The sequence below is a fragment of the Quatrionicoccus australiensis genome (genome assembly GCF_020510425.1).
GTDB classification, from domain to species: domain Bacteria; phylum Pseudomonadota; class Gammaproteobacteria; order Burkholderiales; family Rhodocyclaceae; genus Azonexus; species Azonexus australiensis_A.
This window is the reverse complement of record NZ_JAHBAH010000001.1, coordinates 502,409-617,751: the sequence shown is the minus strand read 5'-3', so window position 1 is coordinate 617,751 and position 115,343 is coordinate 502,409. Positions and strand designations below refer to the sequence as shown.

Annotated in this window: 93 protein-coding genes and 1 other RNA gene (1 of these 94 cut by a window edge); 64 read left to right on the top strand and 30 right to left on the bottom strand. The window is 58.6% G+C overall.

Going from position 1 to position 115,343, the window contains the following annotated elements; all coding sequences use genetic code 11:
• Positions 1 to 390 precede the first annotated feature (390 nt).
• The 12 genes from KIG99_RS03070 to KIG99_RS03015 all read left to right on the top strand — a co-directional run bounded on the left by KIG99_RS03070 (position 391) and on the right by KIG99_RS03015 (position 14,590).
• On the top strand, positions 391 to 609 hold the full coding sequence (locus KIG99_RS03070) for a hypothetical protein (RefSeq protein ID WP_226458792.1): 219 nt from the start codon (positions 391 to 393) through the stop codon (positions 607 to 609).
• A 41-nt stretch (positions 610 to 650) separates the two neighbouring features.
• Positions 651 to 1,049, top strand: coding sequence for a hypothetical protein (locus KIG99_RS03065; protein WP_226458791.1), 399 nt, complete (start codon positions 651 to 653; stop codon positions 1,047 to 1,049).
• 123 nt (positions 1,050 to 1,172) lie between these two features.
• Complete coding sequence (locus KIG99_RS03060; RefSeq protein ID WP_226458790.1) at positions 1,173 to 1,556, top strand: dihydroneopterin aldolase; 384 nt, start codon at positions 1,173 to 1,175, stop codon at positions 1,554 to 1,556.
• Positions 1,535 to 2,107, top strand: a complete 573-nt coding sequence (locus KIG99_RS03055; protein WP_226458789.1) for a dihydrofolate reductase — start codon at positions 1,535 to 1,537, stop codon at positions 2,105 to 2,107. The genes KIG99_RS03060 and KIG99_RS03055 overlap by 22 nt, the downstream gene beginning before the upstream one ends.
• Positions 2,108 to 2,127: 20 nt before the next feature.
• Positions 2,128 to 5,166: a bifunctional diguanylate cyclase/phosphodiesterase gene (locus KIG99_RS03050; RefSeq protein WP_226458788.1), complete on the top strand. Its 3,039-nt coding sequence runs from the start codon at positions 2,128 to 2,130 to the stop codon at positions 5,164 to 5,166.
• A gap of 137 nt (positions 5,167 to 5,303) precedes the next feature.
• Positions 5,304 to 6,938: a phosphoglucomutase (alpha-D-glucose-1,6-bisphosphate-dependent) gene (gene pgm / locus KIG99_RS03045; RefSeq protein WP_226458787.1), complete on the top strand. Its 1,635-nt coding sequence runs from the start codon at positions 5,304 to 5,306 to the stop codon at positions 6,936 to 6,938.
• Between the two features lie 342 nt (positions 6,939 to 7,280).
• Positions 7,281 to 8,579, top strand: coding sequence for a transglycosylase SLT domain-containing protein (locus tag KIG99_RS03040; protein WP_226458786.1), 1,299 nt, complete (start codon positions 7,281 to 7,283; stop codon positions 8,577 to 8,579).
• Positions 8,580 to 8,798: 219 nt separating this feature from the next.
• Positions 8,799 to 10,256 carry an outer membrane beta-barrel protein gene (locus KIG99_RS03035; RefSeq protein WP_226458785.1) on the top strand — a complete coding sequence of 486 codons (1,458 nt, stop codon included), beginning with the start codon at positions 8,799 to 8,801 and terminating at the stop codon, positions 10,254 to 10,256.
• Entirely contained in the window at positions 10,257 to 10,862 is a 606-nt protein-coding gene (locus KIG99_RS03030) for a polysaccharide biosynthesis/export family protein (RefSeq protein WP_226458784.1), read from the top strand.
• Positions 10,863 to 10,905: 43 nt separating this feature from the next.
• A complete protein-coding gene (locus KIG99_RS03025; protein ID WP_226458783.1) occupies positions 10,906 to 13,158 on the top strand; it encodes a GumC family protein in 2,253 nt (750 codons plus the stop codon).
• 32 nt (positions 13,159 to 13,190) lie between these two features.
• The gene (locus KIG99_RS03020; protein WP_226458781.1) at positions 13,191 to 13,910 is read left to right on the top strand and encodes a tyrosine-protein phosphatase; all 720 of its coding nucleotides are present in this window, start codon (positions 13,191 to 13,193) and stop codon (positions 13,908 to 13,910) included.
• Positions 13,907 to 14,590 carry a hypothetical protein gene (locus KIG99_RS03015; protein WP_226458780.1) on the top strand — a complete coding sequence of 228 codons (684 nt, stop codon included), beginning with the start codon at positions 13,907 to 13,909 and terminating at the stop codon, positions 14,588 to 14,590. The genes KIG99_RS03020 and KIG99_RS03015 overlap by 4 nt, the downstream gene beginning before the upstream one ends.
• 9 nt (positions 14,591 to 14,599) lie before the next feature.
• Here KIG99_RS03015 and KIG99_RS03010 read toward each other — a convergent pair whose 3' ends face one another.
• The gene (locus KIG99_RS03010) at positions 14,600 to 15,247 is read right to left on the bottom strand and encodes a transglutaminase-like cysteine peptidase (RefSeq protein ID WP_226458778.1); all 648 of its coding nucleotides are present in this window, start codon (positions 15,245 to 15,247) and stop codon (positions 14,600 to 14,602) included.
• 369 nt (positions 15,248 to 15,616) lie between these two features.
• On the opposite strand from KIG99_RS03010, the gene kdsA reads away from it, so the two are divergent.
• From kdsA to KIG99_RS02925, 17 genes are all read left to right on the top strand, one after another.
• Positions 15,617 to 16,453 carry a 3-deoxy-8-phosphooctulonate synthase gene (kdsA, locus tag KIG99_RS03005; RefSeq protein WP_226458777.1) on the top strand — a complete coding sequence of 279 codons (837 nt, stop codon included), beginning with the start codon at positions 15,617 to 15,619 and terminating at the stop codon, positions 16,451 to 16,453.
• A 23-nt stretch (positions 16,454 to 16,476) separates the two neighbouring features.
• Complete coding sequence (locus tag KIG99_RS03000) at positions 16,477 to 17,679, top strand: lipopolysaccharide biosynthesis protein (RefSeq protein ID WP_226458775.1); 1,203 nt, start codon at positions 16,477 to 16,479, stop codon at positions 17,677 to 17,679.
• A 27-nt stretch (positions 17,680 to 17,706) separates the two neighbouring features.
• On the top strand, positions 17,707 to 18,921 hold the full coding sequence (locus KIG99_RS02995; RefSeq protein WP_226458773.1) for a capsular polysaccharide export protein, LipB/KpsS family: 1,215 nt from the start codon (positions 17,707 to 17,709) through the stop codon (positions 18,919 to 18,921).
• On the top strand, positions 18,914 to 19,423 hold the full coding sequence (locus KIG99_RS02990; RefSeq protein WP_226458772.1) for a serine O-acetyltransferase: 510 nt from the start codon (positions 18,914 to 18,916) through the stop codon (positions 19,421 to 19,423). Before KIG99_RS02995 ends, KIG99_RS02990 begins: the two co-directional genes overlap by 8 nt.
• A 3-nt stretch (positions 19,424 to 19,426) precedes the next feature.
• The gene (locus KIG99_RS02985) at positions 19,427 to 20,377 is read left to right on the top strand and encodes a glycosyltransferase family protein (RefSeq protein ID WP_226458770.1); all 951 of its coding nucleotides are present in this window, start codon (positions 19,427 to 19,429) and stop codon (positions 20,375 to 20,377) included.
• A gap of 10 nt (positions 20,378 to 20,387) precedes the next feature.
• On the top strand, positions 20,388 to 21,530 hold the full coding sequence (locus KIG99_RS02980; protein WP_226458769.1) for a hypothetical protein: 1,143 nt from the start codon (positions 20,388 to 20,390) through the stop codon (positions 21,528 to 21,530).
• A 37-nt stretch (positions 21,531 to 21,567) separates the two neighbouring features.
• Positions 21,568 to 22,644 carry a glycosyltransferase gene (locus tag KIG99_RS02975; RefSeq protein ID WP_226458768.1) on the top strand — a complete coding sequence of 359 codons (1,077 nt, stop codon included), beginning with the start codon at positions 21,568 to 21,570 and terminating at the stop codon, positions 22,642 to 22,644.
• A 15-nt stretch (positions 22,645 to 22,659) separates the two neighbouring features.
• Positions 22,660 to 23,589: a KpsF/GutQ family sugar-phosphate isomerase gene (locus tag KIG99_RS02970; RefSeq protein ID WP_226458767.1), complete on the top strand. Its 930-nt coding sequence runs from the start codon at positions 22,660 to 22,662 to the stop codon at positions 23,587 to 23,589.
• The gene (locus KIG99_RS02965; RefSeq protein ID WP_226458766.1) at positions 23,586 to 24,704 is read left to right on the top strand and encodes a sialidase family protein; all 1,119 of its coding nucleotides are present in this window, start codon (positions 23,586 to 23,588) and stop codon (positions 24,702 to 24,704) included. The genes KIG99_RS02970 and KIG99_RS02965 overlap by 4 nt, the downstream gene beginning before the upstream one ends.
• Before the next feature lie 12 nt (positions 24,705 to 24,716).
• A complete protein-coding gene (locus tag KIG99_RS02960) occupies positions 24,717 to 25,718 on the top strand; it encodes an NAD-dependent epimerase/dehydratase family protein (RefSeq protein WP_226458765.1) in 1,002 nt (333 codons plus the stop codon).
• A gap of 26 nt (positions 25,719 to 25,744) precedes the next feature.
• On the top strand, positions 25,745 to 26,713 hold the full coding sequence (gene galE / locus KIG99_RS02955; protein ID WP_226458764.1) for a UDP-glucose 4-epimerase GalE: 969 nt from the start codon (positions 25,745 to 25,747) through the stop codon (positions 26,711 to 26,713).
• 31 nt (positions 26,714 to 26,744) lie between these two features.
• On the top strand, positions 26,745 to 27,770 hold the full coding sequence (locus KIG99_RS02950) for an acyltransferase family protein (protein WP_226458763.1): 1,026 nt from the start codon (positions 26,745 to 26,747) through the stop codon (positions 27,768 to 27,770).
• A 646-nt stretch (positions 27,771 to 28,416) separates the two neighbouring features.
• Positions 28,417 to 29,832, top strand: a complete 1,416-nt coding sequence (locus KIG99_RS02945; protein WP_226458762.1) for an undecaprenyl-phosphate glucose phosphotransferase — start codon at positions 28,417 to 28,419, stop codon at positions 29,830 to 29,832.
• A 119-nt stretch (positions 29,833 to 29,951) separates the two neighbouring features.
• Positions 29,952 to 30,443, top strand: coding sequence for a hypothetical protein (locus tag KIG99_RS02940; RefSeq protein ID WP_226458761.1), 492 nt, complete (start codon positions 29,952 to 29,954; stop codon positions 30,441 to 30,443).
• Between the two features lie 78 nt (positions 30,444 to 30,521).
• A complete protein-coding gene (locus KIG99_RS02935) occupies positions 30,522 to 32,069 on the top strand; it encodes an O-antigen ligase family protein (RefSeq protein WP_226458760.1) in 1,548 nt (515 codons plus the stop codon).
• Complete coding sequence (locus tag KIG99_RS02930; protein ID WP_226458758.1) at positions 32,069 to 34,015, top strand: bifunctional diguanylate cyclase/phosphodiesterase; 1,947 nt, start codon at positions 32,069 to 32,071, stop codon at positions 34,013 to 34,015. The genes KIG99_RS02935 and KIG99_RS02930 overlap by 1 nt, the downstream gene beginning before the upstream one ends.
• Before the next feature lie 3 nt (positions 34,016 to 34,018).
• Positions 34,019 to 35,395 carry a phosphomannomutase/phosphoglucomutase gene (locus KIG99_RS02925; RefSeq protein WP_226458757.1) on the top strand — a complete coding sequence of 459 codons (1,377 nt, stop codon included), beginning with the start codon at positions 34,019 to 34,021 and terminating at the stop codon, positions 35,393 to 35,395.
• A gap of 131 nt (positions 35,396 to 35,526) precedes the next feature.
• Here the strand turns inward: KIG99_RS02925 and KIG99_RS02920 are convergent, their stop codons facing one another.
• Positions 35,527 to 36,033, bottom strand: a complete 507-nt coding sequence (locus KIG99_RS02920) for an OmpH family outer membrane protein (protein ID WP_226458755.1) — start codon at positions 36,031 to 36,033, stop codon at positions 35,527 to 35,529.
• A 139-nt stretch (positions 36,034 to 36,172) separates the two neighbouring features.
• Between KIG99_RS02920 and ssrA the strand changes: the two genes are divergently transcribed.
• From ssrA to KIG99_RS02875, 9 genes are all read left to right on the top strand, one after another.
• Positions 36,173 to 36,505: a transfer-messenger RNA gene (gene ssrA, locus KIG99_RS02915) on the top strand.
• 42 nt (positions 36,506 to 36,547) lie between these two features.
• The gene (locus KIG99_RS02910; RefSeq protein ID WP_226458754.1) at positions 36,548 to 37,846 is read left to right on the top strand and encodes a nucleotide sugar dehydrogenase; all 1,299 of its coding nucleotides are present in this window, start codon (positions 36,548 to 36,550) and stop codon (positions 37,844 to 37,846) included.
• A gap of 73 nt (positions 37,847 to 37,919) precedes the next feature.
• Positions 37,920 to 38,237 carry a DUF5710 domain-containing protein gene (locus KIG99_RS02905; protein ID WP_226458752.1) on the top strand — a complete coding sequence of 106 codons (318 nt, stop codon included), beginning with the start codon at positions 37,920 to 37,922 and terminating at the stop codon, positions 38,235 to 38,237.
• 309 nt (positions 38,238 to 38,546) lie between these two features.
• Positions 38,547 to 39,260: a TetR/AcrR family transcriptional regulator gene (locus tag KIG99_RS02900; RefSeq protein ID WP_226458750.1), complete on the top strand. Its 714-nt coding sequence runs from the start codon at positions 38,547 to 38,549 to the stop codon at positions 39,258 to 39,260.
• A 33-nt stretch (positions 39,261 to 39,293) separates the two neighbouring features.
• Positions 39,294 to 41,648, top strand: coding sequence for an acyl-CoA dehydrogenase (locus KIG99_RS02895; protein ID WP_226458749.1), 2,355 nt, complete (start codon positions 39,294 to 39,296; stop codon positions 41,646 to 41,648).
• Positions 41,649 to 41,651: 3 nt separating this feature from the next.
• Positions 41,652 to 42,938, top strand: coding sequence for an acetyl-CoA C-acetyltransferase (locus KIG99_RS02890; RefSeq protein ID WP_226458748.1), 1,287 nt, complete (start codon positions 41,652 to 41,654; stop codon positions 42,936 to 42,938).
• Between the two features lie 2 nt (positions 42,939 to 42,940).
• Complete coding sequence (locus KIG99_RS02885; protein WP_226458747.1) at positions 42,941 to 43,882, top strand: DegV family protein; 942 nt, start codon at positions 42,941 to 42,943, stop codon at positions 43,880 to 43,882.
• Between the two features lie 10 nt (positions 43,883 to 43,892).
• The gene (locus KIG99_RS02880) at positions 43,893 to 45,815 is read left to right on the top strand and encodes a 3-hydroxyacyl-CoA dehydrogenase NAD-binding domain-containing protein (protein WP_226458746.1); all 1,923 of its coding nucleotides are present in this window, start codon (positions 43,893 to 43,895) and stop codon (positions 45,813 to 45,815) included.
• Positions 45,816 to 46,027: 212 nt separating this feature from the next.
• On the top strand, positions 46,028 to 47,278 hold the full coding sequence (locus tag KIG99_RS02875; protein WP_226458745.1) for an OmpP1/FadL family transporter: 1,251 nt from the start codon (positions 46,028 to 46,030) through the stop codon (positions 47,276 to 47,278).
• Between the two features lie 49 nt (positions 47,279 to 47,327).
• On the opposite strand, the gene KIG99_RS02870 is transcribed toward KIG99_RS02875, so the two are convergent.
• The 5 genes from KIG99_RS02870 to KIG99_RS02850 are packed head-to-tail and all read right to left on the bottom strand — an operon-like array spanning position 47,328 to position 50,813.
• Complete coding sequence (locus KIG99_RS02870; protein WP_226458744.1) at positions 47,328 to 48,668, bottom strand: ATP-binding protein; 1,341 nt, start codon at positions 48,666 to 48,668, stop codon at positions 47,328 to 47,330.
• A complete protein-coding gene (locus tag KIG99_RS02865) occupies positions 48,665 to 49,321 on the bottom strand; it encodes a response regulator (RefSeq protein WP_226458743.1) in 657 nt (218 codons plus the stop codon). Before KIG99_RS02865 ends, KIG99_RS02870 begins: the two co-directional genes overlap by 4 nt.
• A 12-nt stretch (positions 49,322 to 49,333) precedes the next feature.
• On the bottom strand, positions 49,334 to 49,939 hold the full coding sequence (locus KIG99_RS02860; RefSeq protein ID WP_226458742.1) for a cytochrome b/b6 domain-containing protein: 606 nt from the start codon (positions 49,937 to 49,939) through the stop codon (positions 49,334 to 49,336).
• Positions 49,940 to 49,942: 3 nt separating this feature from the next.
• The gene (locus tag KIG99_RS02855; RefSeq protein WP_226458741.1) at positions 49,943 to 50,407 is read right to left on the bottom strand and encodes a diheme cytochrome c; all 465 of its coding nucleotides are present in this window, start codon (positions 50,405 to 50,407) and stop codon (positions 49,943 to 49,945) included.
• 1 nt (position 50,408) lies between these two features.
• On the bottom strand, positions 50,409 to 50,813 hold the full coding sequence (locus KIG99_RS02850) for a DUF1924 domain-containing protein (protein ID WP_226458740.1): 405 nt from the start codon (positions 50,811 to 50,813) through the stop codon (positions 50,409 to 50,411).
• Positions 50,814 to 51,029: 216 nt separating this feature from the next.
• On the opposite strand from KIG99_RS02850, the gene KIG99_RS02845 reads away from it, so the two are divergent.
• The 3 genes from KIG99_RS02845 to KIG99_RS02835 all read left to right on the top strand — a co-directional run bounded on the left by KIG99_RS02845 (position 51,030) and on the right by KIG99_RS02835 (position 54,616).
• The gene (locus tag KIG99_RS02845) at positions 51,030 to 52,673 is read left to right on the top strand and encodes a tetrathionate reductase family octaheme c-type cytochrome (protein WP_226458739.1); all 1,644 of its coding nucleotides are present in this window, start codon (positions 51,030 to 51,032) and stop codon (positions 52,671 to 52,673) included.
• The gene (locus KIG99_RS02840) at positions 52,666 to 53,274 is read left to right on the top strand and encodes a cytochrome b/b6 domain-containing protein (RefSeq protein ID WP_226458738.1); all 609 of its coding nucleotides are present in this window, start codon (positions 52,666 to 52,668) and stop codon (positions 53,272 to 53,274) included. The genes KIG99_RS02845 and KIG99_RS02840 overlap by 8 nt, the downstream gene beginning before the upstream one ends.
• A gap of 202 nt (positions 53,275 to 53,476) precedes the next feature.
• Positions 53,477 to 54,616: an NAD(P)/FAD-dependent oxidoreductase gene (locus tag KIG99_RS02835; protein ID WP_226458736.1), complete on the top strand. Its 1,140-nt coding sequence runs from the start codon at positions 53,477 to 53,479 to the stop codon at positions 54,614 to 54,616.
• Between the two features lie 208 nt (positions 54,617 to 54,824).
• Here the strand turns inward: KIG99_RS02835 and KIG99_RS02830 are convergent, their stop codons facing one another.
• From KIG99_RS02830 to KIG99_RS02815, 4 genes are read right to left on the bottom strand one after another with little or no spacing between them, the layout of a single operon-like run.
• Entirely contained in the window at positions 54,825 to 56,084 is a 1,260-nt protein-coding gene (locus KIG99_RS02830) for a TolC family protein (protein WP_226458734.1), read from the bottom strand.
• On the bottom strand, positions 56,081 to 56,383 hold the full coding sequence (locus KIG99_RS02825; RefSeq protein WP_226458732.1) for a DUF3240 family protein: 303 nt from the start codon (positions 56,381 to 56,383) through the stop codon (positions 56,081 to 56,083). The genes KIG99_RS02830 and KIG99_RS02825 overlap by 4 nt, the downstream gene beginning before the upstream one ends.
• Positions 56,376 to 59,462, bottom strand: a complete 3,087-nt coding sequence (locus tag KIG99_RS02820; protein ID WP_226458731.1) for an efflux RND transporter permease subunit — start codon at positions 59,460 to 59,462, stop codon at positions 56,376 to 56,378. Before KIG99_RS02820 ends, KIG99_RS02825 begins: the two co-directional genes overlap by 8 nt.
• A gap of 2 nt (positions 59,463 to 59,464) precedes the next feature.
• Positions 59,465 to 60,538: an efflux RND transporter periplasmic adaptor subunit gene (locus tag KIG99_RS02815; RefSeq protein WP_226458729.1), complete on the bottom strand. Its 1,074-nt coding sequence runs from the start codon at positions 60,536 to 60,538 to the stop codon at positions 59,465 to 59,467.
• Positions 60,539 to 60,691: 153 nt separating this feature from the next.
• Here KIG99_RS02815 and KIG99_RS02810 point away from each other — a divergent pair, with 153 nt between their 5' ends.
• The 8 genes from KIG99_RS02810 to KIG99_RS02775 all read left to right on the top strand — a co-directional run bounded on the left by KIG99_RS02810 (position 60,692) and on the right by KIG99_RS02775 (position 71,260).
• Entirely contained in the window at positions 60,692 to 61,948 is a 1,257-nt protein-coding gene (locus KIG99_RS02810; RefSeq protein WP_226458728.1) for an HD-GYP domain-containing protein, read from the top strand.
• A 123-nt stretch (positions 61,949 to 62,071) separates the two neighbouring features.
• Complete coding sequence (locus KIG99_RS02805; RefSeq protein ID WP_226458726.1) at positions 62,072 to 64,471, top strand: 3-hydroxyacyl-CoA dehydrogenase/enoyl-CoA hydratase family protein; 2,400 nt, start codon at positions 62,072 to 62,074, stop codon at positions 64,469 to 64,471.
• Positions 64,472 to 64,493: 22 nt separating this feature from the next.
• The gene (locus KIG99_RS02800) at positions 64,494 to 65,693 is read left to right on the top strand and encodes an acetyl-CoA C-acyltransferase (protein ID WP_226458724.1); all 1,200 of its coding nucleotides are present in this window, start codon (positions 64,494 to 64,496) and stop codon (positions 65,691 to 65,693) included.
• Between the two features lie 29 nt (positions 65,694 to 65,722).
• Entirely contained in the window at positions 65,723 to 66,232 is a 510-nt protein-coding gene (locus tag KIG99_RS02795; RefSeq protein ID WP_226458723.1) for a DUF4442 domain-containing protein, read from the top strand.
• Complete coding sequence (locus tag KIG99_RS02790; protein WP_226458721.1) at positions 66,229 to 66,807, top strand: chalcone isomerase family protein; 579 nt, start codon at positions 66,229 to 66,231, stop codon at positions 66,805 to 66,807. The genes KIG99_RS02795 and KIG99_RS02790 overlap by 4 nt, the downstream gene beginning before the upstream one ends.
• 21 nt (positions 66,808 to 66,828) lie before the next feature.
• The gene (locus KIG99_RS02785) at positions 66,829 to 68,490 is read left to right on the top strand and encodes a long-chain-fatty-acid--CoA ligase (RefSeq protein WP_226458720.1); all 1,662 of its coding nucleotides are present in this window, start codon (positions 66,829 to 66,831) and stop codon (positions 68,488 to 68,490) included.
• Positions 68,491 to 69,438 (top strand): NAD(P)H-dependent flavin oxidoreductase, encoded by a 948-nt coding sequence (locus KIG99_RS02780; protein ID WP_226458719.1) that lies wholly within the window; start codon positions 68,491 to 68,493, stop codon positions 69,436 to 69,438.
• A gap of 22 nt (positions 69,439 to 69,460) precedes the next feature.
• The gene (locus KIG99_RS02775; protein ID WP_226458718.1) at positions 69,461 to 71,260 is read left to right on the top strand and encodes an acyl-CoA dehydrogenase C-terminal domain-containing protein; all 1,800 of its coding nucleotides are present in this window, start codon (positions 69,461 to 69,463) and stop codon (positions 71,258 to 71,260) included.
• An 88-nt stretch (positions 71,261 to 71,348) separates the two neighbouring features.
• On the opposite strand, the gene KIG99_RS02770 is transcribed toward KIG99_RS02775, so the two are convergent.
• Both KIG99_RS02770 and KIG99_RS02765 read right to left on the bottom strand, forming a co-directional pair.
• Entirely contained in the window at positions 71,349 to 72,638 is a 1,290-nt protein-coding gene (locus KIG99_RS02770; protein WP_226458717.1) for a hypothetical protein, read from the bottom strand.
• A 167-nt stretch (positions 72,639 to 72,805) separates the two neighbouring features.
• On the bottom strand, positions 72,806 to 74,095 hold the full coding sequence (locus KIG99_RS02765; RefSeq protein WP_226458716.1) for a tetratricopeptide repeat protein: 1,290 nt from the start codon (positions 74,093 to 74,095) through the stop codon (positions 72,806 to 72,808).
• Positions 74,096 to 74,316: 221 nt separating this feature from the next.
• On the opposite strand from KIG99_RS02765, the gene KIG99_RS02760 reads away from it, so the two are divergent.
• Entirely contained in the window at positions 74,317 to 74,964 is a 648-nt protein-coding gene (locus KIG99_RS02760) for a transglutaminase-like cysteine peptidase (protein ID WP_226458715.1), read from the top strand.
• A gap of 124 nt (positions 74,965 to 75,088) precedes the next feature.
• Complete coding sequence (locus KIG99_RS02755; protein ID WP_226458714.1) at positions 75,089 to 77,164, top strand: HD domain-containing phosphohydrolase; 2,076 nt, start codon at positions 75,089 to 75,091, stop codon at positions 77,162 to 77,164.
• 39 nt (positions 77,165 to 77,203) lie between these two features.
• Here KIG99_RS02755 and KIG99_RS02750 read toward each other — a convergent pair whose 3' ends face one another.
• The gene (locus KIG99_RS02750; RefSeq protein WP_226458713.1) at positions 77,204 to 77,695 is read right to left on the bottom strand and encodes a TlpA family protein disulfide reductase; all 492 of its coding nucleotides are present in this window, start codon (positions 77,693 to 77,695) and stop codon (positions 77,204 to 77,206) included.
• 214 nt (positions 77,696 to 77,909) lie between these two features.
• Here KIG99_RS02750 and KIG99_RS02745 point away from each other — a divergent pair, with 214 nt between their 5' ends.
• The 3 genes from KIG99_RS02745 to KIG99_RS02735 are packed head-to-tail and all read left to right on the top strand — an operon-like array spanning position 77,910 to position 79,455.
• Positions 77,910 to 78,377: a hypothetical protein gene (locus KIG99_RS02745; protein ID WP_226458712.1), complete on the top strand. Its 468-nt coding sequence runs from the start codon at positions 77,910 to 77,912 to the stop codon at positions 78,375 to 78,377.
• Positions 78,377 to 78,979, top strand: coding sequence for an SCO family protein (locus KIG99_RS02740; RefSeq protein WP_226458711.1), 603 nt, complete (start codon positions 78,377 to 78,379; stop codon positions 78,977 to 78,979). Before KIG99_RS02745 ends, KIG99_RS02740 begins: the two co-directional genes overlap by 1 nt.
• A 14-nt stretch (positions 78,980 to 78,993) precedes the next feature.
• Positions 78,994 to 79,455, top strand: coding sequence for a copper chaperone PCu(A)C (locus KIG99_RS02735; protein ID WP_226458709.1), 462 nt, complete (start codon positions 78,994 to 78,996; stop codon positions 79,453 to 79,455).
• Between the two features lie 60 nt (positions 79,456 to 79,515).
• On the opposite strand, the gene KIG99_RS02730 is transcribed toward KIG99_RS02735, so the two are convergent.
• The 4 genes from KIG99_RS02730 to KIG99_RS02715 all read right to left on the bottom strand — a co-directional run bounded on the left by KIG99_RS02730 (position 79,516) and on the right by KIG99_RS02715 (position 82,294).
• A complete protein-coding gene (locus KIG99_RS02730) occupies positions 79,516 to 80,043 on the bottom strand; it encodes a response regulator transcription factor (RefSeq protein WP_226458708.1) in 528 nt (175 codons plus the stop codon).
• A gap of 5 nt (positions 80,044 to 80,048) precedes the next feature.
• Positions 80,049 to 81,320 (bottom strand): ATP-binding protein, encoded by a 1,272-nt coding sequence (locus KIG99_RS02725; RefSeq protein ID WP_226458707.1) that lies wholly within the window; start codon positions 81,318 to 81,320, stop codon positions 80,049 to 80,051.
• An 84-nt stretch (positions 81,321 to 81,404) separates the two neighbouring features.
• Positions 81,405 to 82,016 carry an HD-GYP domain-containing protein gene (locus KIG99_RS02720; RefSeq protein ID WP_226458705.1) on the bottom strand — a complete coding sequence of 204 codons (612 nt, stop codon included), beginning with the start codon at positions 82,014 to 82,016 and terminating at the stop codon, positions 81,405 to 81,407.
• 83 nt (positions 82,017 to 82,099) lie between these two features.
• Positions 82,100 to 82,294, bottom strand: a complete 195-nt coding sequence (locus tag KIG99_RS02715; protein ID WP_226440517.1) for a hypothetical protein — start codon at positions 82,292 to 82,294, stop codon at positions 82,100 to 82,102.
• Between the two features lie 71 nt (positions 82,295 to 82,365).
• On the opposite strand from KIG99_RS02715, the gene KIG99_RS02710 reads away from it, so the two are divergent.
• Entirely contained in the window at positions 82,366 to 82,566 is a 201-nt protein-coding gene (locus KIG99_RS02710) for a hypothetical protein (RefSeq protein WP_226458703.1), read from the top strand.
• Positions 82,567 to 82,678: 112 nt separating this feature from the next.
• On the opposite strand, the gene KIG99_RS02705 is transcribed toward KIG99_RS02710, so the two are convergent.
• The 6 genes from KIG99_RS02705 to KIG99_RS02680 form a co-directional block, all read right to left on the bottom strand.
• Positions 82,679 to 83,215, bottom strand: coding sequence for a phasin family protein (locus tag KIG99_RS02705; RefSeq protein WP_226440516.1), 537 nt, complete (start codon positions 83,213 to 83,215; stop codon positions 82,679 to 82,681).
• Positions 83,216 to 83,446: 231 nt separating this feature from the next.
• Positions 83,447 to 84,751, bottom strand: a complete 1,305-nt coding sequence (locus KIG99_RS02700) for a M18 family aminopeptidase (protein ID WP_226458702.1) — start codon at positions 84,749 to 84,751, stop codon at positions 83,447 to 83,449.
• Positions 84,748 to 85,641 carry an esterase/lipase family protein gene (locus KIG99_RS02695; RefSeq protein WP_226458701.1) on the bottom strand — a complete coding sequence of 298 codons (894 nt, stop codon included), beginning with the start codon at positions 85,639 to 85,641 and terminating at the stop codon, positions 84,748 to 84,750. The genes KIG99_RS02700 and KIG99_RS02695 overlap by 4 nt, the downstream gene beginning before the upstream one ends.
• 2 nt (positions 85,642 to 85,643) lie before the next feature.
• Positions 85,644 to 86,357 carry a DNA polymerase III subunit epsilon gene (gene dnaQ / locus KIG99_RS02690; protein WP_226458699.1) on the bottom strand — a complete coding sequence of 238 codons (714 nt, stop codon included), beginning with the start codon at positions 86,355 to 86,357 and terminating at the stop codon, positions 85,644 to 85,646.
• Positions 86,358 to 86,359: 2 nt separating this feature from the next.
• The gene (gene rnhA, locus KIG99_RS02685; RefSeq protein WP_226458698.1) at positions 86,360 to 86,806 is read right to left on the bottom strand and encodes a ribonuclease HI; all 447 of its coding nucleotides are present in this window, start codon (positions 86,804 to 86,806) and stop codon (positions 86,360 to 86,362) included.
• Positions 86,803 to 87,525 (bottom strand): class I SAM-dependent methyltransferase, encoded by a 723-nt coding sequence (locus tag KIG99_RS02680; protein ID WP_226458696.1) that lies wholly within the window; start codon positions 87,523 to 87,525, stop codon positions 86,803 to 86,805. Before KIG99_RS02680 ends, rnhA begins: the two co-directional genes overlap by 4 nt.
• 28 nt (positions 87,526 to 87,553) lie before the next feature.
• Here KIG99_RS02680 and gloB point away from each other — a divergent pair, with 28 nt between their 5' ends.
• On the top strand, positions 87,554 to 88,336 hold the full coding sequence (gene gloB / locus KIG99_RS02675; protein ID WP_226458694.1) for a hydroxyacylglutathione hydrolase: 783 nt from the start codon (positions 87,554 to 87,556) through the stop codon (positions 88,334 to 88,336).
• On the opposite strand, the gene KIG99_RS02670 is transcribed toward gloB, so the two are convergent.
• The 4 genes from KIG99_RS02670 to KIG99_RS02655 all read right to left on the bottom strand — a co-directional run bounded on the left by KIG99_RS02670 (position 88,333) and on the right by KIG99_RS02655 (position 90,659).
• Complete coding sequence (locus KIG99_RS02670) at positions 88,333 to 88,782, bottom strand: DUF2141 domain-containing protein (protein WP_226458693.1); 450 nt, start codon at positions 88,780 to 88,782, stop codon at positions 88,333 to 88,335. The genes gloB and KIG99_RS02670 overlap by 4 nt on opposite strands.
• A gap of 81 nt (positions 88,783 to 88,863) precedes the next feature.
• Complete coding sequence (locus KIG99_RS02665; RefSeq protein WP_226458691.1) at positions 88,864 to 89,256, bottom strand: response regulator; 393 nt, start codon at positions 89,254 to 89,256, stop codon at positions 88,864 to 88,866.
• A 4-nt stretch (positions 89,257 to 89,260) separates the two neighbouring features.
• Positions 89,261 to 90,211 carry a GGDEF domain-containing response regulator gene (locus KIG99_RS02660; protein ID WP_226458690.1) on the bottom strand — a complete coding sequence of 317 codons (951 nt, stop codon included), beginning with the start codon at positions 90,209 to 90,211 and terminating at the stop codon, positions 89,261 to 89,263.
• Positions 90,212 to 90,239: 28 nt separating this feature from the next.
• Positions 90,240 to 90,659 carry a hypothetical protein gene (locus KIG99_RS02655; protein WP_226458689.1) on the bottom strand — a complete coding sequence of 140 codons (420 nt, stop codon included), beginning with the start codon at positions 90,657 to 90,659 and terminating at the stop codon, positions 90,240 to 90,242.
• Positions 90,660 to 90,731: 72 nt separating this feature from the next.
• Between KIG99_RS02655 and KIG99_RS02650 the strand changes: the two genes are divergently transcribed.
• Genes KIG99_RS02650 through KIG99_RS02635 form a run of 4 tightly spaced genes read left to right on the top strand, consistent with a single transcriptional unit; the run spans position 90,732 to position 98,242 of the window.
• A complete protein-coding gene (locus KIG99_RS02650; RefSeq protein ID WP_226458687.1) occupies positions 90,732 to 94,112 on the top strand; it encodes a DUF748 domain-containing protein in 3,381 nt (1,126 codons plus the stop codon).
• A gap of 5 nt (positions 94,113 to 94,117) precedes the next feature.
• Positions 94,118 to 95,452 (top strand): DNA recombination protein RmuC, encoded by a 1,335-nt coding sequence (locus KIG99_RS02645; RefSeq protein ID WP_226458686.1) that lies wholly within the window; start codon positions 94,118 to 94,120, stop codon positions 95,450 to 95,452.
• Positions 95,436 to 95,861 (top strand): DUF3293 domain-containing protein, encoded by a 426-nt coding sequence (locus tag KIG99_RS02640; protein WP_226458685.1) that lies wholly within the window; start codon positions 95,436 to 95,438, stop codon positions 95,859 to 95,861. The genes KIG99_RS02645 and KIG99_RS02640 overlap by 17 nt, the downstream gene beginning before the upstream one ends.
• On the top strand, positions 95,858 to 98,242 hold the full coding sequence (locus KIG99_RS02635) for a serine/threonine protein kinase (RefSeq protein ID WP_226458683.1): 2,385 nt from the start codon (positions 95,858 to 95,860) through the stop codon (positions 98,240 to 98,242). The genes KIG99_RS02640 and KIG99_RS02635 overlap by 4 nt, the downstream gene beginning before the upstream one ends.
• Positions 98,243 to 98,315: 73 nt before the next feature.
• Here KIG99_RS02635 and KIG99_RS02630 read toward each other — a convergent pair whose 3' ends face one another.
• Complete coding sequence (locus tag KIG99_RS02630) at positions 98,316 to 99,143, bottom strand: outer membrane protein assembly factor BamD (RefSeq protein WP_319002352.1); 828 nt, start codon at positions 99,141 to 99,143, stop codon at positions 98,316 to 98,318.
• Between KIG99_RS02630 and rluD the strand changes: the two genes are divergently transcribed.
• The 4 genes from rluD to KIG99_RS02610 all read left to right on the top strand — a co-directional run bounded on the left by rluD (position 99,142) and on the right by KIG99_RS02610 (position 113,832).
• Positions 99,142 to 100,098, top strand: coding sequence for a 23S rRNA pseudouridine(1911/1915/1917) synthase RluD (gene rluD, locus KIG99_RS02625; protein ID WP_226458682.1), 957 nt, complete (start codon positions 99,142 to 99,144; stop codon positions 100,096 to 100,098). The two genes, KIG99_RS02630 and rluD, sit on opposite strands and share 2 nt — an antisense overlap.
• On the top strand, positions 100,091 to 100,825 hold the full coding sequence (gene pgeF, locus KIG99_RS02620; RefSeq protein ID WP_226458681.1) for a peptidoglycan editing factor PgeF: 735 nt from the start codon (positions 100,091 to 100,093) through the stop codon (positions 100,823 to 100,825). The genes rluD and pgeF overlap by 8 nt, the downstream gene beginning before the upstream one ends.
• 227 nt (positions 100,826 to 101,052) lie before the next feature.
• Complete coding sequence (locus KIG99_RS02615) at positions 101,053 to 102,780, top strand: ShlB/FhaC/HecB family hemolysin secretion/activation protein (RefSeq protein WP_226458680.1); 1,728 nt, start codon at positions 101,053 to 101,055, stop codon at positions 102,778 to 102,780.
• 9 nt (positions 102,781 to 102,789) lie between these two features.
• The gene (locus tag KIG99_RS02610; RefSeq protein WP_226458679.1) at positions 102,790 to 113,832 is read left to right on the top strand and encodes a two-partner secretion domain-containing protein; all 11,043 of its coding nucleotides are present in this window, start codon (positions 102,790 to 102,792) and stop codon (positions 113,830 to 113,832) included.
• A 47-nt stretch (positions 113,833 to 113,879) separates the two neighbouring features.
• Here KIG99_RS02610 and KIG99_RS02605 read toward each other — a convergent pair whose 3' ends face one another.
• Positions 113,880 to 115,343: the 3' portion of a BTAD domain-containing putative transcriptional regulator gene (locus KIG99_RS02605; protein ID WP_226458678.1), read on the bottom strand. The gene runs 2,352 nt beyond the window's last position; only the last 1,464 of its 3,816 coding nucleotides appear in the window; its start codon lies off the right edge, out of view; the stop codon is at positions 113,880 to 113,882.

The following is a 115,343-nucleotide window of genomic DNA, read 5'->3' as shown; positions in this document are numbered from 1 at the left end:
GGTTGATTTTACATATTTATGGATTTTATTGTTTTGTGATGTAAGAGGCTGTTCACGATCTTCCGAGAGTCATGAAACCGGGCTGCGGCTTTATTTGATACGTCTGTAAAACCCCTGATGAAACTACTAAGCAACCGACTAAGCCGCCAAACTACGGCGGCTAAGTCTCTGCTTATCCCCAGCCCAGCCCTTGGGGGACAAGGGGAGCTCGGGAGGGGTTTGAATGACAAGCAAAAAATCATGAACAGCTTCTAAGAGACTTCCGGCAAAGTAGGAGCCGTTCCTCGTGTTCTGCGGCATCGCTGGATGAATGGCGCGGATTTTCTGCTGGTAGATTTTTCTGGATGGTGTAAAGTCAAATCAAGCAGTTGTTTTATTGAAAGGATTGTCATGGATATCACCTCTGTTACCTCCAGTCTGGGTTCCTACACCAGCGCCAGTACATCTGCCAGTCAGACGCAGCAAAGCCAGCAGGCACAGCAAGCGCAACAGGCAGAACGACGTGAGTCCCGTCCGCAGGAAGCTACCGAGCGCAAGGAAGAAATGCCGCGTCCGGTGGTCAATACGCAGGGACAAACCACGGGTTCCACGATCAACGTGACTGCCTGAGGCAGTCTTCATGTCGATGATAGAAATCATCGGGTGATCAAATGGCGATGAGTTCGGTTTCCAGCGCACAAAGCCTGAGTAGCGGCTTGTGGGGTCAGTTGCAGCAGCAACAGGCCCAGCGTGCTGCCGATCAGGCTGAACAAAAGGCGCGCTCCTTGCAGGCACAGGCGCAGGATGCGCAATCGGTTGCCAATCGTGCGCAGCAAAATGCCCGCTCCCTGAAAGTACAGTCGGAGCAAGCCGAAGGCGAGGCTTCCAATGCCCGCTTGAACGTGGTGTCGCAGCAGTCAAAGGCCAAGCTGGACAGTCAGTTCAGTGACTGGCATCAGCAATTGACGAAGGCGCTTGATACGACTGAAAGCACTGTCGCCACGACAGCAACGCCGACAGTCAACGCCGAGGGGCAAACCACCGGAACCCTGGTTAACGTCGTTGCCTGACTGGCCGTTGCTTGAAATGCGAATTGCAGGTGAAGCTGACCTGCTTTTTTTTCGCCCGCAATTTTCCGACGCTCTGGTATCTTTGCCGGCGTCGATTTTTCGAGAAGCCTGAAGGAGAGTACTTTGCCAGCCAATCATTGGTGCGCATCGGTGGATGCCACCATTCAACTGCGAACCGGGTGTAACCCGCTGGAGAAACATGGTCCGCAGGCGGTTGTCGTGCATGCGGACGCCTGGGCGCCGATGGATGCCATCGCCAACCCGCACGACATTCGCCAGGTTGTCGATTACGAAGTCATTTTTCTTGCGATCCGCAAGCTTGAAGGCAACGCGCATTGCGAATGCCTGGAATCGAGCATTCTCGAAGTCATGGATGCGATCTTTGGCATGCCCATCGTCAGCTCGGCCTTTGTCTCCATGCACAAACCGCATGTTTACAACGGCCAGGCAACTCCGGCCATTTCCTTGTCGATGACGCGCGACCAATGGCAGAAAACGCCCCGTTGATCGCGGCCATCGGTGCTGTTGCCAGCAACGGCATGCTTGGCCTGGATGGCTGGCTGCCCTGGGATATTCCGGAAGAGCTGGCTTATTTCGAGTCCACCGTTGCCGGTGCGGCGCTGGTCATCGGGCGTCTGACCTATGAGTCGATGGATGTGGTGCCGGCCGATTCCTTTATCGTCAGTCGACAATCGGATCTTCCCCTGCGTCCTGGGTGCCATCGGGTTGACTCGGTCGAGCAGGGCCTGGCGGCCGCATTGGCGACTGGCAAGCCGGTTTTCGTGATCGGTGGCGCATCCGTCTATGCCGCAGCCTGGCCGTACTGTCAGCGCTTTTATCTGACCCGGATAGAAATGCCGTTTGCCGGCGATACCTTGTTTCCGGAAAGCATTCCGCTGACCGACTGGCGGATTGTCAGCGATGAACGTCGGATCTACCGCGAGCGCAAGACGGGGCAGGATGTCGTGTGTCGTTTCATTCTGTATGAACAGCCGATGCCGCGCCTGCTTGTACAAGATGATTGCAAAAAATCCTCAGCCTTATCAGAATTGGTCTAACCAATCAAAAGAAGACAAAAATGGTGAGGCAAGCGCCACAGGCGCCAGAAAACTACATTCGGAGGGGGCGTCAGCTATGGCGGGTCATGGTCCTGCTGGTTGCCGGCAGTTTTCTTGTGCTCGCCTACAATCTCTGGTCTGCCTACCGTGAAACCCGTGTCGAAGCGGAGTTAACGGCAAAAAACTACGCGGAATTGATCGAGACCCGGCTGGATTCGACGTTGCGCCGCGTCGACGCAGATCTGACGCGTCTTGCCGAGCATCTCCCCAAAGAGTTTTTGAATCCCGGTACGGACTCCTCACGCGTGCGGATGCTGGAGGCCGAGCTGGAGCGCTATCGCATTGGTTTCCCCGAGGTGGGAAACTTCCAGGCGGTCGACGCCGCCGGGAAGCTGCTTTTTGTTTCTGGCGAAGTGGATATCGCCGATCGGGCGTATTTTTTGCGGGTGCGTGACCAGCCGGATATCGGCACAGTGTTCTCCGAGGTTGTGACCTCCCGTCTCAATGGTGAGTCGGTGATCGTCGCGGCGCGCGCCATTCGTCACTCGGATGGCCGTTTTCTCGGTGCGGTGATCGTGCCCTTGCGGCTTGATTATTTTGCCCACCTTTTCGATTCGCTCGGGTTGGGGGCCGGCGGCGCCTTTTCCATCCGCCGCCTTGATGATCACTCTTTGGTGCTGGTTGCTCCGTCGATGCCGGTCAAATACAACGAACATCCGGGCAAGGACTTTCCGATGCCGGATGTCCTGGCATCCGGCAGCCTTTCCGGGGTGCTTGTCTTCCCGTCGGCGGTAGATGGCATTCCCCGAATCGCCGCGTATCGCGTACTCGTACGTTATCCGTTCTACGTCATGGCGGGGGTGGCGGAAGATGATGTGTTCGGCCGCTGGGGACAGCGCGTCTGGGCCGGCAGTGTGGTCAGTCTGCTTTTGCTCTCCGGTCTGGCGCTGCTGCTTTTCTGGCTGTTTAGGGCTCAGGAGAGGGAAGGCCTGGCACTCGCCGATTTGCGAAAGAGCAAGGATCAGTTGAAGACGGCGCAGCGCATTGCCCAACTGGGCAGTTGGGAGCTCGATCTCGCCAGTCGTCGGGTGGTGTGTTCCGAGGAACTGCAACAGATATTCGAGTTCGAGCCGTTTTTGCCGGAGCGCAGCTACGACGATTTTGTTGCCCTGGTGCACCCGGAAGACCGGGAAGCCGTCAATCGCGAGTATCGCGAGGCGATGCGCAAGCACAGCATCCTGATGGTCAGGCATCGTCTGCTGATGCCCGATGGCCGGGTCAAATACCTGCTCGAAACCGGCGAGGCGCACTATGGTGAGGATGGCCGGGTGTTGCGGATTGTCGGGACATCGCAGGATGTGACCGGTCAGCATCAGATGGAATCACGCATGCAGTTGCTCGCCAGTGCTTTCCATTACAGCGGTGAAGCCATCCTGATTACCGACAGCGACAACAAAATCGTGACGGTCAATCCCGCCTTCACCAAGCTGACCGGCTACGAGCCGGAAGAGGTGATCGGCAGCAATCCGCGCATTCTTTCTGCCGGGCGGACGACGCAGGACGAATACAAGGAGATGTGGCTGACCATCGGCGAGCGCGGTTTCTGGCAGGGCGAAATCTGGGATCGGCGCAAGGATGGCGCGATCTACCCGAAGTGGATGACGGTGTCGGTGATCCGCAATGAAGACGGTTCGATCGGTAACCACATTGCCCACTTCACCGATGTCTCGTCCGAGCGTGCCGCCGAAGCGCAGTTGCAGCATATGGCTCATCACGACGTGTTGACCGGCCTGCTCAATCGACTCAGCCTGAAGGGGCGGCTCGACCAGGCGCTGGCTGCGGCGCGGCGCGAAGGCAGCAAGGTGGCGCTGCTCTTCATCGACCTTGATCGTTTCAAGGTGATCAACGATACCCTCGGTCATCATGTCGGCGACAAGCTGCTGATCGAAGTGGCCGACCGCCTGCGCGACAGCGTGCGCGACAGTGATGTCGTGGCACGCCTGGGGGGGGACGAATTCGTCATCATGTTGAGCGGCATGGAACATAGTGGTTCGGCGGCGATCATTGCCGAGAAGCTGGTGCGCAATATTGGCGACCCTTATGTGATCGAAGGCTACGACCTCTACACCACGCCCAGCATCGGCGTCGCGCTCTTCCCGACCGACGGCGAAGATGGCGAAACGCTGATGAAGAATGCCGATGCGGCGATGTATCACGCCAAAGCGGCCGGACGGAACAACTTCCAGTTCTTCGATGCGCGCATGAACGATGCGGCCCTCGAACGCCTGAAAATCGAACACAGCCTGCGTCAGGCCCTGGCCCGTGACGAATTCTGTGTGTATTACCAGCCGATTCTCGACATGCAGACCGGCAAGGTGGTCAGCCTTGAGGCCCTGGTGCGCTGGCAGCATCCGGAAATGGGCATGGTGCAGCCCGGCGCCTTTATCGGCATCGCCGAAGAAACCGGCCTGATCCAGCCGATCGGCGAATGGGTGTTCTGGACGGCTTGCCGCCAGTTGGCCGAATTCAACGCGGCCGGCCTGCGCGGCCTGAAAATGGGCATCAACATCTCGGCGCTGCAATTGCGCAACGGCAATCTGCCGATTCTCGCCCGCGGCGCCATCGAGGCCTTTGGCCTGGCGCCGGAAACGCTGATCTTCGAAATTACCGAATCGGTCGCCATGAACCAGCCGGACGAAACCGTCCGCATCCTCGATCTGCTGCACGACATGGGCGTCGAGTTGGCGATCGACGACTTCGGCACCGGCTATTCATCGCTCAGCTACCTGCGCATGTTCCCGATCAATCACCTCAAGCTGGATCGTTCCTTCGTCATGGAAATCGGCGAGGATCAGGACAGCGCCGCGATTTGCGACGCTACCATCGGCCTGGCCCACAGCCTCGGGCTGAAACTGGTGGCAGAAGGTGTGGAGACTGAAGCGCAGCGCGACTACCTCAAGGGCAAGGGCTGCGACTTTGTGCAAGGCTACCTGTTCAGCCGTCCGGTGCCGGCCGGGCAGGTGCTGGAATACATTCGTCAGCGCAATTCGGCAAATTGATTGTTTTTTACCGGTCGACCGGTAAAAAACAGGCAATTTCGCTGCGGCGATGCTTTGCCAGAAATCCGCGTCAGATCGTCATGCCGGCAAGGTAAAATATTACCAATGCAAACGACAGCCTTCCGGAACCTCTGAACATGACCCATCCCCGCGCCGGCCAGCGTGCCAATTCCAGCGACCTGACCGATATTCCCGCCTTGCTCGCAGCCTACCGTGCCGCACCCGATACGAGTGACCCGACCCAGCGTGTCGCCTTCGGCACCAGCGGCCATCGTGGCTGTGCCTTTAACGGCAGTTTCAACGAGGCGCACATCCTGGCGATCACCCAGGCCGTGTGCGAATATCGCGCAGCCAATGGAATTCATGGTCCGCTCTTTCTCGGCAAGGATACGCACGCCCTGTCGGCCCCGGCGCAGTGCAGCGCGCTCGAAGTGCTCGCCGCCAATGGCGTACTGACGCATCTGCAAGCCGCTGACGGCTACACGCCGACACCGGTCATTTCGCGGGCGATTCTGGTTCATAACCGCGAGCAGCCGGGCAATCTTGCCGACGGCATCGTCATCACGCCCTCGCACAATCCTCCGCGCGACGGCGGCATCAAATACAACCCGCCGAACGGCGGTCCAGCCGATACCGATGTTACCGGCTGGATCGAACAGCGCGCCAACGCGCTGATGGCGGACGGCAATCGTGACGTCAAACGCCTGCCGCTGGCCGAGGCGATGGCTTGTGCCCATATCGTCGAACAGGATTTCGTCGAAGCTTACGTCGCCGATCTTGGTAACGTCATCGACATGGATGCGATTCGTCGCGCCGGCCTCAAGATCGGCGTCGATCCTCTGGGCGGCGCTGCCGTTGCCTACTGGCAGCCGATTGCCGAGCGCTACGGCCTCGATATCGAAATCGTCAATCCGGCGGTCGATCCGGCCTTCGCCTTCATGACCCTGGATCACGACGGCAAGATTCGTATGGATTGCTCCAGCCCCTATGCCATGGCCAGCCTGGTCGAGCTTAAGGATCGTTTTGCCATTGCCTGGGGCAACGACGCCGACGTCGATCGTCACGGCATCGTGACGTCGTCGCTTGGCCTATTGAATCCGAACCATTACCTTGCCGTCGCCATCCACTACCTGCTCAACAACCGGCCGCAATGGTCGGCGAGCGCTGCTGTGGGCAAGACCCTGGTTTCCAGTGCCTTGATCGATCGCGTGGTTGCCGGTCTGGAGCGGCCGTTGCTGGAAGTGCCGGTCGGCTTCAAGTGGTTTGCCGCCGGCCTGCAGGACGGCAGCCTGTGTTTTGGTGGCGAGGAGAGCGCCGGCGCAAGTTTCCTGCGGCGCGATGGCACGGTCTGGACCACCGACAAGGACGGCATCATCCTCGGCCTGCTGGCGGCTGAAATCACCGCCGTTTCCGGCCGCGATCCCGGCCAGTATTACCAGATGCTGGCCGCCGAATACGGCACGCCGCATTACGTGCGTATCGATGCCCCGGCCAGCCCGGCAGAAAAGGCCGCTTTCAAGCAGTTGACCGCTGAGCGCATCACGACGCCGACCCTGGCCGGCGACCCGATCACCGCTCGCCTGACGCACGCACCGGGGAACAAAGCGGCGATTGGCGGCCTCAAAGTGTGCACCACGAACGGCTGGTTTGCCGCCCGTCCGTCCGGAACCGAAGACATCTACAAGCTCTATGCCGAAAGTTTCGTCAGTGCCGGGCATTTGCAAATGATCGTCGGCGAGGCGCAGGCGATACTCACGCAGGCGCTGGCCTGAGCGATTGTTCTCAATCTTCCCAAGTTATGAAACCGGGCTGCGGTTTTGTTTGATATGTCTGTAAAACCCCTCCCGACCTCCCCTTGACAGGGGAGGGGCACCCCAAATCGCGCATGGACGGGCTCCCTCCCCTGATAAGGGGAGGGCTGGGGAGGGGTTTGAATGACAAACAAAAGATCACGAGCAGCTTCTAAGGAAATCGGTTTTAAACTGTTGTTGCGGTAATGGATCAGCTTTTGCCATCTTTCTCCCCGATAATTTCGGCATGTGGTATCGGTCAGGTAACTTGATCCCGTCATTGCCGGTAACTCGTATCGTTGTACTTTTGAAGGAAAAAGCCTCTTGTCCCGATTGCGTTGTTTGGCCGTAACTGTGTTTGTGCTTGCCCAGATGGGGTGTGCCTCCGTTTTCGATGCGCCCTACGAAGAATTGCCGCTTGAGGTCAGTGAGGCCGGTCCTGGTGAATCGGCGCTGCTTGAAATCGAGCCGGGCGAACTCCACGAACTGCTGCAGCACCCGCCGGCCGACAAGGCACAGTACCCGGATCTCTGGGCGCGCATCCGACATGGCTTCCGGGTTGCCGATCTCGACAAGGATCCGCAAGTCAATCGCGTGGCGCGCCGCTTCGCCGCCGACAAGTTTCTCGATCACACCGCCCAGCGTGCCTCCAGCCTGCTGTTTTACGTGGTCGAAGAGGTCGAGGTGCGCAAGTTGCCGATGGAGCTTGTTCTCGTGCCTTTTGTCGAGTCAGGCTATACGCTGGAGGCCAAATCAGAGGCAGAAGCCCACGGCGCCTGGCAGTTCATCGCCAATACCGCGCGCACCTACGAACTCAACATCGATCGTTTTCGCGATGAGCGGCGTTCACTGATTGCCTCAACCCGCGCCGCCCTCGACTACCTGAGTATGCTCAACGGCATGTTCGATAGCTGGCCGCTGGCGATGGCAGCCTACAACTGCGGTGAAAAACGCATCCTCAACGAGGTCAACCGTGCCAAGGCGCGCGGCATCAAAAAGCCGGGCTTCAACGACATCGCCGCCAGCCTGCCGCAGGAAACGCGCGACTACGTGCCGCGCATTCTGGCGCTCAAGAAGGTCATTGCCGATCCGGCTGCCTACAAGATCACCCTGCCGCCGATCGAAAACGCGACCCGCTTTACCGTGGTCGAGATGTATCGCGACATTGACGTCAGCCTGGCCGCACAACTCGCCGGCCTCAAGCTCCCCGAGTTTCTGGCGCTGAATCCTTCGTTGCAGGGGCCGGTAATCGTCGGACGCACCCGTACCCAACTGCTGCTGCCGCATGCAGCTGCCTTGCAACTGGCCTTCCGCATGGGCAGCTATCAGGGGCAGTGGGTTTCCTGGCGCCCGGTCCGCATCACCCGGCCGACAACCCCGGGCGAGCTGGCCCGCCGCAATGGCGTGCCGGTGCGCGCTATCCTGCAGGCCAACCCGTTGCCGGAGGGCAGTTATTACGCAGTCGGGGCAACCTTGCTGCTGCCGCTCAAGGGTAATCAGGTTGCTGAAGACATCAACGCGCAGCAAACGCGTGATGCCGCGTTGCTGACGCGTTCGGTGCAACCGGTTCAGCCAAATGGCAAACCGATACCGGTGACTGTTTTTGGGGGGCAGGGGAAATAACTGATGCGTGCCAAGATTTTTTGATCTTTCAGAACAGCATCGATTTTGCCTGTTGGCTTTGATATTTTTTCGGTGAATTCTTGTTAAATTTACAAGACATCTCATTGTTTGTATGGCGAATTCATTTCCGACGCTGATCATAATTGTGCAGTGCATGGTAAAATGTCATCGTCAATGGCGCGCTGCGCCTGCCCGGAATTCTTGTGATTAGAGGTGAATATGTCGCGTGTTGCTCAAACTCGTTCTGCCATTGCTCTCATGCTGGCTCTTGGTCTGGTCTCTCCGGCGGCGTTTGCTGCCGATGGAGCTGAAGCTTCCTCGGATTCCGGAAAGGCCTCGGCCAGCAAGGAGTCCGCTGATAAATCAAAGGCTGCAACGCAAGAAGAGCAGCCATCTGACTCCACCATGGGGGAGTATCAGATGGGCGGCAAGCCTTCCTTCTTTGGTAGCGATTCTTCGGGCACGGGTTTTACGCAACAAGCAGCAAGCGCCGGTTATGAGCTGAGTGGCTCCGGTATTACCGGTGGTCGTGGCGGCAGCGAACAGGGCCTGTTGATGACTTCTCCCTCGCGTGGCCGTGCGCTCGGTTTGACCGAAGGCATCTATGTCTTCCCGTCAGCGATGATCGGCTTTGGCTACAACGACAACGTGACGGCCGTAAGTTCCGGCAAGAAGTCTTCCAGCATCGTGGTGTTTAGCCCGGAAGTGGTTGCCGAAGTAAAAAATCGTGGTGATCGCTACACGGCCAGCTATGTGGGTAACTACGGTCGTTATCAGAGTTCCAGCGCCGATGACTTCGATAACCACGCATTCTGGTTGGGCGCCGACAACTATTTCACCACCCGCTTCCGTACGGGTGTCGGTGCAGGTTATATCGTCCGGTCTGATGCGCGCGGTACCACTTCGGTTAATTCCAGCATTCTTCCTGAGCCGTCGCGCTGGCATGCGCCGGTCATGCGTGGCTTGGCGATTTATGGTGCAAAGGGAGCCCCGGGCCGTCTTGAGTTCGAAGCGTCTTACATGAACAAGCGCTACGAAAACAATCGCGCCACGACTGAAAGCTACGATGTCGATATCGCATCTTTCACCGGTCGCTTCTTCTATCGTGTCATGCCCAAGACTTACGCCTTGATGGAACTGCGCGATACCGAAAGCGATTACAAGTTGAGCACGGCGCTGAACGACAACTCTGACCGTCGCGTTTACTTGGGTGTGACTTGGGAAGCAACCGCCAAGACCGAAGGTACGATCAAGCTGGGTAAAGCCTACAAGACCTTCAATAACTCGACGCTCAAGGACGCTTCCGGCAATGCCTGGGAAATCGGCCTGCGTTGGTTGCCCATGACCTATTCGATGGTCGAACTGGAAACTTCCAAGTCTCTGTACGACTCGATGGGGGTCGGTTCCTATGTCACGGGTACGGCAACGACGCTGAGCTGGGATCACAAATGGGCCAGCTATATCAATTCGCGTCTTTCAGTGGGCAAATTGGCGGCCAATTATCAGGACGCTGGGCGCAAGGACGACACCAAAACCTTTAGTGCTGCACTCTATCGCGAACTCGGTCGCCATGTCCGCGCCGGTATGAGCTATACCTACACGGATCGCAAATCGACTTCCGATGGTTTCGACTTCAAGCGCAATGCTGTCATGCTGACTTTTGAAGGTGTGTTCTAAATGATTTCTCTGCGTCAAATCCTGGCCTTGCTGTGTCTGTGTGCTGGTCTGGTGACGGGGCAGGTGGCATCCGCTCAATCGGCGGATGTGCCTGCCTTGCAGGGCAATGAAGACCGCAATTTCCAATTTACCCCGTCCGGTTTGTCAGTGTACAAGCTGGCGGCGGGTGATGTGATTTCGATCCGTGTGCTCGGTGAGGACGATCTGAACCGGGAAAAAATCCGCCTGACGGATGCCGGTTCTATTTCTTATCCAGCTTTAGGCGAAATCCGCGTTATGAACATGACCATCGGCGATCTGGAAAAGATCATCACCGATGGTCTGCGCGGCCGCTTCCTGGTCAACCCCAAGGTGTCTGTACAGATCGACGAATACCGTCCGTTCTACATCAATGGCATGGTGGACAAGCCGGGTGGTTATCCTTTCCAGCCGGGTTTGACGGTGCGCAAGGCGGCCTCGCTGGCTGGCGGTTTCAAAGAGCGTGCTTCGGTGAACAAGGTGTTCATCATCCGTGAAAGCGACCCGGCGCAGCGCTCGCAAAATGCCAGTCTGAACTCGCCAGTTTATCCCGGGGACATTGTGACAGTTGAAGAGAGCTTCTTCTGATCCTTTCGTTACATTCTGCAACAGCTCAGCAAAGCCTATCTAAATGACTTCTCAAGCAACACCCGAGCAGCCGCATCACAAGCAGATCTTTCTGCATGACCCCGCCGACCACGAAGAAAAACTCGATATTCTCGAGTACTGGCGGACGATACAGAAACGCAAAGGCCAGATTCTGGCCTTTGGCGTTATTTTCGCGGTATTGGCTGCCGCCATCGTATTTGCGATGACACCGATTTATCGTGCGACGGCAACCTTGATGATCGAAGCCGGCAAAGCTAAGGTAGTGACAATTGACGATGTCTATTCCGGTGCCAGCCAGAATCGCGAATATTTCCAGACCCAGGTCGAAATCATCAAGTCGCGCGAAGTCGCGATCAAGGCGATCAAGAAAGCTGAACTTTGGAATTCGGAAGAATTCGACCCGCGTCCTGATGCCGATTCCATGTTGACCGGTCTGTTGGTCAGTGTGGGCTTAAAGGATGATCCCGCCGGTATTGAATGGAACGATGACACCCTGGCTGAAGCGATCTATCCAGTTTTCGTCAAACGGGTGGTGATCGAGCCTGTGCGTCTTAGCCAATTGGCAAAAATCAGTTTTGATTCAAGTAGTGCTGCTCTTTCTGCCAGAGTGGCCAATGGCCTTGCGCTGGCCTATATCGAAAGCGATATGGATGCCCGTTACAAGGTGACGCAACAGGCAAGTAACTGGATTCAGGATCGCCTTGCCTCCTTGCGGGTCAGTCTTGAGGAATCGGAACGGATGCTGCAGCAATATCGGGAAAAGGCCGGCATTGTGGACGTCAAGAGCGTTGGGCAGAGCGGGGTTGGCCAGCAGATGATTGAGGTGACCAGCCGTTTGGTCGAGGCTCGCCTGCGTCGTGCCGAGGCAGAAAATGCCTACAACCAGATCAAGTCTGCCAAGAAAACCGGTGACCTGACCTCCTTGCCGGCCGTTATCCGTAACCCCATCGTGGCCGATGCCCTGCGCCAGGAGTCCCAGGCGGAGCGTCGCCTGGCCGAACTGACGCAGCGTTATGGCACGGAACACCCGAAATACATGCAGGCCGAAGGCGAATTGAAGTCCGCCAGGGAAAATCTGCAGCGCCAGGTTGATACCGTGGTGGCCAGTATTACTCAGGAGTATGAGGTTAATAAGGGCACCGAACGTACCCTTGAAGGGCAGATGGCTTCTGCTCGGGGCGGCGTACAGGACATCAACCGCAAAGAATTCGAATTGACCGTCCTTGAGCGTGAAGTCGAGTCGAACCGCCAGATCTTCGATATGTTCGTTAAACGTGCCAAGGAAACGAGCATCTCCAGTGATTTGCAAACACCTGTGGCTCGGGTTGTCGATATGGCTGTGGTCCCGGATCGGCCAGTCAAGCCGCAGAAATTGCAGATTATCTTGATCTCTTTCATTCTTGGTGTCTTCATTGCGACGCTTGCCGCCCTGGTTCTGGAGCGCCTCGACAATACCCTCAAGACCTCCGATGATGTCGAAACCAAGCTCAAGACGCCGCTTTTGACCGCTTTGCCGTTGTTGACCGATGACGAAGTGGCGCGTGAATCGACGGCGCGCATCTTCATTGATAATCCGAAATGCCTTTATTCCGAGGCGATCCGGACCGCTCGCACAGGGGTTCTGCTATCTGCGCTCGATGTGCCCAAGCGCTTGCTGCTGATCACTTCCAGCCTGCCGGGCGAAGGCAAGACGACCTTCTCGATCAATCTTGCGATGGCGCATGCCCACACCAAGAAAACTCTGCTGATCGATGCCGACATGCGTCGCCCGGCCATTTCCAAGGGCTTGGGTTTGCAGCCGGGGGCGATGGGCCTTTCCAACCTGGTTTCCGGTACGGCAAAACTTGAGGACTGCCTACAGCACCTTGACGGCTCGAGCCTCGATATCATGCCCTCCGGCAGCATTCCGCCGAACCCGGTGGAATTGTTGCTCTCCCAAAAATTCAAGGACACGCTGGATCACCTGATGGAAGTCTACGACGTGGTGATCATCGACTCGCCGCCGGTTGAGCTGGTCAGCGATGCCTTGGTGATCAGCCCGATGGCGACCGGCGTGATCTATGTTTCCCGTGCCAATTCGACACCGTGGCAACTGGCGCGCCGTGGTCTGCAACGTATTCGCCGTGCCGAAGGCCAATTGCTGGGTGTGGTGCTTAATCGTCTTGATTTTGCCCAGGCAGAAAAGTACTACGGTGAATATTCCGGTTACGGCAAATATGGTTACGGCCAGACGGGTTACGGTGCCGTCTATGGCGAGGACAGCAGTGCTGTTTAAGTTGTGGATGTGATATGAGTGCAGCTCCCGGCATGATTGATCTGCACTCGCATCTTCTTTACAGCGTCGATGACGGGGCGGGCAATCTCGAGGAGTCTCTCGAGCTGGCCCGCATTGCCGTTGCTGACGGTATTCACACCGCGGTATTGACGCCCCACATCCATCCCGGGCGTTACAAAAACCAGCGCTCCAACCTGTTGAGCAAGGTGCTTAAGTTCCAGGGGGAGCTGGATGCGGCTGGAATTCCCCTACAGCTTCGTCTGGGCGGTGAGGTTCGCCTAAGCATGGAGTCGCTGGAGCTGATCCTGGAAGGCGAAGTGCCTTTTTTGGGCAGCGTCGGTGGTTACAAGATCATGCTGCTCGAGTTTCCGCACCAGATGATCCCGGTAGGCAGTCAGCAGTTCATCGAAAAGCTGCTTGCAATGAAGATCAGACCATTGATCGCTCATCCCGAGCGCAACAAGGCAGTCATGGCCCAGCCGGATCGTATCCGGATTTTTGTTGATTCTGGTTGTTGGCTTCAAGTCACCGCCGGATCGGTGGCGGGCCGTTTTGGTGAACAATCAAAAAGTACTGCAGACTGGTTAATCAAGAACGATCTCGTACATGTGCTCGCTTCTGACGCCCATAATGCCGAACACCGGCCACCGGTCATCAGTGAAGGGCGCGATGCCGTGGCGGCACTGATCGGTGAATCCAAGGCCTGGGACATGGTTTGTGGGCGCCCGGCAAAAATAATTGATAACGCATGAGTTCACGACTGAGTTTTCCACAAAAGGTCCTTTTGGGGACTTTGCTTGCCGCCTCCTTGTTTGCCTCTTTGGCTGGCATACGTGCTGGCTGGCACGACTTTCTGTTGATGAAACCGCGTGCCGTAGTTGATTCCTGGCGCAATGGCGCACCGCCGGGCATGAAGCTCTGGGGGCTGACGTTGCAACAGCTCAAGCAGGCGCAGGTGCGCAATCCTGACGATCCGCAAGTTGAGGAAAGCTTGGGGTATCTTTATGCGTTGCAAGCCATGCGGAGCCGAGAAATCCCCGAGCTCAAGCAGGCATTGTTTTCTGAGTCTATAGGACACTTCCGCCGTTCGACCAATCTGCGCCCGATGTCGCCATATGCCTGGAGCAATCTCGCACTGGCTTTGCATGAAAACGACGAGGCGTCTGAAGAAATGTGGGCGGCCTTTGATCGGGCGATGCTGTACGGTCAACGTGAAATTGCGGTGCAAAAACAACTGGCCGAAATAGCTTTCGCCCGCTGGAACGAGGTTGGGGAAACCCGCCAGGCGCAAATGCGAGAAATCGTCTCCAAAGTGGGGGAGGAGTATCGAGAGGCGCTGCTGAATATTGTTGAACGTAACAATGTGGAGGGGCTGATGGCCGAACCGCTGCCGGAAGCTGTGGGCGAAAACGTGTCGGCCGAGCCAAAGTAGTTTCGCCGCCTACATCCGGCTTTCGCGCGCCAGTTTTTCCAGCAACTCCCGCCACAAACGTACTTGCGAGGCGCCACCCTTGCGACTGGTGCCGTTGGCGGTCCATACATCATCATCGTTGAAGCTGAATACCGGCTCCAGATCAGGCCGTTGCGAGGCCGGGCGAAGTTCCTTGACCAGGTTGTCCATGATCCAGGGCTCGGCATCCGGCGTCGGGTAGTAAGCAAGGACCATGTGTGCCTCATTGACGCTCTTGGCCTGCACATAGGTAATACGCAGGCGCTCGATGGGAACGCCCAGTTCCTTCAGTGAAAGATACTTGGCGATCGAGTAATCCTCGCAATCGCCGGCAAACAGGCCGAGCATTTCCACCGGTGTCGCCCAGTAATCTTCACGGCCCCAGGCAACCTGGTCATTGGCATAGGGCACCTGATTGAAAAAATCGTTGGTCTTACGCATGGTCAGCGACTCGGCGCGCGCCTCGGAGGCGCGAGCACCAACGGCTTCAGCACCCCGCATGTCGTTGAGCAGACGCTTCCAGACCATCAGGCGCTTGACGGCATCGGGAGAGAAGCGGCGGTTAACGTAAGAAATCAGGTTGTCGGAGAAGTCGACAAGACCGGCAATGGCAAAAGGAGAAAGCCACAGTACAAGCACTATTCCAAAGGGCAAGAGTCTTCGCTTAAGCAAAAAAACCTCATTGGCAGAGAAAGGCGATAGCAAATTTTACTTTATCCCGCTGAGTTTGATCTTTGAATAGCTGAGTTGTGCCCTCGGAAGCGGGGTAGTATAACTAAATGCATATAAGAAAATGATAAGGGAATATCCGAAAAATATCCCTTTGTAATTCACTACGAAAGTGGCAAAATTTAAACAATCCTAATTATGGGGAAATTAGTTGTATTGAGGTTTTTCATTCGTGATGTTGAATTCAATTATAGGCATAAAACTGTTGCCAAATTATGTTTTGTGCCGTTTTTGAAAATTAAATTATTTTTAATGGGTTTGATTTTGTGAAGAGGTTATATGAAAAATTCAAGTATTTTCGAAAAAAAACCAAATGAATTATTTTTCATATCAGGTCCATGTGCTATTGAATCACGGTCATTTGCTCTAGAAACAGCCGAAGAATTGAAGGAAATATTCTCCAATGCCGGTTTGAAATTTGTATATAAATCATCGTTTGACAAGGCAAATAGAAGTTCTAATTCAAGTTTTAGAGGTGTCGGAATTGAGCATGGATTATCGATTTTAGATGAAATTAGAAATAAATTTGAAATTCCTGTTTTAACCGATGTACATGAAACTTGGCAAATAAAAGAAGTTGCTTCAGTCGTTGATGCAATGCAAACCCCTGCATTTCTGTGCAGACAAACAGATTTTATAGAAGCAATAGCTTCGGCTGGCAAGCCAGTTAATTTCAAAAAAGGACAGTTTCTATCGCCATGGGACATGAAAAATGTCTTAGAAAAAGCTCGTGCAGCAGCTAAGAGCTCCGGCGTCCCATACGATCATTTCGCAGTGTGCGAGAGAGGGACTACTTTCGGGTATGGTAATTTAGTGGTTGATATGAGAGGTCTTCAAATCATGTCTGAAACCACTGAAGCCCCCGTTATTTTCGACGCTACTCACTCAGTTCAACTGCCTGGTGCAAATGGGGTATCAAGTGGTGGGCAGCGGCAATACGTACCACATTTGGCTCGGGCTGCTGTTGCAACAGGAGCTGTGTCAGGGGTCTTTATGGAAACGCATCCGGATCCAGATAGAGCTCCATGTGACGGCCCCAATATGCTTCATTTTTCTAATTTACCAAATTTGCTTGCCGAACTCAAGTCAATATATTGCGTGGTTAATAGCAAATAAAAATTACCGTTTCGGGTGGATTCTTGAAAATAAGACATACTTTGGTTTCTCTTTTCGGAGTGATAGGAACCCAAATATTATTTTTTTGGTCGTTATATCTTATCGGAATCCATTTTGGAGCAGCTGATTTAGGGGAGTTTAATTCTCAATTGGCCTTTGGGTGTTTTATAGGAAATCTATCTGCTTTACGTTATGAGCTAGCTTGTGTTTCTGAAGATAGAAATTCTACAATAAATGCACTATTTCATTCGGTTTTGTTATCGTTGCTAATTTTGTCTGCCGTTCTTTTTTGCGCTGTAATTATAAATGCAAGCACAAATACACTTGTTTTTGTGTTTGCATTTATTTTTTTCTTAGGGCAGGTTTTAACGCAATATTTTATCGCACTAAGAGAGTATTCGGCTGTGTCGTTTATGCGATTGACTGGTGGAATATTGTTTGTCTGCTGCATTTTTGGGAAAACAATTTTTACCGCTATAGATTCTGTAAGCGTTTTTGATTTATATTTTTTATCTATTGTTGTGTCAGTTTTTGTTTTTTTTCCCGTTCGAAGTTTATTTGAAGTTGGATTGATTAAATTCGATCTTTGTTTTTATAAATCAAATTACAGATTTCCTTTTTACATATTTCCGGCAACCATTTTCTCTTCTATTTTGTTATATGCCTTGCCGATCCTATTTCCGAGTTTATTTGGTGCGGAAGAAGCTGGTTATTTTGCTATTGCCTTCCGAATCGGGGCTTTTCCTGTTTCTCTTATAGCTCAGAGTGTTGGAAGTGTGCTTCGAAGGGATGCTGTTGGGGCTTGCACAAATGGAAGTGCTAAAAAATTAAAAGAAGTATACATATTTTACGCAAAAATAATTTTTTCATTCTCGCTGTTGTATTTGGTTTTTGGGTATTTTTTTGGACGGGAAATTATATTGTTTGTTTTTGGAAGCTCATGGGGAAAATCGGTTGAGTATTTTATGTATATGCTTCCGATGTTTTCACTACAATTGGCGTATACGAGCTTGTCTCAAATATTTCTAGCAACAAATAATCAAAAGCTTGATTTTCTATTGCAATTTATGATCGGCAGTGGATTGGTTCTAAGTGTTTTTATTTCGGTGATTCTAAAACTTTCTCCTCTCTGTATGGTTGAAATTTTTTCAATATCGGGGGGGGGCTTGATAATTGTGGGCGTGTTCTTTACCGCTAAAGTCGGACTACGAGATAGGCCTGTCTAGATAAATATTAATTTTGGTGTATTTTATATGATTTTATTGGTCGTTGATTCGATGGAGCGCCATCGGTTTTTCTATAGGTTGGCATGCAGCCTACAGAAAGAAGGACGTCATGTAGTATTTTTGGTAAGCGAGCCGTTAAGTTATCTTCTATTAAAAAACAAAGGATTTAGTGCGTATTACCCAAGTAGATTTTTTAGTGGCAACAAAAAAATTAATATCGATGCAGAAGAAAAAATAAAATTTTCGATAGAAGTAGTAAATGAGGTAATTCCTTCGGAAAGAGCTATTTCAGACTATTTTTCAGTATATTCACTCTTGGAAAAAATAATTGGTGAGTTGAATATAAATAGAGTTTTAATGTGGAACGGTCAGCAACTAATCTGCAGAGCAATTACGGAGGCTTGTAGATTGAATCATGTTGATTTGGGATTTTTCGAAATATCAAATTTGCCAAATAAGCTGTTCTATGATCCCGCTGGTGTTAATGCACTCTCGGATTTGGCTAAACATCCAGAATTACTGGATAAATATGATGAAATTACTGATGAATTTCACGAAAATTGGATGAGTTTGTATGAGGCATATAAAGCTAGGCCAATTCCACAATCTGTAAAATCAATGAGAAGCAAATTACTTTCATTTTTTAATTATCTATTGAAATATTTGTCTTTTGGCGTAGGTAGAGTAAATTTTGAATTTTTGAAAAAAAATAAAAAATTGCTGATACCGAAATCAAAATTTAGTTCGATATCATCAGATGAGTTGAATTCGATTCGTTATATATTTTTGCCTCTACAAGTATCGGGAGATACTCAAGTTAAGCTTCACTCGGATTTCGATAATCTTGGGGCAATAAATTTTGCAAATACTTTGGCTAAAGAGCATGGCCTTAAGCTGCTAGTAAAAGTACACCCTGCAGAAAATAATAGTACGCATTTAGATAAGATTCTCAAACTAATGGATGATCTTAAATTCGAAATGGTCAATGTTGGAACGATCGATTTAATTAAATCATCTGAGTTGATAGTTACCATTAATTCGACGGTTGGTTTAGAAGCTATGCTATATCAGAAAAACTTGATCGTTTTGGGGCGTTGTTTTTATAAATCTTTTGATAGAAGTAGACTTTTAAAATATATACATAAATTCTTAATTGATCGGGTTGACTATTTTGGAAGTGATGATATCCCTGATGAAGCCTGTATGCGAATTTTCGAGATAGTGGGTAATCGAGATGTCTGATTTACTACGACTTGTTTTAAATGATATTAAAGTTAATCCGTTTTTTAAAAGTAAAGTAATCGTCGTCTTGTACCGAATAGCTCATTATTTTTCAATGGGGCCTTTTTACCTTAAACTGCTTGGAATTCCCGCAATATTTTTTTATATTTTCTTAACTGAATGGATTTTGGGCGTAGAGATTCATCCAAAAACAAAAATCGGAAAAAATTTTCGAATTTTTCACGGTTGTGGTTTAGTTATTAACGGATACAGTCACATTGGTGACGATTGCATTGTTCGGCAAGGGGTAACTATTGGGAATATCCTGAAGAAAAACGGCGAGATTAGCGGAGCGCCTAAAATTGGATCAGGAGTAGAGTTTGGTGCAAACTCTCAAGTATTGGGTGATGTCGTGATCGGGGATTTCGCGAGAATTGGCGCCGGTGCAGTAGTAATAACAGATGTACCATCTGGAGCGACTGCAGTTGGGGTTCCCGCAAGAGTGATTTTAGGAAGGAATTGATTTATGAAGGTATTTTTGTTGCATCCAGGAAAGGCAAATTATCCGGAAATTGCCGCTTATTCTGAATATTTTAAAACAAAATATAACTGCGAGTTTCTCGTTGGTAAAGAAAGTGATTTCGAAAAAATAGATAACAAAAGAGATTATGTTGTCTGGTGCATAATGGGGTTTTATCCAAACCGCATAGATTGCAAAAAGTTAATACATGATTACCGTTCATTGTCTGTCGGACGCTTTTGTGCTTTGAAGGACATAGTTAAACGATTTTTCAATGCTAGCCCTGATCTAAGAATATTTCAAAATGAGAAAATAGAGAAAGTTATGGGGTTCAAGGATGGTGTTAAATCAATTCTAATTCCGATGGGGGTTCCTGCTTGGATATTCGAAATAAATAAAAAAAAATCAAAGAGAAAAAATGATTTAATCGAGTTATGTTACATCGGAGAGATGAGCGTAGAGCGAAAGTTTGACAAATTATTAGACTCATATGTGGCATGGGCAAATAATAATGCACAAAGTGGAATAAGAACGGATTTGGTTTTAGTTGGAACCCCCGATGAATCTATTTTCAAAAAATATTCATCAATTGATTCAATCAAATTTGCGGGTAGGCATACGCAAAGAGATGCTCTACAGATTGTAAAGAATTCTGATTTTTCTATTTGCTATTTCCCATATCATCGCCCTCACAAATATCAAACACCAACCAAGTTATTAGAATATGCAGCTTTAGGTGGGAAAATTATCTGCAATGATAGTCCTTCTAATTTGGACACAATAAACCTGCTAAAATTAAATTGTTTGGTAACGGGAAAGAATATTTTTGATGATTTGGATATTGAGTCAATATATTCTATTCGCGACGAAGATGGAAATTACTTAAAAGAACGCATCTCATGGGGGGAGGTGTTAGATAAATCTGGCTTGTACGAAGTAATTTCGGATATGCAATAAGGTGAAGTCAGTGAAATTTTATGGTTATTTTGTAGAAATTATTCTGTCTTTAAGTTTGTTCTTGTTTTCTCTTAATGCTTTCAGTGTGCGAGCAACTGCGTTATCGTATGGACTAATTCTCGTTTTAGTTATTATAAAATTGCCAGAATTTTTTAAGATTAAAAAGTCTAGCCTGCGCGCAGGTGGGGTTTTGTCGATTGTATTTATATTTACAATGATGGCTTCTGCAAGGCACGGGATATATTTTAACTTTTTATTAAAATCATTTTTTATTTTTGTGTATTCATATGTCTTGTACGTGTTTTTTTCGGAGCGAATTATTAAGCGAGAGTCAATAAATAATTGTTTGAAATTTTTGATTATTGCTCATTCGCTCTTCTTTGCGATACAAATATTATACTATTTGTTGTTTGGCGATATTGTTGACTTTAATAATTATGTTAGAGAAGTTGAGTCCGATTCTCTATATTTCACCAAAGCACTAGAAGGTGCTGCTCTCGATATAAGAGGTGGTGGGCTATTTTCTGAACCTTCTTTTTACTCTATGACAGTTGTTCCTGCATCAATTATATTATTGGTGAATGAAAAAAAAATAGGGGTAATCTCTTTTCTAGGTTTCTCTACCGCTGCGTTAAGCTTTTCTATTGCTGCGTTGCTGGTTGTCGGACTTGTTGTTCTGTTTTATTTTTTTGTATTTAATACAGATTATATAAAAAAAATAATTCTAATTGTTTGTTTGGTTTTCGCAATGCCCTTCTTTTCCGATTTCTACGACAAGAGAGTCATAATGGCATACGATTATGATGCCGTTAGTAGTCGGTCTGCGATTTTTGATGAATTTTATTTCCGCCCATTTATTGACGATTTAATTGGTAGTGGATTTTATTGGGATGAAAACTATATCCAGGGTGTGACCGGAATATGGGGGTTTCAGATCAGGGACTCGTCTTTTTATGCATATTTATATTATTGTGGCGGAGCGATAGGCTTCGTTTTGTTTTTTTCTATTTTATGGTTCTCCATGAAAAGGGAAAAAGTAAAAATTTTGTTTTTACTCCCTGTTTTCCTATTTAAGTTTCATATACTTTATGGTGTTTTGTTTGTTTTTGTTTTGTTTATGTACTTGATTGATAGCAATGAATGTCAAAAATGATATTTGAACAGAGTGTGACTTGTTTTGGTGATTCTCTATGAATATAGTAAATATTGTAGAAGCGACGGCTACCGGGACGTTATCAATGGTAGCTCTCTTAAGTGCCTCCCAATGCGAAAAGGGTCATGATGTTTGCGTGATTTATTCTAAGCGTCCTGAATCACCACTCAATATCAAAGACGTTTTTGATGAAAGAGTGCGTTTAATTAATATTCAGATGGATGGCAAACTTAATAAAATTTATTCGATTATTAAAATGGCTATCCTACTTAATCGTATTGGTCCCGACGCTGTCTTCTTACATTCTTCTTTTGCCGGGTTTTTAGGGCGAGTTGCTGGTTTGTTTTGTTTCGGTAATGCGCGATTTTATTATGTGCCTCATTGTATCTCCATGATGAGGCAAGATATAAGTAATTTAAAGCGTTTGTTTTTTTCTATTTTAGAGATTTTCGCATCAATTAAGAAATGTGATTATGTGGCTTGCTCGAGAAGTGAGCTTTCAGTAATTAAAAAATATATTCCTTTTAGGTTGTGCCATCTGCTTGAGAATTCAGTTAATTTTCCTCCTGTTAATGTCTCGAATAAGATTGAATCAAATGGTGTTGTGAAAGTAATAACAGTCGGGCAAATTAGAAAGCAAAAAAATCCCCAGCTATTTTCGAAGTTATCCGAAGTTATGAGGGATGAAGATTTTAATGTTGAATTTATATGGGTTGGAGATGGTGATTCAGAAGAAAAGAATAGCCTTCTTAAATCAGGAGTACAGGTAACAGGTTGGGTCGAAAGAGAGAAAGTTTTTGATCTGTTAAAAAATGCAAATATTTATTTGTCTACCTCCCTGTGGGAGGGCATGCCCGTTTCTATAATTGAAGCCCAGCTGATGGGATTACCCGTTGTTGCATCTTCCTGCGCTGGGAATATCGATGTGGTTGAGCATGGTGTAACTGGATTTTTATTCGATAGTACTGATTCAGCCATTTCGTGTTTGGTTGAACTGATTGGGAACGAAGAAAAATTTAAATCTATCGCTATGGAAGCAAATGTTCGAGCTCGCGATCGATTCGGTTACGATAGATATTCAAGTGCAGCAGAAAAGCTGCTAGGTTCGTATTAATAATATGGTGATGATATGATTGATTATATTAATATAGCTAAGCGGGTAATAGAAATTGAAGCAAGTGGAGTTGCTGGCCTGGCTAAGAATTTGGATTCTTCATTCAATACAGCTATTTCGCAGATAATTAACTCGAAGGGCCGGGTTATTATTTGCGGAATGGGAAAGTCTGGAATTGTTGGTCGAAAAATATCTGCAACTTTAGCAAGTACTGGCACGCCCAGCTTTTTTATGCATCCAGCCGAGGCTTATCACGGCGATCTTGGCATGGTAGCTCAAGAAGATGTATTCATTGCTATATCTTACTCGGGTGAAACAGATGAGCTATTGAAACTGATTCCTTTTTTAAAGAACAATAGAAATTACATCGTTTCTCTGACTGGCTATAATAATTCCAGCCTTGCAAAGGCGGCTGACTGTAATCTGAATATACAAGTATTGGAGGAGGCGTGTCCATTGCAATTGGCTCCTACTGCGTCTACGACAGCTACTTTAGCTATGGGGGATGCTCTAGCGGTTACGCTCATGACTGTTAGAGGCTTTAAGCCGGAGAATTTTGCGAGATTTCATCCCGGAGGATCCCTTGGGAGACGGTTATTGTCGACCGTTGGAGATGAAATGATTAGAGATAATTTGCCACTGGTTTCGCCTGGGTCGAAAGTCATCGATCTGATGCAAGCGATGACTTTGGGGAAATTAGGAATTGCCATAGTTTACGATGGGTATGTTTTAGGAATAATTACTGATGGCGATATCCGTAGATCAATTCAAAAATGTGGAAATTTGATTTTTGAATTGGTTGCCGAAGATTTCATGACTAAAAGTCCTACATCTGTTCCTATTCAAACTAGAGTGGAAGATGCTCTTGTATTGATGGGTAAAAAGCAAATTACTACGCTTCTTGTTTATGATGACAATGCACTTGTTGGCGTTTTTAAAAAATGAAAAATTTATTTATTTCATTTTTTTTTTGGGTAGGGATCGTTGATGCATCCCCTCCTGGTGTTGTCGTTGCACACAGTTTAGCTAGTAGCCATATTTATCTAGGGTCGCCTTCTATAATTATTTCACCGTGCGGCCGTCCAATGATTACATACGATAGCTTTGGGTCAGGATCTAAGGAAAATACCACTTATATAAAAGACTCAGCGGACGGAGGTAAAACTTGGAACGATCTTGCGGTAGTAAAAGATCAGTACTGGTCGTCTGTTTTTATTCATGATGAAGCTTTATATATTATTGGGACTTCAAGGGTTGGAGGGAAAATAAGTATTCGTCGTTCTAGTGATTGTGGTAGGACATGGACAGTACCAATTGACCCATCATCAGGTCTGTCGAGTATTAAAGGTCGTTTTTTTTCTGCCCCAGTTCCAGTCATTCGATATAAAAATAGATATTGGAGATCCTTTGAGAATCATGATCCAGCGGGATTTCAATCTTTAGTTTTGTCGATTCCAACAGATGGTGATTTGCTAAACACCGATAGATGGACTGTAACTAATTTTCTTAAAGGTAATAGTAATTGGTTATCCGGAAAATTTAAAGGTTGGCTTGAAGGTAGTTTGATCGTTTCTCCTGATGGGAGAATAAAGAATGTTATGCGTGTTTATTATAACGATCTGCCTGAAAAGGTCGCTTTTGTAGATGTGGATGATTCAAATATGTCCATTTCATTTTCCGAAGGTGACGGTTTTGTAGATTTTCCCGGTGGCGGTAAGAAGTTCTCACTTAAGTTCGATCAAGCTTCCAGGAGGTATATTGCATTTACAAATATTGTTTTACCTGAGTATATTGGAATGAATTATGAACGAGTCAGAAATGTTCTGGCTATGATTTCATCCTCTGATTTAAAAAAATGGAGCATAGCTAAAATTGTTTTAGCTCACTCAGATGTATCTAATCATGGTTTTCAATACGCAGATTGGATTATTGTTGGCGACGATATTTATCTGGCGATAAGAACTGCTTATGATGATGATAGTGGCGGGGCCGATAATCAGCATAATTCGAACTTTATAACATTTCATAGGTTTTCGAATTACAAAAAATTTTTAAATTAATTTTGAGGTCTTATGAGATACAAAACTTGCGTTGTATTTGGTGGTTCCGGATTTATTGGGAGTCACTTTATCTTGCATTTGTTAAAAAATAATTTGGCAGATCGAATTTTGATAGCTGATATAGCTGAACCTAGATCAGATTTCAATATAGTTGATGCGCGACTTGAATACTTTAACTTAGATGTAAGAACAAATTTTGATACCTGGTGTTTGCCTCAAGAGGTAGATTTAATCGCTAACTTCGCCGCTGTTCATAGAGAACCCGGTCATGAGCTTTTTGAATATTATGAAACAAATATATTGGGCGCAGAAAATATTTGCTCTTGGGCGGAGCTTGTAGGATGTAATACGATTATTTTTACCAGCAGTATTGCTCCTTATGGACCATCCGAGGAGGTTAAAACTGAGGATTCATTACCTACGCCTCATAGTCCATATGGAGGATCTAAGCTTGTTGCCGAGAAAATTCATATGGTATGGGAAAAGGCAAATTCAAATCGGGTTTTGGTAATTGTTCGACCTGGTGTCGTTTTTGGCCCTGGTGAGCGAGGAAATGTTACGAGGCTCATTAAGGCTACGTTGCGCAGATATTTCTTTTATATGGGGAATTGTGATACTAGGAAATCGGGTGGTTATGTTAAGGAACTGATTTTGACAATGTTTTGGGCATTAAGTAAATTCGAAAAGTGTGGCGGTGTGTTTTTATATAATTTTATGATGAAAACCCCGCCGTCTGTTAAAAACTATGTCGACACTGTTTGTGAAGTCGCCGGTATTAAACGGTGGATTCCTTCTTTACCATTTCGTTTGTTGTTGTTAATTTCTTACGCTGTTGAAGGACTGGCGGTCCCCTTAGGTATCAAGCAGCCAATTAGTCCAGTGAGAATTCGTAAATTGGTTCGTTCTAATAATATTCAGCCCGCTGTTTTAATATCGAATGGATATGTTTACAAATATAACCTTCTTTCAGCTATGCAGGACTGGAGAGCTGATCGACCGAGTGAGTGGCGTTAGTTTTTTTCTATATATGAGGTCAGGTAATGCGGGTCCTAATTGTTGGTGGTGCGGGATATATCGGTTCCCATATGGTATGGCTGCTTGGTGAAAAAGGGGTTGAATTAGTTACCTTGGATAATTTATCTGGTGGCTATCGAGACGCGGTTTCTTACGGAAATTTTGTTCATGGAGATATTTCTGACCGACTAATTCTCGATCAGGTATTTTCTGATTATAAATTTGATGTTGTTATGCACTTCGCGTCATATATACAGGTTGGTGAGTCAGTAAGAAACCCGGCTAAGTATTACCAAAATAATGTTTCGAATACGCTGAATCTTTTAAATTCTATGGTGGCTCATGGTGTTAATAAGTTTATTTTTTCGTCTACAGCCGCTATATTTGGTGAGCCAAAATATACGCCCATCGACGAAGGCCATCCAAAGCAACCAATTAATCCCTATGGCCGTAGTAAATTTATGATTGAAGAGGTGTTGTCTGATTACCGTAATTCCTACGGATTAAATTCTGTATGTTTAAGGTATTTTAACGCTGCGGGAGCTCATCCGGACGGGATGATTGGCGAGCGGCATGATCCAGAAACCCATTTAATTCCTCTTGTTTTGCAAGCTGCTTCAGGGCGGCGATCTGGTATCACATTATACGGTAGCGACTACGATACTCCGGATGGAACATGCATTCGTGATTACGTTCACGTCATGGATCTCGCTGAGGCACATTGGTTGGCGATTAAGTATTTATTCGGTGGCGGTGAGTCTACTGCATTTAATCTTGGTAACGGTGCGGGGTATTCCGTAAATGAGGTAATAAAATCTGCAGAAAGAATTACAGGAAGATCTATTTCTATCATACAAGGTGAGCGGCGTGATGGAGATCCTGCTAGATTAGTTGCAGACTCTTCCAAGATCAAAGCTCAGCTTGGCTGGGATCCTCGTTTTTCTGACTTAGATACCATTGTTAAACATGCATGGAACTGGGAAAAAAATCGGTAATTTCGATTTTTTATTTTTTCTGTATTCAGAGGTGCTGAATTTGATCTTATCAATTCAAATATTGAGAGCTATAGCCGCATTGCTTGTCGTCTTGCATCATATTTCTTGGAAATGCTCGCAATTTAGTTCTTCTAACCCTTGGGATTGGATGACTTTTGGGGGTGCTGGCGTTGATCTCTTCTTCATCGTCTCTGGATATATCATGTGCCAAGTGTCTTATTCGCGGGAAAATAATTTTATTGTTTTTATTTCCGCTAGAATAAAGAGAATTATCCCCTTGTACTGGGGGCTGTCTTTTTTTGCATTGGTTGTCTATTTACTTAGTCCCCATTTGGTTAATAGTTCGGGAGGGGATACGGATGTATATTCTTCTTTCTTTTTATTGCCCACAAAAGGTAAGTATCTGATTCAAAATGGGTGGACGCTGAGATTTGAATTTTTGTTTTATTTCATATTTGCTTTGTTTTTGGTGTTTTTTAAAGGGGTTCTGCATCTAATATTTACTTCGTTATTTATTTGCGCCCTTGTTTTTATTGGGATAGTGTTCAGCGTAGATGGTATTGTGTTTGAGTTTTTAACATCTCCGATGTTGTTTGAGTTTGTTTTTGGAATGTCTGTTTTTTTCATTTTTTATAAAAATTTTAATGTAAGGTTTGAGTTTGGGATATTGCTTGTGGTCTTAGGGGGGGCTCTTTTTTATCTTTCCGACAATAATTGGAATTTACACCGCGTTTGGTCCTGGGGTGTGCCTGCTTTAATTTTTTTTGTTGGAATAAGAAGTCTAGAAGCGAAATTTAATAGCGGATGGCGATCTTGGGCCGTATGGCTTGGGAAACTAGGGGATTCGTCCTATTCGCTCTATTTGGTTCATCCGTTTTCTCTTGCCGGCTCGGCTATTTTTTTGAAAAAAATCGGTTTTTCATATAATCCATTTATATTCTCATTTGTCCTGTTTTTCTCGGCATTGATTTCCGGATATTTGTGTTATCTCCTGTTGGAACAGCCTTTGTTGAAAGCTTTTCGTCGTTTTTCGCTATTTCCTGGTTTTTCTAAATAATTTGTTAAGTTTTTCATATTGTTCGTATATAAATATGCTTAATTTATGTTGAGGCGAGTTTTTTTAAATCGCTGTTGTTATCCCACATTGTTGTCGGTTTTTTCGATAGACGAAACAGACTAATTCCTAGCCGAGATTATAATTTATTTTCATCGAGCTAGCTTTTAGACCCTCTCCTGATTATCTCGCGATATTGACATCAGTGGCCTTTGATGTGAGGAAAAATAGGGAGGAAGCGGTGGCTATCTGAGTTAATATAGCCGATGCGGGGGGAGATTGGGAGGCTCGAGTTTTCTGGATCTATTTTCCTTTGGCGCCGGCGTCGTCCGATGTGTGTGCTTCCGGTCATGTTCAGTGGCTGATCGGACATAGGGGTTATTCTGTTTTTTCTGTCACAAACTATGTTTTATTGATGCACTTGTCTCTTCGTGGGGGACTCGGTTGTTAAATTGTCGGGCTGCTTGCATTAGCTTCTTTCTGTGTGCTAGCGCCAATCAGAGTGGTTGGCCGCTTAATGAGGCCCCACTTATTTAGCTGCCGTATCTCGTTTGAGATCAAAATATGCCTTTCGTAATATATGGAAAAGCGCTTTGTCATGGCATGATCTGGCTGCGTTCACATTGTTACAGTATCAAACGGATTTCCTATGGCACTGATGTCTTCCGGGCTGGCTCGGCCCCACAGTTCTAAGATTGCATTTCTTCACCGTGCCCTGGATGCAACCGTAATCCTGATTTCGCTGACCATCGCGATGCAGGTAACCCACGGTCTCGATTTCGAGCCGCGGTATGCACAGGCAGGGGTGTGGAGCGTCTTGCTCTTTCTTTCCATCGGCGGCGCCCGGCACATGTACGGTTCGTGGCGGGTCGTGCCGATTCAGGAGGCGATTGCTGCCACCTTGATCACCTGGTTCTGGGTGGTCGTCATCCTCGTTTTCATGGCCTTCCTAGGTAAATCCTCGTCCGATTATTCGCGGGCAGTGATTCTGGTCTGGTTTGGACTGACTCCGGTTTTGCTGGCCTTAATGCGTTTTTCCTTGCGCATGATTCTCAACAGCCTGCGTTCGAGCGGGCGCAACATTCGTACTTTGGCGGTGGCGGGCAAGACCAAGCTCGGGCAGCAGGTGGTCAACAAGGTTGAAAAAACACCCTGGCTGGGTATGGAGTTCATTGGCTTCTTTGATGACCGCCTGGCTGAGCGGGAGTGCCGGCACGCCGCCAACGATGCGCAGGGTATCGGTCGTTTTGGCGAACTGGTAGAGCTGGCCCGTGAAGGCAAGGTTGATTACATCTACATCACGCTGCCGATGAAGGCAGAAAATCGTATCGTCGAGCTGGTCAACGAGCTCAGTGATACAACTGCTTCGGTTTATCTGGTGCCCAATTTCTTCGTTTTCGACCTGCTGCACGGCAAGATCACAAGCCTGGATGGCATTCCCGTGCTTAGCCTGCACGAAAGTCCGTTCTACGGCGTGGATGGCTGGGTCAAGCGGCTTGAGGATATTGTGGTGGCTTCCCTGATCTTGCTGCTCATTGCCGTGCCGATGGCGATCATCGCGCTTGGCGTCAAGCTGACGTCGCCGGGGCCGGCGCTTTTCAAGCAGCGTCGCTACGGTTTGAACGGTGCTGTGGTCGAGGTCTGGAAGTTCCGCAGCATGACGGTGTGCGAGGATGGTGACAAGGTGGTGCAGGCTCAGAAGGGCGATATGCGGATCACGCCGTTCGGGGCTTTCCTGCGCAAGACATCGCTGGATGAACTTCCGCAGTTTTTCAATGTCTTGCAAGGGACGATGTCGGTTGTTGGTCCGCGGCCGCATGCGGTTTCTCATAATGAGGAGTACCGCAAACTGATTCGCGGTTACATGCTGCGCCACAAGGTCAAGCCGGGGATCACTGGCTGGGCGCAGGTCAGCGGTTGGCGCGGTGAGACGGAAACGCTGGATAAAATGGAAATGCGCGTCAAATATGATCTGGAATATGTGCAAAACTGGTCGTTGTGGCTGGATATAAAGATCATTTTTTTGACGGTCTTCAAGGGCTTCATCAACAAGAACGCGTATTGAGGAACGCGGACTGTACCTTGGTACTACGCCTTTGGTTTTATTTGGTTTTTCAAAATTTTGGTTGACGGTGTTGGTCGGACTTGTTAACCTTTGGACATATTCTTTTTTGAGAGGTGCGTATGAAGAAAATCGCAAAGTTTGCTATCGCTGCCAGCGCGCTGGTCGTTAGCTTTTCCGCAGCTGCTGCGTTCAGCAGCACGATGTCGATGGGCCAAGTCGGTACCGAGACCCAAACCCGTCTTTCTCAAGGCGCCTCTTTGTCAACGATCGCTGTTGATGCCCGCGCAAGCGGCATTCCTGCTGGCGTTCTTGCCCTTTCGATGCTGAGCCAGGGCCAGGATGCAGCTGGTGTGGTTGCTGCGTTGGTGCGTGCTGGTTACGATGCCAAAACTGTTGTCAATACCGCAGTTGCTGCCGGTTTTAGCTACAACGCAATGTTCGCAGCCGCTGTTGGCGCTGGTGCTGATCCGACGTCCATGGCTGCTCCGACGGCTGCCGGTGGTGAAGGCGGCGGCGGTACCGGTGCCGGTGGCGGCTTTGGCGCCTTCGGTTCCACCCCGACGGCTACCTTCGGTGGTGGTGGCGGTGGCGTCCGGGCCAGCGGTTCCTGATCCGGGGTTTTTCCAAAAAAAGCAGCCCTAGGCTGCTTTTTTTTTGCCTTGTTGCCAACGTTTCATAGCAGGTCCCTGATGGTTTCCCTTTCCTCGACGTCCGTTTCCGAGCAACCGCTCAATGATCGCCTTGTGTACTGGGGGTTTCTTTCTCTGCTGGTCTGGGTGCCACTGCCGCTGGGCAGCAATCGGACCTGGGCTGTCGCTATCCTGATTTGTTTTTCGCAGTTGTTGCTGCTCGGTTCGGCCTATGCCTGGCGGAACGCGTTGCCTGAAGCCTTGGCGCGCCTGGCCCGCTTCAAGTGGCCGCTTTTGTTGCTCGCCGCTTTTTGCGGCCTGGTGATGTTCCAGTTGGTTCCGTTGTCGGCGTCGCTGCTCGGGCTCCTGTCGCCGGAGACGCTGGCCGTCAAGGAAGGCGTCGCGAGCCTGGAGTTGTCGCTTGATCCAGCCCAGACCTCAATTTACGCAGCGCTGTCTTTTGCTTATTTCAGTTGTTTCCTGGTGGCTGTGCTGACCATCCGGGACAAGGAGCGCCTCGATCGGATGGCGTTCATCCTGGTTTGTTCTGGCTTGTTGCAGGCGCTGCTTGGTGTTGCCTTGTATTCGGTCCGTGCCAAGTACCAGATTTTCTTTTTTGAGGTTTTCCACAAGCGGGTTCTCGGTACTTACGGCTATCACAACCATATGGCTGGCTACATGGAGATGTGCTTGTCGGTGGGTATCGGATTGATGCTGGCTCGTTTGGGTAGCAGTCGGCGCCGGCGTGCGCTGGGCGACTGGAAGCAGAAGCTGCAGGTGGCCTTCGAGTTCATGTTGAGTCCCAAGATGCGGTTGCGCATGGTGTTGATCGTTATCGTCATTGCCCTGGTGCTGACGCGTTCGCGCATGGGTAACGGCGGTTTCTTCATCTCGATGCTGGTGGTTGGATTGTTGTCGATCAGTTTGTCGCGCAAGATGGCGCCGGCCACGGTCGGCCTGATTGCCAGCCTGGTGATCATTGACGTGGTGGTGGTGGGATCCTGGGTTGGCGTCGAGAAGGTCGTCAACCGTATGCAGAACACGACGATGAGCCAGGAAGGTGTGGTTGGCGCCAAATCCGCTTCTGGTGGCCCGATCGAAGAGTCGGTCGAGTTGCGACTTGAGGCCGCCCGCTACGCGCTTGACCTGGTCGAGGCGTTTCCTGTTTTCGGTACCGGGGCCGGGACTTTCTATAACACCTATATCCGTTATCGTGCCCCGCGCCACTACTACTGGGATCACGCCCACAACGATTATGTCGAGATTGCGGCCGATAACGGTCTGGTCGGGCTGGGTATTTTGGGCCTTTTTGTGGTGTTGACCGCAGCGAAGGCGATTCAGGTTTTGCGCAAGCGCCGTTCGTCCTTGCCGCGCGGTATTGCTTTCGGTGGCTTGATGGCGTTGCTGTCGCTGATGATCCACAGTGCGGTCGACTTCAATTTGCAGACGCCGGCCAACGCACTGACTTTGGTGGTTGTAATGTCGATGATCTGGATCGCTAGTGAGCTGCCTTCCGGAGACAATGCCAGCGAAGCAGTCAAAAAAGTGCGGCGCAGTCGGCGTCGGCGTAGCTCGTCCACGGTGGATGAGTCTTTGGGAGTGGCGTAATGACTCTGAAGCGACAGTTGCTGATCGGTATTTCAGCGGTTTTTCTGCTGGTTTTTGTTGGCCTGATTGCGGTAGGCATCCAGAGTACGCGGAGCTATCTTGAGCAGCAACTGGGGTCGCATGCGCAGGATGCTGCGTCGTCCTTGTCCTATCCCCTGTCCCAATCATTGGGCAAGGGTGATGCCGGGCTGGCGTCGATTCAGGTTTCAACCTTGTTCGACCGCGGCTATTTTCAGCGGATTACGGTGCGTGCGACCGATGGTTCATCGATTGTCGATCGTGAGTTGCCGGCCAAGATCGAAGGTGTGCCGCTGTGGTTCTCGTCCCTGGTCAGCCTGCAGGCACCGCCCGGCGAGGCGCTGGTGTCGTCCGGTTGGCGCCAGTTGGGCCGGGTTGTGGTGATTTCGCAGCCGACCTATGCTTATCAGCATTTGTGGTCGTCCTGCCTGGAAACTGCCGGCTGGATGCTGCTGGCTTATGTCGTGGCGATCCTGCTCTCGCGCATGGTGCTGCGCTGGATCCTGTTGCCGCTGTCGGCCATCGAGCGCACTGCGCTGGAGATCCAGGAGCGGCGTTTCGGGCAGATCGGCATCGTGCCCAAGGCGCTGGAACTGCTGCGCGTGGTCAAGGCAATGAATGGCATGTCGCGCCGCATTGCCGAGATTCTCGATGCCGAAACCCGGCGTGCCGATGCATTCCGCCGCGAGGCTTACCAGGACGAAGTGACCGGGCTGGATAACCGGCGCAGTTTCGACCTGCGTTTCAACCAGTTGCTTGAGGGGGACGTTCATTTTTCCGATGGTTCGCTGATCGGTCTGGAAGTGAATAACCTCAAGGAATTCAATACCGAGACCAGTTACCAGCGCGGCAATGCGCTGCTGGTGTCGCTGACCCGAATTGCCAGCGAGCTGCTTGGTCAGCGCGCGGTGATCCTCGGCCGGATCGGCGGTACCTCCTTCGGCTTTGTCGTGCTCGGTCTCGATACGCAGCAGATTTCCGCGCTGTGTCGTGAGTTGCGCGCCGAGATCGAGCGTGCCGCGGGCGACGAGGATATTTCCTTCAGCCTGGGGGTGGTCAATTTCAACAAGGGCGACAAGCGCTCGCAGGTCATGGCCAGGCTTGATTTGGCGATCGAGACGGCCCGCCAGTCCGGCCACAATGCGCTGCAACTGTTGATCGAGGACGAGGGCAGCGATGTCTCGATCGGTTCTTTGGCCTGGCGCGAACTGATCCAGAGTGCGCTTGCCGAAAATCGCTGGACGCTGCTCGGTCAACCGGTGGTTTCCCTGGAAACGCGCGACCTGATCCACCATGAAATCATGACCCGCCTGGTCGGCAAGGACGGCCACCTGGTGCCGGCGTCGAAATTCCTGCCGATGGCCTTGCGCCATCACTTGATGGCCGATATCGACCAGGCCTTGCTTGAGCTGGTTTTCCGGATTATCGAGGCGGATGCAACGTCGACCGCCAACCTGGCCGTCAATATGTCGACGCAGAGTCTGGAGAGCGGCAGTTTCGTCAAATGGCTGGCTGGCCGCCTGAACCGCCTTGGGCCGCTGGCGGCTCGCCTGTCCTTCGAGCTGACCGAATACGGTTGTTCGATCGACGTCGAGGCAACGCGACGCTTTGCCGCGCTGGTGCGCGAACATCAGGCCCGTTTTGGTATCGACCACTTTGGTCTGGCGCCGAACTCGCTGCAGATCCTGCGCGAAGTGCCGCCCGATTACATCAAGCTCGATACCGGCCTCGTCCAGGAAGTGCCGGTCAGCGAAAGCGCCCATTCGCTCCTCAAGTCCATCGTCACGCTGGCGCGTTCGCTGGAGGTCGAGGTGATTGCGCAAGGCGTCGAAAATGCCGAGCAGGTCGAGCAGTTGATCAACGACAAGATCGCTGGCGGCCAGGGCTATCACTTCGGTGCGCCGTCGGCTGACCAGATTAATTCCTGATTCATGACCCAGCTTCCTGCAGAGATTTTCAAGGCCTACGACATTCGTGGCATCGTCAATAAATCGCTGACGGCTGACGTTGTCCGCCTGATCGGTCATGCCCTGGGCTCGCTCGCTGCAGAGCAGGGGCAGACGGCGATTGCGGTTGGTCGCGATGGCCGCCTGTCCGGTCCGGAGCTGGCTGGGGTCCTGATGGACGGCATTTGCGCGGCCGGGGTCGATGCGATCGACGTGGGCTGCGTGCCGACGCCGGTGACTTACTTTGCGGCTTATGAGCTGGGTTGCAACTCCTGCGTTTCGGTGACCGGTAGCCACAATCCGCCGGACTACAACGGTCTGAAAATGGTCATCGGCGGTACGACGCTGGCACTTGAGGCGATCCAGAATCTGAAACGCCGTGCCGAGTCCGGCGATTTGTGCCACGGCAAGGGCGAGCGCCGCAGTGCCAATGTACTGCCGGCCTATGTCGAAAAGATCGTCGGTGACGTCAAGCTGGCGCGGCCGATGAAGATCGTCATGGATTGCGGCAATGGCGTGGCAGGTGCGATTGCGCCGGAGTTGTTCAAGCGCTTGGGCTGCGAGATCGTGCCGCTCTTTTGCGAAGTCGATGGCAATTTCCCCAATCACCATCCGGACCCGTCCAAACCGGAAAACCTGGCCGATGTCATCAAGGCGCTCCAGGCGACCGATGCCGAAATCGGTATTGCCTTTGACGGCGACGGCGACCGTCTCGGTGTGGTCACCAAGGATGGCGAGATCATTTATCCGGACCGTCAGCTGATGCTGTTTGCGGCCGATGTGCTGTCACGCGTGCCGGGCGGCACCATCATTTACGACGTCAAATGCACCCGTGTGCTGGCGCCGTGGATCAGGCAGCATGGCGGCGAGCCGCTGATGTGGAATACCGGCCATGCGCTGGTCAAGGCCAAGCTCAAGGAAACCGGTGCTCCGCTGGCCGGCGAGATGTCCGGTCACACCTTCTTCAAGGAGCGCTGGTACGGTTTCGATGACGGTCTTTATACCGGTGCCCGCCTGCTCGAAATCCTGGCGCGTACGGTCGACGCCAATGCCGAGCTCAAAAAGCTGCCGAATTCGCCCTCGACGCCGGAGCTCAACATCAAGATGGCCGAAGGCGAGCCGTTTACGCTGATCGACAAGCTCAAGGCCGAAGGACAGTTCCCCGGCTCGGTGGAAATGATCACCATCGATGGCGTGCGCGTTGAATATCCCGATGGCTTCGGTCTGGCCCGGCCCTCCAACACGACGCCGGTCGTCGTGCTGCGTTTCGAGGCCGATAATGCGGCAGCGCTGGAACGTATCCAGAGCGCCTTCCGGACGGCGCTGACGGCGCTCTGGCCGGGGATTCAACTGCCGTTCTGAGCGTGTGATGCGGGCGGCCTTCCGGTGGAAGGCCGCTGCTTGACCGAGCCAGCCAGTTTCGCGGCGTGGCCGTCTTCAGTTAGCCGAGGTTTTGCCGGATGCTTGTCCGACCGGCTGTCTGGGCTGGTTTATTACTCTTCCGCCATCATCTTCAGGACGCGATCGGTAATATCGACGCCTTGGGATACAGACACGGCTTCCTGAATCACCATATCCAGATTTTCCTTCTTGGCGAGACGCCGTATTGCTTCGTTGGCTTTTTCGAGAATTCCCGAGGTGGCTTCGATCTGGCGGGCTTGCAGCTCTTCCCTGAATTCGCGCTGGCGGCGCTCGAAGGAAAGGGAGAGTTCCTTGATCTCGCTTTCCTTGCTGCGCAGCATGTTTTCTGACAGCGAACCCTTCTGTTCTGCGAGATATTTCTGTTTTTCGGCCAGTTCGTTGGCGCTGCGCTGCAGCTCGGCCTGGCGCGTGCTGAATTCGCCTTCGATTTTCTTGCTGGCCAGGATCGAAGCTGGCGCTTCCCGGACAATTCGCTCCGAATTGATGAAGGCGATTTTCGTGCCTTCGGCGAATGCCGTGGAGGAGAAGAGGGCGACCAGCGCTGATAGGGCGAGTATGCGGGGTGTGCTCGATTGCATGGCGGGAGTGGTGTCTTGAGGTGGATTGGGAAATGCTGCGTGGCTGACGGTCAACAGCTTGATTGTCGCCGAAAACGATCGTTAGAAGTCTGGCGCCGAGTGGGGGGGGCGGATCGGCGAGCTGGTCTGTGTCGGTTGAATTCTACGCGTGTCTTGATAAAAGGGATGCCTGCCCCCATAATCAAGGCATGGTTGTAATTCCGGCAAGCTGGAGGCGTTCTGGACGGGGGTTCGATTCCCCCCATCTCCACCAAAAGCGCATTGGTACAGTGCTTTTTTGATGGGGATGTCCCGGTTTCGACAGGGCGGGCAAAGGTAAGCAGGCAACTCGACAGGCGACGGACGTAATCCGCGCAAATCCTATAAATGCCAACGATGAGCATTTCGCTATCGCCGCCTAAAAACGGCTAGCCGGGGCTGCTGGAGCCTTGTTACCAAAGACAGCCGACGGGGACTTCGGTCCCCGTCGTCAATTCAGTCGTACTTGATCAATCAACAAGAATTAAGAATACACATGCTCAATCTCGATAACGCAAAAATTGCCATTATCGGCCTCGGCTATGTCGGACTTCCGCTGGCTGTCGAGTTCGGCAAGCATCGCCCGGTCCTCGGTTTCGACATCAACCAGGCGCGTATCGATGAGCTCCGCTCGGGCAAGGACAGCACCCTCGAGGTGACGCCGGCCGATCTGGCCGCTGCCGGGCAACTGGTCTACAGCAACCAACTTGAAGATCTGCGTGCCTGCAGTATTTTCATCGTCACTGTGCCGACGCCGATCGACAAGGCCAATCGTCCCGACCTGACGCCGCTGGTCAAGGCCAGCGAAACGGTGGGCAAGGTTATCCAGGCCGGTGCCGTAGTCATTTATGAATCCACCGTCTATCCCGGCTGCACCGAAGAAATCTGCGTGCCGGTGTTGGAGAAACACTCCGGTCTCAAGTTCAACGAAGGGTTTTTCTGCGGTTACAGCCCGGAGCGCATCAATCCGGGCGACAAGGTCAATACCCTGACCAAGATCCGCAAGATCACCAGCGGCTCGACCCCCGAGGTCGCCCTGGCGGTCGACGCACTGTACGGCAGCATTATCACGGCGGGCACCTTCCCAGCGACCAGCCTCAAGGTGGCCGAAGCCGCCAAGGTCATCGAAAATACTCAGCGCGACCTGAATATCGCCCTGGTCAATGAGCTGTCGGTTATTTTCGACCGTCTCGATATCGATACCCTGGAAGTCCTCGAAGCCGCCGGCAGCAAGTGGAACTTCCTGCCTTTCCGGCCGGGTATGGTCGGCGGCCATTGCATCGGCGTCGATCCGTATTACCTGACCCACAAGGCGGAAGAGGTCGGCTACCACCCGCAGGTGATTCTGGCTGGCCGGCGCATCAACGACAACATGGCCCGCTATGCGGCGCGCAATGTCATCAAGCTGATGCTGCAGAACGGCATCGATGTGGCGCGCAGCACGGTGGGCGTGCTCGGAGTGACCTTTAAGGAAAACTGCCCGGACATCCGCAACAGCAAGATCGCTGACCTGGTGCGCGAATTGCAACTATGGGGCGTCAATGTCGTCGTGGTCGATCCCTGGGCTGATGCAGCCGAGGTCGAGCATGAGTACGGCATTCGTTTGGGAACGATCGATGCGATGAATCAAGTCGACTCATTGGTTGTTGCCGTTGGTCACCGTGAGTATCGCGCACAGAAGCCGGAGGAGCTAAAACCCTTGTGTCGTGGTGAAAAACCGGTGCTGGCCGATCTCAAGTCGCTCTACAACCGTCACGAAGCGGCGGCTGCCGGCTTTACCGTTTTCCGGTTTTGACCGGCCGGGCCGAAGGCCGGGGCGGGTGGCTGTTGCTCCCTGCGCCGGCAAACCGATTGCATCGGGAAACGCGATGAAAATGGATTTGAAGGTTCCCTTTGCCGAGAAGGATGCGGCAAAGAAGCTCGGCGCGCGTTGGGATGCCGCGCGCAAGGTCTGGTACGTCGAGGACAAGGCGGATCTGGCGCCGTTTGCCAAATGGGCGCCGACGCCGCGTGCCGATTCTGCGGGCGGAGTATCCGGGCTGGCGCCGGCGGTAGCCGCGCGGCAGGTTAGTACGGGCAAGGCGATGCAGGGGAGTGCCTATGTGGCCCACCCGTCAGTTTGCACCTGTCCGCCTTGGGAACTGTGCGACAAATGTCGCCCGTTCGCGCTTGTCGCGAGCAACTGAACGGCATGTCGGGAGAACAGATCGACGGGGGAGTTATAGTCTCTTCCCGGTCTGCGGCCGTTAGCGGTTGACCTGTTTGCGGGCGCCATTTTCCGGTTCGCGATGCGCGCAGGCCTCCTGTCCATTCCCGCTTTTTCTTGAACTGATCGGCTGTGCCGTGGCCTGTTCCGGCCGCTGGCAGCAACGCGCAGCCAATCTGGTCGGTGCGGTAAGACTCCTTACGCAATAAAAATGCTTGCAGGGCGCAGGCGTTTTCCCCTATGATTCAAACGAACGTATGAATCACAACAACAAATAACAGGTGATGCCATGGCAGAAGTGAAGTCAGTCGATACGCGCGAACGCATTCTGGATGCAGCGGAGCAACTTTTCATGGCGCACGGCTACGACGGGACGTCGATGCGCCAGATTACCGGTGGTGCCGGGGTCAATCTGGCGGCGGTGAATTACCACTTCGGTTCCAAGGAGTCGCTGATGCAGGAGGTCTTCCGGCGCCGTCTCGACTGGCTGAACGAGGAGCGCATGCGCGTGCTCAATGTCTACGAGCGCGAGGCCGCTGGCAAGCCGGTCAAGCCGTCGCTGATCGTCGATGGCTTTTTCGGCACCCTGCTGCGCATGGCCGACGACGAGGCGCGCGGCGGCATCACTTTCCTGCGTCTGCTCGGGCGCACGCTGACCGATCCTTCCGAATTCATCCGCACCTTCCTGGCGCACGAGTACGCCCAGGTGGTCGACCGCTACAAGGAAGCGCTGTTCAAGGCGCTGCCGGATGTGCCCAAGGCCGAGATCGTCTGGCGCTTCCATTTCATGCTCGGCGCCACTTCCTACGCCATTGCCGGGACCGATGCCTTGCGTCTGGTCACTGACTGGCAGATCGAGGCGGCGGATTCGACGGATCGCCTGGATCGCCTGGTGCCGCGCCTGATGTCCTTCTTGCTCGGCGGCCTGCGCGCACCCTTGCCGCAGTTTTCCAATGCTGAATCCGCAGGGGTTTCCCCTCCGGGTGCGGTCGACAGCAAATAAACGACCAAAACCAAAATAAAAGGAGACAACAGCATGTTTCAAAACCTCATCCCTCTGCTGGGTATTGCCATCCTGGTGGCTTTGGCCGGGTTGATCATGTTGCGGCCCTTGCGCCGCAGCCTGCTCACCCGGCCCATTTTTTCCGCCTACCGGAAGGTTCTGCCGCAGATGTCCGATACCGAGCGCGATGCGCTCGAGGCCGGCAGCGTCTGGTGGGAGGGCGAGTTGTTCCGCGGCAAGCCCGACTGGCAGAAACTGCACGCCTACCCGCAACCGAAGCTGACCGCCGAAGAAACCGCCTTCATGAACAATGAAGTCGAGGCCGCCTGCCGCCTGGTCGATGACTGGAAGGTGACGCACGAGCTTTACGACCTGTCGAACGAGACCTGGCGCTACATCAAGGACAAGGGCTTCCTCGGCATGATCATCCCGAAGAAGTACGGCGGCCTGGAGTTCTCGGCCTACGCGCACTCGCAGGTGGTGACCAAGCTGTCGACGCGTTCCTCGGCGCTTGCCGTGTCGGTCATGGTGCCGAATTCGCTCGGCCCGGCCGAACTGCTGCTGCATTACGGTACTGAAGAACAGAAGAACCATTACCTGCCGCGCCTGGCCAAGGGCATCGAGGTGCCGGCTTTCGCGCTGACCAGCCCGTGGGCCGGTTCCGATGCGGCCTCGATTCCGGATAGCGGCGTCGTCTGCAAGGGGCTGTATCAGGGCAAGGAAGTGCTCGGCATGCGCGTCAACTGGGACAAGCGCTACATCACGCTGGCCCCGGTATGTACGGTGTTCGGCCTGGCTTTCCACCTCTATGACCCGGATGGCCTGTTGGGCGACAAGAAGCATATCGGCATCACCTGTGCGCTGGTGCCTTACGATCATCCGGGTGTCGATACCGGCCGCCGCCACTTCCCGCTCAACGCGATGTTCATGAACGGTCCGACGCGCGGCAAGGAAGTCTTCATGCCGCTCGATTTCATCATCGGCGGCCCGGCGATGGCCGGCCAGGGCTGGCGCATGCTGATGGAGTGCCTGGCGGCCGGGCGTTCGATCTCGCTGCCGTCTTCCAACACAGGCATGGCGCAGATGACGGCGCGTGCCGTCGGCGGCTATGCCCGCGTCCGCAGCCAGTTCAAGATGGCGGTCGGCAAGTTCGAGGGCGTCGAGGAAGGCCTGACCCGCATCGGTGCCTACACCTACATGATGGATGCCGTACGCAAGATGACGGCCGGTGCCGTCGATCTCGGCGAAAAGCCGTCGGTGGTCTCGGCCATCGCCAAGTACCACGTCACCGAACGGGCTCGCCAAGTAGTCAATGACGGCATGGACATCATCGGCGGCAAAGGCATCTGCCTCGGCCCGTCTAATTTCCTCGGCCGCGCCTACCAGCAGGTGCCGATCGGCATTACCGTCGAAGGCGCCAACATCCTGACCCGCTCGCTGATCATCTTCGGCCAGGGCGCCATCCGCTGCCATCCGTATTTGCTGCCGGAAATGCAGGCGGCGCAGAACCCCGATACCAAACAAGGCCTGATCGATTTCGACAAGGCGCTGTTCGGCCATATCGGCTTCACCATCAAGAACGGTTTGCGTGCCCTGTGGCTGGGCCTGACCGGCTCGCATTTCGCAGCGGTCAACGTCGCTACGGCACCGGAAATGAAGCGCTACTACCAGCAACTGACGCGCTTCTCGGCGGCCTTTGCCTTCATGTCGGACATCTCGCTGCTGGTGCTGGGTGGCAGCGTCAAGCGCCGGGAAAAACTCTCGGCCCGGCTCGGCGACATCCTCGCCCAGATGTACCTGATTTCCTGCACCCTCAAGCGCTACGAGGAAGAGGGCCGCAACAAGGAAGATGCGCCGCTCGCCCATTGGGCGATCTGGGATGCGATGTACAAGGCGCAGCAGGCCTTCGACGGCGTGATTGCCAACTTCCCGGTGCGCTTCATCGCCGCCTTCCTGCAGCGTTCCATCTTCCCGTGGGGCCATCCGTATGTCGTGCCGTCCGACGAGGTCGGCCACCAGGTCGCCAAGGCGCTGATCGCACCGTCGGCCACCCGCGATCGCCTGACCGCCGAATGCTTCCTGCCGCTGACCGAGAAGGAGCCGGTCGGTGCCATCGAACTGGCCTTGAAGGCGACGCTGGAAGCCGAAGGCATTGAGGCCAAGATCCGCACGGCCGAGAAGGATGGCAGGTTCGCCAACAACCCGCTGGCCAATGTGCGCGATATCGCCATCGTTGCCTTCGAGGCGGGTGTCATCAATGCCGCCGAATTCGAGATCATGCAGCGGCGCAACCACCTGCGCGACATCGTCGTCCAGGTCGATGACTTCCCCTTCGACTACAACGTGGCGACGGCCAACAAGCCGGCCAGCGACCGGATGGCGGCGTAAATCATGGGCAAGACGATCTACGTGGTCGACGGCGCGCGGACGCCGTTTTTGAAGGCACAGAAAGGGCCGGGGCCGTTCGCGGCCTCCGATCTGGCAACCCAGGCCGGGCGCGCCTTGCTGCTGCGTCAGCCCTTTCTGCCCAGCGATCTCGACGAGGTGATTCTTGGCTGCGCCGCGCCCTCGCCGGACGAAACCAATATCGGCCGCATGGTTGCGCTGCGCCTCGGTTGCGGCAACAAGGTGCCGGGCTGGACGGTGATGCGCAATTGCGCCAGCGGCATGCAGGCGCTCGATTCGGCCATCGCCAACATTCAGTGCGGGCGTGCCGAGCTGATCCTGGCTGGCGGCGTCGATGCCTTGTCGCGCGCGCCCTTGCTCTATTCGGACACGATGGTGCGCTGGTTCTCCGGCATGATGAGCCTTCGCACGGTCAACCAGAAAATCGGGCACTTTTTGAAATTGAAGCCGGGTGCCTTGCTGAGCCCGGTGATCGGCCTGATGAAAGGCCTCACCGATCCGGTGGTCGGCTTGTTGATGGGCCAGACTGCCGAGAATCTGGCCTGGAAGTTCGGCATCAGCCGGCAGCAGATGGATGAATTCGCCGTGCGCAGTCACCAGCGCGCGCTGGCCTCGCGCGTCGCCGGTCATCTTGACGAGATCGTGCCGGTGGTCGATGGCAACGGCAATGTCTATGCCGAGGATGACGGCGTGCGCGCCGACGCCAGCATGGCCGGCATGGCCAAGCTCAAGCCCTTCTTCGACAAGAAGTACGGCAAGATCACCGCCGCCAACAGTTCGCAGATCACCGACGGCGCCGCCTGGCTGATCCTGGCTTCCGAAGAAGCCGTGCAGAAGTGGAATCTGAAGCCGCTCGGCAAGATCGTCGACAGCCAGTGGTCCGGCCTCGATCCGGCGCAGATGGGCCTCGGCCCGGTGCATGCGGCGACGCCCATCCTGCAGCGGCATGGCCTCGGTCTGGCCGACATCGATGCCTGGGAACTCAACGAAGCGTTTGCGGCGCAGGTCATGGGCTGCCAGGCGGCCTGGCAATCGGACGAATACTGCCGCGAGCAGCTCGGTCTGCCCGGCGCGCTGGGCAGCATTGCCGAAGAGAAACTCAACGTGGACGGCGGTGCCGTGGCGCTCGGCCATCCGGTCGGCGCTTCCGGTGCGCGCATCGTGCTGCATCTTCTGCATGTGCTGCGCCGGCAGCAGGCCAAACGCGGCATTGCCACGATCTGTATCGGCGGCGGCCTGGGCGGTGCGATGCTGGTCGAGGCGGCGGGCTGACGATGCGCATCGGTATCGTTGTCGATTCCGCCTGCGATCTGCCGCGCGAGTTTCTCGACCGGCACGATGTGGTGGTGATGCCGATCACGCTGCGCATCGGCGAGAACCTGATCGAGGATCAGCGCGATCCGGGGGCGACCCAGAATTTCTATGCGACGCATCTGGATCGCAAGAGTGAGGATTTCGCCGAGTCGATTCCCTATTCGCCGACCCAGATCGAGATGCTGTTTCTCGAGCGCCTGGTGATCGATTACGACTATGTGTTCTGCCTGACCATCACGGCGACGCGCAGTCCGATCTTTGCGCATGCGATGCAGGCTTCGCGCGCCATCCTCAACCGCTACAAGCCGATCCGGCGCGCGCTCGGGATGACCGAGCGTTTCGGCCTGGCGGTTTTATCGACGCGCAACCTGTTTACCGGTCAGGCCGTGCCGGTTGCTGAAGCAGTGCGCCTGATCCGCCTGGGCGGCACGCCGAGCGAAATCGGCATGCGCCTGCAACATCTGATCGAGCACACCCACACCTACCTGGTGCCGGCCGATCTGTTCCATATTTACAAGCGGGCTTCCCGCAAGGGCGATACCAGCATCGGCTGGGGTTCCTACACCCTGGGCTCGTGGCTGGACGTCAAACCCATCCTGTATTGCAACCGCGATGTGACCAGCACGGTCGACAAGGTGCGCGGCTTCGAAACCGGCGTCGAGAAGATTTTCTCGCTGGCGGCGCAACGCCTGCTCGCCGGCCTTGAGGCGCCGAGCGTCTGCATCAGCTATGGCGGCGAGCCGGTGGCGGTTACCCGCCTGCCCGGTTACCGCCAGCTGGCAAAAGAGGCGGAAGACAACGGCGTCAGCCTGCTGATCTCGCCGATGAGCAAGACGGCGGCCGTCAACGTCGGGCCTGGCGCCCTGTCCCTGGCCTTCGCGGCCAAACAAAGCATGCACTGAGACAAAAAACATGAGCGATCTTGATCTGCAACACTGGCGCCTGGAAGTCGATGCCGAAGGTATCGCCTGGGCCATCCTCGACAAGCGCGGCGAGTCGGCGAATTCCCTGTCCACGGCGGTGACCGGCGAACTGGCACAAATCCTCGACCGCCTCGATGTTTACACCCCGAAGGCGCTGATCATCCGTTCCGGCAAGGACGCCGGATTCGTGGCCGGCGCCGACATCGGCGAATTTACCCAGCTCGACACCCCGGAAAAGGGGCGGGCGCTGGTGGCGCGCGGCTGGGAACTGTTCAACCGCCTGGCCGCGGTCAAATACCCGACGCTGGCGCTGGTGCGCGGTCACTGCCTGGGTGGCGGCCTGGAACTGGCATTGGCCTGCCGTTACCTGCTGGCGGTCGACGAGCCATCGACCAAGCTCGGCCTGCCCGAAGTCATGCTCGGCATCTTCCCCGGCTGGGGCGGCATGCTGCGTTTGCCGCAGCGGGTCGGCCCGGCGGCCGCGCTCGACATGATGCTGACCGGCCGTACGGTCGACGCCAAAAAAGCGAAGAAAACCGGCCTCGCCGACGATTGCGTACCGCCGCGCGTCATGGAAATGGCGGCCCGCCAGCTGGTGCTGTCCGGCCAGCCGCGCCGGCCGCTGCCTGTGCTGCAGCGCCTGCTCAACGGTCCGCTCAAGGGCGTGGTGGCGAGCGGTGCGCGCAAGCAGGTGGCGAAAAAGGCGCGACCGGAGCATTACCCGGCGCCGTACGCGATCATCGACATCTGGCAGAAGTACAACGGCAATGCGCTGGCGGCACCGGAAATCGTCGATCGCATCATCCGCTCGCCGACGGCGCGCAATCTGGTGCGCGTCTTCTTCATGCAGGAGCGCCTCAAGGCTTTCGGCAAGGAGTCGGACTTCAAGGCGCAGCGCGTACATGTCATCGGCGCCGGCGTCATGGGGGGCGACATTGCCGCCTGGTGCGCCCTGCGCGGCATGACGGTGACGCTGCAGGACCAGAGCCTGGAACGCATGGGGCCGGCCCTCAAGCGTGCCCGCCAGCTTTTCGAACGGCGCCTGCGCGATCCGCTCAAGGCGCGCTCTGCCTTCGATCGCCTGATCCCCGATGTGCATGGCGACGGCGTGCCGCACGCCGATGTCGTCATCGAAGCCATCTTCGAGGATGTCGCCGCCAAGCATGCGCTGATCGCGGCACTCGAACCGCGCATGCAGGCGGGGGCGGTGCTCGCCACCAACACCTCCAGCCTGCGCCTCGAAGACCTGCGCACGGTGCTGGCCCGGCCGGAACGCCTGGTCGGCATCCATTTCTTCAACCCGGTGGCGATGATGCCGCTGGTCGAGGTCGTCGAGGCCGGGGGCGCCGATCCGCGGATGGTGCAGGCCGCCTGCGCCTTCGTGCGGCAGATCGACAAGTTGCCCCTGCCGGTCAAGAGTGCGCCGGGCTTCCTGGTCAATGCCGTGCTGGCGCCCTACATGCTGGCCGCGATGCGGGCGGTCGACAGTGGAATTTCGCCGGAAACGGTGGATGAGGCGATGATCGCTTTCGGCATGCCGATGGGCCCGATCGAGCTGATCGACACGGTCGGGCTCGACATCGCGATGGCTGCCGGCAAGCAACTGGCGGGTGGCGCTGACGCGCCGGCCTGTCTGTTGCGCCGGGTCGAGGCCGGTCAGCTCGGCAAGAAGAGCGGCCAGGGCTTCTATGCCTGGACCGATGGCAAGCCGGGCAAGGGCAGTGCCGGCGCAGTGCCGGCCGGTCTTGCCGACAGTCTGGTCCGGCCGCTCATTGAGCGCGTCGAGCAACTGGTTGCCGACGGTGTCGTGGCCGATGCCGAACTGGCCGATGCCGGCGTGATCTTCGGTACTGGGTTTGCACCGTTTACCGGTGGACCGCTGAGTTTTCGCGATTTCCAGGTAAAAACCTGAACTTTTTTAGGGGCTTTCCAATATCGCTAGTGCTGGATTTGGAAACCCTCCCGGCCTCGGTTTTTATGAATTTTTAGCGTGGCGTTGTTTATTTACAACAGTCGTTTGAATTAATGTCGATCAAACGGTATTTCAAACGTTTGTTTGAGTTTTAATTGCAGTGGCAGTACCGGAGATTGATTCCGGATATAAACAAAACAGGAGACAAACCAATGAACAAAATGATCACCCCGCGCCTGATACCGGCCCTGATCGCCGTGGCCTTCTCTGGCGCGGCCAGCGCCTCGGGCTTCCAGTTGCTGGAGCAGAATGCCAGTGGCCTCGGTAATGCCTACGCCGGTTCGGCCGCGGTTGCCGAAAACGCCAGCACGATTTTCTACAACCCGGCCGGCATGACCGAGTTGAAGGGAATCAGCGTTTCGGTCGGCATCAATGCCATCCGTCCGAGCTTCCAATTTACCAATAATGCGTCCACCAATCCGGTGGCCATGGGTGGTGGCGCTGCTACCGGTGGTGCTGGCGGTGATGCAGCAGGAAGTTGGGCGCCTTTGCCGAATGGCTACATGGCTTACCAAATTAACGACAAATGGCATATTGGTGTCGGTTTTGGCGCCCCCTTCGGCTTGGCAACGGAATACGATGAAAACTGGGCCGGGCGCTATCACTCGATCAAGTTCGACATCAAGACCTACAACCTGAATCCGTCGGTGGCCTACAAGGTCAATGAGTTCATCTCTATCGGTGTGGGGGTGAACTGGCAGCGCATTGAAGCGGAATACATCAAGCGTGCGGTGCTCGGAGCAGGTGTTTCAGCGTTGGTTACCAACAAGCTTGAAGGCGATGCCTGGGGGTGGAATGTGGGGGCAACCATCCAGCCGCGCCCGGATACGCGGATCGGTATTTCCTATCGCTCGACCATCAAGCACAAGGCCTCGGGTGACCAGAATTTCTCGAATGGCTTGAGTTCTTCCGCCAGGGCCGAGGTTGAACTGCCCGATACCTTCATCCTGAGCGCCGTACACAACCTCAACGATCGTTGGGACCTGCTGGCCGACGCCTCGTGGACCGGCTGGAGCAGCATTCCGAAACTGACCATTGTCAGCGGTATTGCCTCGGATTCGCTGAATCTGCAGTTCCGCGATACCTGGCGTTTTGCCGCCGGTGCCAATTACAAGGTCAATGATGCCTGGAAACTGAAAATGGGCATCGCCTACGACCAGTCGCCTGTGTACGAGGCCCAGCATCGCCCGGCTTCCCTGCCCGACAACAATCGCACCTGGTTCTCGCTCGGTTTGCAGTATGCACCGTCCAAGACCTCGACCATTGATGTCGGTTATTCCTACCTGATGGTCGAATCGACCGATGTCTCGAACGACGAGAGTTTGGCAACGCGTGGCCTGCTTAGCGGCACCTACGATTCGCATGCGCACATTGTCGGCATGCAGTACTCGGCAAGCTTCTGATCCGGAAACATCCCTGCGTCAAATTTGCCCCGGCCTGTCCGGGGTTTTTTTATTTCTGCTTCGGCCAGACGACGCTGGCGTTGAGGCCCGGCGGGATGGGCGCGTCGGCGAGTTCAAGGCGGGCGCCGTGCAGTTCGGCGATGCGCGTCACGATGGCCAGGCCCAGGCCACTGCCCGGTTGTTCGCTCTCGTTGAGGCGATGGAAGGGGCGCAGGACCGTGGCGCGTTCGCTTGCCGGGATGCCCGGGCCGCTGTCGCTGACCTCAAGCCGGCAATGACCGTCGGTATGGCCGATGTTGACGCGGACCCGGCCGCCCGGTGGCGTGTAGCGGATCGCGTTGTCGACCAGGTTGCGGATCAGCACGCGCAGCCATTCGCCCTGGCCGGTCACTGTGCAGCCCGATTCGCTGGTGAAATCGAAGTCGAGATTTTTGTCGAGAATGAGGATGCCGAGTTCGGCGCAGACGGATTCGGTGATTTCCGCGAGGTCGACCGTCTGGGCGTTGGGCAGGCCGGACTCCGGGTCGAGGCGGGCCAGTTGCAGCATCTGGTCGACCAGGTGCGAGGCGCGCAAGAGGCCGCTTTGCAGTTGCAGCAGCGAGCGGTCGCGTTCGCCGTCGTCGCGGGCCCGCATCGCCACCTGGAGTTGCGCCTGCAGCGCGGCGAGCGGGGTGCGCAGTTCGTGTGCGGCATCGGCGGTGAAGCGGCGTTCGCTCTCGAGCGCCGTTTCGACTCTGAGGAACAGGCTGTTCAGGGCTTCCAGCATGGGGCGGATTTCTTCCGGGGCCGATACTGGCGACAGCGCCTGCAATTGTTGCGGGGCGCGGCTGGCAATCTGGCTGGCGATGTCGCGCAGCGGGGTCAGGCCTTGCCGGGTGGCGAGCCAGACCCAGAGCCCGATCAGCGGCAGGCCGAAAAGCGCGGGAAAGAGCAGGCGCCAGGCGATGTGGCCGATCAAATCATCACGGATGTGGTGATTTTCGCTGACCTGGACCTGTAGCGTACGTTCGTTGTTCCAGCGGCTGAAGTGGCGCCAGTGACCATCGTCGTCATGCGTTTCGGAAAACCCGGAAGTGGCAGTCAGTGCGGTTTCCGGTGCGTTGTTGGAGCGCATCATCAGTTTGCCGTCGGCGCGCCAGATCTGGAAGCGCAGGCGGCGCTGGTATTTGTGGGCGGCTTCGCCGAAATCCTCGATGTCGTGGTCGCGGTCGTGCGCGGCGAGGGCGAGCAGGGTTTGCGCCGCCTGGGCAAGCTGGGCGTCGAACAGTTCATCGACTTCGTGGTGCGCGTCAATGTAGCTGAACACCATGGTCACCAGCCAGGCCGCGGCAACGCCGCCGAGCAGCAGGGCGAGCAGGCGGCGGCGCAGCGAGAACCAGACGGTGCTCATTTCGGAATGGTGTAGCCGACGCCGCGCAGTGTGCGGATCAAATCGCTGCCCAGCTTCTTGCGCAGGTGGTGGATATGGACTTCGAGCGCGTTGCTGTCCGGCTCGTCGCGCCAGCCGTACATCGACTGTTCGAGCTGGCTGCGGGTGAGGACCCGGCCGGCACTTTCGAGCAGCATCTGGAGCAGCGAGAATTCGCGGCTGGAGAGTTCGACCGGCTGGCCGGCCAGCGTCACGCTGTGTGCCGCCGGATCGAGCGCCAGTTCGCCGTGGAGCAGCAGCGGGGCGGCGCGTCCGGCGCTGCGCCGGGTCAGGGCGCGGATGCGGGCGGTCAGTTCGTCGAGGTCGATCGGCTTGACGAGATAATCGTCGGCACCGGCATCGAGTCCCGACACCTTGTCGCCGGTCGCGTCACGCGCCGTCAGGATGAGGATGGGCACGCCCAGGCCGCGGCTGCGGGCGCGGCTCAGGACTTCCATGCCGGACAGCTTGGGCAGGCCGAGGTCGAGTACGACGAAATCGAAGCTTTCAGTCTGCAGGGCGGTGTCGGCGGAATTGCCGTCGCGCAGCCAGTCGACCGCAAAGCCGGCCTGGCGCAGGCCGACGGTCAGGCCGTCGCCGAGTTGGGGATCGTCTTCAACGAGTAATATGCGCATGGCCGGATTCTATCAGCTAGCCATCCACCAGCCGGCGAGCACGATCCAGGCAAGCAGGACGACGGCGGCGAGCGGACGGGCGGAACTGATCGCAGCATCGGGCTGGCCTTCCTTTTTACCGGTCAACATCGCCCGGACGAGGTTTTCGCCATGCAGGAAACTGCCGGACACGACGCCGGCCAGATGCACGAAGACGACGATCAGCATGGCGGTGGCCAGGCCTTCGTGCAGTTCTTCGAACAGGTCGCCGCCGAGTTCGTTATAGGTCGCCCAGCCGGCCAGGCTGGTCAGCAGCCCGAGGCCGAGCAGCAGCACGATGGCCCAGCCGCCGGCCGGGTTATGGCCGACATGGTGGGCGGGGTCGAGCTTGAGCAGGCCGTTCATGTAGTCCTTGACGGCGTGCGGGCCGCGCACGAATTCGGCGAAACGGGCATAGCGCGTGCCAATGAAGCCCCAGGGCAGGCGGAAGGCGGCGACGGCAAACACGGTGGCGCCGGCAAAGACATGGACCAGGCGGAAGGTTTCGCTTTCGGCTGTCAGCCAGGCGACAGCGAAGGCGACGGCCATCAGCCAGTGACCGATGCGCACCGGCCAGTCCCAGACGAGGATTTTTTGCATGCTCTACTCCCGCAGTTCCGGAATTGCGATGTCGTGCTCGCTGAAACGGCCAGCGGCGGCATGCGTGTGACAGGCTTCGCAGTTGGCGGCCGATTTGATGCGCGGATCGCGCCAGAAGCGGGCCGGGATCTCGTCATGCTTGCGCACGAACCTGGCCGTCTTGCTGATGCGCGGCGGCTCACCGGCAACGTTCGGCGCAGTGCCGGACTTGCCGGCATGCTTCTCGAGGAAGGCGCTGATTTCCTGCTTCTGCACGGTGTCGACCGTTGCGTCGCTGGCGAAGTGCTTGTCCAGTGTCGCCATGACCCGGCGCCAGTCGGCGGCGCCGAGCAGGGCGGGCGGATAGGCGAGGTGGCAGCTGCCGCATTCCGTCTTGAAGCTGGCCGGGGTGTCGGCCGGCAAGGGCAGGCGGTCGGCGAAGGCGGGCAGCGCGACGGCGACTAGCGTGATCAGGCAAAGGCGTTTCATCTCAGCGCACCTCGCTCATGTAGGCGACGAAATCGGCCTTTTCGCCGGGCGTACAGGCGCGTCCGACGACTTCCTTGCAGTTGCGGCCGAACCATTTTTCAACCTTGGCCGGGTCGCTGAAACGTTCCGCATTGGCGGCGACGGCGAGCGGCCGGATGGCCTTGCCGGTTATCGCATGCTGGCCGGCGTTGACCGGTTGGTCGGTATGGCAGCTGGTGCACGCCGGCATCTTGTCGTTCTGGTTGAAACGCTGGCGGAAGAAGGCTTCACCGCGTTTGGCCGAAGCCGTAAAGCCGGCTTGCTGGCCGGCCGCTTCAGCGCTGTAGGCCTGGCGGATCTGCTGCGGGGTTTCGGCTTGGGCGGCCAGGCTGACAAGCAGTAGGCACAGGGCAGAAAGGGCTTTCATGTGTTGTTCTCCTTTTCTTGTTGATGGGAAAGGAGTCTGCAGCCTGAGTCTTAAGGTGGGATTAGGCGAAACTTAAGCGGGGCTTAACGTCTTACCCCAGGCTCGCCTATGTTGTTAGTAACAGCATTTAATTATTTGCTTATAATGCAAGCAGGCAGCTGCGGGGCTGGGGTGTTTGATCGACATGGTCGAGCACTGACACAAGAGGGAGACACCATGAGAAACCATGTGCGCATACTGGTCGGCTCGGGGCTTCTGGCGTTCGCCTTGTTCGCGCAAGCGACTGGGGTGGCGTCACCGCAAGCTTCACCGACTCCTTCCGCGGGGGCGGAAACATCACGATCGACAACCGATCACAGCAAGCTGGAAGCGTTGAAGGGCCCGTTCAAGAGCGGGCCGGAGGTGACCAAGGCTTGCCTCTCCTGCCACAACAAGGCAGGGCATCAGGTGATGACGAGTCTTCACTGGACCTGGGAGACGACCAGTCCGACGACCGGTAAGAAGGTCGGTAAGAAATGGACGGCCAACAATTTCTGCGGCTCGCCGATTTCCAACGAGGCGCGCTGCACCAGTTGCCATGCCGGCTATGGCTGGAGCGACAAGAACTTCGATTTCACCAACCAGGACAACGTGGACTGCCTGGCCTGTCACGACAAGACCGGCACCTACAAGAAATTCGGCACCGACGCCGGCCATCCCTTGTACGCGGACCGCGAGTTCGAGCCCATGGAAGGTCCGCCGGGCAAGAAACAATTCAAGGCGCCCGACCTGACGAAAATTGCCCAGCATGTCGGCAAGCCGGGCAATGCCAATTGCGGTGCCTGCCACTTCAACGGCGGGGGCGGCGATGCGGTTAAGCACGGCGACCTCGATTCTTCGTTGAAGAATCCGCCGCGCGCCCTCGACGTTCACATGGCCAAGGACGGCGCCAACATGGTTTGCGCCGATTGCCACACCTTCAACGCGCACCAGCCCTCGGGCAGCCGTTACGCCGCGACCGCCAAGGACACGCATGGCCTCGACCTGCCCAAGGACGACCACAATCGCGCAACCTGCGAGTCCTGCCACGGTCCGGTGCCGCACAAGGAGGCCAAGATCAACAACCACACCAGCAAGGTGGCCTGCCAGACCTGCCATATTCCCGAGTTCGCGCGCGGCGGCATTGCCACCAAGATGTGGTGGGACTGGTCCACGGCCGGCAAGATGGACGCCGACGGCAAGCCGCTGTTCGTCAAGGACGAGCACGGCCACCTGTCGTATTCGGCAGCCAAGGGCGATTTCAGGTACGGCGAGAACGTCCGGCCGGTGTACAAGTGGTACAACGGCATCGTCCATCCGGTCAGCATCACCGACAAGATCGACGACAGCAAAGTGCTCGAATTGAATCGCGTCGAAGGCTCTGCCGCCGATCCGAACGCGCGCATCTGGCCGTTCAAGGTCATGCGCGGCAAGCAGGCCTACGACACCGAAAACAAGACGCTGGTGGTCAACCACGTCTTCGGCGATGACGACACGGCACTTTGGAAGCATTACGACTACGCCAAGTCGATCAAGGCGGGGATGGACTACGCCGGCCTGCCCTACAGCGGCAAGTTCGGTTTCATCGAAACGCAGATGAACTGGTTCATCACCCACATGGTAGCGCCCAAGGAAAAGGCCGTGCCCTGCCAGGAATGCCACACGCGTGCCGCCGACGGTCGACTTGCCGAAATCACCGATATTTACCTGCCCGGCCGTGATCGCAATGCGCTGGTCGATACGCTGGGCTGGCTCGCCGTTGCCGCCGCCATCGTCGTCGGCCTGACGCACGGCAGCGTGCGCTTCGTCACCCGCCGTCGCCAAGGAGCCCGTCATGACTAAGGAACGTATCTATATCTACAAGCGCTACGAGCGCTTCTGGCACTGGTCGCAGGCCTTGCTGATCATCGTGATGATGATCTCCGGCTTCGAGGTGCATGGCACTTACGACCTGCTCGGTTTCCGGAAGGCGGTCCAGCTGCATACCGTCGCCGCCTGGAGCCTGCTCGTGCTGTGGGCCTTCACCATCTTCTGGCAATTCACCACCGGCGAATGGCGGCAGTACCTGCCATCGCTCAAGAACGTGCTGGCGATGATCAAGTACTACGTCTTCGGCATTTTCGTCGGTGCGTCGCATCCCTTCCAGAAAACCGTGCAGCAGAAGCACAACCCGCTGCAGCGCCTCGCCTACCTGGCGCTGCTCGCCTTCATTTCGCCGCTGATCTGGGGTTCCGGCCTGCTCTACCTGTTTTACGGAAACTGGGCCGCGCTCGGCGTCGACCGCTACTTGTCGCTGGAGGTGGTGGCCATCGCCCACACCATCGGCGCCTTCATGATCACCGCTTTCTTCTTCATCCACGTCTATCTGACCACGACCGGCCATACCGTCTTCGCGCACATCAAGGCGATGATCACCGGCTGGGAGGATGCCGAGGAACACTGAGGCGGCATGCGGACAAAAATGGCGGAGCGTGGCTCCGCCATTTTTGTCTTGAAGTGACAGGCGTGGCACGCCAGCCGCGCAGCCGCTGATGAATCCGGCCGTCCGGCCGGGGATTCAAGGATGGCATGTATCTTGATACTGCCTGGCTTTGCGTGCCGTCCCCGAGGGCGGCGCGTGTGTATACATTCTGAAAGAACACCCAATGCCCAACGGAAATTCCCGTATCGTCATACTCGGTGCCGGCTTCGCGGCGCTCAGCGCGGCGCGCGAACTGCGCCGGCGGGCGCCCAAGGCGATGATCTCGCTGATCGCCCCGCGCGCTGAATTCGTCTATCTGCCCAGCCTGATCTGGGTGCCGCCCGGTATCCGCAAAGGCAGCGACCTGATCATCCCGCTGCAGCGATTCCTGCAGAAATACCGCATCAACCACTGCGCCTGCACCGTCACCGGTCTCAAGGATGGCGGCCGGACGGTCGTCACCGATCACGGTGAAGTTGCCAACGATGCGCTGATCATTGCGACCGGCGGTCGTTTCCTCAAGGGCATGCCGGGCATCGAACATGCGCTGACCCTGTGCGAAGGGGTGGCCGCGGCCGAACGCATCCGCGACCGGCTGGACAGCATGACGGGCGGTAATATCGCCTTCGGTTTCGGCGGCAATCCGCAGGAACCTTCGGCGATGCGCGGCGGGCCGATGTTCGAACTGCTGTTCGGGGTCGATACGATGTTGCGCCAGCAGGGCCGACGCGACAAGTTCCGGCTCACCTTCTTCAATGCCGCCGCCGAACCCGGCAAGCGCCTCGGCGAAAAGGCCGTCCGGAATCTTCTCGCCGAAATGGCGCGGCGCGGCATCGAAACCCATCTCGGCGAAAAGATCCTGCGTTTTACCGACCACTCGGTCGATACCGAAACGGCCAGCCTGCCGGCCGAGCTGATCCTTTTCATGCCCGGCCTGACCGGACCGCAATGGGCCGCCGAGAGCGGCATCGAACTCTCGGCCGGCGGTTTCTTTCCGGCCGACGAGTTCTGCGTCGTGACGGCCTGCCGCAAGGTTTTTGTCGCCGGCGATGCAGGCAGTTACCCCGGTCCGGACTGGCTGCCGAAACAGGCGCACATGGCCGATCTGCAAGCGAAAGCGGCGGCGGAAAATCTCCTGCTCGCCCTGCAGGGCAAGGCACCGGTGGCGCGTCCGCGGCCCGAACTGATCTGCATCGTCGATAGCGTGAACAGCGGCATGCTGGTCTATCGCGATCCGCAGCGCAGTTTCATGCTCCCTGCCTCGCGCCTGTTCCACTGGGCCAAGCGCTATTTCGAGGGGCATTACCTGCGTACCTTCAAATAAAGAAAAGATTGGCCGCCCGGCGGTTCGCAGGAACTCAAGGGCTTGTGCACCAAGGTCAATCATCTGGTTTGCGATCCCGGCATGAGGGACGGCGAACTGGCCGGGCGCTACGTTTTCGCCGGCAACGAAGAGAGGAACCGGCGCGCAACGGGACAGCCGACAGCAGGCGAAGACAAGCATTGAGTGCTTGCCCCGCCAGGCGGTCGACCTAATCGCCGGGGTGTTTTTCCTCGTCGAGCACCCATAGCCGGTGTGCATCGAGCAACAGCCGGTAGCGCAGTTCCAGCGCATCGAGCTGGAGCAGGCGGGCCGCCAGTTGCGCTTCGTTCGCCATGCGGCGGGCGGTGAGCAGGTCGTTGAGCGTCCCTTCGCCGAGCTGGTAGGCACGCGCCGTCATTTCGGCGGCGCGACTCAGGCGTTCGCCGGCGCCTTGTCCGGCCTGCCAGGTGGCGAGTGCGGCGCTGGCCGACTGATAGAGGCCGGCGGCTTCGGCGGCTATCCTTTGCGTTGCCGCGGCTTCGCGGCTGCCGGCGGCATCAGCCTGGGCGAGGGCGGCATCGGCGGTGGCGCGGCGCGCCGTACCGGGTAGCGGGATGCTGACATAGGCGCCGAGCACGCTCTCCTCGCCGGCGCGTTCGCGCGAGAACTGGATGCCGACCAGCGGGTCGGGCAGGCGGTCGCGCCCGGCGCGACCGGCGACGATGGTTGCCTTCTGCGCTTCGCCGCGGGCGACGCCGAGTTCGTGGCTGTGTTCGAGAATGGCTTCCACCCATTCGTTCTGGCTGCCGCTGACCGGCTGCGGTTCGGCAATGCTGGCCGGGACGTTGAGCGGCAGGCCGGGGAAGCGGCGGCGCAGGTCTTCCGCGGCGCGCTGCTGGCGCACCTTGGCCATGGTCTGTTGCGCCTCTGCCTGGGCAAGGGCGGCTTCGCTCTGGATGGTTTCCAGATGGGCGGCATCGCCTAGCTGCTGGCGGCGGCTGACGGCGGCCGCCTGTTTTTGCAACAGGGCAACCTGTTCGGTCCACTGCGCGGCAGCGGCATTTTCCCGCAGCCAGACAAACCAGGCAGCGAGCAGGGCGCGGCTGGTTTCGTGTAGCGCATCGCCATGCATGGTTTCGGCAACGCTGACGCCGGCGGCGCCGAGCTGGCTGTCGAGCGTGCCCTTGCCGGGCAGGCGCAGCGGCCGTTCGATCGCGGCATTCCATTCGTTGTAACGCTCGTTCGGGCCGGTCGTTGGATTGGTCTTGCGCTGTTGCCCACCGAGGCGCAGGCTCCATTCGTAATGCCCGGCTTCGAGGCTCGTCCGGTTGGCTTCTTCGGCGCGCACGTTGGAACCGGCGGCCTGGACACCCGGATTGGCGCGCAGGACCTGGGCGACGATCTCGGCCGGCGGCAGGTTGGGGGTGGCTTCGAGGGCCAGGGCGCAGTGGCCGAAGCTGGCGAGCAGGAGCGGAATGAGCTTTTTCACAGGCGTCCCATATCGATGACCGGTACCAGCCAGAAGAAGATGTTGGCGTTCGGCATGTTTTGTTTGATCAGGGTGAGGACTTCGCGCTTCGCGGCTTCCGGGCCGACGGTGCGGATCACGGTGCGCGGCGCGTGCCCGGCAACCAGTTCGGCATCCTCGACGAGCGGGATCACCGCGCCGTGGCCTTCGGCTGCATTGACCGTGAAGCCGGGGACCAGGTCGGGGCGCGCGAGCAGCAGATCCTCGACGTGCTGGGCGACGTTGTCGGGCATGATCAGGGTGAGCAGGACATCAGCCATGCGTGTTCTCCGTGAGATTGACCGTCCGCGCCACGCCGAAGCGGCGGAACAGGATGGGCAGCAAGACGAGGGTCAGGGCGGTCGACGTCAGCAAACCGCCGATAACCACGATGGCGAGCGGGCGTTGCACCTCCGAGCCGGGGCCGTTCGCGAACAACATCGGCACCAGGCCGAAGGCGGCGATGCTGGCGGTCATCAGTACCGGCCGCAGGCGGCGCTTGGCACCTTCGACGACGACTTCGGCAAGCGACAGGCCGCGCGCCAGCAACTGGTTGAAGTAGGTCACCATCACCACGCCGTTCAACACCGCGATGCCGAGCAGGGCGATGAAGCCGACCGAGGCCGGTACCGACAGGTATTCGCCGGCAATGAGCAGGCCGAAGATGCCGCCGATCATCGCGAACGGAATGTTGGAGAGGACCAGCAGGGCCTGCCGTACCGAGCCGAAGGTCGAGAAAAGCAGGAAGAAGATCAGCAGCAGGGCGACCGGCACGACGATCATCAGGCGTGCCGCGGCGCGTTGCTGGTTCTCGAACTGGCCGCCCCAGGCGATGCGGTAGCCCTGTGGCAGCTTGACCTGGCTGGCGACGGCGGCCTTGGCTTCATCGACGAAGCCAACCAGGTCGCGGTCGCGCACATTGGACTGGACGACGACGTAACGCTGGGCGTTTTCGCGGTCGACCTTGACCGGGCCGTCGATGCGCTCGATCTTGGCGATGCTGGCCAGTGGCACGCTGCCGCCAGCCGGTAGACTCAACCTGAGGGCGGAAAAGTCGGCGGCCGAGCCGCGCAGCGTTTCCGGCCCGCGCAGGATGACCGGCGTACGCCGTCCCTGCTCGATCACGGTGCCGACATTCCTGCCTTCGAGCAGGGCTTTGAGGTCGTTCTGGATGTCATCGACGTTGAGGCCGAAGCGGCCGGCCGCGAGCCGGTCGACGGCGATCTTGAGGTATTGCACGCCGTCGTTCTTGAGCGTGAAAGTGTCTTCGGCGCCGGGCACCTTTTTGACCGTATTTTCGATGTCGACCGCCAGCTGGTTGAGGGTGGCGAGGTCGGTGCCGTAAATCTTGATCGCGAGGTCGCCGCGCACGCCGGTCAGCATTTCCGAGACGCGCATGTCGATCGGCTGGGTGAAGGAGAAACCGATGCCCGGGAAATCCTCCATCACGGCGCGCATCTGGTCGGCCAGCCAGGCCGGGTCCGGCACGCGCCAGGTGTCGCGCGGCTGCAGCACCATGAAGGTGTCGGTCTGGTTCAGTCCCATCGGGTCGAGGCCGAGTTCGTCGGAACCGGCGCGGGCGACGATATCCCTCACTTCCGGGATCTTCGCCAGGATGGCCTGCTGCACGCGGCTGTCGATGTCCAGCGTCTGGTCGAGGCCGATCGAGGGCAGTTTCTCCAGCTGCATGATCATGTCGCCTTCGTCCATGGTCGGCATGAAACTCTTGCCGAGCAGCATGAAAGCGCCGGCGGCAGCGACCAGGGCGATGGTCGCACCGAGGATGAAGGTCCGGCTGTTGGTCAGTGCGGCACCGAGGATGCGGTCGTAGAGTGCGGCCAGCTTCCTGACCAGCCAGGGTTCGTGCTGCACGCCGCGCTTGATCAGGTAGGAGGCCAGCACCGGCACCACGGTCAGCGACAGCAAGAGCGATGAGGCGAGTGCGAAGACGATGGTCAGCGCGACCGGCCCGAACATCTTGCCTTCCAGGCCCTGCAGCGTGAGCAGCGGCAGAAAGACGATGATGATGATGACGATGCCCGAAGTCACCGGCGCGGCGACTTCGCGCGCGGCGCGGAAGATCAGGTGCAGGGTGGGTTGCTTGTCCTGCGCTTCGGCAAACTGGTTTTCGACGTTTTCGACGACGACCACGGCGGCATCGACCAGCATGCCGATGGCTATCGCGAGACCGCCCAGGCTCATCAGGTTGGCCGAAAGCCCGGCCATGCGCATCAGGATGAAGGTGGCGAGCGCCGAGAGCGGCAGCATCAGGGCAACGACGATGGCGGCGCGCAAATTGCCGAGGAAGGCGAGCAACAGCAGTACGACGAGCACGATGGCTTCGAACAGCGCCTTCGCGACGGTGCCGACGGCGCGCTCGACCAGGTTGCTGCGGTCGTAGAAAGCTTCGATCGTGACGCCGGCCGGCAGGGTCGGGGCGATTTCGGCGAGCCTGGTTTTGACGCCGGCGACCACGGTTTGCGCATTGGCGCCGCGCAGGCCGAGAACCAGGCCTTCGACCGCTTCGCCCTTGCCGCCCTTGGTGACTGCGCCGTAGCGGGTGAGGGCGCCGAGGCGGACTTCGGCGACATCGCCAATGCGCACGACGTTGCCATCCTTGTTTTGCAAAACAATGGCGCGCACGTCGTCGGCATTGCGAATGGCACCTTCGGCGCGTACCAGCAGCGACTCTTCGCCGTCGTTGAGGCGGCCGGCACCGTCGTTGCGGTTGTTGCTTTCGAGCACCGCCTGCAGGTCTTTCAGCGCCAGGCCGCGGGCGGCCAGGCTTTGCGGTTGCGGCACGATTTCAAAGGTGCGTACTTCGCCGCCCAGACTGTTGACGTCGGCGACGCCTGGAATGGTGCGCAGCTGTGGCCGGATCACCCAGTCGAGCAGGGCTCGCTTTTCCGAGAGCGACAGGTCGCCCTCGATGGTGAACATGAACATTTCGCCGAGCGGCGTGGTGATCGGCGCCATGCCGCCGGTGACGCCGGGCGGCAGGTTGCCCATCGCCGAATTGAGGCGTTCGCCGACCTGCTGGCGCGCCCAGTAGATATCGGTGCCGTCCTCGAAGTCGATGGTGATGTCGGTCAGCGCGTACTTGGAAGTCGAGCGCAGCAGGCGCTGGTTGGGGATGCCGAGCATTTCCTGCTCGACCGGCACGGCGAGGCGGGTTTCGACCTCTTCCGGCGTCATGCCCGGTGCCTTCAGGATGATCTTGACCTGGGTCGTCGAGACATCGGGAAAGGCGTCGATCGGCAGGCCCATGAAAGCCTGCACGCCGGCGCCGATCAGCATGGCGGTGAGGACCAGCAGCAACAGGCGCTGGGTCAGCGAGAAACGGATCAGGGCGGCCAGCATGATTATTTGCCGACGCCGGTCAACATTGCCTTGAGGCCGGAAATGCCCTTGACCGCGACGCGCTCGCCGACGGCGATGCCATCGATAACGACGTTGTCGCCGCCCTGGCTGACGATGCGCACGACACGCGGCTCGAAGCTGTAGCCCTGGTCGCTGCCGGCCGTCTGCACGAAAGCGAAGATCTTGCCCTGGTCGCGTACCAGCGCAGCGGCCGGCAGGCTTTGCTGCGCTCCGGCTGGCGTGCTCATTTCAACTTCGACGACCTGGCCGGGGTAAAGCTTGTCGGCACCGGTCGACACGGCGGCACGCAGCAAAACCGTCTGACTGGCGGCGTCGACCGCGCGGCCGATGGCGATCAGCTTGCCGCTGATCGGGCTGTCGGCCAGCTTGACGGTGGCGCCGATTTTCTGGGCGGTAGCGACGGCTAGCGGCGCCTGGATTTCCAGCCACAGCGGCGACAGCTTGGCGATGCGGTAGATCGGGGTCGAGGCTTCGACGCGCTGGCCGAGCTGGGCACTCTGTTCGAGCACGACGCCGTCGAGCGGGCTGGTCAAGGCGAGCGGTCCGCCCAGCTTGCCGGCGGCGACACCGGCCAGGGCGAGACCCTGACGGCGTTCGCTGGCCTGCGCATCGGCCTGGGCGGCGGCGCTGCGCGTCGCCTGCAGGCGGGATTCGGCGATCAGGCCTTCGGCGAACAATTGTTCGTCGCGCTTCAGATTCTGTTGTTGCAGGGCGGCGGCGCTGCCTGATTGCAGGGCGTCGCGTTGCAGTTCGAGCGCCTGCGGGCTGGCCAGGTGGGCGACGACCTGGCCGCGCTTGACGGTCGAGCCGGGCGCGACGGCAAGCATCTCGACCAGGCCGGCGACCGGCGCAGAGACGACGCGCATCTGCTCGGTTGGCACCAGTACGCGGGCCGGCAGGGCGCCGTTGCGGCCGCTCTGGGCGCTGCCCGCGACGATGGTTTCGATACCCAGCGCCTTGACCTGGGCGGACTGCAGTTGCAGGGTTTCGCCGGCCCAGCCGAGCGGGGTAATAGTGCAGAAGGTGATTGCCAGCAAACGATGAAGGATAGCCATGAGCCCGTCCGATAGTGGTTTTGCGCGAGTTTAGGCAGGCTGGATTAAGCCTGCCTTAACAGCATAGGCCGATCATTCAACCGCTTCAGGATGATTTAAGCTTGGCCGGTGATAATGCGCGCCAGCCCGCGCGCGAAGGGTGATGGAGACAAGATGAATACGTTCAATCGGCGTACGGCGGTGCGCATTGCGGTGGTCAGTTTTTTGCTGGCGGCGATCGCCAGCCCGATCGCCTGGTTTGTGACGCAGGAGAGCACCGAAGAGAGCACGGTGTCGCTGGCGATGGAAGAGTCGAAGCGCATGCTGCAGCATTTTGACGCCTTGACGCTGGAGGGGCCGCAGGTTGCCGAGCACGCCCAGCAGGCGGCGCGGACGCTGGCTGGCGGCTTGTTCGATATCGCCGAAATCTACGACAAAAGCGGTAAAAAACTCGCCGAAGCGATGACGCCTGATGGAGAGCGGATTGAGGAGTTATTGCCCAAACACGCGAACCCGAACTACACCGCTGCATCCTACGACAGCATTCAGTTGCCAGACGGGCGCTGGACAATGCGTATTTTCGTGCCTCTGCAGAGTCCGGACGGTCAACCCGGTGTTTCAGGCTATTTTGAAGGCGTGCGCATCATGCCCGCCTGGCAGCGCGAGCAGATGCTGGCTGGCGCGCTGACCGCCGCCCTGATGATCGGTCTGGCCTCGTTGCTCTGCGGCGCAGTGATTTACCCGGTGGTCGTGCATCTGTCGGCCGAGAACGAGAAAAAGACGCGCGAAGTGCTCGATTCGCACATCTCGATGATGGAAGCGCTGGGCCGGGCGATTGCCAAGCGGGATTCCGACACCGGTGCCCACAACTATCGCGTGGCGCTGATCTCGGCGCGTATTGCCGAACAGATGGGTTTTTCGTCTGCAGCCATGCAATCGTTGATCGCCGGCAGCTTTCTGCATGATGTCGGCAAGATCGGCGTGCCCGATGCCATCCTGCTCAAGCCGGGCAAGCTTGATGAGCAGGAGTTCGAAATCATGCGTACCCACGTTTGCCAGGGCGAGGAGATCGTCACCGGCATGGGCTGGCTGGATGGCGCCAATGCAGTGGTGGCTGGCCACCACGAAAAATGGAACGGCAGCGGCTATCCGCGTCGCCTGCAGGGCGAGGGCATTCCGCTTTCGGCGCGGATCTTTGCTGTGGCCGATGTCTTCGATGCCTTGTGCTCGAAGCGGCCTTACAAGGAGCCGATGTCCTTCGCCGCCGCGATGGGCATTCTCGAGCGCGATACCGGCAGTCATTTCGATCCGGCAGTGATGGCCGTGTTCCGGCCGATGGCGGCGGAAATCCATGCCTCGCTGCTCAATCGCTCGGAAGACGAAGTGCGCGCCCTGCTTGGCGAACAGGTGCGCCGGCATTTCGCCGCCTGAGGCGGTTTTCTTCCCGAGTTGAAAAACAGTGCAAAAAAACAGTTGACCGGTAAAGCGCTCGCTCTATAATTCAAACGTTCGTTTTATTCCAAGAACGCAAGATAAGACCAAAAGGAGAAGCGCTTGAAAAAGCTGATCGTGAAAAAGGCCGCCGTACTCGGCGCCGGCGTGATGGGGGCGCAGATTGCCGCGCACCTCGCCAATGCCAACGTGCCGGTCGTGCTGTTCGACCTGCCGGCGAAAGAAGGAGACAAGAACGGTATCGTCAGGAAGGCCCTCGACGGCCTCAAGAAGCTCGACCCGGCGCCGCTCGCCAGCAAGGGCAAGCTCAAGTTCATTGACGCCGCCAATTACGACGAACATCTGCCGCTGCTCGCCGAGTGCGACCTCATCATCGAGGCCATCGCCGAGCGTATGGACTGGAAGAACGACCTCTACGCCAGGATTGCGCCGCACATCGGCGCCGATGCGATTGTCGCTTCCAATACCTCCGGCCTGTCGATGAACGCGCTGGCCCAGGGCCTGCCGGAAGCCATCCGGCCGCGCTTCTGCGGCATCCATTTCTTCAACCCGCCGCGCTACATGCACCTGGTTGAAATCATCGGCACGCAAAGCACCGATGCCGGCACGCTCGACGCCCTCGAAACCTGGCTGACCTCGCGTCTCGGCAAGGGCGTCATCCGTGCGCTGGATACGCCGAACTTCGTCGCCAACCGCATCGGCGTCTTCTCGATTCTCGCCGTCATGCACCACACCCAGGCCTTCGGCCTCGGTTTCGACGAAGTCGATGCACTGACCGGTCCGAAGATCGGTCGTCCGAAGAGCGCCACCTATCGCACCGCCGACGTGGTTGGCCTCGATACCCTGGCGCATGTCGTCAAGACCATGCAGGACACCCTGCCCAACGACCCGTGGCACAGCTACTTCACGACCCCGGCCTGGCTGCAGGCGCTGATCGGGCAGGGCGCACTCGGCCAGAAGACGCGCTGCGGCATCTTCAGGAAGCAAGGCAAGGAAATCCAGGTGCTCGACCTGGCGGCGCAGGATTACCGCAAGTCGGCCGGTGAAATCGCCGAAGAAGTCGGCGCCATCCTCAAGATGAAGAACCCGGCCGAGAAGTTCGCTGCCTTGCGCGCTTCCAGCCAGCCGCAGGCGCAGTTCCTGTGGGCCATCTTCCGCGACATCTTCCATTACGCCGCCGTGCAGCTTGAAAGCGTGGCCGACAATGCGCGCGATCTCGATTTCGCGATGCGCTGGGGCTTCGGCTGGAGCCAAGGGCCGTTCGAAACCTGGCAGGCCGCCGGCTGGAGCGACATCGCCCAAGCCGTTGCCGCCGACATCGCCGCCGGCAAGAGCATGAGTAACGTCGCGCTGCCGGCCTGGGCGCTGGAAGCCGGGCGTACCGGCGTGCATGCCGCCGAAGGTTCCTACTCGGCGAGCAAGAATGCCTATGTGCCGCGCTCGACGCTGCCGGTCTATCAGCGCCAGCTCTTCCCCGAGCGCGTGCTGGGTGAAACGGCACTCAACCCGGAAAAATCCGGCGAGACGCTGTTCGAGAACGATGGCGTGCGTTTGTGGTGCCTACCGGCGGTCGACCGCAAAATCGGCATCATTTCCTTCAAGTCCAAGATGCACACCATCGGCGACGAGGTGTTGGACGGCGTGATCGCCGCCGTGCGCCAGGCCGAAACGACGCTGGACGGCGTCGTGCTCTGGCATGAAGCGCCGTTTGCCGTCGGTGCCAACCTGCAGCAGGTCGGCGAAGCCTGTGCCGCCGGGATGTTCGACAAGCTCGAAGAAACCGTCGAGAAATTCCAGCGCGCCTCGCAGACCCTCAAGTATGCACAAGTGCCGACCGTCGCCGCCGTACAGGGCCTGGCCCTGGGCGGTGGTTGCGAGTTTGTCATGCATGCCGGCAAGCGCGTCATGGCGCTGGAAAGCTATGTCGGCCTGGTTGAAGCCGGTGTCGGCCTGATTCCGGCCGGTGGCGGCTGCAAGGAATTCGCCGTGCGTGCCGCCGAATGGGCCGCCCAGTCGGCAACGCCGGGTGAAGTGTTCAACTTCCTGCAGCCGGTGTTCCAGACCATCGCCATGGCCAAGGTCGCCAAGAGTGCCGTTGAGGTGATCGAGATGGGCTTTGCCAAGCCGTCCGATACTATCCTGTTCAACGCCAACGAGCTGCTCTTCGTCGCCATCAAGGAAGCGCGTGCCATGGCCGATGCCGGCTACGCGCCGCCGCCGATGGCGCGCGGTATTCCGGTCGCCGGCAAGAACGGCATCGCGACCCTGGAAATGATGCTGGTCAACATGAAGGAAGGCGGCATGATTTCCGCGCACGACTACAAGGTCGCCAAGTCGGCTGCCATCGCATTGTGCGGCGGCGAAGTCGAAACCGGCAGCCTGGTCGACGAGGAATGGCTGATCACCGTCGAGCGCCGCCTCTTCGTCGAATTGCTGAAAACCCCCGAAACCCAGGCCCGGATCAAGCACATGCTCGAAACCGGCAAGCCGCTTCGTAACTAATCGGGTCAGGAGACAGATAAAAATGAGCAAACAGATTCAAGACGCCTACATCGTCGCCGCGACCCGCCTGCCGGTTGCCAAGCGTAACGGCATGTTCAAAAACGTGCGGCCGGACGACATGCTGGCCGCGGTCATCAAGGCGGTGGTCGCGCAGGTGCCTGGCATCGACCCGGCGCGCATCGGTGACGTCATCGTCGGTTGTGCGATGCCGGAAGCCGAGCAGGGCATGAACGTCGCCCGCATCGGCGCGCTGCTCGCCGGCCTGCCGATCACCGTGCCCGGCATCACGATCAACCGCTTCTGCTCCTCCGGGGTGCAGGCGGTGGCTGATGCCGCCAACCAGATCCGCCTCGGCCTGGCCGACGTAATGATCGCCGCCGGTACCGAGTCGATGTCGGTGATGCCGCAGATCATGGGCAACAAGATGTCGATGAACCCGGCCATCTTTGCCAAGGAAGAAAACCTGGGCATCGCCTTCGGCATGGGTTTGACCGCCGAGAAGGTGGCGAACCAGTGGAAAATTTCCCGCGATGCGCAGGACGCCTTCGCGCTCGCCTCCAACCAGAAGGCCTGTGCGGCAATTGCCGCGGGTCACTTCAAGGCCGAGACGACGCCTTACGCGATCAGCGAAAGCCTGCCTGACCTGGCGTCCGGCGAGATTCGCATCCGCCAGCGCCTTGCCGACACCGACGAAGGCCCGCGTGCCGATGCCTCGCTGGAACGTCTCGGCAAGCTGAAGCCGGTGTTCCATGCGCGCGGTTCGGTCACCGCCGGCAATTCCTCGCAGATGTCGGACGGTGCCGCTGCGGTCATGCTGGTATCGGAAAAGGTGCTCAGGGAACACAACCTGACGCCGCTCGCCCGCTTTGCCGGCTATGCCGTCGGCGGCGTCGCACCCGAGATCATGGGCATCGGCCCGATTGCGGCCATCCCGAAGGTGCTGGCGCAAGTCGGCATCCATCAGGACGACCTCGACTGGATCGAACTCAACGAAGCCTTCGCGGCGCAGGCGCTGGCCGTGACCCAGGAACTGGGCCTGAACCCGGCGAAGGTCAATCCGCTCGGCGGCGCCATTGCGCTCGGCCACCCGCTCGGCGCCACCGGTGCGATCCGCATCGCGACGCTGACGCACGGTTTGCAGCGCACCGGCGGACGTTACGGCATGGTCTCCATGTGTATCGGCACCGGTATGGGTGCAGCCGGCATTATCGAACGTCTCTGACGGTCGACCGTGCAAAAAAGGCAAAAACCATGAAACCCGCCTGGCTGGCCCGGCTTTCTCCCAGCTGGCGGGCGCGCATGGTGCGTCTTGGCTTCAATTTTCATCCGGCCTTTCGCGGTACCGGCGGGCGGGTCGTGCATGTGGCGAAGGACTTGCGCCACATTCGCATCCGCCTGGCGCTCAGCTGGAAGACGCGCAACATTGTCGGCTCGCTGTACGGCGGCTCGCTGTTTGCAATCACCGACGGGGCGCATCCGATGATGCTGATGGCGGCGCTCGGCGACAATTACATCGTCTGGGACAAGGCGGCCAGCATCCGCTATCGCAAGCCCGGTTACACGACGCTGTACGGCGATTTCGTGCTGCGTAAGGAGGAAATTGCCGAGATTCGTGCTGCATTGCTGGACGTGCCTGAGCTGGAAAGAACCTTCCTGGTCGAACTCAAGGACGAGCAGGGTACGGTACACACGATCGTTGAAAGAACGGTCTATATCGCCGAAAAAAACTACTACCGGCAAAAAGCCGGAGGAGACAAATGATGGTTACATCGCAATGCGTTCGCCGCGCCGCCCTGGTTGCTGCGCTGCTCGCCGTGCCCGGTCTGCAGGCGGCGGAAGTCGCCGGGGTCCGGGTTGAGGAAAAACTGCGCGTCGGCAGTAACGAACTGGTGCTCAACGGCGCCGGGCTGCGTACCCGCTTTTTCATCAAGGTCTATGTCGGGGCGCTTTATGTTGGTGAGAAGGCCTCTTCGCCGGCCGCCATCATCGACAGCAACGCGCCGCGCCGGGTCAGCCTGCGCCTGCTGCGCGACCTTGAGGCCGAGTCGCTGCATTCGGCACTCGACGAAGGCTTGCGCAACAACCTTTCCGCCGCCGAATTGTCCGACCTGAAAGGGCCGGCCGAGCAACTGGCCGGCATCATGAAGGGCATCGGCAAGGTCAAGGAAGGCGATACGGTGGCGATCGACTTTTCCGAGGCCGGCGTCAGCGTCAGCCAGAACGGCGAGGCGCGCGGCAAGGTGGCGGGTGCGGCCTTTGCCCGCGCCCTGCTCAAGGTCTGGCTCGGCGACAAGCCGGCCGATGCGGCATTGAAGAAAGCCATGCTCGGCAACTAGGGCGCTCAGGAGGAGACAAAAATGGAAAAAATCTGGCTACAAAGCTATCCGCAGGGCATCCCGGCCGAGATCGACATCGAGCACATCCCGTCGCTGGTTGCCTTGTTCGAGAACGCCTGCACGAAATTCGCCGACAAGGTCGCCTATATCAGCATGGGCAAGGAAATGACCTACGGCGAGCTCGACGCGGGCACGCAGGCCTTCGCGGGCTGGCTGCAGTCGCTCGGCATCCAGCCCGGCGAGCGCGTCGCGCTGATGATGCCGAACATGCTGCAATACCCGGTGGCGTTGTTCGGCACGCTGCGTGCCGGCTGCGTCGTGGTCAATTGCAATCCGCTCTACACGCCGCGCGAACTTGAGCACCAGTTGAAGGATTCGGGCGCGACGGCGATCGTCATCGTCGAGAATTTTGCGCACACGCTGGAGCAGGTGGTTGCGCGCACCGCGATCAAGCATGTCGTGGTCACGCCGATGGGCGAGATGCTCGGAGCGCTCAAGGGCACCGTGGTCAATCTGGTGCTGCGCCACGTCAAGAAGATGGTGCCAGCCTGGCAACTGCCCGACGCGATCCGCTTCAACGCCGCGCTCGCCGCCGGGCGGCAGCACGGTTTCAAGCCGGTGGCGCTGGCGCAGAACGACATCGCCTTCCTGCAATATACCGGCGGCACGACCGGCATTTCCAAGGGCGCCATGCTGACGCACGGCAACATCGCTTCCAACGTCATGCAGGCCTACAGCTGGATCAAGCCGGTGGTGCACGAAGGCCAGGAATTCATCATCACCGCCTTGCCGCTGTATCACATCTTCGCGCTGACCGCGAATTGCCTGACTTTCCTGATGATCGGCGCCAGGAACCTGTTGATCGCCAATCCGCGCGACATCCCGGGCTTCGTCAAGGAGTGGGGCAAATACCCGGTGACCGTGGTGACCGGCGTCAATACCTTGTTTGCCGCGCTGCTCAACGATCCGGGCTTCAAGGATCTCGATTTTTCGACCATGAACGTCACGCTGGGCGGCGGCATGGCGGTGCAGGGCGCGGTTGCCGAGCACTGGCTGAAGGTTACCGGCGTGCCCATCCTGCAGGCTTACGGCCTGACCGAAACCTCGCCGGCGGCGACCATCAATCCGCTCGACATGCACGAGTTCAACGGCTCGATCGGCCTGCCGATTTCCTCGACCGAAGTCTCGATCCGCGATGACTACGGCACCGAAGTGCCGCAGGGCCAGATCGGTGAAATCTGCATCCGCGGGCCGCAGGTGATGGCCGGCTACTGGCAGCGCCAGGAAGAAACCGATCTCGTCTTCTACCCGGATCGCTTCCTGCGTACCGGCGATGTTGGCTACGTGGACAAAAAAGGCTTCGTTTTCCTGGTCGACCGCAAAAAGGACATGATCCTGGTCTCCGGCTTCAACGTCTATCCGAACGAGGTCGAGGAAGCCGTCGCCATGCATCCGGGGGTCATGTTCGTCGCCGCCATCGGCGTGCCCGATGAGCACTCTGGCGAAGCGGTGAAAATCTTCGTGGTGCGCAAGGACCCGGCGCTCAACGAACGCATGCTGATCGAGCATTGCCGCAGCCAGCTCACCGGCTACAAGGTGCCGAAACACGTCGAATTCCGCGACGACCTGCCGCGTACCAATGTCGGCAAGATCCTGCGTCGCGCGCTTAAAGAAGGAGCATAAATGCCCATCCCCGCTTCCCTGAACAAGAACCTCAGCCTGCCGGTCATCTGTGCGCCGATGTTCATCGTCTCCAACCCGGACCTCGTCATCGCCCAGTGCAAGGCCGGCCTGATCGGCTCCTTCCCGGCGCTCAACGCCCGCCCCAAGGACCTGCTCGACGACTGGCTGCTGCGCATCAAGAGCGAACTGGCGGCCGATCCGAAGGCGGCGCCGTTCGCGGTCAACCAGATCATCCATCCGTCGAACGAGCGCCTCGAACACGACATGGCACTGTGCGTGAAGCACGAGGTACCGCTGATCATCACCAGCCTGTCAGCGCCGACCCAGATCGTGCCGCATGTGCATGCCTACGGCGGCAAGGTTTTCCACGACGTGATCAGCGTCCGCCATGCCGAAAAGGCGCTCGAAGCCGGCGTTGACGGCCTGATCCTGGTTTGCGCCGGGGCCGGCGGCCATGCCGGCACGCTCAGCCCGTTCGCGCTGGTCGGCGAAATCCGCAAGTTCTACGACGGCCCGATCGCGCTGTCCGGTTCGATCACCAACGGTAGCGCCGTTCTCGCCGCGCAGGCGATGGGGGCGGACTTTGCCTACATCGGCACGCGTTTTATCGCCACGCAAGAGGCCAATGCGGTCGACGCCTACAAACAGGCAATTATCGATTCCGCTGCCAAGGACGTCGTCTACACGCCGTACTTCACCGGCGTGCATGGCAACTACCTGGCGAAAAGCATCATCGCTTCCGGCCTTGATCCGGCCAATCTGCCGGAGAAGGACAAATCGGCAATGAACTTCGGTGCCGCCGCCGGCGCCAAGGCCTGGAAGGACATCTGGGGCGCCGGGCAGGGCGTCGGCACGATAGCCGAAGTGCTGCCGACCGCCGAACTGGTGGCCCGCATGCAGGAAGAATACCGCAGTGCCAAGACGGCACTGTGCAGCAACCCGTTCTGAAAAATAAACAGGAGACAAGCAAATGAGTGACTATCGCGCACCCGTCAAAGACATGCGTTTCGTCATGGACGAACTGGCCGGCTTCAAGGAGTTGAGCGCCATTCCCGGCTACGAAGAGGCGACGCCCGATCTGGCCGATGCCGTGCTCGACGAAGCGGCCAAATTCGCCGGCGAAGTCCTGGCGCCGCTCAACCGCATCGGCGACAAGGAAGGCTGCAAGCTGACCGCGAACGGCGTGACCACGCCGACCGGCTGGAAAGAGGCCTACAAGCAGTTCTGCGATGCCGGCTGGAACGGCATTTCCTCGCCCGCCGATTTCGGCGGCCAGGGCCTGCCGGACACGCTGGGCATCGCCGTCAAGGAAATGGTCTGCGCGGCCAACCTGTCCTTCTCGCTTGGCCCCTTGCTGACCACCGGCGCCGTCGAGGCGCTGATCACCTGCGCCAGCGACGAGCTGAAAGCCATCTACCTGGAAAAGATGGTTACCGGCGAGTGGACCGGTACGATGAACCTGACCGAGCCGCAGGCCGGCTCCGACCTGGCCTTGATCCGCTCGCGCGCCGAGCCGCAGGCCGACGGCACCTATCGCGTCTTCGGTCAGAAGATTTTCATCACCTACGGCGACCACGACATGACGGACAACATCGTCCATCTCGTGCTCGCCCGCCTGCCGGATGCGCCGGCCGGGGTGAAGGGCATCTCGATGTTCCTGGTGCCGAAATTCCTGGTCAATGCCGACGGCTCGCTCGGCGCACGCAACGACGCCTACTGCGTCTCGATCGAGCACAAGCTCGGCATCCACGCCAGCCCGACCTGCGTCATGGCCTATGGTGACAACGGCGGCGCGGTCGGCTACCTGCTTGGCGAAGCCAATCGCGGCCTTGAATACATGTTCATCATGATGAACGAAGCCCGCCTCGGCGTCGGCCTGCAGGGCATCGCCCTCGGCGAACGCGCCTACCAGCAGGCCCTGGCCTTTGCTCGCGAACGCAAGCAGGGCCGCGATGCGCTGACCGGCGAAGCGCTGGTCAGCATCGACAAGCACCCCGACATCCGCCGCATGCTGATGCTGATGAAGTGCCGCGTCGAAGCCAACCGCGCCATGACTTACTACACCTCCGGCCTGCTTGACCGTGCTCATGCCGCGAGCGATGCCGACGAGAAGAAGCGCCAGCTTTACCTCGCCGAATTCATGATCCCCATCGTCAAGGGCGGCGGTACCGAAATGGGCATCGAAGTCACCTCGCTCGGCATCCAGATCCACGGCGGCATGGGCTTCATCGAAGAAACTGGCGCTGCCCAGCACTGGCGCGATTCGCGCATCACGACGATCTACGAAGGCACGACCGGCATCCAGGCCAACGACCTGCTGTTCCGCAAACTGATGCGTGATCAGGGCGCCACGGCCAAAGTCGTGTTCGGTGAAATCCACGCCACGGTCAAGGCGCTCGGCGCCTCCGGCAAGCCGGAGCTACAGGCGATCGGCCAGCGTCTCGGCGTTGCACTGAAAGCCTGGACCGATGCCACCGAATGGCTGGCCGCCAACGCCAAAACCGGCCTCTCCGGCGTGTTGACCGCTGCCGTGCCCTACCTGCACCTGGCCGTCACCGTCACCGGCGGCTGGTTCATGGCCAAGGCCGCCTTGGCCGCGGCCGGCTATCTGGAAAAGGGCGAGGGCGATCAGACTTTCTACCGCGCCAAGATCGCCACCGCCCGCTTCTACGCCGACCAGTTGCTGCCGCAGGCTTATTCCTACGCAGAAACGGTCAAGGCGGGTGATGCAGCGCTGGCTGGTACTGGTGAGGAGGTTTTTGCAGCCTGAGAAGGGGACATATAAGGCTTACTCCTCATAATCAGGAAAAGAAAAAGGCACCGAAAGGTGCCTTTTTTGTGACTGCTTCCGGAATCAATTATTTCGGCGTGTTGTTATACGACACGCTCTTGTTGACCAGGAAGAGAGCAGTTTGCGTTGCAGGCATCAGGCTGCGTGCGTCATTATTAGTTGTTAGAGTTACACTCGAAACACCACCGATCGTACCGGCCGTTTGGCCCAAAAATGTTCCTTGCACGTAACTGCTGGCTGTTGCTACCCCTTGACGTGAGGTGATGGAATCCGATTGGATCTTGGAACCACTGATTGTGCCAGAGGCATCAAAACCGAAGGTGCCTTTGCCCATTGGCGACCAAGAGCCTTGCCATGTTCCTTGACGGAATTTGACTTCGATCTCGACACAACCTTGACGCGTAGCATTGAAGCTGCCGCCACGATAGACAGCGGTGACATCCCCTGCCCGCTGGCTGTCAAGATAGGATTGCGGTGTGGCGATACCGACTATGAAGTAGCCGTTGGTGGAGGTGGAACTGTAGCTGCCTCCTTCGTAGTAACGCACTTTTTCGCCAGAGGTATATGTCTCAACCTCGTGCATGAACTTGCCGACGGCAACTTCGTCATTTTTTGTCCAGCCTTTATCGGCATCGTAATACCTTGCCGAAATGGCCATTTCAAACGGGCCACGACCACCGAGTCCCCATTCTGCCTCTTGGCTGAATTTGCTGTGAGAAAATCCCGATGCAGACGAGGTGTCAGTAATGCCGGAAAGCATGAAGGCTTCGTATTCGGGTTCCACCGTACGGAAATGATGCAAACCGTCATCACGGCGTCCACCAAAATAAACTGGAATTGGCGTGCCTGAGTCAGTGAAGTTTGGTGCGACCAGTGTATCCAGCGAAGTCAGGCGCCAGAACACGGTTCCTTCACCTTGGCCACTTCCTGCGGTGATGCTTGGATCCGCGACGAATGACAACGAGAACAGGCCTGCGTTCATCGGCGTCTTGGATTTCATTCCTTTGCTGGCATAAACGCTCGGGTAGTCACCGCCGCTTTCTTTCGACTTGTCACGGAAGATTGCGTAGCCGCACCAATCTCCGGTAGCACAACCCTGGGTCAATACGTCAGGTGTTTTTTTGTAAGGATCAGAGCCGCCGCTACCTGGCATTTGCACCGGAGAGGGGGCGCCAGCAGCTGGTTCAACAAAGTCAGACCATGGTCCCCAGTTATCAACGGAGTCGTCTGTAAGCAGGACGTTTCCGTACGATTTGACGTGGTTCCATTTGTCTTCGTGGAGTTCCTTGGCAAATGCGGTGCTACTTATGAGCAACGCAGCAACGGCTGCCGCTATGATGGTTTGACGAGTTTTCATGATCTTGCCCCTGTGAGATTTTGAAACAGTTTGGCGTACTTTCACTCTAGCTTCTGGTCTGGTGATTGCAAGTGGAAAATGGTGCGGTTCCTACCATGAATCGGGGCTGTATCTTTGTGCAAGACACAGCCCCGAAAGAAGAAATACCTTGGAAGGAAAGGTATACCTTAGAAAGAGCGCGCGAGATTTACGCTGGTTACATCTCGTTCGTAGGTGTAGATGGACACGTTTGAGTGGTTTTCACTACGCAGCCAGCTGCCTGAGAGTTTCCAGTCTTTCATCAGGCCTTCCTTGAAGTTGTGGGCAAAGCCGATTTCGTAACGATTTTCGTATTCGTTGCGCGACATGTTGAAGACGGGTTCAACACCATCGTACTTGGCCTTGCGATAGCTGTAGCGGCCGAAGACGGAGCCATTTTGCCAAGTCGTCGCATTCACCCCGAGGAAGGCTTCCCAGCCACGGTTGGTAAAGCGGCTGTCATCTGCATCTTCTGTAAAGACATGGGCACCGCCTTGTGCGGCGAGTTTGCCCTGTAGGAAGAGGTGGCCATAGGAGACGCCCGTCGTGTAGAAAGCACTGTCGCGACCAATGTCGACTTCACGCTTGAACTTCTTTTGCAGAGCCATCGCATCCCAGGTCAATTCGCCATTGTTGAACTGCCAGGTGAAAGTGGGTGCAATCGAGGTGTACATCGCGAGGTGTACGCCACCAAGGTAGAGGTCATCAACCTGCAGGTTAATTTTGGAACGCCATTTTCCTGGTGCGATGAAGCCCGGGCCGGTTGCAATCGTCAGAGCCGTCAGGTCAAAGGCTCCTTCGTTGAAATAGCCCTTGTGATACAGGCCGGCGCTGGTTTGCCAAATGAAGCGGGCGGGAGTTTCGCCCATGCGCAGGACCAGCGGCGAGTTATAGGTGTGGGTCAGACCGGCTTGCAGAACACCGGCCCAGTCTTCCTTGGGTTGCGAACCTGGAGCCAGGACAAGGCCGCCGGGGAGGGTTGCGCCACTTGGCCCGACGTTGACATTGGTGTCATACAAGGCGCCGAGCGAAATCGAAGGTTCCCATGTGTGCGGCTTGGCTGTCAGTGCTGCTTCGTCGCGTTTGATCTGTGCGAGGAAGGTCAGAACGGCCAGGCGAACGTTTTCCGGCGTTTTCGGGTCATCAAGGACTTTCTGTGCTTGCTTGCTGGCCTGGGCGTAATCCAGCGCACGGAAGTAGGCAACAGCCAGTTCAAGGCGGGCACGGTGCAGGGACGGGTTGTTGCTCAGTACCGTTTCAAAGGCTTCAATCGAACTGAAGACCTGGCCCTGCTCGCGCAGGAAAATACCTTCCTTGAAAAGCTTTTCCGTATCGCTGGCTTCTTGGGCTGATGCTTGCGACAAACCGGCGAACAGCATCATGGCGGCAATAGTTGTACGAGTGAAAAGACCGACAGTTCCTAGTTTTCCAGCATTCATGTATCGTTCCTCAAGAGCAAGAATTATTGTGACAAGATGTAAATTTTTGTTACAGGGATTGTATCGGCTTGGTGTGCAAGTGTCTTATTTAAAATGGGTTTGAGCATGATTTGATGCGATTGTGTGGCATTCATGTCAAGGCGGTTTTTGAGGTCGCTGGCGCTATTTTTCTTTGAGGGATGTTTCTGTTTAACCTTGAATACCTTTCCTGAATACACATTGTGTCCTTTGCCTCTCCTTTTCAGCGAATAGCTTTCCTGTTGCTATGGGGTATTTGCTCGCTATCCGTTCCCGGGTATGCACAGGGGCCGATTGCGGATAACCGTCTGTTCAATTACAGCGAGGAGCGCAAGGAAGGTTTCGGGATGTTCCCGCAATGGGTTTCGGTCATGCGTCGTCACCAAGGTGATCTGGCAACGCCGGAAAATTGTCCGGTTAACCTCTGCAAAGTGCCGGAATGGCTGCAATTTATTGCCTCCTTGCGTGGGCGAGGTTCACGGGAGCAGTTAATTGCAGTCAATGAATTTGCCAACCGGTTCCGCTACGTCCTTGATCAGGACAATTATGGTCGCTCGGATTACTGGGCGATCCCCCGCGAATTTCTCACGCTGGGCGGTGATTGCGAGGATTTTGCAATCATCAAGTATTTTTCCCTGAGACAACTTGGCGTGTCCCCCGACGCGCTACGCATCGTTGTCGTCCAGGACACCAATTTACGCATTCCCCACGCAATACTGGCTGTCTATGCAGCGGAGGGAATCGTGATACTCGACAACCAGATTCGTGAGGTTATTCCTCATACGAAAATCTCGCACTATGTGCCGGTTTTCTCCCTCAACGAGCGTAACTGGTGGATGCATCTTCCATGACTGTAGACAGACTTCGTTCAATTGTTAAATCGCTTGGTAAATTCTATGATCCCAAGACAGGGAATTTGGTGATCGATAGTTCTGCACCGCTTTTCCTGCATGCCTTCTCAGAGGTTTCATCATCATGAAAACAGTATCTTTGCGTTCGGGTTGGTTTCCGGCTCTGCTCGGCCTCATCGGCCTGTCGATTGTTGGTGGCTGGGCAATCCATGCCTACGTGGAGAAGGAAAAGTCGCGTGATCTTCAGGCTTGGGAGACATTGCTCGGGGTTGTTGCCGATGGCCGCGTGCAAAGCGTCGGGCAATGGGTGGATAGCCAATCGCAAGTCCTCAAGGAACTTGCCGAAAATGCCTCAGTCCGTTTTTACGTGACGCAGTTGGCTGCCTCTACGGGAACGGAGCCCAGCAGTTCGGATGCCGCGCAATTGGGCTACCTGCGTAATTTGCTCGAATCGACGGCGGGGCGCGGCGGGTTTTCGGTAGCGACCGGGCAAGCCAAGATTCCCGCCAACATCGATCTGGCATCGGATTCCGGGATTGTGATCGTTGATGCTGCGGGCAAAAAGGTGGCTGAAACGGCGGGTTTCCGTATTAACAAGACGCTGGAAAGCAGCTTGTTGCAGGCCATCAAGCAAGGTAAGCCGGCGATTCAGGATTTCTTTGAAAATGAGCGTGGCGAGGTGGTGGTTGGATTTATTGTGCCGATTTACCCGGTTGCCATGACGGACTCGGGCCAGCAGGCAATCGGTGCCATTGCCGGCGTCAAGCGGGCGCGTGATGAGTTGTTTCCGCTGTTTTCCCGGCGTAGCACGCTGAGTGGTTCTGGCGAAGCTGTGCTGTTGCGCAAGGAAGGCGAATTTGTCGATATCGTGTCGCCCATGGCGGACGGTACCGGGCCCTTGCGCAAACGCATCCCCGTGGCGAATGGTGGCCTGGCTGAAATCCAGGCGTGGTCGAATCCAGGCAGTTTCGTTATGGCGGCGGATCATGGTGGACGCGATGTGCTGGCTGTGAGCCGGGGTTTTCGCCAGGCACCCTGGGTTCTGATCGAGAAAGTTGATGCGCTTGAGGCGATGCGGGAGTCGGATGGGCATCAACGCTTTTTGCTGACTTCGCTGACTCTGGCAGCTCTGGTGATCGCAGCTTGTCTTGGTGTTGCCTGGTGGCATGGTGCGACCGTCAAGGAGCGTAGTGCAGCGCAGGCCTTGCGCGAAAAGGCCGATGAACTGGAGAACCAGTCGGCGCTCCTGCAAGGGGTCATGGATGGCAGCCCTGATTTGCTTTTTATCATGGAGGGCGAGCGCCTCTGGTTCTGCAACAAGGCCTTTGGGGCAATGGTTGGCGAGCCGTCGGATAATCTCCGAGGCAAAACGCTATCGAGCGTTATGGGGCCGGCCGCGGCGAAGATTGTCGAGGCGCTGGTTGCAGAAAGTTTTGCTGCATCCATGCCCGTGTCGCGGATGATCGAGGATGGTCAGGCCGGGATGTCCGGCAGTCAGTATTTCACGGCGGTGCCGATCCATATTTCGCGTGAGAGCGGGCTGGTCCTTTGTCTTTGCCGCGACATGTCGGCCGAGCGTGCCGAGCAGTCGAAACGCCAGGGGTTGATGAAGCACCTGGTTGGCGTTCTTAGCTCCATCGTTGATTTGCACGATCCGTACTGCGCCGGGCATTCGATGCGGACGGCGCAGGTTGCTGCTGCGCTGGCGCGAGAACTCGGTCTGGACGAGGGAACGCAGGCCGCGCTGGAAATGGCGGCCCGCCTGGCCAACGTCGGGAAGATATTCCTGCCCCGCGAACTACTGACCAAGACGGAGGCGCTCAACCCTGCAGAGCAGGCCTTGGTGCACTCGCATGTTCAGCGCACGCTTGATTTGCTCAAGGGAATCGACTTTGAGGGGGGCGTTCTGGAAATAATTGCCCAGAAGAGTGAACACATGGATGGCAGTGGCTATCCGGCGGGTCTGAGTGATGGCCAATTGCTTCTGGAGAGCCGCATTCTCGCGGTGGCGAATGCTTTTGTGGCCATGGTCAGCGCTCGCGCCTACCGGGCTGGTGTGCCGGTACAGGAAACGCTGGATAAATTGCTGGGTGATGCGGGAAAAAAATACGATCGCCATGTTGTGGCGGCGTTGTTCCATGTTGCCGAAAATCGCCCGGAATGGATTTCCTGGTCGGCTCCCGGGGCCGATGACAAGTAGCTGGCTGTGCTGCAGGCGCCTTGTTGCAGGCGCCGCTGCCTATTTTTTCAGTAGCTGGATGCCGGCGGTATCCAGGTCGCTCTTTTTGAGAATGCCGATTTTCTGCCCGACGACGCGACCATCCTGATCGATGAATAGTGTGTACGGCAGGCCGCCGAGCTTGTTGCCCAGCGCCAGCATCAGCGGAATTCCCTTGTCCTTGGCGATGAAAACCGGGTAGTCGATTTTCTGGTTGCTGACAAATTCGCGGACCGGGCCAGCCTGGTCTTCAATGCCGATGCCGAGAATCTCGACTTTCCCTTTCTGTGCCTGCCGGAACTTGATCAGTTCGGGAATTTCCGCCCGGCAGGGCGCGCACCAGCGCGCCCAGAAATTGACGACCAACGGCTTGCCCTTGTAGCGTTCCAGTGCAACCGGCTTGTCGTCGAGGTCATGCAGCGTCGCCGCAAAAAGCGGGGCGGAGGCCGGCATGTTCTGGGCAAATGCCTGGCTGCTGATGACGAGGCAGAAAATGGCGAGAAGGTTTTTCATGGTTCGAGTGCGGCTTTCCTCTGGGGGGGTGATGATAAACAAGAGCGGGGCCGCGTGGGGGCTTATTCCTGCTTGGTGCTCCGGTGTGGCCTGCGACAATTTGCCGCAGGTTCCAATGCCCCCAAATCGTGAAAAAATTACGTCCCATTGATTGCATCTGCCCGCTCTGGCGGACAATGCCATATTTCCTTTTGGCGAAAGACCGGTTACCGCTTTGAACAAGAAAATCCTGATTGACGCCATCGGTATCCTGCTGATTGCCCTAGTGGTGGTCGTTGGCTACAAGCTTTCCCCCATCCTGTTGCCCAAGGCTGATCTGACGGTGGAGCCGGAGTCCGGCTGTGATCTCCACCGGCGTGCCTGCAAGGCCTTGCTGCCCGGCGGAGGCAGTATCGAGCTGTCGAGCAGCGTGCAGCCAATTCCCATGGTCAAGCCCTTCACGGTGCAGGTGGTCGTGCGTGGTCTGGCGCCATCGCGGGTGATGGTTGATTTTGCCGGGATAGACATGAACATGGGCCTCAATCGCCCGGAGTTGCTCGATCAGGGAGATGGCCGTTTTGTTGCCGAGGCCACGCTGCCGGTGTGCATTACCGGTCAAATGGACTGGCAGGCAACTGTCCTCGTCGAAACCGGCAGTCAGCGGATTGCCATTCCCTATCGTTTCAGTGGAGGGCATGACTGATGTCCGAACGTATTCTGCTGGCCATTGCTGCCGCGCTGGCGGCTGCCGTGCTCGGTCTCGCGCTGTTCTGGCAACCCGAGCTACCGGAGCGTCCGTTGCCGGCACCTGCCGCCTTGTCGGGTGGCGACTTCACCCTGCTGGCGGCAAATGGCCCGTTTTCGCTGCACGATCTGCGCGGCAAGGTGGTGCTGCTCTATTTTGGCTATACCTATTGTCCGGACATCTGCCCGACTTCGCTGGCGGCGACCGCCGAGGGGCTGAAGCAACTGACGCCGGCAGAGCAGGCGAAGGTGGCGATGGTCTTCATTTCGGTTGATCCGGAGCGCGATACGCCGGCGCGCTTGAAGGAGTATGCCGAGTTCTTCCATCCGGCAATGCTGGGCGTGACCGGTACACCGGAAAGTCTGGCCGAAATTGCCCGGCGCTACGGCGTTTTCTATGCCCGTCAGCCGGTGGCCACGGCCGGTGGTGATTATGTGGTCGATCATTCGGCCGATACCTATGTCGTCGACGCCGCTGGCAAACTGGTTGGCAAGATCGCGCACGCGACGCCGCCGGATCAGGTGGTGCTGGCGATCCGCAAGTATTTGAATCAACCGTGAAGGAGTGCAGGCCCATGAAAAAGTTGTCTTTTTTGACCGCATGTCTGATGTTCTCGGCCGGCGTGCTGGCTGCCGCCGCTGATCAGATCAGCGTGGACAAACCCTATGTCCGCTTATTGCCGCCGGGCGCCCAGACGACGGGGGCATTCATGGTGATCCGCAACAGCGCGGACAAGGACGTAAAGTTGGTCAAGGCCGACAACCCGGCCTCGCGGGTGACCGAGTTGCACACCCATCTCAACGAAGGCGGTGTCATGAAAATGCGCCCGGTGGCGGCGATCGAGATCAAGGCGAAGGGTGAAGCCCTGTTGCAGCCAGGTGGCCTGCACATCATGCTGATCGATCTCAAGGCGCCGTTGAAGGAAGGCGACATCGTGCCGATTACGCTGGGTTTCGATGACGGCAGCAGCAAGAAGGTCGACGCCAAAGTCCTCAAGGCGGCGCCAGAGGCCGGGATGTCACACCATCAGCACTAGGCGGTTGACGTCCTGAAATGGGCGTTTTTCAGTGCAGGGGCCGGATTTGTCCGGCCCTTTTCAATTCTTGACCGGGTGTTTCGACAGTTTGCGTTGCAGCGTGCGCCTGTGCATCTTGAGGGCGCGGGCGGTAGCCGAGATGTTGCCGTCATTCTCATTGAGCACGCGCTGGATATGTTCCCATTCCAGGCGGTCGACCGATAGCGGCTCATCGGGCGCCGGCAGGTCGAGGTCGGGGCCTTCGTCATTGTCGAAGGCGCCGAGTATGGCTTCGATTTCGACCGGCTTGGCAAGGTACTGGATGGCGCCCAGCTTGATCGCATCGACGGCTGTGGTGATGCTGGCGTAGCCGGTGAGGACGACGATGCGGCAGGACGGGTTGATGGCCAGCAGTTCCGGAATCAGGGCCAGGCCGGAGGCACCGTTGAGATTGAGGTCAAGCACGATGCGCGGCGGCAGGTGCTCGCGGGCCAGACTCAGTGCGCTCGCCGGTTCGAGTGCACCGAGCGCGCGATGGCCGCGCCGCTCCAGCGTACGGATCAGGATGGCGTTGAAGCTCGGGTCGTCGTCAATGATCAGGGTGGGCATCGTTTTCAGTTGGTCAGGGGGAGTTCGATGCGGGCGAGGGCGCCGCCGGCATCCGGGTTGCTGAGCAGGAGCTTGCCGCCCAGTTGTTCGATGGCGGAGCGGGTCAGCATCAGGCCAATACCGCTGCCATGGGCGTGAGCGGGCAGTTTGCTTTGCCCGGCAACGGCGAGAACCTCTGCAGGAAAGCCCGGCCCTCGGTCATGGATGTCGATATTGAGCGTGCTGCCCGACCAACTCGGGCCAATTTCGATTTCCTTGCCGCCACAGGCATTCGCGGCGTTGTTGAGGAGATTGAGGATGGCCTGTTCGAGACGTGGGTCGGCTGCAATTTCCGGGGCTGGGCCTGTGCTGCCGCAGATCAGCCTGCTATTGGCCTGCGGCCGGATGGCGTGCCAGTGCAGGCGAATTTCGTCCAGCCAGCGGTCGACCGGCTGGCGCGGGGTGTTTTCCAGGCGTTCGGCGCCGGCCCGGCGCGACAGGCCGGTGATGATCTGCTTGCAGACGCCGATTTGCTGGCGTAGTTGCGCAATATCCTGGCGGGCGCTTTCCGGCAGTGCCGGATTGGCGGCGAAGTCATGCGCCAATTCGCCGGCGAGCAGGGCAATGGTGCCGAGCGGTGTGCCGAGTTCGTGGGCGGCACCGGCGGCCAGGGTGCCGATCGCCATCACCCGCTCGTCGCGCAGGCTCTGTTCGCGGGCGGCGGCCAGTTCGGCATCGCGCTCGCGGATCAGGCGGGTCATGCGCACGACAAACCAGGCGATCATCGCCGCCGAAACGGCAAAGGTCAGCCACATGCCGACCAGGTGCAGCTGGGTCGCCCGACTGGCATCGGCCACCGGCAGCGGGATGTAGAAAACCATCAGGAGCGAGTAGGCGGCAATCGCGACCAGCATGACACCCAGCACGCCGCGCGTCGGCAGGCTCAGGGCGGCGATGGCTACCGGTGGCAGGAGCAGCGAAATCAGCGGGTTGGTGGCGCCGCCGCTGAAAAAGACGAGGGCGCTCAGGGTGGCGATATCAACCAGCAACTGGCTGAACAATTCATGCGGCGTGGCGGCTGTTGCATCCTGCAGGCGCCACTGGGCAAAGGCATTGAAGAGGGCGGTAATGCCGATGATGGCCAGCAGCAAAGCCTGCTGCACGGGGATGGCGAGCAGACCGGGGGCGATCATCACGAGCAGGGCGGTGGCGCCGAGAACCGGCCAGCGGCTGGCGACCAGGCGGCGCAGGTTGGCCAGGTAGTCGCTTCCGTCTGAGGTGCTGGAGATAAAGGGCATGCCGCGGATTATCCGCGATTTGCGGCCGGATTCACTGCCTGGTCGGCTGCGACAATTTGCCGCAGTGGTGGCATTTGCCCGGTTTCAGGCGTCGTCGCGGGCGCGCATTTCCGATTTTTCGATGACGGCGGTAAAGGCGTGCAGCAGATCCGGGTCATGCTTGATGCCGCCTTCGCTGACCAGGATGTCCATGATCGCCTGATGGCGCCTGGCCTGGTGATAGGGGCGGGTGACGGCGATCGCGTCGTAGCTGTCGGCCAGCGAAAGAATGCGGGCGAACAAGGGAATGTCGGTCCCACAGAGTTTGTCCGGGTAGCCGGAACCGTCGAAATTCTCGTGATGGTGGCGGATGATGCGGGCGACTTCGGTCGACTTGTCGCTGCCCAGTGCCAGGATGATGCGCTCGCCGATCACGGTGTGTTGCTGCATGCAGGCCCATTCGTCTTCTTCGAACGGGGTTGCCTTGTGCAGCACCTGGTCCGGGATGCCGATCTTGCCGATATCGTGAAACTGCGCGCCGAGGGCCAGCAGTTCCAGTTCGCGCTGCGAGAAATCGAGATGAATGCCCAGTTCGGCCGACAGCTGGACGACCCGTTCGGAGTGCGCCCGAGTGTGAAGGTCACGCTCGCCCAACGCCGTGCTCAGCGATTGGGCAATCTTGATCAGGGGAACGGCATCGCATTGGCTGTGCGACATGGGCAGGCTCCGGATTTGTGCAAATGTGAAGTGTTGACCGTTGGTGCTGACCAGAGGTTCAGTACCCGGGGCTGCAGGCGCTTTCAGTCGAGTGTTTTCTCGATCTCGGCAAGCAGGCGCAGGGCACGTTCGCGGTTCTTGGCAATGGCGGCGGCGCGGCCGGCGACATCGGCTGTTTCGGCCTGCGAGTTTTCGATCAGCACTTGATGCAGGCTTCGGCCACCCAGGGCAGCTTCGAGCATGCGATCAGCTTCTGCGTTCAGGTCATTTTCAGGCATTGCAATCTCCAATCGGAACAGTCGCAGCTTTTAACCGTTTCTCGGCAGTGAGTAAAGCGGAAAGCGAAATCATGATCAACGGCGCAGCGCCAAATCCGGCGAGCCGCCATTGCACAGTCGGTTTGCGGGCGATTGCGCCAGCGTATCGACAGGCAAAAAGAAGCCCACACGAGGTGGGCTTAAATCCATTTCTTGGAGGAGATGGAGGAGACAGGAATCAGTATGCCTATTTAAATGCTGCGCTGCAACAAAAAATTTGTGTCATTTGGTAACAAGCGAAAATATTCACGCATAGCCCTGTCGCAGCAGCCTTTTCCTCCGATTTTCAGGCAATAAAAAACCCCGCAACCAGTGCGGGGCTTTCGGGTATTGCCTGACCTGATATTACTTGGTCTTCTTGGCAGCAGCAGTTGCAGCCTTGGTTGCCGTGGCGATGTTGGCCTGGGCAGCTTCAGCGAATTGCTTTGCAACCGAATTCATGTTGCCGAAAGCCGAGTTGGCAGCAGCGATGGCGTTCTGGATGGCGGCAACAGCACCTTCGGAACCGGCCGGGGCAGACTTGGCAGCCATTTCCAGCATGCCGGCAACCGACTTCTGGAAGTCGCCGAACTGGGCTTCAACCATCTTGGCCAGTTCTTGCTGGGTCTGGGAGGTGATTTCGTAAACCGAGCGGGTGTAGGCAACAGCCTTTTCAACAGCCGGTTGGGCCAGGGCGGTTTGAGCAGCCAGGGCTTCCTTCGGATCCTTGGCACCCATCACGGCCTTGACGCCGGAAACGGTGTCTTCCAGGGAAGCGCGGGCGGTGTTCAGGTTCAGGGCAGCGATGCGTTCGGCAGAAGCCAGGGCGGTGTTGGCAACCGACAGCAGGGAATCAACGGTAGCTTTGTTGGCGGCGGCGAATTGTTCGGTATTGATGGACATGTATGTCTCCAGAGTTTGGTTGTCGATGTGTTCGCGTTCAGTATAACGCACTAAATTTCAAAATGGTGCACTGCAACAAAATGTTTTTGCTGATGAAGATCGCATTGCCTTTTGCCAGTTTGCTGCATCGACGGTGATCAATTCATTTTTGCCAAACGCGGCATGCGTTTGCTCAAAACTTGGGCAATGACGAAAACGGATATTACGATCAAATATCGGTTTGGTGTTGGCTTATTCGGCGAACGCACCGGACAGGGCCGCGATCATGTAGTGATGGTCGAGTACGCCGGCACTTTCGCGGATGCTGTGCATGGCCCACATCGGCGCGCCGACATCGACGCTGGCAATGCCGAGCCGGGCGGCGACGATCGGTCCGATCGTGCTGCCGCAGCCGAGATCGGTGCGGTGCGCGTACTGCTGGCAAGGTACGCCGGCTTTCGCGCAGATCGCCATGAAGCGCGCGGCGCTGTTGCTGTCCGTGCTGTAACGCTGGTTGGCATTGCTTTTGATCACCGGGCCGGCGTTGACCGTGACGCGATGGCAGGGCTCGTAAGCGGCGGGGAAATTCGGGTGCCAGGCATGCGCCATGTCGGCGCTGATGAAAAAGCTGCGCGCCAGCATGCGGCGCTGGTCCTCGGCATCGAGCCCGGCCTGGCCGGCGAGGCGGGCGAGCACATCCAGGACGAAGCTGCCGCCGGCGCCGGCGGCACTTTCGCTGCCGACTTCCTCGTGATCAAAAAAGGCGCACAGGCAGGTGGCGGCCGGGGCCGGCGTGGCGAGCAGGGCGCTCAGCGCGGCATGGCAGGAGGCCAGGTTGTCGAGCTGGCTGTTGGCGATGAATTCACGGTCGACGCCCCACAAACTGCCTTTTTGCGTGTCGTAGGCATTCAGTTCCCAGGTCAGCAGATCGTCCGGGGCAACGCCGAGCGCGGCGGCGATCGGTGCCCGGAAGTGCGCCTCGGCCTTGCTGCCATCTTCGGAAACGCCGAGCAGCAGCGGCAGTTCGGTCTGCTTGTTGAACTTGAGGCCGCTCTCGTTGACCTCGCGGTTCATGTGGATGGCGAGATTGGGCAGGCGCAGCAACGGCGTGTCGAAGCGCACCAGGCGGCTGACGTGACCGGCGCCGCTGCGCACATTGACGCGGCCGGCCAGCGACAGGTCGCGGTCGGCAAAGGTGGCGAGGATCGGCCCGCCATAGACTTCGACGCCGAGGCGCACCATGCCGGCGGCGTCTTCCGCCGGTTTCGGCTTGAGGCGCAGGCCGGGCGAGTCGGTATGGGCGCCGATCAGGCGCAGGCCGCTCTCGGTGAGCGGCTGGCTGCCGACGACGAAGGCGATGATCGAGGAGCCGCCGCGCACGACGTAATACTTGCCGCCGCTTTCAAGCGCCCAGCGGTCGACCTCTTCCAGAGGGCAAAAACCGGCCGCCTGCAGGCGGCTTGCGCAGGTCTGCACGGCGTGCCACGGACTCGGGCTGGCGTCGATGAAGTCGAGCAGGTCCTGGGCCTGGGCGTACTGGGCGGCGGTGATCTTCATGCGTTGTTTTCTCCGGTGTTGGCGCATTCGGCGATGACGATCGCGGCGATGGCCGGGTCGTAGAGCTGGGCGATGTGGCCGCTCGGCGGCAGTTCGACGTCACGGGCGCCGGGCAGTTTCTGCAGGTCCTGCGGCATGACGAAATTGTCGTAGGGGTTGCGCAGGCTGACGCAGGGAACGCCGGGTTTTTCGCCGGCCATGTCGGTCAGCCACAGCGAACCGGGTTCCATCTCGCGCGCGTTGTGGCCGATGCCGAAGCGGGCGAGCGCCGTACCCTGGTGCGGCGTGGACAGCGTGATCAGCTTGCCGACCCGGCTGCCACCATGGCGCGCCAGGTAGCAGCGGCAGACCAGGCCGCCCATGCTGTGCGCGACCAGCGTGACGCGCTTGGCACCGGTGGCGGCGCAGACTTCCTCGATGCGCTGGTTGAGTTGCGGTTCGAGCTTGCCCAGGTTGGCGACCGGCGGCGTCAGGCTGACCGTGGCGACGACATGGCCGGCGGCTTCGAGGCGCCGGCGCAGGCTGCTCCAGGCACCGCGGCTGCAGCCGTAACCGTGCACCAGCACGATCGGCCGGGCACAGGGACGCAGGCGGTCGGCCGGCATCCACAGGCGTTCGAAGGGCAGGGTCAGGATGAAGAGGCGCAGGAAGGCGAGGTATTCGACGGCTATCATCCTGAGCATCGCCTTGCTGCTCATCGGCTTGGCCGGTGAGCCCAGGATGATGGCGAAAACCCAGGTCGTCGTGTTGATGGCAGCACGCACGCCGAGCAGGCCGCCGATGGCGCCGGCGATCGCGAACGGCCAGTCGGCATGCAGACCGAGGCGGCCGATTGCCAGATAGGTGCCGATTTCGAGGACGAGCCAGAACAGCAGGGCGAGCGGCACCATGCTCAGGCGGCCGTTTCGGGTTTCGGCAACCAGATGCAGGCGCCCTTGGATTCCTTGTCGATGCCGGCCAGTACGCGCTCGTGTTCGGCGATTTCCTCGGCGGCGGCACGGCGTACGATGAGCGGCTTCCTTTGCCGGACCAGACCGTCGGCGCCGAGTTGCGGCCGGACTTCGGTGTCGGGCTCGATCATCAGGCTGTTCTGGCCGCGCGTCATGGCCAGGAAGACGTCGGCGAGCAGTTCCGTGTCGAGCAGCGCGCCGTGCAGGGTACGGCCGGAGTTGTCGATCTCGTAGCGTTCGCACAGTGCGTCGAGGCTGTTGCGCTTGCCCGGATGCAGGTCCTTGGCCATGCGCAGGGTGTCGATGACGCCGCTGCAGATGGTTTCGACCGGCACGCGGTCGAGGCGGCGCAGTTCGGCGTTGAGGAAGCCGATGTCGAACGGCGCGTTGTGGATGATCAGCTCGGCGCCGTTGATGAATTCGAGGAACTCGTCGGCGATGTCGGCGAATTTCGGTTTGTCGGCCAAAAACTCCAGCGAAATGCCGTGCACCGCCTGGGCGCCTTCGTCGATGGCGCGTTCCGGGTTGGTGTATTTGTGCAGGTGGCGGCCGGTCAGGCGGCGATTCACCATTTCAATGCAGGCAACTTCGATGATGCGGTGGCCCGAGCGTGGGTCGAGGCCGGTGGTTTCGGTGTCGAGAACGATCTGTCGCATGTTCAGCCCTTCAATTCTTCAATGCCGCGATTGGCCAGGGCGTCGGCCCTTTCGTTTTCCGGGTGGCCGGCATGGCCCTTGACCCAGACCCACTCCAGCTTGTGCTGTTTGACCTGGGCGTCGAGCTGCTGCCAGAGATCGGCGTTCTTCACCGGCTTCTTGTCGGAAGTCTTCCAGCCGTTGCGTTTCCAGCCGTGGATCCACTCGTTGATGCCTTTCAGCACGTATTGCGAGTCGGTGTAGATCTTGCCGCCGACCGGGCGCTTCAGGGCTTCCAGGGCGCGGATCGCGGCGGTCAGTTCCATGCGGTTGTTGGTGGTTTCCTTCTCGCTGCCCCACAGCTCCTTCTCGTGCGGACCCTGGCGCAGGATGGCGCCCCAGCCGCCGGGGCCGGGATTGCCCTTGCAGGCGCCGTCGGTATAAATCTCTATGCTTGCTTCGCTACTCATTGTGTTTCCTTGTTGCATCCTTTTTGCGCGATCGGGCGCAGGGCCTTGGCGCGCACCATCTTCTTCCGCCAGTTCGGGGTGATCAGGCGCATGCCGTGCACGCGCTTGATGGCGCGCAGCAGGTAAACCCCGCCGGAAAAGTTCCACCAGCGCCGGCCGGCCTTTTCCATGAAATAGAGCCGGCGCAGCCATTGTTGTTGTTCGAGCGGCGGCACGTAGCAGCCGAAGCTGCCGCGGTCGACCTCGAAACCGAGCAGTTTCAGCCAGTCCTTGAGGCGGGCGGCAGCGAGGTAGCTGCCATTCCACGGGAAATCGCCGTGCCGCTTCAGGTAGCGCTTGACGCCCCAGAGCGAGAGCGGATTGAAGCCGGTGATGATGACCTGGCCTTCCGGAATCAGCACGCGTTCGATCTCGCGCAGGATCTGGTGCGGGTCGCTGCTGAATTCAAGAACGTGCGGCAGGACGATCAGGTCGATGCTTTGTGCGGTAAAGGGCAGGGCGGTGAAGTCGCAGCGCACATCGACGCCGCTGCAGGGGCCGGCGGTCTGGCGCAGGGCGATGCGGTTGCTGTGCAGGAAGTCGAATTGCGGCAGGCCGATCTGCAGCGCATTGAAGCCGAAAACGTCGGCGACCGCGGTGTCGAACCTGGCCTGTTCCCAGTCCAGCACGTAGCGGCCCTGGGCGGAATCGAGCCAGCGCTGCAGATCGGAATTTGACATCCGTTCCGGCTGGCTCGATAGTTCCGGCATGTTCTCTGTCTCTCTCATTCCCGCATTCAAGGATAACTACATCTGGCTGCTGACTTGCGGGCAGCGTGCCGCCGTTGTCGACCCGGGCGATGCCGCCCCGGTCATGGCCCGGCTCGAAGCCGACGGGCTGACGCTGGAGGCGATCCTGATCACCCATCATCATGCCGATCACCAGGGCGGTGTCGCTGCTCTCGTCGAGCGCTGGCAGCCCACGGTTTTTGCACCCGCCAGCGAGTCTATCACAGGCTGTAATCGCCCTTTGAGCGGCGGTGAAAGCATCGAAATTCTCGGGCAAATGATCGATGTGCTGGCCGTCCCCGGGCACACCCTGGGGCATCTGGCGTATTACGCGCCGGGCGCATTGTTCTGCGGCGACACCCTGTTCGGAGCCGGTTGCGGTCGCCTCTTCGAAGGCACGCCGGCCCAGATGGCGGACTCGCTCGAGCGCATCGCGGCCTTGCCCGACGCGACGCTGATTTACTGCGCGCACGAATATACCGAAGCCAACCTGCGCTTTGCCCTGGCCGTCGAGCCGGAAAATCCGGCAGTACAGGCGCGGGTTGCGAAAGTCGCCGCCTTGCGCGCCGCCGGGCTATCCAGTGTGCCATCGACGCTGGCCGAGGAAAAGGTGAGCAATCCCTTCCTGCGCTGCAGCGAGCCGACGGTTGTTGCTGCCGGCCTGCGGCATGCGGCGGCCAGGGGGTTTTCTGCTTCCGGCGCGGTCGACCGTTCAAAAACGGCAATTTTCGCGGCCATCCGCGACTGGCGAAACGGCTTCTAGTAACTGATTTCGATCTCGACCGTGGCTTCGTCGCCTTTCAGGTCGAAGGCGCTGTCGGCGAACTTTGGCGGTCCGAAGACCTTGGGGTTGTTCGACAGGCCATAACCTTCGGTCGGGAACATGCCCAGACGCAGATTGAGTTTGCCGTCCGAATTTTCATCGTGATAGGCCATGATCGCGTAACTGCCCGCCGCGAGGCCGTCGAAAACGAGGCGGACATCGTCCGGGGCGGCGGCGACGCTGACTACCTGCAGCGCCTGGACCTCCTTGCGGAAACTTTCCGGGGTGCGATAGAGCGAGGCGCGCAGCATGCCGTTGCTGTCGCGCACGTTTTTCAGGATGACGCTGATCCTGGCGGCCGGCTGGGCATGCTCGGCGCCGGTTGCGAGGAGTGGGGCACAGCAGAACGCGGCGAGCAGCAGGCAGGATGCTTGGTGTTTTTTCATGGTTCCTGGTCGGAAAGGCAGGTCGTGCCCGGACAGTAACACGCACGCCGAGGCCGGCGGCACATGCCGCACGGCACCGATTCAGCGATTCTTCTGGGCGAGGCGGCCGACGACTTTTTCGAGGGTGTCGAGCACGCGGGCAGCGTTGAAGGGTTTGACGATGAAACCGCTGGCGCCGCCCATGATCGACTCCTGGACGGTGTCCGGGTCGGCGTTGCTGGTGATCATCACGATGGCGGTTTCCGGGCGGGCCGCCTTGATTTCGGCGAGGGCTTCGAGACCGTCCTTTTCCGGCATCATGACGTCGAGGCAGACGATGTCCGGTTTCAGGCGATCGGCCATGTCGACCGCGATGGCGCCGTTGCGGGCTTCGCCGACGACTTCGTATTCTTCGCCGCGCAGCATGGCGCGCAGGATGCTGCGCATCATGTCGTTGTCGTCGACAATCATGATGGAGGTGCGTTTTCTGGCCATGGTCTCAGTGGCTGGCGGTCAGGGCAGGGCGGCCGACCCGGTCGCGGCCGTCGTCCTTGGCGTGGTAAAGCGCCTGGTCGGCAGCTTCGATCAGTTGCTCGAACTCGTCGCTGTCGCCCGGCGTGGCGGCAGCAATGCCGATGCTCAGGGTGACATGGCCGAATGGCGAGTCGCTGTGTGGAATATGCAGCGCGTGGATGGCATGCCGGATTTTTTCGGCCATGAACAGTGCGCCACCGATCTGGGTTTCCGGCAGGACGACGGCAAACTCCTCGCCGCCGTAGCGGGCGACGACATCGGCGGCGCGTTCCATGCAGCGCTGGATGGCGTTGGCTACCTGGCGCAGGCAGTCGTCTCCGGCCTGGTGGCCGTAGGTGTCGTTATAGCGTTTGAAATGATCGACGTCGCACATCAGCAGCGCCATGCTTGTCGAACCACGGCGGGCGCGCCGCCATTCGCGTGCGATGTATTCGTCGAACAGGCGCCGATTCGGAATGCCGGTCAGTCCGTCGCGGGCGGAGAGGCGCATCAGCTCCTGGTTGGCAATGTCAAGCTTGCGGGCAAGTACGACCAGAGAGGTGCGCATCTGGATGATGCGTTGCATGGCGCGAATCTTGGCGCCGAGCACGACTTCGCTGATCGGCTTGGTCAGGTAGTCGTCGCCGCCGGCGGCGATGCCTTTCTCGATATCCTCGTCCTTGTCGAGGGAGGAGAGAAAGATGATCGGTGTCCAGTTGCCGTTTTCCTCGAGGCCGCGGATGCGCTGGGCGACGGCAAACCCATCGATGTCGGGAAGAATCACGTCAAGCAGCACCATGTCCGGCCGCTCGGCCTGGAATACCTCGATGGCCCGCTCGCCGTTGTCGGCCTGGACAGCCGTCGCACCAAAACGCTGAACGTATTGCGTAATGATCAGCAGGCTGCTGTGGGTGTCTTCGACAATGAGAATTTTCATGGCAGGCGAACGTCAGGAACGTTGCAGTCTAACGGCAATAACTGTTGAAGAACAGCAATCCGCCACCGGATATGCTGATCGCGACGATGCACCAGCAGATCGCGTAGATCAGGGCGCCGCGTGCTTCATAGGCTGCATGGTGCTGCTTGCAGGTGAAGTAGCGCTGAAATTCGCCAAAAGTCACGACAACCGCGAGCAGGAAGAAAATCATGCCGCTGAACAGGAAAATGATCGGGCCGTTGCTCAGTTGGCGGCAGGCGCTGACCGTGAAGCGCAGTTGCATGAGCACGGAATCGGTCTTGAAGGCAAAGCGGCTGACGGCATAGGTCAGGAGACCAAAGCCGGCAATCAGTCCGAGCGTAAGCCAGGTTTCGCCGCGCTTGAACTGGGCAATGATGCTTTTAAGCTCGGCGCCGATTTCCCTGAGTAGATTGACCAAGCATTTCATGAGTGTTTACCGCCGTTTCGGGCGGTCCAATGTGCTAAATTCGAAGGAAATAACGTCGGATGGAAGATTACCATGGCGCAACAAATTGATAACAAATTGACGGCAGCGCGAGCCAAGGAGGTTCTTGCCTCGCCCAAGGCCCGCCGGTTCGGTAAATGGACGGCCATTGTCGTGGTGGTTTTTGGCCTGTTCGGCTTTTTCGCCGCGCCGCCCTTGCTGAAATCCGTGCTTTTGTCGCAGCTTTCCAAGGAACTGCACCGCGAAGTCAGTATTGAAACAATATCCATCAATCCCTTTGCCCTGTCGGCGCGGGTGCAGGGTCTGGCGATCAAGGCTGACGGCGGCAAGGAAGTCTTCGGCTTTGACGAGTTGTTCGTCAATTTGTCGACGGCGTCCATTTTCAAGTTCGCCGCGGTCGTAGACGAGATTCGTCTGCAGGGACCGCGCGTCGCCGTGGCGCGCCTGGCGGACGGGCGTTACGACATTTCGGATCTGCTCGATGAGTGGATGAAGCCGAAGGATGAGCCGGATACCGGGACGCCGCGCTTTTCGCTGAACAATATCCAGGTCGCCAACGGCAAGATCGTGTTCGACGACCAGCCCAAGGGCAAGGTACACACCATCAGTGACCTGAATCTGGGCGTGCCTTTTGTTTCCAGCTTGCCCTATCAGGCCGAAGCCCTGGTCGAGCCGAGCTTTTCGGCCAATATCAACGGCTCGGTTGTCGCCCTGAAGGGGCACAGCAAGCCTTTTTCCGGCAATCACGAAAGCGAGCTTGATCTCGATGTCGACCGCTTTGACCTGGCCGGCCTGCAGCCCTACTTGCCGGAGAGCCTGCCGCTGCGTCTCGGCGCCGGTACGCTCGATTCCGAACTGAAGGTGGTTTTCAAGGAAGTCGCGGACCAGGTGTTTTCGCTCAGCGTCATCGGCAGTGCGCATCTCTCCGGGCTGGCCTTGTCCGAAAGCAACGGCCAGCCCCTGCTCGGCTGGAAGCGTCTCGATGTCGACCTGGAAAACGCCGACCTGATCAACCGCAAATTTGCCGTCAAGCGGGTGGCTCTCGACGGGCTGGATGCCAGCCTGTCGGTCAATCGCCAGGGCGAACTGAATGTCCTGATGCTGGCGGACAAGATGAGCAAGCCGGCGGCCAAGGGAGCGGAGGTCAAACCGGCCGAGCCGGCGCCGGCGGCTGGCGCGCTGGCGTGGTCGCTCGGCGAGTTCGCACTGAGCAACGGCCTGCTGCGCTGGAAGGACGATTCCAAACTGACCCCGGTGGCGGGCGAAGTACGCGCGCTGAATGTCGTGGTCGGCAAACTCGACAGCAAGCTTACCGAGCCGATTGAAATCAGCGATGTCAGCTATCAGGTCGATCTTGGCGAACGCTTCCGGGTCGAGAAAATGCAGATCAAAGGCGTGCAGGTCGATCTCGCCGCGCATCGCATCGATATTGCCGAGGTGACCAACAGCCAGACGCGCGCCCGCATGCTGCGCAACAAGGAAGGGCAGATCGAGTGGGTCAGCTCGCCGGTGCTGAAGACGATTCGTGCCACCGATGCCAAGGCGAAGGATGAAAAGCCATGGATCGGCAATGTCGCCAAGCTCAATATCGAGGATCTTGCCTTCCATTTCGAGGACAAGTCGACCAGTCCGGCGGCCGTACAGGAGTTGGAGGGTTTCAGCCTGCATGGCGAAAACCTGACCAATGAGCCGAACAAACAGGGCAAGCTGGCGCTGCAGGGCAAGATCAACAAGAAGGGCAGCCTCAAGGTCGATGGCAGCCTGCAGGTCATGCCGCTCAATGCCGCCCTGAAGATCGAGACGCAGGCCATTCCGGTGATGCCGCTCGAGCCTTACTTCGGCCAGTTCCTCAATATTGCGCTGACGCGTGGCCAGGTGTCGAACAAGGGCGAGGCAACGGCCCTGATCGAGAAGGATGGCACCTTCAAGGCCGGCTACAAGGGTTCGGTGACGCTGGGTGATTTCCTGGCGGTCGACAAGGCAAACAGTGCCGATTTCCTGAAGTGGAAATCGCTCTATCTGGGGGGCATTGATTTCCGTCTGCAGCCGATGACGATCAATGTCGGTGAGATCGCCCTGGCGGATTTCTATTCCAAGTTGATCCTCAACCAGGCCGGGCGTCTCAACGTTCAGGACATCGTCAAGAAGCCGGAAGGCGAAACGCCGGCCACGACGCAGGCCGCTGCGCCGGCGCCGACGGCAGCGAACAAGGCGGCCGAGGTGAAAGCGGTCGAACCGGCCAAGCCGCCGGTGCCGATCAAGATCGCCAAGATCACGCTGCAAAACGGCACGGTCAATTTCTCGGACTTCTTCGTCAAGCCGAATTACACGGTCAATATCACCAAGCTGGGCGGGCGCGTCACCGGCCTGTCGTCGGCGGCCGATACCGTGGCTGACCTCGACTTGCGCGGCAGCTACGCCAATTCGGCGCCGGTCAGCATCGTCGGCAAGCTGAACCCGCTGGCGGCCAAGTCCTATCTCGATATCAAGACCGATATCACCGGTGTCGACCTGGTCGCCTTCTCGCCCTATGCCGGCAAGTACGCCGGCTACAACATCGAGAAGGGCAAGTTGTCGCTGAACCTCGCCTACAAGCTGGAAAACAACCAGCTCAATGCCGACAACAAGCTGTTCATCGACCAGTTCACCTTCGGCGACAAGGTCGATAGTCCGGATGCGACCAAGCTGCCGGTGAATCTGGCGATCTCCTTGTTGAAGAACAATCGCGGCGAGATCGACCTCAACCTGCCGATTTCCGGCTCACTCGACGACCCGCAGTTCTCGGTCGGCGGCCTGGTCGTCAAGGTCATCGTCAATCTCTTCGTCAAGGCCGTGACCTCGCCGTTTGCGTTGCTCGGCTCGATGTTCGGCGGTGGCGAAGAGCTTTCCAATGTCGAGTTCGCACCCGGCCGTGCTGCGCTCAACGAAGTTGCCGGCAAAAAGCTGGAAGCCTTGTCCAAGGCGTTGACCGAGCGTGCCGCGCTGAAGCTGGAAATTACCGGTCGTGCCGATCCCGAAGCCGACAAGGAAGGCATCAAGCGCGTCGCCATCGAGCGTGCGATGAAGGCGGAAAAGGCCAAGGACACACTGAAGAAGAAGGGTGAGGGCGAGTCGCTGGAGAGTATCGAAATCGCGCCGGAAGAGTACAAGACCTACCTGACGCGCGCCTACAAGGAAGCCAAGTTTCCGAAACCGCGCAACATGGTTGGTTTGCAGAAGGATCTGCCGGTTGAGGAAATGGAAAAGCTGATGCTGACCAACCTGCCGGCCACCGACGACGACATCAAGGCGCTCGCCGCGCGGCGTGCCGAAGCGGTACAGGGCTGGCTGGTCGACAACGGCAAGGTGCCGGTCGAGCGCATCTTCCTGCTGCCGCCGAAGACAGTGGCCGATGAAAAGGGCAAGGCCCACCGTGTCGATTTCTCGCTGCGTTAGTCCTCATGACTGAGTTGTTCGGCCCGGCCATGCTGGTTGGCGTGGCCGTCGTCATCCTGCTGCAGGTGGCGCTGCTGTTGCGCGGCAATCGGCGTCCGGATGACGAATTGCGTTTGCGCGAATTGCGCGAAAGCCAGGAAAAGGGCATGGCCCGGCTCGAGCGCGAGTTGCGCGAAGAGCTGGCGAGGGGCCGGCGCGAGGATGCCGAGGAGGCGTTTCGCGACCGCGAGGAAAGGGCGCAATCCTCGACCCTGCTCGGTCAGGCGCTGGGCACCCAGGTCAGCCAGTTCGGCAGCGCCCAGGCCGAGCGCCTGGAAGCTTTTGCGCGCGAACTGAACCGTTTTTCGCTGGGGCTGGATGAGCGTTTCGAGCGCCTGAAAATGGCTGTCGAGGGACGGTTGACCGCCATCCAGGCCGACAATGCGGCCAAACTCGAGGAAATGCGCCGCACCGTCGACGAGAAGCTGCACGCGACGCTCGAACAGCGCCTCGGCGAATCCTTCAAGCTGGTCAGCGAGCGTCTCGAACAGGTGCATCGCGGGCTTGGCGAAATGCAGACCCTGGCGGCCGGCGTCGGCGATCTGAAACGCGTGCTGACCAACGTCAAGAGCCGTGGCACCTGGGGTGAGGTGCAGTTGGCCGCCTTGCTCGAACAATTGCTGACCGCCGAACAGTTTGCCGCCAATGTCGCGACCCGGCCGGGCAGCAACGAGCGTGTCGATTTTGCCATCCGCCTGCCCGGGCGCGGCGATGGCGCCGTTGTCTGGTTGCCGATCGACGCCAAGTACCCGATCGAGGATTACCAGCGCCTGCTCGATGCGCAGGAACGCGGCGAGCCGCTCGCGGTCGAAGAGGCGGCGCGGGCGATCGAGCTGCGCCTGAAGGCGGAGGCGAAAAGCATTCACGAAAAATACGTGGCGCCACCGCACACCACGGATTTTGCGCTGCTCTACCTGCCGCTCGAGGGACTTTACGCCGAGGCGCTGCGCCGACCCGGCCTGGCCGAAACCCTGCAGCGCGATTTCCGGGTCAGTCTGACCGGGCCGACGACGCTGGCGGCCATGCTCAACAGCCTGCAGATGGGCTTTCGCACGCTGGCCATCGAACAGCGCTCGGCCGAGGTCTGGGCCGTGCTCGGTGCGGTCAAGACGGAATTCGGCAAGTTCGGCGAGGCGCTGGCGCATACGAAAAAGAAGCTCGACGAAGCGAGCAACAGCATCAGCAAGGCAGAAACGCGGACGCGGCAACTGACGCGCAAGCTCAGGGACGTGGAAGCGCTGCCGGTGGCAGAATCAGAACAATTGATCGGGGTGGTGGATCTGGATGGCGAAGACGACTGAACTTGAAGCGCTCTACAAGGCGACGACTTACCGGGTATTCCTGCCGGGCGGCATTTGCGAGCTGCGCATCGGTCAACCGTGCGAAACCCTGCGTTGCTGGCTGGAAACCGGCGGCTACAAGGAGTTCGCGATCATCACGGCGCACAATCCGGGCGGTCAACCGGTCGTGGCGGCACAAAATGCCGAGCGCCAGGCGGAACTCGAATGTGCGCTGATCGAAGGTAATTACGAACCCTATGCCGGCGAGAATGTGGCCGATGATACCGCCTGGCCGGCCGAGGAAAGCTGTTTCATCGCCGATATCGCCGCCGAGGATGCCTGCGCGCTGGCCGAGGATTTTGGTCAGAATGCCATCGTTTTCGGTACGGCCGATGGCGTCGCTCAGCTGCTCTGGATCGAGACGGAATGACCCGGCGTATCGGTCGTTTCGAGGTGCGTGGCGAGCTCGGGCGCGGCGCCCAGAGCACGGTCTATCTCGGCTTTGATCCGCAGCTGCAGCGCGAGATCGCCATCAAGACGCTGCATTTCGGTCGTTCCGATCCGGCGCAGAATCGCGTCCTGCTCGACGAGGCGCGCATGGTCGGCAAGCTGCGCCACCCGAATATCGTGCCGATCTTCGAGGCGGGCGAAGAAGGCGGCGATCTCTACCTGGTGTTCGAGTACGTGCCGGGCAAGAATCTGGCTGAATTCCTGCGCGACAGCGGTGCGCTGTCGCCGGTCAAGGCGGTCACCCTTTTGCGGCCGATTCTCGATGCGGTCGCGCACGCGCACGCCATGGGCATCATCCACCGCGACCTGAAGCCGTCGAATATCCTGCTCGACGAGAATGGCATGGCGCGGGTCATGGATTTCGGCATCGCGGCGCGGGTCGATGCGCCGGACGCTGGCAAGGAGGAGTACACCGGCACGCCGGCCTACATGGCGCCGGAGTACATCGACAAGCGCGAAATCAGCGAACGCTCGGATGTCTTTGCCGCCGGCCTGATCCTGTTTGAAATGCTGGCCGGACGGCGTGCCGTCGAGGGCAGCAACATTTACCAGGTGATGCACCGCATCGCCAGCGAAGACCAGCGTCTGCCCGGCAGCGTAACGGTCGACGAGCGCCTGGGCAGCATTTTGTACAAGGCGCTGGCGCGCGATCCGCAAGTCCGCTACCAGACGGCGGTGCAACTGGCCGAGGCACTCGACAACTATCTGTCACCCGAGGACGACGCTGCGGCAAGTGGCGAGGGCAAGCAGTCGACGATCGATTTCCTGCTCCGTCGCATGCGCCACAAGAGCGACTTTCCGGCACTGTCGGAATCGGTCAGCGCGATCAACAAGATCGCCAACAGCGAGACGGAGAGCATCAACAAGCTGTCCAATTCCATCCTCAAGGATTTTGCGCTGACCAACAAGCTGCTGCGCCTGGTCAATTCGGCCTATTTCCGGCCGGCCGGCGGCGGCAGCATCAGCACCGTGTCGCGCGCGGTGATCGTGCTCGGCTTCGAGGCGGTACGCAATATCGCGATTACCGTGCTGCTCTTCGAGCACCTGCAGAACAAGGCCAACGCCAACCAGTTGAAGGAAGACTTCCTGCGCGCCAACCTGGCCGGGATTCTCGCCAAGGACATCAGTGCCGCGGCGCAGATGCGCGATCTGGAACAGACCTTCATCTGCTCGCTGTTCCACAGCCTGGGGCGTTTGCTGTCGCAGTTCTACTTCCCCGAAGAGTCTGACGAAATCCGCCGGGTGATCGCCCAGAAAAACTGCAGCGAAGACAACGCGGCCCTGCAGGTGCTCGGCATCTCCTTCGAGGACATGGGGATTGCGATTGCCCGCCAGTGGGGCTTCCCGCCGCTCATCGTCGGTACGCTGCGCAAGCTGCCGAGCGGCCTGGTCAAAAAACCGGTGACGCAGGAGGATCGCCTGCGTGTGCTTTCCGGTTTCTCCAACGAGCTGTGCGACGTGATTGCCCAGGCGACGCCGGAAGCGCGTGATCGGGAAATGAAGAAGGCGATGGCGCGCTTCGCCGATGTCATGTCGCTCGACCAGCAGGAATTGCAGCAGACCGTGCAGCGTGCCGTCGAGGAGGTTGCCGACTTCGCCCGCATCATCCATCTCAACATGCAGCAGACCACCTTCGGCAAGCAGATGCAGCTATTTGCCCGGCACGGTGGCCAGGAAAGCGCAGCGGTCGACCGGCAAGATGGCACGGATTTCATGGGCCAGACCATCCTGCATGACAATTCGTCGCTGGCGACCGGCGATCCGGAAGATACCGGCGCGCAGACCATCGATGCGCAGGACATCCTGACCGCCGGCATCCAGGACATCAGCAATACCCTGGTCGACGGCTTCAAGCTCAACGACATCCTGCGCATCATCCTCGAAACCATGTACCGGGCGATGGGCTTCAAGCGCGTCGTGCTCTGCATCCGCGATGCCAAGGCCGGCTGTATGCAGGGGCGCTTCGGTTTCGGGCCGGAGGCCAACGAGGTCGCCAAGGCTTTCCGTTTTCCGCTCAGCTTTACGCCGGACATTTTTCATGCCGCGACCTCGAAGGGCGTCGATATCCTGATCAGCGACATCAACGATCCGAAAATCGCCGAGCGCATTCCCGACTGGTACCGCAAGGCGGTGCCGGCGCATTCCTTCGTGCTCTTTCCGCTGAATATCAAGGGGGCACCGGTAGCGCTGATCTATGCCGATCGCGACGAGCCGGGCGGGATTTCGATTCCGGAAAAGGAGTTGTCGCTGCTGCGCACCTTGCGCAACCAGGCGGTGCTGGCGATCAAGCAGGGCAGTTGATCGCAGTCAAGTCTGTCGCAGAAACAAAAAGGGGAAGCTGCGCTTCCCCTTTTTTATATTGCGGCCTTGCTGCTTACCAGAGCCGCCACCAGGCGACCTTGCGCTCCAGGCCATCCTTGTAGAAGCGGCTTTCCGGGAAGTTCTTGCGCATGATGCGGTCTGCATCGTCACGCAGGTCGTTCATGCCCAGCTTGTCGTAGGCAGTGACCAGGATGAACATGGCTTCTTCAATGGCCGGTGCCTGCGGGTAGGTCTTGACGGCGAACTGGGCGCGGTTGGCGGCGGCGATGTAGGCGCCGCGCTTGACGTAGTAGCGGGCGACGTGAACTTCCTGCGAGGCCATCGCGTTGACCAGATAGTTCAGGCGCTTGCTGGCATCCGGCGTGTATTTGCTGTTCGGGAAACGGGTGACCAGCTCGCGGAAGGCGTCGAAGGCTTCGCGGGCCGCCTTCGGGTCGCGTTCGGTCGGGTCCTGGGTGCTGATATAGCCGGAAATTCCAAGATCGTCGTTGAAGTTGATCAGGCCTTTCAGGTAATAGACGTAATCAACCGCCGGGTGACCCGGGTGCAGCTTGATGAAGCGGTCGCAGGCAGCCAGTGCCGAACCGGCTTCATTGGCTTTCCAATAGACGTAACCGAGTTCAAGCTGGGCTTGCTGGGCATAGCGGCCATAGGGAAAGCGCGACTCCAGCTTTTCCAGGTACTTGGCGGCCTTGTCCCAGGTCTTGTCGGCCTGCGCGTCCTTGGCTTCGGAATAAAGCTTGCTCGCCGACCAGCTGGCGGTTTCATCCGGCCCTTCGCTCATCGAGCCGCAACCGGCGATGAGGGACGCAAGGAAAAAAGCCATCACCAGACGGAAGAGGGCGGGAAAAGACTGGAATGCGGGTAAACTTCGCATCATGAACGATCCTATGGAAAACTCCGGCGATTATAGCCGAACTGAACCGCTCCGCCTGACGGTTCCTGATGCCAGCTACGGCCGGCGTCTCGACCAGGTCCTCGCCGACCTCCTGCCGCAGCATTCCCGCAACCGCCTCCAGGGCTGGGTCCGCGATGCCTGCGTACAGGTCGACGGCAAGGTCGAAACCGAACCCAAACGCAAGCTGCTCGGTGGCGAGAAGCTGCTGGTTGCCGAACCGACCGACGCGCACAGCCTGGCCGAACAGCCGGAAGACATCCCGCTCAACGTGGTGTTCGAGGACGAAACCCTGCTCGTCATCAACAAGCCGGCCGGTCTGGTCGTGCATCCGGGCAGCGGCAACTGGAGCGGTACGCTGATGAATGCGCTGCTGCACCATGTGCCTGGCATTGAGCAGATTCCGCGCGCCGGCATCGTGCACCGCCTGGACAAGGAAACCAGCGGCCTGCTCGTTGTCGCCAAGACGCTGGAAGCGCAGACCGACCTGGTGCGCCAGTTGCAGGCGCGCACCGTCCATCGGCATTACCAGGCAATCGCGGCGGGCGTGATGAAGAAGGATGGCGGCGTCGATTCCCCGATCGGCCGACATCCGGTACAGCGCATCAAGATGGCGGTGGTGCCGGAAAATCGCGGCGGCAAGCCGGCCGTGACCTGGTTCCGGGTGATGGAAAACTTTGCTTATTGCACCTTCATCGAGTGCTCGCTGGAAACCGGGCGGACGCACCAGATCCGCGTGCACATGGCCTCGATCAATCATCCGCTGGTCGGTGATCAGGTTTATGGCAAAAACAATCCGCTGCTGCCGGCCTTTCATCGTCAGGCCTTGCATGCGACGCGGCTTGGTCTGGTACACCCGGTGAGCAGCCTGAAAGTCCAGTGGGAGGTGCCGATGCCGGAAGACATGCGCAACCTGCTCGACACCTTGCGCGATGGCTGATCTGCTGTTCCCGGACTGGCCGGCCCCGGCCAATGTCCGGGCGGTGCAGACGACGCGGCGCGGCGGGTTCAGCCCGGCGCCGTGGGACAGCTTCAATCTCGGTGATCACGTCGGTGACGATGCGTCGCGCGTCGCGGCCAACCGGGCCGAATTGCGCCGGCATCTGCCGGCCGAGCCGTGCTGGTTGCAGCAGGTGCATGGTGTCCACACGGTCGACGCCGCGCAAACGGCGAATTTGCCCACGGCGGATGCCTCATTCTCACACCGGGCCGGCACGGTCTGCGCCGTGATGACTGCCGACTGCCTGCCGGTCCTGTTCTGCGACCGGGCCGGCACGGTGGTCGCCGCCGCGCATGCCGGCTGGCGCGGTCTGCAGGCCGGCGTGCTGGAAGCGACCCTGGCCGCGATGGCGGTTCCTGCCGGCGAAATTCTCGCCTGGCTGGGGCCGGCGATCGGTCCGGACGCTTTCGAAGTCGGCGCTGAGGTGCGCGCCGCTTTCATCGCGGCCAATCCGCTCGCCGCCGCGGCGTTCAAACCGCATGCGCCGGGCAAATGGCTGGCCGACATTTATCTGCTGGCGCGGCAAAGGCTGCAGGCGGCTGGCGTTGTCGCGATCAGCGGCGGCGATTTCTGTACGGTCAACGCCCCGGAAAGCTTCTTTTCCTATCGCCGCGACGGCGTCACCGGCCGCATGGCGAGCCTGATCTGGCTCGCGGTCCCGACCTGAATCCTGCTTTTTGTTGTGTGGCACCGGCCCGGCGCCGCATTTCGGCATCCGCGTTTTTCGCCGCAATGCTTCCAACCCGCATCTAATCCCCGGCCGAGCGTCCCAAGCCGTCAACGCTAATTCAACGCTGGCTGTCGATACTCGAACCCATTGCAGGTAACCGGGGGGCATTTTGCGTCCCGGTCGGGGTGATCCGGCGCAAGCCGGACGGGCTAGGGGAGCTTGTCGTGACGAAGAAACAGGAACTGCACCGCTTGCTGGTGCTGCTGGCCGGGCTTGTCCTGGCCGGCAACGGGCTGGCGCAAACGCCGGGCGATATCAATGCCGCGGCGCGCCAGAGCGAAACCATCCAGCGCCAGCAGCAGGAACGCCTGCGCGAGGATCTCGACAAGGCGCGCCAGGCGGTGCCGGCGGTGGACGGCACGGATTTGCGCAATTTGCGGCCGCAGGTGGCGGTGCCCGATCTCGGCGTCGCCTGCCGGCAAATCGACGAAATCCGCGTTGCCGGCGCCGATCATCTGGCGCCCGAACTGGTCGCGAGCAAGACGCGCCCCTTCGTCGAGCGCTGCCTCGGTGTCGGCGAGATCGAGGCCATCCTCAGCGAACTGACCCGCGCCTACATTGAGCGCGGCCTGATCACTGCCCGCGCCTACCTGCCGGCGCAAGACCTGCGCAGCGGCGTGCTGCTGATCCAGGTCATCGAGGGCGAGATCGAGGGCTATCGCATCGAGGGCGAAGGCAGCCGGATTTTCCCACCTGGCGTGTTTCCGGCGGCGCCCGGCGAGTTGTTGAACCTGCGCGATCTCGAGCAGGGCATCGACCAGATCAACCGGCTTGCCTCGAACAACGCGCAACTCGACATCCAGCCGGGCAGCAAGCCGGGCAGCAGCATCGTCGTCGTCCGTAACACGCCGGCCTTTCCCCTGCACCTGCTGCTTTCCTACGACAACCAGGGAACGCGTTCGACCGGCAATCACGGCGCCGCTGCTTCCTTGTCCTTCGACAACCCGCTCGGCTTCAACGAGCGCTTCCTCTATTCGCACCGCAAGACCTGGTCGGTTGCCGAGGCCGGGCACAATTCGCAGAACGATGCCTTCGAGTTCTGGCTGCCTTTCGGTTACTGGTCGCTGACCCTGAGTACCAGCCGCTCGGACTACCTCAATGCGTTGACCGTGCCGAGCGGTACCGTGTTGCGCAGTGAAGGGAACACTGCAACGAACAGCATCGGTCTTGATCGCGTGCTGTACCGGGACCAGTCGATGCGCAGTTCGTTCTCGGTCAAGCTGACGACGCAGGATGCGAAAAACTACCTGGAAAATCAGCTGCTGACGGTAAGCAGCCGCAAGCTGACCTTTCTCGATTTCGGGCTGCGTTCCTCCGGCACCTTGTGGGGAGGCATGTTGAGCGGCCAGGTCGGCTACGCGCAAGGTCTCAAGGGCCTGGGGGCGCTTGCCGATGCGGCGGATATCGATCGCGACTCGCCGCATGCGCAATTCAGGAAGACGGCGCTCGATCTTTCCTACCTGCGCAATTTCAGTCTGCTCGAGCAGGAATTTTCCTGGTCCAGCCAGTTCTCCGGCCAGTACGCCCTGACTGCGCTGTATGGCTCGCAGCAGATGCTGATCGGCGGGCACGGCTCGGTGCGCGGCTTCGTCAACAGCTCGTTGAGCGGCGATCACGGTTATTTCTGGCGCAACGAACTGGGCGTGCCCTGCCGGCTGCCTTTGTTCGGCAGCACGATTCCCGGCCGCGCCTTTGTCGCCTACGACTTTGGCAGCGTCAGCAGCATTGCCGCCGGCAGCACGCGAGGCAGTCTGAGCGGCGCCGCCCTCGGCGTGTCGTTGCAATGGAAGGATCTTTCCCTCGAAGTTTCGGCCAGCCGGCCGCTCGCCTTGCCGGCCGGAGTTGCCCGCGAGGCCGCCCACGCCTGGTTGCGCCTGTCGTATTCGCTGTAAGGAAAAAACATGAACCATATCTATCGCACCGTCTGGAATGCCGCGCTCGGCACCTGGGTTGCCGTCGGCGAACTGGCCCGTTCGCACTCCTCTTCCTCGGCGGCCACATCCGCCAGCGCGACGGCCGCCGTCAGCCTGCTCCTGCCTTCGCTGGCGATGGCGGCCGGTTCGGTGACGACTGCCAACAGCCAGACCGGCAGCTATGTCGCGCCGAACGGCGTGACCGTGGTCGATATCGCCAAGGCCAACAGCGCCGGCCTGTCGCATAACCAGTACCTGCAATACAACGTCGATGCCAAGGGCCTGGTTCTCAATAACGTGACCAAGGATCAATTGACGCAGCAATCGCAATTGGCCGGCTTGGTCTCGGGTAATGCCAATCTCGATCAGGCAGCGAAAGTCATCCTCAACGAGGTGCTTTCCAACAACCGCAGCGTGCTCGCCGGTTACAGCGAAGTGCTCGGCGGCAAGGCCGATGTCGTGTTGGTCAATCCTTACGGCATCACTTGTACCGGCTGCGGCTTCATCAATACCGACCGCGTCACCCTGTCGACCGGTACGCCATTCCTGAACGGCGATGGTTCGCTGGGCGGTTTCAATGTCCGCCAGGGCGACATCCTGATCAACGGCAGCGGTCTCAATGCCGGCGGCCAGCAGATCATCGACCTGCTGATGCGCTCGATTCGCATCGAAGGGCAGATCAATGGGCGCGATCTCGGCATCGTTGCCGGCGCCAATCGCTGGGATTACGTAACACGGACCGTCACTGGCCAGCTTGCCGCGGTCGGCAGCAGCCCGGTGTACGCCATCGACACGGCCCTGCTCGGCGGCATGTACGCCAACCGCATCCGCCTGCTGGCGACGGAAAGCGGCGTCGGGGTGCGCATGGCCGGCGACGTCGCCGCCAATGCCGGTGATTTCACGCTGTCGGCGGCAGGTCAGATCGAGCTGCGCAACAAGGTCTCGGCACAGCAGAACATTGCCGTCGGCGGCACGGCGCTCGATATTGCCGGCGCGGCGCTGACTTCGACGCAGGACATGACGCTCGCCGCCGGCAACGCAATGACGCTGAGCGGCAGCGCCCTGGTCGCCGGGGGCGACCTGCAGGTCAGTGCCGGCAGCCTGAGCGATACGGCCGACAACGCCAGCCTGAGCGACAACAACCAGCGCTACGCGGCGGGCAATCTGCAACTTGCCATCGTCGGGCAGGCGGCGCTGGCCGGGACCTCCTGGCGCAGTGGCGGCAACTGGCAAGGTACGGTAGGCAGCCTGAGTGTCGGCGCGGCGGGGGCCGGGCTGGCCAGCCAGGGCAGCCTGACGCTGGGCAGCACGAGCGGCGATCTCGATCTGGCCGGCGCTGCCGTCAAGACGGCCGGCGACCTCGAACTCGCCGCCAGCGGCGCGCTGCGCACGCAGGCCGGGAGCGGCCAGGGCATCCAGTCCACGGCTGGCGACGTGTTGCTGCGCGCCGGGGCCGGGCTGGATAACGCTGGCAGTATTTCTGCCGACCAGGGCAAGACGACGCTGCGCGCCAGCGGTCAACTGCGCAACAGCGGGCAAATTCACGGCGCCACGGCACTCGATGTCGCCGACGCCAATGGTGGTGCCAGTCAAAGTTTGAGCAACAGCGGCAAGCTGCTCAGCGAAGGCAAGCTGAGCCTGCTGGCAGCGGAAATGAACAACACCGCCAGCGGCTGGGTCCAGGCGGCAGGCGGCAGCCGGGTGCAACTGGCCAGTCTGGGCAATTCGGGCACCTGGTTGCTGTCGACCGCTGGCGGTGCGACAGCCGATCAGTTGAACGTGGCCGGCAACCTCAATAACCAGGGCGTGCTGCAATCCGCCCGTTCGCTCGATCTGAGCGCCGGCGGTGCCGTCGACAACAGCGGTCAACTGCTCGCCGACGACGCGCTGACGGTCGCCAGCCAGGGCTATCGGAATCGCGATGCGGCGGTTACCCAAGCCGGTGGCACGCTGAGCTTCGACAGCGGCAACGTCGCCCTCGCCAACGCCGGCCTGCTCAAGGCAGCCAGCGTCAGCCTGACGAGTCGCGCCGGTCTCGACAACGCCGGCATTATTACCGCCGACGGCGGTGCGACGACAATCCGCGCCAGCGGTCAACTCGCCAACAGCGGCAAAATCCATGCTGCGACGGCGCTCGATATTACCGACGCCGATGGTGGCGGCAGCGCCAGTCTGGACAACAGCGGCACGCTGCTCAGCGACGGCAGCCTGAATCTGCGGGCTGCGGCAACGAACAACACGGTCAGCGGCTGGATCCAGGCAGCGAGCGGCAGCCAGGTTCGGTTGGGCAGCCTGGGTAATTTGGGCTCCTGGTTGCTGTCGACCGTGGGCGGTGCCAACACCGACCGGATCGATGTGGCCGGTGGCCTGAGCAACGCGGGCGTGCTGCAATCTGCCCGTGCGCTCGAACTGACGGTGGGCGGCGCCATCGACAACAGCGGCAGGCTGCTCGCCAACAATGACCTGACGGTCAGCGCTAACGGCTACCTGAACCGTGCTGGTGCAGTAATCCAGGCCGGTAGCGCCTTGCATCTGGACAGCGGCAACGCGCTGCTCGGCAATGCGGTCACCGCTCTCATCAAGGCCGCCGGCGTCAGTTTGACAAGTGGCGGCGGGCTGGACAATGCCGGCATGATCAGCGGCGAGATCGGGGCGACGACGATTCGCGCCAGCGGTCAACTCGCCAACAGCGGCCAAATCTATGGTGCCACGGCCCTCGACATCGCCGATGCCGCTGGCGGCGACAGCCAAAGCCTCGACAACAGCGGCAGTCTGGTCAGCGACGGTCGCCTCGATCTGCTGGCCGGCGCGGCAAGCAATAAGGCAAGCGGCTGGATCCAGGCGGCGACGGGGAGCCGGGTGCAACTGGGCAGCCTGGGCAATTCGGGCACCTGGCTGCTGTCGACCGCCAGCGCTGCGCGTGCCGACGAGCTGCAGATTGCGGCCGGCCTCGATAACGACGGTATCGTGCAATCGGGCCGCGCGCTCGACCTGACGGTCGGCGGCGCCATCGCCAACAACGGCAAGCTGCTGGCCGGTAGCGACCTGAGGATCGCCAGCCAGGGCTACGCCAACGGTGTTGGTGCGGTGGCCCAGGCCGGCGGTGCGCTCAGCCTGGACAGCGGCAACGCGGTGCTGAGCAATGCGGCGGACGGGGTGCTCAAGGCGGCCGAGGTCAGCCTGACGAGTGCCGCCGGTCTCGCCAACGCCGGCAAGGTGAGCGCCGCGAGCGGTGCAACGACGCTCCGGGTCAGCGGTCAACTCGACAACAGCGGCCAAATCCAGGCCGCGACGATGCTCGATATTGCCGCTGCCAACGGCGCCCGCATGAATCTGAACAACAGTGGAACGCTGCTCAGCGACGGTGGCCTGAGCCTGCAAGCTTGGCTGGCGACCAACAAGGCAAGCGGCTGGATCCAGGCGGCGAGCGGCAGTTCAGTCACCCTGACCGGCCTGGAGAATTACGGCACCTGGTTGCTGTCGACCGGTTCGGGCAGCTCTGACCAGGTGCGTGTCGCGGCGAAGCTGCTCAACGCCGGTACCCTGCAATCGGCCGGCATCCTCAATCTGACGGCAAACGGCATCGACAACCAGAGCGGCGCCCTGATCAAGGGCGGCAGTCTGCGCCTGAACAGTACGGATGGCCTGGGCAACGCCGGTTCGCTGGTGGCGGCCGGCGATAGTGCCCAACTGCGGATCGATGGGCAAATCGACAACAGCGGCCAGGTCTATGCGGCGAACCTGCTCGAAATCACCGACGCCAGCGGTGCAGCCAGCGTGAACCTGCTGAACAGCGGCCTGCTGCTCAGCGATGGTCGTCTGGTCCTGCGCGCGGCGGCGACCACCAATTTGGACAAGGGCTGGATCCAGGCGGCGGACGGCAGCCAGGTTTCCCTGTCCAGTCTGAACAACACGGCGACCTGGTTGCTTTCCAAGGGCAGCGGCGCCTCGGACGATGTACTCGCTGTGGCCGGCAATATCGACAACGGCGGCGTGCTGCAGTCGGCGCGGCACTTCGAACTGAGTGCGGGCAGCGTCGATAATCGGGACGGCAGCCTGATCAAGGCGGCCAGCATGAAATTGGCGAGTCTGGGCGCACTGAACAATCTTGGGCAGATTTCGGCCGAGAGCGGCACCGCGACTTTCCGGCTGGCCGGCAAGCTCGACAATAGCGGCCAGATCTATGCAGCGAGCGCGCTCGATATCGCCGATTCGAACGCAGGCGGCAGCGCGGATTTCAGTAACAGCGGCCTGCTGCTCAGCGACGGCAGCCTGCATATCGCCGCCGCAGCTGCCGAAAACACGGCCAAAGGCCAGATCCAGGCGGCCAGCGCCAGCCAGCTGGAGCTGGGTAGCCTGGTCAATAAGGGGGTCTGGCTGCTGTCGACCGCTGCCGGTACAAGCGACGATAATTTGACGGTGGCCGGCAATCTGCTCAACAAGAACATCCTGCAGTCGGCCCGCGGGTTCAATATCACTGCCAACAGCATCAATAACGAGAAGCAAATCTACGCGGCCGGCAAGCTGACGCTGGACAGCAACGGCTACACCAACCGCAGCGGCGCGCTCACCCAATCGGCCGGCGAACTCGTTCTCAAAGCCCACAACGCCTCGATCTTCAACGAGACGGGCGCCATTGTCGCGGGCAATCGCCTGACGATTACCACCACCGATACGATCGTTAACCAGGGCGTGATCCAGGGGGGCCAGGGCACCGGTAGCACGCTCTCGGCCAACCAGCTCGACAACCGAGCCGACGCCATCATCACGCTGGCGACCGATGCGGCGGGCGACGGCCAGGTCGTCGCCAACAGCCTGCTCAACGCCGGCAAGCTCCAGTCGATCGGCGACATGACGCTCCGGATCAGGAACAGCATCAACGACAGCGGCCTGATTCTCGCCAATGGCGATTTGACGGTCGAGGGTACCTCGGACGACACGCTTGCCGTCGACGTCGGCGGCCAGATGCAGGCCGGCGGCAAGTTGGAGATGAGCGGCGCGAACGACAGCCGGGCACTCAAGCTGGCGCTGGCCAGCGGGGCCAAGGTGCTGGGCGGAACTTTCGATCTGAAGACGCAGCTATTGACGCTGGGTGGAAACACCAGCCTTTCATCGACCGGCGACATGGATATCGCCGCCGACGATATCGCAATCAATGCCTGGGACAGTCGCATACTTGGCGCCATGGGCGGTAGCGGCAAGACGACGATAGCGCTGAGCAAGCGCTCCCTGTTCACCAATAACGGCCTGATCTATTCGGCCGGCGATCTCTCTTTCTCGACCCCGAGCTACATCCTCAACATGGAAACCGCCGGGATTTCGGCCGGGCACGATCTCGAGTTGTCCGCCGATAACAACATCATCGGCAATTACGGCGCGCTGTATGCCGGCAACCTGCTCAAGGTCACGGCCAGCGGCGGCGGCAGCATTTATAACGAGGGCGGCGTGAATCCGCGCGGCACCATGAATGCCGGCAAGCGTATCGAGCTGACGGCGGGCCGCAGCATCGAAAACAGCAGCATGATCTACAGCGACGGCGACATCACGGTGTCGGCGCCGACCATCGTCAATGAAGTTTACGGCGGCGACCAGCGCGTCTGGGGAAGCGAAACCGAGGTCTACAACATTCAGACCAAAATCGTCAGCAAGGGCTTGTATGCCAGCCCCTGGTATCACGAGGCTTGGGAGGAGTACGAGAGAAAGACCGAAGCCAAACAGTATTACCGCAGCGGCAAGCCCACCTATCGGCCGCAGATCCTCGGTACGGGAAACGTGACCTTCAATGGTTTTTCGAATTTGACCAATCTGGGTGGCGAAATCTGGGGCGGTAACCTCGTTCTTTCCGGCAACGGCAGCGCGCTCGTCGTCAATGACGCCTACGATCTGAACAAGCGGGAAACGGTCAGCACCTACGCACATTACATCCGCTACGAGGGCTACTCTTTCCTGGTCTATGAAGAGGACTACAACCACAATCTGGTCGTGCAAAATCCGACCTACAGCAAGCTGAACGAAAATGTCGGGGCCGGTATCTTTGCCAAGGCTGGTCTCACCGGTTCGGGTTTTACTCTGGTCAATGGTTCGGACCCCACCGCCAGTGGCAAGGATCTGGCGGTTACGGTCACCGCCAAAGCCGGTGAGAAGGTCGAGGCGGCACAAGCTGCCGAAAAGGTGAGTACAAGCCAGCCCTGTGCCGAGGATTGCAGCAAGACGGACGATACCGGCGGCGTCAAAGCCAAGGACGATGTCGGCCTCAAGGACAAGGGGGTCGATGCCGATGCCGGCTCGACGGTGGACGACGTTGAAACCGCCAAAAAGAAGGACGCGGCCAGTACAGGCAATGCCACGACAGGCAAGACGGCGACCGTATTCGGCAGCCCCGACCCGGTCGCCAAGGTCAATGGGCAGAATTTCGGTGGTATCAACATCGTGTTGCCGAGCAATCCGAACGGTTATTTCGTGACGAGCAAATCGAGTAGCTCGCATTACCTGGTCGAGACCAATCCGCTCTACCTCAGCGTACCGGGTGGGGCCAACGGCCTGAGTTCGGACTACCTGTCGCAGCAACTCGGCTACGATCCGGACAACCTGCTCAAGCGGCTCGGCGACGGTGGTTACGAGGAATACCTGATCCGCCAGCAACTGAGCGCCCGTACCGGACGCAGTATTCTCGCCGGCTATGCCAGCTCGGGCGAGCAGATGGCCAAGTTCATGGACAACGCCGTGGCGCAGAGCAAGGATCTCGGCCTGGTCCTTGGCCGGGAGCCGACTGCCGAACAGCTGTCGCATCTCGGCAGCGACATTGTCTGGCTGGTCGAAACCGTGGTCAGCGGCAGCAAGGTGCTGGCGCCGGTGGTTTACCTGTCGGAGGCGACGCGCAAGAGCATTGTTGGCGGCGCGGTGATCGAGGCCGATAGCGTCAATCTGAATGTCAACGGCATGGTCAATGCCGGCGGAACGATCAGCGGCAAGAGCACGCTCAACGTTGTCAGTACCGGCGATATCGTCAATCTCTCCGGTGCCATCAATGGCGGCGATGTGAGCCTGAAATCGACGGCCGGCAGCATCATCAACAAGACGCTGAGCAGCGAGATCAAGACTGTTTCGGGCACCGATACCGTGCTTGGCAAGACGGCAACGATTACCTCGACCGGTACGCTGGCACTCGATGCGGCCCGCGATATCAAGGTCATCGGCGCGCAGGTTACGGCTGGTGGCGATGCCAGCCTGAAGGCCAAGGGCGATGTCAGCTTCGACACCATAGAAGCGCGTTCGACGAGCAAGTCGTCGAGCGAGAGCGGCGACGTTTTCAATGCCAAGAGTTCGTCGGTCGAGGTGCTTGCTGTCAAGCAGATCAAATCGGGTCTGTCGGTCGGCGGCGATCTGCAGGCGACGGCGGGCAAGGACATCACCTTGGCCGGCACCGATGCCACGATCAAGGGCAACGCGGTGCTCGACGCCGGCGGTGCGGTCAAGGTGATCAGCAAGGCCGACACGACGACGACCAAGAGCAAGACCGAGGAAAGCGGTCTCGGCGTCGGTGGCGGCCTGTGGGGAACCTCGACCGTGACCGAGGAACGCACCGAAAGCCGCAACGTCGCGAGTACGTTGAACATCGGCGGCAATGCCTCGATCAAGGCGGGCGAGGACATGACGCTGCAAGGTTCAAAACTCAACGTGGCGGGCAATGCCCAAGTCGATGCGCGCAGCATCAACGTGCTCGACGGCCTGGACGGCGTTACCACCAAGACCGAGAAGAACACTACGTCCATTCTCAAGATTACCAGCGGTACGGGCAGTTCCGGCTCGAAGTCGGCAGCCGATGCGAGCAGTTCCGATCAGGACAAGACCGCCCGCGCCCAGGCTGGTGCCAGCGCCTCGGCATCTGCCCAGGGGAGCGGCGGTCTGGCCTTTGTCAGCAACGAGCAGATCACTACCAACAGCAAGACGACGACCAGTGTCGCCTCGGCCTTCACGGTCGGCGGCAATGCTGATCTCAAAGCCAAGGAAAACCTCAATGTCACCGGCTCGAAGATCGACGTTGGCGGCGACCTGGCGATCGATGCCAAGAAGATCAATGTCCAGGCCGGGCGCAACGAGTCGACGACGACGACCAGTTCGACGACGACCAACATCGGCTTGATGGCCAGTTCGAGCAACAGCGCCGGCGCTTCGGCTGATGCGGCAGCCAAGGCGAGCGACAAGAGCCTGATCCCGACTGCCTCGGCCAGCGCCAATGCGGCGGCGAATGCCAAGTCGGAGAGCGGCGTCAGCTTCGTCCAGGTCGATACGCTGAACAGCGAGCAGCAGAAAGTGACCAACGTCGCGGCCGGCATCAAGAGCGGCGGCGATCTCAAGGTCAAGGCCGAAGAACTGAAGCTGACCGGCAGCACGCTGGAAGCGGGCGGAGATGCCAGCCTCAAGGTGGACAAGATTGAGATTCTCGCCGCCAAGGACAGCTCGACCAGCAAATCGTCCTCGACCCGGACTTCGATCGGTCTGCTCGGCAGCAGCGACAACAATGTCGAAGCCGGCGCCAGCGCCGATCCCGGAAAAGGCTTCAACGCCAAAGCCAATGTCAGTGGCGACGCTTCGTCGGCCAACAAGCTGACCTTGCTCAAGGTCAATGCCGCAACGGCGGAATCGACCGACATTACCAATCAGGGCTCGGCGCTGAAAGTCGGCGGCAATCTGAAGGTCGATGCCGGCAGCCTGCAGGTGACCGGCTCCGAGGTTGCCGCCGGCGGTTCGGCGGTGATCAAGGCCGATACCCAGAAATTCGATGCGGCAGTCGATGTGCATGAGAAGAAGAGCACAAGCAATACGACGACCGCCGGTCTGTACACCGATGCCTCGGCCGGTGCGCATGCCAATGCCGAATTGACCGGCAGCGTCGATGCCTCGGCTACGATCGGCATGGGCTATTACGTGAACAACAGTGGTAGCAGCGCGGCCAATGGCAGTACCAAGGCCGTGGTGTCTACGCTCAAGACCGGTGGCGATCTGGTTCGGGTGGCCAAGGAAAGCATCAGCGATACCGGTACGGCGATCGAGGTTGGCGGCAACCTTGTTCAAAGCGCCAAGACCATCACCAGCAAGGCGGCGGCCGACAGTTCTTACAGTTCCAACAGCAGCCAGAAGACGGAAGGCCGTGTCGGCATGTATGCCGGTGCTTCGGCCAGTGCCGGCGTGACCTCGGGGGCGATGGCGGATGCCTCGGTCGGGATGGTGGTCAGCGCCGATCACAAGAACGACAGCAGCAGCGTCAAGGAGACAACGGCTGTCGTGTCCAACATCAAGGTCGGCGGTGCCTTCACGAGCGTATCGAGCGGCACGACCAGCCTGGAAGGTACGAAGATCGATGCCGGCGGCGACGTCGCGCTCAAGGCCGGCGACCTGAAATATAGTGCCGCCGGCAATACCCGCGAATCTTCTTCGACGGCGGCCCAGGCTGCCGCCAACCTGCAGATCAACGTCAATGCCGAGAGCGTGGTCGGCGGCAAGTTCAGCGCCTCCGGTTCCGGCGGTACGACGACGGCGAGCAGCAGTACGGCGGTGGTCGGTGGCATTGCCAGCGGTGGCAAAATCCGCGTCGAAACGGCGAAGGATGCCGTCTTCGAGGGAACCGCGCTGGAAAGTACCGGCCCGACCCAGGTCGCGGCCGGTGGCAACGTGCGTTTCGATGCCGCCAACAGCACCGCGCAGAGTTCCTCGCGCAGTGCCGGGGCGGCGGTCAGCGCCGGGATGTCATCGGGCGGTTCGGCTGACAAGTCGGAAAAGAGCGGGGCGCTGTCGGCGTCGACCTCTTACGAACAGTCGGATAGCCAGAGTACGACCAAGACCGCGGCGAAAATCCAGAGTCTGGGCGGGTTGACCGTCAGCAGCGGCAGCGATGCGCGTTTCGAAGGCACGCAGATCGCCAGCGGTGGCGACACGGTGATTGCGGCCAAGGGCAAGCTGGCTTTCGATGCGGCGCACGATACCGCGTCGACGACAGGCTTCAAGGCAGGCGTGTCGCTCGGTGCCAGTTCGGGCAAGGTCAGCGAGAACGGCAAGAATACCAAGACCGAGTCGGTCAGTGCCGGGCTATCCGGCGGTTACAGTGAAAAGAAGAGCGACACCGCCAAGGCGGGGGCCATCGTCGGTCTCGGCGACGTCAAGCTGAGTTCGGGCAAGGACCTGGTGCTCGAAGGGACGGGCATTGCGGCCGACGGTAAGGTTGCCGCCGCGGCTGGCGGCCAGGTCGTCCAGAAAGAGGCGAAGTCGAGCTCCAGTTCATTGACCCTGGCGGGCGGTGCGACGGTGACCTTGAAGAACAAGACCGAGTCGACCGACAAGTACGCCGACCCCAAGCAGGCGGTCAAGGACGACGGTCTTGGCTCGGCGAGCGGGGCCGCCAAGCAGACTGGTGCTGCCGCGAAGAACATGAAGGATGGTAACGACAAGCAGCTGGCGACCGACGATCTCGGTTCGGCCAGCCAGGTCGCCAAGTCCTCCGGCAATGGCGCAAAAACCGCCAATCCAGCCAATGCCGCGAAGGATGTCGAGACCGACGGCCTGGGCTCGGCCAGTGGCATTGCCGGGCAGAGCGGTACGGCTGCCAAGACGGTCAAGGACGGCAAAGGCCTGGTCAGCGACGACGGTCTCGGTTCGGCCAGCTCTATCGCGGGTCAGACTGGCAAGGCGGCGAAAAACATGCAGAACGGCAGCGACAATCAGGTGCTCGACGACGGGTTGGGCTCGGCCAGTCAGCTGACCCAGTCTTCCGGTAAGGGCGCCAAGGAGGCTGGCGCATCCGGGCTCGAAAGCCTGGCCAACAAGGTCAAGAATTCCGATCTGGTGACCAGCGCCAAGGCATCCAAGCTCGGCAAGCTGGTGGCCAAGGGCAGCGAGCTCAAGAGCAAGGTACCGGTTAGTGTCGGCGGCATCAGCGGCGATTTCGGCGTGAGCAACAAGGACAGCGCGAAATCGGTCGACATCAAGGGCGGCAAGGGCGTCGAGATCCAGTCCGGGGTCAAGGCACTGCAGTAAATCCCGGTTTTCCGGTCGGGCGGAGCTGTCGCCCGGCCGGGCGGCTTTCAGGCGAGGCTGGCGAGCAGGCCGGTGTGTACGGCGTGGGCCTTGCGCAGGTCGGGATAGTCGTGGCCCTCCGCGAAACCGGCTAGGTGCGTGCCGAGCAGTTGTGCGGCGGCCGCTGTTTTTCCCTGCTGCTGCCAGAGTCGGGCCTGGCTGCTTGCCAGGCGCAGGGCGAGCAGGCGGGCGCCCTGGCGCTCGGCGATCTGCAGGCCGGTGGTGAAGGCTTGTTCGGCATCCGCCTCGGATTTTCCGGCGGTCGACGCCGTCGCGAGCATGATTTCCCCCTTCAAGCGATGGAATTCGCCGAGGAAATAGGTGTCTTCGCGCAATACCGCCTTGGCGATGCATTCGTCGAGAATTTCATCCGCTTCGGCATGTTGACCGAGACGGAATAGCCCGTCGGCGAGGAAGGAAAGGAAGGTCGTCTCGACGATCAGCATCGCCTGGCGGGCTCCGGCGATGCCCATCCTGATGTACTCGAGGCCGGCCGCTTCGCCGCCGACTGCCGTCGCCCAGCCGAGTACGGTGGCGCCGACCGCCTGCCAGAGGAGCAGGCTGTTTTTCTCGGCCAGGGCCGCGAGTTCCTGTCCATAGGCCAGTGCTTCACCGGGCAGGTCGAAATGGCGGTGCAGTACGCCGGCGAAAGCGAGTGCGAAACCCAGCGAGTGGGCATGGCCGGTTTGCCGGGCGAGTGCGACCGAGGCTTCGCACATGGCGCGCGCCTTGACCGGCTCCCCTTCGATCCAGAGGACCCAGGCCAGGAAGGCACGGGAAGTGACGCCGCCATCTTCGCCGTAGCGGGCGATCATTTCCCGGCTGTCCACGTGGGCGGCTGCCGCGATTGCCTGTTCTAGATGCTCCCGCGCTCGGGCCGGCTGCCCCATCCAGAAATAATTGTTGCCGTAGGCGTAGTTGAGCATGACCGGCGTGCACGGGTCGGTCGATTGCGCGGCAATGGCGCGCAGTTTTTCGGTAAGCGCCAGCGGCGGGGTTTCCCCGGTCGTCGAACGGCCACCCAGCCAGAGTCCCCACATCAACTGGAACAGTTCGCTGTCGTTCGAAATGTGGGTGCTCAGGCCCTGAGCTCGTGCATAGGCTTGTTGCGCACCTGTGCTGCCGTAACCTTCGAGGGCGATCAGCGCATTTCCGAGATGGATGTTGAGGCGGAACTCCAGGTCGTGGCGTAGGGCCTCGTTATTGACTGAGTGCAGCTTGGCCAGCCCGCGTCGGAAGTGCACCACCGCTTCCTGTTGCACCGAGCGAGCCGCGGCGTGCATGCCGCTCCTCAGCCAGGCTGCAGCGGCATCGGGGTGCTCGGCCGCGTCGAGGTGGTGGGCGAGCAGTTCGGGATGGTCGGCAACGCGTTTGGCGAAATGACGCCCCAGCGTTTCGGCCAGTTGCGCGTGAATCGCGCGCCGGGCCGGGGCGGGTAGCGTGATGTAGGCTGCGTCACGAATCAGCGCGTG

Bases quoted from the DNA above. Each gene is read 5' to 3' on its own strand.
- KIG99_RS02985 (WP_226458770.1), top strand. From the start codon at position 19,427: ATGAAGGTATTTTTGTTGCATCCAGGAAAGGCAAATTATCCGGAAATT.
- pgm (WP_226458787.1), top strand. From the start codon at position 5,304: ATGACCCATCCCCGCGCCGGCCAGCGTGCCAATTCCAGCGACCTGACC.
- KIG99_RS02825 (WP_226458732.1), bottom strand. From the start codon at position 56,383: ATGGCTGATGTCCTGCTCACCCTGATCATGCCCGACAACGTCGCCCAG.
- galE (WP_226458764.1), top strand. From the start codon at position 25,745: ATGCGGGTCCTAATTGTTGGTGGTGCGGGATATATCGGTTCCCATATG.
- KIG99_RS02890 (WP_226458748.1), top strand. From the start codon at position 41,652: ATGGGCAAGACGATCTACGTGGTCGACGGCGCGCGGACGCCGTTTTTG.
- KIG99_RS02735 (WP_226458709.1), top strand. From the start codon at position 78,994: ATGAAAAAGTTGTCTTTTTTGACCGCATGTCTGATGTTCTCGGCCGGC.
- KIG99_RS02635 (WP_226458683.1), top strand. From the start codon at position 95,858: ATGACCCGGCGTATCGGTCGTTTCGAGGTGCGTGGCGAGCTCGGGCGC.
- KIG99_RS02790 (WP_226458721.1), top strand. From the start codon at position 66,229: ATGATGGTTACATCGCAATGCGTTCGCCGCGCCGCCCTGGTTGCTGCG.
- KIG99_RS02860 (WP_226458742.1), bottom strand. From the start codon at position 49,939: ATGCAAAAAATCCTCGTCTGGGACTGGCCGGTGCGCATCGGTCACTGG.
- KIG99_RS02995 (WP_226458773.1), top strand. From the start codon at position 17,707: ATGATTTTATTGGTCGTTGATTCGATGGAGCGCCATCGGTTTTTCTAT.
- KIG99_RS02710 (WP_226458703.1), top strand. From the start codon at position 82,366: ATGATCAACGGCGCAGCGCCAAATCCGGCGAGCCGCCATTGCACAGTC.
- KIG99_RS02965 (WP_226458766.1), top strand. From the start codon at position 23,586: ATGAAAAATTTATTTATTTCATTTTTTTTTTGGGTAGGGATCGTTGAT.
- KIG99_RS02905 (WP_226458752.1), top strand. From the start codon at position 37,920: ATGAAAATGGATTTGAAGGTTCCCTTTGCCGAGAAGGATGCGGCAAAG.
- KIG99_RS02610 (WP_226458679.1), top strand. From the start codon at position 102,790: ATGAACCATATCTATCGCACCGTCTGGAATGCCGCGCTCGGCACCTGG.
- KIG99_RS02670 (WP_226458693.1), bottom strand. From the start codon at position 88,782: ATGAAAAAACACCAAGCATCCTGCCTGCTGCTCGCCGCGTTCTGCTGT.
- KIG99_RS03055 (WP_226458789.1), top strand. From the start codon at position 1,535: ATGGCAGAAAACGCCCCGTTGATCGCGGCCATCGGTGCTGTTGCCAGC.
- KIG99_RS02800 (WP_226458724.1), top strand. From the start codon at position 64,494: ATGAGCAAACAGATTCAAGACGCCTACATCGTCGCCGCGACCCGCCTG.
- KIG99_RS02925 (WP_226458757.1), top strand. From the start codon at position 34,019: ATGACCCAGCTTCCTGCAGAGATTTTCAAGGCCTACGACATTCGTGGC.
- kdsA (WP_226458777.1), top strand. From the start codon at position 15,617: ATGAAAAATTCAAGTATTTTCGAAAAAAAACCAAATGAATTATTTTTC.
- KIG99_RS02815 (WP_226458729.1), bottom strand. From the start codon at position 60,538: ATGGCTATCCTTCATCGTTTGCTGGCAATCACCTTCTGCACTATTACC.
- KIG99_RS02895 (WP_226458749.1), top strand. From the start codon at position 39,294: ATGTTTCAAAACCTCATCCCTCTGCTGGGTATTGCCATCCTGGTGGCT.
- KIG99_RS02720 (WP_226458705.1), bottom strand. From the start codon at position 82,016: ATGTCGCACAGCCAATGCGATGCCGTTCCCCTGATCAAGATTGCCCAA.
- KIG99_RS02850 (WP_226458740.1), bottom strand. From the start codon at position 50,813: ATGAAAGCCCTTTCTGCCCTGTGCCTACTGCTTGTCAGCCTGGCCGCC.
- KIG99_RS02785 (WP_226458720.1), top strand. From the start codon at position 66,829: ATGGAAAAAATCTGGCTACAAAGCTATCCGCAGGGCATCCCGGCCGAG.
- KIG99_RS02970 (WP_226458767.1), top strand. From the start codon at position 22,660: ATGATTGATTATATTAATATAGCTAAGCGGGTAATAGAAATTGAAGCA.
- KIG99_RS02820 (WP_226458731.1), bottom strand. From the start codon at position 59,462: ATGCTGGCCGCCCTGATCCGTTTCTCGCTGACCCAGCGCCTGTTGCTG.
- KIG99_RS02900 (WP_226458750.1), top strand. From the start codon at position 38,547: ATGGCAGAAGTGAAGTCAGTCGATACGCGCGAACGCATTCTGGATGCA.
- KIG99_RS02645 (WP_226458686.1), top strand. From the start codon at position 94,118: ATGACTGAGTTGTTCGGCCCGGCCATGCTGGTTGGCGTGGCCGTCGTC.
- KIG99_RS02705 (WP_226440516.1), bottom strand. From the start codon at position 83,215: ATGTCCATCAATACCGAACAATTCGCCGCCGCCAACAAAGCTACCGTT.
- gloB (WP_226458694.1), top strand. From the start codon at position 87,554: ATGTTCTCTGTCTCTCTCATTCCCGCATTCAAGGATAACTACATCTGG.
- dnaQ (WP_226458699.1), bottom strand. From the start codon at position 86,357: ATGCGACAGATCGTTCTCGACACCGAAACCACCGGCCTCGACCCACGC.
- KIG99_RS02725 (WP_226458707.1), bottom strand. From the start codon at position 81,320: ATGCCCTTTATCTCCAGCACCTCAGACGGAAGCGACTACCTGGCCAAC.
- KIG99_RS03030 (WP_226458784.1), top strand. From the start codon at position 10,257: ATGATTTCTCTGCGTCAAATCCTGGCCTTGCTGTGTCTGTGTGCTGGT.
- KIG99_RS03035 (WP_226458785.1), top strand. From the start codon at position 8,799: ATGTCGCGTGTTGCTCAAACTCGTTCTGCCATTGCTCTCATGCTGGCT.
- KIG99_RS02840 (WP_226458738.1), top strand. From the start codon at position 52,666: ATGACTAAGGAACGTATCTATATCTACAAGCGCTACGAGCGCTTCTGG.
- KIG99_RS02975 (WP_226458768.1), top strand. From the start codon at position 21,568: ATGAATATAGTAAATATTGTAGAAGCGACGGCTACCGGGACGTTATCA.
- KIG99_RS02655 (WP_226458689.1), bottom strand. From the start codon at position 90,659: ATGAAATGCTTGGTCAATCTACTCAGGGAAATCGGCGCCGAGCTTAAA.
- rnhA (WP_226458698.1), bottom strand. From the start codon at position 86,806: ATGAGTAGCGAAGCAAGCATAGAGATTTATACCGACGGCGCCTGCAAG.
- KIG99_RS02855 (WP_226458741.1), bottom strand. From the start codon at position 50,407: ATGAAACGCCTTTGCCTGATCACGCTAGTCGCCGTCGCGCTGCCCGCC.
- KIG99_RS02770 (WP_226458717.1), bottom strand. From the start codon at position 72,638: ATGAAAACTCGTCAAACCATCATAGCGGCAGCCGTTGCTGCGTTGCTC.
- KIG99_RS02990 (WP_226458772.1), top strand. From the start codon at position 18,914: ATGTCTGATTTACTACGACTTGTTTTAAATGATATTAAAGTTAATCCG.
- KIG99_RS02810 (WP_226458728.1), top strand. From the start codon at position 60,692: ATGAATACGTTCAATCGGCGTACGGCGGTGCGCATTGCGGTGGTCAGT.
- KIG99_RS03070 (WP_226458792.1), top strand. From the start codon at position 391: ATGGATATCACCTCTGTTACCTCCAGTCTGGGTTCCTACACCAGCGCC.
- KIG99_RS02775 (WP_226458718.1), top strand. From the start codon at position 69,461: ATGAGTGACTATCGCGCACCCGTCAAAGACATGCGTTTCGTCATGGAC.
- KIG99_RS02715 (WP_226440517.1), bottom strand. From the start codon at position 82,294: ATGCCTGAAAATGACCTGAACGCAGAAGCTGATCGCATGCTCGAAGCT.
- KIG99_RS03020 (WP_226458781.1), top strand. From the start codon at position 13,191: ATGATTGATCTGCACTCGCATCTTCTTTACAGCGTCGATGACGGGGCG.
- KIG99_RS02920 (WP_226458755.1), bottom strand. From the start codon at position 36,033: ATGCAATCGAGCACACCCCGCATACTCGCCCTATCAGCGCTGGTCGCC.
- KIG99_RS02880 (WP_226458746.1), top strand. From the start codon at position 43,893: ATGAGCGATCTTGATCTGCAACACTGGCGCCTGGAAGTCGATGCCGAA.
- KIG99_RS02835 (WP_226458736.1), top strand. From the start codon at position 53,477: ATGCCCAACGGAAATTCCCGTATCGTCATACTCGGTGCCGGCTTCGCG.
- KIG99_RS02845 (WP_226458739.1), top strand. From the start codon at position 51,030: ATGAGAAACCATGTGCGCATACTGGTCGGCTCGGGGCTTCTGGCGTTC.
- KIG99_RS02910 (WP_226458754.1), top strand. From the start codon at position 36,548: ATGCTCAATCTCGATAACGCAAAAATTGCCATTATCGGCCTCGGCTAT.
- KIG99_RS03050 (WP_226458788.1), top strand. From the start codon at position 2,128: ATGGTGAGGCAAGCGCCACAGGCGCCAGAAAACTACATTCGGAGGGGG.
- KIG99_RS02750 (WP_226458713.1), bottom strand. From the start codon at position 77,695: ATGAAAAACCTTCTCGCCATTTTCTGCCTCGTCATCAGCAGCCAGGCA.
- KIG99_RS02695 (WP_226458701.1), bottom strand. From the start codon at position 85,641: ATGGTGCCGCTCGCCCTGCTGTTCTGGCTCGTCCTCGAAATCGGCACC.
- KIG99_RS03065 (WP_226458791.1), top strand. From the start codon at position 651: ATGGCGATGAGTTCGGTTTCCAGCGCACAAAGCCTGAGTAGCGGCTTG.
- KIG99_RS02730 (WP_226458708.1), bottom strand. From the start codon at position 80,043: ATGCCCACCCTGATCATTGACGACGACCCGAGCTTCAACGCCATCCTG.
- KIG99_RS03025 (WP_226458783.1), top strand. From the start codon at position 10,906: ATGACTTCTCAAGCAACACCCGAGCAGCCGCATCACAAGCAGATCTTT.
- KIG99_RS02960 (WP_226458765.1), top strand. From the start codon at position 24,717: ATGAGATACAAAACTTGCGTTGTATTTGGTGGTTCCGGATTTATTGGG.
- KIG99_RS02650 (WP_226458687.1), top strand. From the start codon at position 90,732: ATGGCGCAACAAATTGATAACAAATTGACGGCAGCGCGAGCCAAGGAG.
- rluD (WP_226458682.1), top strand. From the start codon at position 99,142: ATGAACGATCCTATGGAAAACTCCGGCGATTATAGCCGAACTGAACCG.
- KIG99_RS02660 (WP_226458690.1), bottom strand. From the start codon at position 90,211: ATGAAAATTCTCATTGTCGAAGACACCCACAGCAGCCTGCTGATCATT.
- KIG99_RS02680 (WP_226458696.1), bottom strand. From the start codon at position 87,525: ATGTCAAATTCCGATCTGCAGCGCTGGCTCGATTCCGCCCAGGGCCGC.
- KIG99_RS02885 (WP_226458747.1), top strand. From the start codon at position 42,941: ATGCGCATCGGTATCGTTGTCGATTCCGCCTGCGATCTGCCGCGCGAG.
- KIG99_RS02935 (WP_226458760.1), top strand. From the start codon at position 30,522: ATGGTTTCCCTTTCCTCGACGTCCGTTTCCGAGCAACCGCTCAATGAT.
- KIG99_RS02765 (WP_226458716.1), bottom strand. From the start codon at position 74,095: ATGAATGCTGGAAAACTAGGAACTGTCGGTCTTTTCACTCGTACAACT.
- KIG99_RS02875 (WP_226458745.1), top strand. From the start codon at position 46,028: ATGAACAAAATGATCACCCCGCGCCTGATACCGGCCCTGATCGCCGTG.
- KIG99_RS02865 (WP_226458743.1), bottom strand. From the start codon at position 49,321: ATGCGCATATTACTCGTTGAAGACGATCCCCAACTCGGCGACGGCCTG.
- KIG99_RS02795 (WP_226458723.1), top strand. From the start codon at position 65,723: ATGAAACCCGCCTGGCTGGCCCGGCTTTCTCCCAGCTGGCGGGCGCGC.
- KIG99_RS02945 (WP_226458762.1), top strand. From the start codon at position 28,417: ATGGCACTGATGTCTTCCGGGCTGGCTCGGCCCCACAGTTCTAAGATT.
- KIG99_RS02940 (WP_226458761.1), top strand. From the start codon at position 29,952: ATGAAGAAAATCGCAAAGTTTGCTATCGCTGCCAGCGCGCTGGTCGTT.
- KIG99_RS02870 (WP_226458744.1), bottom strand. From the start codon at position 48,668: ATGAGCACCGTCTGGTTCTCGCTGCGCCGCCGCCTGCTCGCCCTGCTG.
- KIG99_RS02740 (WP_226458711.1), top strand. From the start codon at position 78,377: ATGTCCGAACGTATTCTGCTGGCCATTGCTGCCGCGCTGGCGGCTGCC.
- KIG99_RS02780 (WP_226458719.1), top strand. From the start codon at position 68,491: ATGCCCATCCCCGCTTCCCTGAACAAGAACCTCAGCCTGCCGGTCATC.
- KIG99_RS02930 (WP_226458758.1), top strand. From the start codon at position 32,069: ATGACTCTGAAGCGACAGTTGCTGATCGGTATTTCAGCGGTTTTTCTG.
- KIG99_RS02640 (WP_226458685.1), top strand. From the start codon at position 95,436: ATGGCGAAGACGACTGAACTTGAAGCGCTCTACAAGGCGACGACTTAC.
- KIG99_RS03015 (WP_226458780.1), top strand. From the start codon at position 13,907: ATGAGTTCACGACTGAGTTTTCCACAAAAGGTCCTTTTGGGGACTTTG.
- pgeF (WP_226458681.1), top strand. From the start codon at position 100,091: ATGGCTGATCTGCTGTTCCCGGACTGGCCGGCCCCGGCCAATGTCCGG.
- KIG99_RS02700 (WP_226458702.1), bottom strand. From the start codon at position 84,751: ATGAAGATCACCGCCGCCCAGTACGCCCAGGCCCAGGACCTGCTCGAC.
- KIG99_RS02665 (WP_226458691.1), bottom strand. From the start codon at position 89,256: ATGGCCAGAAAACGCACCTCCATCATGATTGTCGACGACAACGACATG.
- KIG99_RS02630 (WP_319002352.1), bottom strand. From the start codon at position 99,143: ATGATGCGAAGTTTACCCGCATTCCAGTCTTTTCCCGCCCTCTTCCGT.
- KIG99_RS02755 (WP_226458714.1), top strand. From the start codon at position 75,089: ATGAAAACAGTATCTTTGCGTTCGGGTTGGTTTCCGGCTCTGCTCGGC.